Source organism: Kitasatospora sp. NPDC101155, from assembly GCF_044768305.1.
GTDB lineage: Bacteria > Actinomycetota > Actinomycetes > Streptomycetales > Streptomycetaceae > Kitasatospora.
The window spans coordinates 150071-265413 of record NZ_JBIWPN010000003.1 but is presented as its reverse complement, the minus strand read 5'-3'; the positions used below and the strand labels follow the sequence as shown (position 1 = coordinate 265413).

The 115343-nt window shown below is 72.2% G+C and carries 102 protein-coding genes and 1 riboswitch (1 of these 103 cut by a window edge); of the genes, 42 read left to right on the top strand and 60 right to left on the bottom strand.

From position 1 onward, the window contains the following. Positions 1 to 1035, bottom strand: partial view of a ricin-type beta-trefoil lectin domain protein gene (locus ACIRYZ_RS05900; RefSeq protein WP_402940073.1) — the start only. Its footprint begins 2577 nt before the window's first position; only the first 1035 of its 3612 coding nucleotides appear in the window; its start codon is at positions 1033 to 1035; the stop codon falls past the left edge of the window. Between the two features lie 589 nt (positions 1036 to 1624). Here ACIRYZ_RS05900 and ACIRYZ_RS05895 point away from each other — a divergent pair. Further along, a complete protein-coding gene (locus ACIRYZ_RS05895; RefSeq protein WP_402940070.1) occupies positions 1625 to 8407 on the top strand; it encodes an RHS repeat-associated core domain-containing protein in 6783 nt (2260 codons plus the stop codon). Positions 8408 to 8968: 561 nt separating this feature from the next. Further along, positions 8969 to 9418 carry a hypothetical protein gene (locus ACIRYZ_RS05890; protein ID WP_402940067.1) on the top strand — a complete coding sequence of 150 codons (450 nt, stop codon included), beginning with the start codon at positions 8969 to 8971 and terminating at the stop codon, positions 9416 to 9418. 253 nt (positions 9419 to 9671) lie between these two features. Here ACIRYZ_RS05890 and dnaE read toward each other — a convergent pair whose 3' ends face one another. From dnaE to ACIRYZ_RS05845, 9 genes are all read right to left on the bottom strand, one after another. Then, positions 9672 to 13205 (bottom strand): DNA polymerase III subunit alpha, encoded by a 3534-nt coding sequence (gene dnaE / locus ACIRYZ_RS05885; protein ID WP_402940064.1) that lies wholly within the window; start codon positions 13203 to 13205, stop codon positions 9672 to 9674. Positions 13206 to 13385: 180 nt separating this feature from the next. Next, positions 13386 to 14486: a hypothetical protein gene (locus ACIRYZ_RS05880; RefSeq protein ID WP_402940062.1), complete on the bottom strand. Its 1101-nt coding sequence runs from the start codon at positions 14484 to 14486 to the stop codon at positions 13386 to 13388. A gap of 84 nt (positions 14487 to 14570) precedes the next feature. Next, positions 14571 to 15791 carry a hypothetical protein gene (locus tag ACIRYZ_RS05875; RefSeq protein WP_402940059.1) on the bottom strand — a complete coding sequence of 407 codons (1221 nt, stop codon included), beginning with the start codon at positions 15789 to 15791 and terminating at the stop codon, positions 14571 to 14573. Further along, on the bottom strand, positions 15788 to 15919 hold the full coding sequence (locus ACIRYZ_RS05870; RefSeq protein ID WP_393026627.1) for a hypothetical protein: 132 nt from the start codon (positions 15917 to 15919) through the stop codon (positions 15788 to 15790). Before ACIRYZ_RS05870 ends, ACIRYZ_RS05875 begins: the two co-directional genes overlap by 4 nt. An 80-nt stretch (positions 15920 to 15999) precedes the next feature. After that, on the bottom strand, positions 16000 to 16365 hold the full coding sequence (locus ACIRYZ_RS05865) for a hypothetical protein (protein ID WP_402940057.1): 366 nt from the start codon (positions 16363 to 16365) through the stop codon (positions 16000 to 16002). Between the two features lie 134 nt (positions 16366 to 16499). Then, the gene (locus ACIRYZ_RS05860) at positions 16500 to 16850 is read right to left on the bottom strand and encodes a hypothetical protein (protein ID WP_402940052.1); all 351 of its coding nucleotides are present in this window, start codon (positions 16848 to 16850) and stop codon (positions 16500 to 16502) included. Between the two features lie 67 nt (positions 16851 to 16917). Further along, a complete protein-coding gene (locus ACIRYZ_RS05855; protein ID WP_402940047.1) occupies positions 16918 to 17985 on the bottom strand; it encodes a hypothetical protein in 1068 nt (355 codons plus the stop codon). Positions 17986 to 18137: 152 nt separating this feature from the next. Continuing rightward, positions 18138 to 18392 carry a hypothetical protein gene (locus tag ACIRYZ_RS05850; protein WP_402940046.1) on the bottom strand — a complete coding sequence of 85 codons (255 nt, stop codon included), beginning with the start codon at positions 18390 to 18392 and terminating at the stop codon, positions 18138 to 18140. After that, complete coding sequence (locus ACIRYZ_RS05845; RefSeq protein WP_402940043.1) at positions 18389 to 18751, bottom strand: ATP-binding protein; 363 nt, start codon at positions 18749 to 18751, stop codon at positions 18389 to 18391. Before ACIRYZ_RS05845 ends, ACIRYZ_RS05850 begins: the two co-directional genes overlap by 4 nt. A 214-nt stretch (positions 18752 to 18965) precedes the next feature. Between ACIRYZ_RS05845 and ACIRYZ_RS05840 the strand changes: the two genes are divergently transcribed. The 5 genes from ACIRYZ_RS05840 (at position 18966) to ACIRYZ_RS05820 (ending at position 21365) form a co-directional block, all read left to right on the top strand. Next, entirely contained in the window at positions 18966 to 19814 is an 849-nt protein-coding gene (locus ACIRYZ_RS05840) for a helix-turn-helix domain-containing protein (RefSeq protein ID WP_402940040.1), read from the top strand. Between the two features lie 11 nt (positions 19815 to 19825). After that, positions 19826 to 20017, top strand: coding sequence for a DUF397 domain-containing protein (locus tag ACIRYZ_RS05835; protein WP_402940037.1), 192 nt, complete (start codon positions 19826 to 19828; stop codon positions 20015 to 20017). 69 nt (positions 20018 to 20086) lie between these two features. Next, positions 20087 to 20278: a DUF397 domain-containing protein gene (locus ACIRYZ_RS05830; RefSeq protein ID WP_402940035.1), complete on the top strand. Its 192-nt coding sequence runs from the start codon at positions 20087 to 20089 to the stop codon at positions 20276 to 20278. 195 nt (positions 20279 to 20473) lie between these two features. Continuing rightward, positions 20474 to 20977 (top strand): Imm50 family immunity protein, encoded by a 504-nt coding sequence (locus ACIRYZ_RS05825; protein ID WP_402940032.1) that lies wholly within the window; start codon positions 20474 to 20476, stop codon positions 20975 to 20977. Next, a complete protein-coding gene (locus ACIRYZ_RS05820) occupies positions 20970 to 21365 on the top strand; it encodes an Imm50 family immunity protein (protein WP_402940029.1) in 396 nt (131 codons plus the stop codon). The genes ACIRYZ_RS05825 and ACIRYZ_RS05820 overlap by 8 nt, the downstream gene beginning before the upstream one ends. Before the next feature lie 32 nt (positions 21366 to 21397). On the opposite strand, the gene ACIRYZ_RS05815 is transcribed toward ACIRYZ_RS05820, so the two are convergent. From ACIRYZ_RS05815 to ACIRYZ_RS05805, 3 genes are all read right to left on the bottom strand, one after another. Continuing rightward, positions 21398 to 21913: a hypothetical protein gene (locus tag ACIRYZ_RS05815; RefSeq protein ID WP_402940026.1), complete on the bottom strand. Its 516-nt coding sequence runs from the start codon at positions 21911 to 21913 to the stop codon at positions 21398 to 21400. 293 nt (positions 21914 to 22206) lie between these two features. Continuing rightward, on the bottom strand, positions 22207 to 22773 hold the full coding sequence (locus tag ACIRYZ_RS05810; protein ID WP_402940024.1) for a lytic polysaccharide monooxygenase auxiliary activity family 9 protein: 567 nt from the start codon (positions 22771 to 22773) through the stop codon (positions 22207 to 22209). Positions 22774 to 23077: 304 nt separating this feature from the next. Then, on the bottom strand, positions 23078 to 23461 hold the full coding sequence (locus tag ACIRYZ_RS05805; RefSeq protein WP_402940542.1) for a VOC family protein: 384 nt from the start codon (positions 23459 to 23461) through the stop codon (positions 23078 to 23080). A gap of 91 nt (positions 23462 to 23552) precedes the next feature. Between ACIRYZ_RS05805 and ACIRYZ_RS05800 the strand changes: the two genes are divergently transcribed. Next, positions 23553 to 23870, top strand: a complete 318-nt coding sequence (locus tag ACIRYZ_RS05800; protein WP_402940021.1) for a DUF6191 domain-containing protein — start codon at positions 23553 to 23555, stop codon at positions 23868 to 23870. An 8-nt stretch (positions 23871 to 23878) separates the two neighbouring features. Here the strand turns inward: ACIRYZ_RS05800 and ACIRYZ_RS05795 are convergent, their stop codons facing one another. The 3 genes from ACIRYZ_RS05795 to ACIRYZ_RS05785 form a co-directional block, all read right to left on the bottom strand. After that, positions 23879 to 24421, bottom strand: coding sequence for an SMI1/KNR4 family protein (locus ACIRYZ_RS05795; protein WP_402940019.1), 543 nt, complete (start codon positions 24419 to 24421; stop codon positions 23879 to 23881). A gap of 176 nt (positions 24422 to 24597) precedes the next feature. Next, complete coding sequence (locus ACIRYZ_RS05790) at positions 24598 to 25035, bottom strand: nucleoside deaminase (protein WP_402940016.1); 438 nt, start codon at positions 25033 to 25035, stop codon at positions 24598 to 24600. Then, positions 25032 to 25856, bottom strand: coding sequence for an LLM class flavin-dependent oxidoreductase (locus tag ACIRYZ_RS05785; RefSeq protein ID WP_402940013.1), 825 nt, complete (start codon positions 25854 to 25856; stop codon positions 25032 to 25034). Before ACIRYZ_RS05785 ends, ACIRYZ_RS05790 begins: the two co-directional genes overlap by 4 nt. A gap of 93 nt (positions 25857 to 25949) precedes the next feature. Here ACIRYZ_RS05785 and ACIRYZ_RS05780 point away from each other — a divergent pair, with 93 nt between their 5' ends. Next, entirely contained in the window at positions 25950 to 26396 is a 447-nt protein-coding gene (locus tag ACIRYZ_RS05780) for an Lrp/AsnC family transcriptional regulator (RefSeq protein WP_393026563.1), read from the top strand. An 82-nt stretch (positions 26397 to 26478) separates the two neighbouring features. Here ACIRYZ_RS05780 and ACIRYZ_RS05775 read toward each other — a convergent pair whose 3' ends face one another. Both ACIRYZ_RS05775 and ACIRYZ_RS05770 read right to left on the bottom strand, forming a co-directional pair. Further along, positions 26479 to 27057: a dienelactone hydrolase family protein gene (locus tag ACIRYZ_RS05775; protein ID WP_402940009.1), complete on the bottom strand. Its 579-nt coding sequence runs from the start codon at positions 27055 to 27057 to the stop codon at positions 26479 to 26481. Positions 27058 to 27191: 134 nt separating this feature from the next. Beyond that, the gene (locus tag ACIRYZ_RS05770) at positions 27192 to 27569 is read right to left on the bottom strand and encodes an ArsR/SmtB family transcription factor (protein ID WP_387620515.1); all 378 of its coding nucleotides are present in this window, start codon (positions 27567 to 27569) and stop codon (positions 27192 to 27194) included. 122 nt (positions 27570 to 27691) lie between these two features. Between ACIRYZ_RS05770 and ACIRYZ_RS05765 the strand changes: the two genes are divergently transcribed. Further along, complete coding sequence (locus ACIRYZ_RS05765; protein WP_402940006.1) at positions 27692 to 28972, top strand: MFS transporter; 1281 nt, start codon at positions 27692 to 27694, stop codon at positions 28970 to 28972. 166 nt (positions 28973 to 29138) lie between these two features. Here ACIRYZ_RS05765 and ACIRYZ_RS05760 read toward each other — a convergent pair whose 3' ends face one another. Beyond that, positions 29139 to 29786, bottom strand: coding sequence for a ScbR family autoregulator-binding transcription factor (locus tag ACIRYZ_RS05760; protein ID WP_393026549.1), 648 nt, complete (start codon positions 29784 to 29786; stop codon positions 29139 to 29141). Between the two features lie 234 nt (positions 29787 to 30020). Between ACIRYZ_RS05760 and ACIRYZ_RS05755 the strand changes: the two genes are divergently transcribed. The 14 genes from ACIRYZ_RS05755 to ACIRYZ_RS05690 all read left to right on the top strand — a co-directional run bounded on the left by ACIRYZ_RS05755 (position 30021) and on the right by ACIRYZ_RS05690 (position 46902). Beyond that, complete coding sequence (locus ACIRYZ_RS05755) at positions 30021 to 30983, top strand: ScbA/BarX family gamma-butyrolactone biosynthesis protein (protein WP_402940003.1); 963 nt, start codon at positions 30021 to 30023, stop codon at positions 30981 to 30983. A 68-nt stretch (positions 30984 to 31051) separates the two neighbouring features. Next, positions 31052 to 32293, top strand: a complete 1242-nt coding sequence (locus ACIRYZ_RS05750) for an oxidoreductase (RefSeq protein ID WP_402940000.1) — start codon at positions 31052 to 31054, stop codon at positions 32291 to 32293. Positions 32294 to 32304: 11 nt separating this feature from the next. Beyond that, a complete protein-coding gene (locus ACIRYZ_RS05745; protein ID WP_402939997.1) occupies positions 32305 to 33003 on the top strand; it encodes an HAD family hydrolase in 699 nt (232 codons plus the stop codon). A gap of 83 nt (positions 33004 to 33086) precedes the next feature. Beyond that, on the top strand, positions 33087 to 33740 hold the full coding sequence (locus ACIRYZ_RS05740; RefSeq protein WP_402939995.1) for a TetR family transcriptional regulator: 654 nt from the start codon (positions 33087 to 33089) through the stop codon (positions 33738 to 33740). 131 nt (positions 33741 to 33871) lie between these two features. Next, on the top strand, positions 33872 to 34912 hold the full coding sequence (locus ACIRYZ_RS05735) for a LysR family transcriptional regulator (RefSeq protein ID WP_402939992.1): 1041 nt from the start codon (positions 33872 to 33874) through the stop codon (positions 34910 to 34912). 415 nt (positions 34913 to 35327) lie between these two features. Next, complete coding sequence (locus ACIRYZ_RS05730; protein WP_387620537.1) at positions 35328 to 36317, top strand: NAD(P)H-dependent flavin oxidoreductase; 990 nt, start codon at positions 35328 to 35330, stop codon at positions 36315 to 36317. Between the two features lie 105 nt (positions 36318 to 36422). Beyond that, the gene (locus tag ACIRYZ_RS05725) at positions 36423 to 37013 is read left to right on the top strand and encodes a YciI family protein (protein ID WP_387620540.1); all 591 of its coding nucleotides are present in this window, start codon (positions 36423 to 36425) and stop codon (positions 37011 to 37013) included. A gap of 112 nt (positions 37014 to 37125) precedes the next feature. Beyond that, positions 37126 to 38556, top strand: a complete 1431-nt coding sequence (locus ACIRYZ_RS05720; RefSeq protein ID WP_402939989.1) for an FAD-binding protein — start codon at positions 37126 to 37128, stop codon at positions 38554 to 38556. Positions 38557 to 38589: 33 nt separating this feature from the next. Continuing rightward, positions 38590 to 39525 (top strand): hypothetical protein, encoded by a 936-nt coding sequence (locus ACIRYZ_RS05715; protein WP_402939986.1) that lies wholly within the window; start codon positions 38590 to 38592, stop codon positions 39523 to 39525. After that, a complete protein-coding gene (locus ACIRYZ_RS05710) occupies positions 39522 to 40298 on the top strand; it encodes an alpha/beta fold hydrolase (protein ID WP_402939983.1) in 777 nt (258 codons plus the stop codon). The genes ACIRYZ_RS05715 and ACIRYZ_RS05710 overlap by 4 nt, the downstream gene beginning before the upstream one ends. Further along, a complete protein-coding gene (locus ACIRYZ_RS05705; RefSeq protein ID WP_402939980.1) occupies positions 40295 to 42076 on the top strand; it encodes an isocitrate/isopropylmalate family dehydrogenase in 1782 nt (593 codons plus the stop codon). The genes ACIRYZ_RS05710 and ACIRYZ_RS05705 overlap by 4 nt, the downstream gene beginning before the upstream one ends. Then, positions 42069 to 42929, top strand: a complete 861-nt coding sequence (locus ACIRYZ_RS05700) for a DUF6282 family protein (protein ID WP_402939977.1) — start codon at positions 42069 to 42071, stop codon at positions 42927 to 42929. Before ACIRYZ_RS05705 ends, ACIRYZ_RS05700 begins: the two co-directional genes overlap by 8 nt. Positions 42930 to 43011: 82 nt before the next feature. Continuing rightward, the gene (ppc, locus tag ACIRYZ_RS05695) at positions 43012 to 45723 is read left to right on the top strand and encodes a phosphoenolpyruvate carboxylase (protein WP_402939974.1); all 2712 of its coding nucleotides are present in this window, start codon (positions 43012 to 43014) and stop codon (positions 45721 to 45723) included. Between the two features lie 84 nt (positions 45724 to 45807). Then, the gene (locus tag ACIRYZ_RS05690) at positions 45808 to 46902 is read left to right on the top strand and encodes an MBL fold metallo-hydrolase (protein WP_402939972.1); all 1095 of its coding nucleotides are present in this window, start codon (positions 45808 to 45810) and stop codon (positions 46900 to 46902) included. Positions 46903 to 46908: 6 nt separating this feature from the next. Here the strand turns inward: ACIRYZ_RS05690 and ACIRYZ_RS05685 are convergent, their stop codons facing one another. Together ACIRYZ_RS05685 and ACIRYZ_RS05680 are read right to left on the bottom strand one after the other, a co-directional pair. Continuing rightward, positions 46909 to 47763, bottom strand: coding sequence for an ABC transporter permease (locus ACIRYZ_RS05685; protein ID WP_402939969.1), 855 nt, complete (start codon positions 47761 to 47763; stop codon positions 46909 to 46911). Then, positions 47760 to 50537 (bottom strand): alpha/beta fold hydrolase, encoded by a 2778-nt coding sequence (locus ACIRYZ_RS05680; RefSeq protein ID WP_402939967.1) that lies wholly within the window; start codon positions 50535 to 50537, stop codon positions 47760 to 47762. The genes ACIRYZ_RS05685 and ACIRYZ_RS05680 overlap by 4 nt, the downstream gene beginning before the upstream one ends. Before the next feature lie 127 nt (positions 50538 to 50664). Here ACIRYZ_RS05680 and ACIRYZ_RS05675 point away from each other — a divergent pair, with 127 nt between their 5' ends. Beyond that, a complete protein-coding gene (locus ACIRYZ_RS05675) occupies positions 50665 to 51684 on the top strand; it encodes a mechanosensitive ion channel family protein (RefSeq protein WP_402939964.1) in 1020 nt (339 codons plus the stop codon). Positions 51685 to 51796: 112 nt separating this feature from the next. Here ACIRYZ_RS05675 and ACIRYZ_RS05670 read toward each other — a convergent pair whose 3' ends face one another. From ACIRYZ_RS05670 to ACIRYZ_RS05655, 4 genes are all read right to left on the bottom strand, one after another. Next, a complete protein-coding gene (locus ACIRYZ_RS05670; protein WP_402939961.1) occupies positions 51797 to 52258 on the bottom strand; it encodes a GNAT family N-acetyltransferase in 462 nt (153 codons plus the stop codon). 1 nt (position 52259) lies between these two features. Further along, entirely contained in the window at positions 52260 to 53198 is a 939-nt protein-coding gene (locus tag ACIRYZ_RS05665; RefSeq protein WP_402939959.1) for an RluA family pseudouridine synthase, read from the bottom strand. A 68-nt stretch (positions 53199 to 53266) separates the two neighbouring features. Continuing rightward, positions 53267 to 53914, bottom strand: coding sequence for a signal peptidase II (gene lspA / locus ACIRYZ_RS05660; RefSeq protein ID WP_387620636.1), 648 nt, complete (start codon positions 53912 to 53914; stop codon positions 53267 to 53269). A 164-nt stretch (positions 53915 to 54078) separates the two neighbouring features. Then, complete coding sequence (locus ACIRYZ_RS05655; protein ID WP_402939956.1) at positions 54079 to 54624, bottom strand: TraR/DksA family transcriptional regulator; 546 nt, start codon at positions 54622 to 54624, stop codon at positions 54079 to 54081. A gap of 558 nt (positions 54625 to 55182) precedes the next feature. Between ACIRYZ_RS05655 and ileS the strand changes: the two genes are divergently transcribed. Continuing rightward, the gene (gene ileS, locus ACIRYZ_RS05650; RefSeq protein WP_402939953.1) at positions 55183 to 58314 is read left to right on the top strand and encodes an isoleucine--tRNA ligase; all 3132 of its coding nucleotides are present in this window, start codon (positions 55183 to 55185) and stop codon (positions 58312 to 58314) included. Positions 58315 to 58658: 344 nt separating this feature from the next. Here ileS and ACIRYZ_RS05645 read toward each other — a convergent pair whose 3' ends face one another. The 16 genes from ACIRYZ_RS05645 to rsmH all read right to left on the bottom strand — a co-directional run bounded on the left by ACIRYZ_RS05645 (position 58659) and on the right by rsmH (position 77376). Continuing rightward, positions 58659 to 60002 (bottom strand): DivIVA domain-containing protein, encoded by a 1344-nt coding sequence (locus tag ACIRYZ_RS05645; protein ID WP_402939950.1) that lies wholly within the window; start codon positions 60000 to 60002, stop codon positions 58659 to 58661. A gap of 59 nt (positions 60003 to 60061) precedes the next feature. Further along, the gene (locus ACIRYZ_RS05640) at positions 60062 to 60343 is read right to left on the bottom strand and encodes a YggT family protein (protein ID WP_030282903.1); all 282 of its coding nucleotides are present in this window, start codon (positions 60341 to 60343) and stop codon (positions 60062 to 60064) included. 98 nt (positions 60344 to 60441) lie between these two features. Continuing rightward, positions 60442 to 61062: a cell division protein SepF gene (locus ACIRYZ_RS05635; protein WP_393026488.1), complete on the bottom strand. Its 621-nt coding sequence runs from the start codon at positions 61060 to 61062 to the stop codon at positions 60442 to 60444. A 304-nt stretch (positions 61063 to 61366) separates the two neighbouring features. Beyond that, positions 61367 to 62176 carry a YggS family pyridoxal phosphate-dependent enzyme gene (locus ACIRYZ_RS05630; protein WP_402939947.1) on the bottom strand — a complete coding sequence of 270 codons (810 nt, stop codon included), beginning with the start codon at positions 62174 to 62176 and terminating at the stop codon, positions 61367 to 61369. After that, on the bottom strand, positions 62176 to 62907 hold the full coding sequence (gene pgeF / locus ACIRYZ_RS05625; RefSeq protein ID WP_402939944.1) for a peptidoglycan editing factor PgeF: 732 nt from the start codon (positions 62905 to 62907) through the stop codon (positions 62176 to 62178). The genes ACIRYZ_RS05630 and pgeF overlap by 1 nt, the downstream gene beginning before the upstream one ends. Further along, complete coding sequence (ftsZ, locus tag ACIRYZ_RS05620) at positions 62904 to 64136, bottom strand: cell division protein FtsZ (RefSeq protein ID WP_402939941.1); 1233 nt, start codon at positions 64134 to 64136, stop codon at positions 62904 to 62906. The genes pgeF and ftsZ overlap by 4 nt, the downstream gene beginning before the upstream one ends. Before the next feature lie 364 nt (positions 64137 to 64500). Then, positions 64501 to 65277: a cell division protein FtsQ/DivIB gene (locus ACIRYZ_RS05615; protein WP_402939938.1), complete on the bottom strand. Its 777-nt coding sequence runs from the start codon at positions 65275 to 65277 to the stop codon at positions 64501 to 64503. Further along, a complete protein-coding gene (murG, locus tag ACIRYZ_RS05610) occupies positions 65270 to 66376 on the bottom strand; it encodes an undecaprenyldiphospho-muramoylpentapeptide beta-N-acetylglucosaminyltransferase (RefSeq protein ID WP_380609295.1) in 1107 nt (368 codons plus the stop codon). Before murG ends, ACIRYZ_RS05615 begins: the two co-directional genes overlap by 8 nt. Before the next feature lie 6 nt (positions 66377 to 66382). Continuing rightward, positions 66383 to 67753, bottom strand: coding sequence for a putative lipid II flippase FtsW (gene ftsW, locus ACIRYZ_RS05605; protein WP_402939935.1), 1371 nt, complete (start codon positions 67751 to 67753; stop codon positions 66383 to 66385). A gap of 219 nt (positions 67754 to 67972) precedes the next feature. After that, positions 67973 to 69412 carry a UDP-N-acetylmuramoyl-L-alanine--D-glutamate ligase gene (murD, locus tag ACIRYZ_RS05600; RefSeq protein WP_402939932.1) on the bottom strand — a complete coding sequence of 480 codons (1440 nt, stop codon included), beginning with the start codon at positions 69410 to 69412 and terminating at the stop codon, positions 67973 to 67975. Continuing rightward, positions 69409 to 70470 (bottom strand): phospho-N-acetylmuramoyl-pentapeptide-transferase, encoded by a 1062-nt coding sequence (gene mraY, locus ACIRYZ_RS05595; protein ID WP_402940539.1) that lies wholly within the window; start codon positions 70468 to 70470, stop codon positions 69409 to 69411. The genes murD and mraY overlap by 4 nt, the downstream gene beginning before the upstream one ends. After that, positions 70470 to 71873, bottom strand: a complete 1404-nt coding sequence (gene murF, locus ACIRYZ_RS05590) for a UDP-N-acetylmuramoyl-tripeptide--D-alanyl-D-alanine ligase (protein WP_402939930.1) — start codon at positions 71871 to 71873, stop codon at positions 70470 to 70472. Before murF ends, mraY begins: the two co-directional genes overlap by 1 nt. After that, positions 71870 to 73435, bottom strand: a complete 1566-nt coding sequence (locus tag ACIRYZ_RS05585) for a UDP-N-acetylmuramoyl-L-alanyl-D-glutamate--2,6-diaminopimelate ligase (protein ID WP_402939927.1) — start codon at positions 73433 to 73435, stop codon at positions 71870 to 71872. The genes murF and ACIRYZ_RS05585 overlap by 4 nt, the downstream gene beginning before the upstream one ends. A gap of 93 nt (positions 73436 to 73528) precedes the next feature. Next, a complete protein-coding gene (locus ACIRYZ_RS05580) occupies positions 73529 to 75751 on the bottom strand; it encodes a penicillin-binding transpeptidase domain-containing protein (protein WP_402939924.1) in 2223 nt (740 codons plus the stop codon). Continuing rightward, positions 75748 to 76275, bottom strand: coding sequence for a cell division protein FtsL (locus tag ACIRYZ_RS05575; RefSeq protein ID WP_402939921.1), 528 nt, complete (start codon positions 76273 to 76275; stop codon positions 75748 to 75750). The genes ACIRYZ_RS05580 and ACIRYZ_RS05575 overlap by 4 nt, the downstream gene beginning before the upstream one ends. Before the next feature lie 126 nt (positions 76276 to 76401). Continuing rightward, positions 76402 to 77376, bottom strand: coding sequence for a 16S rRNA (cytosine(1402)-N(4))-methyltransferase RsmH (rsmH, locus tag ACIRYZ_RS05570; protein ID WP_387620623.1), 975 nt, complete (start codon positions 77374 to 77376; stop codon positions 76402 to 76404). 539 nt (positions 77377 to 77915) lie between these two features. Here rsmH and ACIRYZ_RS05565 point away from each other — a divergent pair. From ACIRYZ_RS05565 to ACIRYZ_RS05550, 4 genes are all read left to right on the top strand, one after another. After that, entirely contained in the window at positions 77916 to 78458 is a 543-nt protein-coding gene (locus tag ACIRYZ_RS05565; protein ID WP_380609288.1) for a beta-class carbonic anhydrase, read from the top strand. 339 nt (positions 78459 to 78797) lie between these two features. Next, entirely contained in the window at positions 78798 to 79742 is a 945-nt protein-coding gene (locus ACIRYZ_RS05560) for an AAA family ATPase (RefSeq protein ID WP_393026751.1), read from the top strand. 1 nt (position 79743) lies between these two features. Continuing rightward, a complete protein-coding gene (locus ACIRYZ_RS05555; protein WP_402939917.1) occupies positions 79744 to 81066 on the top strand; it encodes a DUF58 domain-containing protein in 1323 nt (440 codons plus the stop codon). Continuing rightward, positions 81063 to 83501 (top strand): transglutaminaseTgpA domain-containing protein, encoded by a 2439-nt coding sequence (locus ACIRYZ_RS05550; protein ID WP_402939914.1) that lies wholly within the window; start codon positions 81063 to 81065, stop codon positions 83499 to 83501. Before ACIRYZ_RS05555 ends, ACIRYZ_RS05550 begins: the two co-directional genes overlap by 4 nt. A gap of 228 nt (positions 83502 to 83729) precedes the next feature. Here the strand turns inward: ACIRYZ_RS05550 and ACIRYZ_RS05545 are convergent, their stop codons facing one another. From ACIRYZ_RS05545 to ACIRYZ_RS05535, 3 genes are all read right to left on the bottom strand, one after another. Further along, entirely contained in the window at positions 83730 to 84119 is a 390-nt protein-coding gene (locus tag ACIRYZ_RS05545; protein WP_393026449.1) for a DUF3040 domain-containing protein, read from the bottom strand. 452 nt (positions 84120 to 84571) lie between these two features. Next, positions 84572 to 85324: a methyltransferase domain-containing protein gene (locus tag ACIRYZ_RS05540; RefSeq protein WP_387623391.1), complete on the bottom strand. Its 753-nt coding sequence runs from the start codon at positions 85322 to 85324 to the stop codon at positions 84572 to 84574. A gap of 288 nt (positions 85325 to 85612) precedes the next feature. Then, positions 85613 to 86224: an SAV_6107 family HEPN domain-containing protein gene (locus tag ACIRYZ_RS05535; RefSeq protein WP_402939909.1), complete on the bottom strand. Its 612-nt coding sequence runs from the start codon at positions 86222 to 86224 to the stop codon at positions 85613 to 85615. A gap of 565 nt (positions 86225 to 86789) precedes the next feature. Here ACIRYZ_RS05535 and ACIRYZ_RS05530 point away from each other — a divergent pair. Further along, positions 86790 to 87419, top strand: coding sequence for a DUF4126 domain-containing protein (locus ACIRYZ_RS05530; protein WP_402939906.1), 630 nt, complete (start codon positions 86790 to 86792; stop codon positions 87417 to 87419). An 11-nt stretch (positions 87420 to 87430) separates the two neighbouring features. Further along, positions 87431 to 88930 carry a phytoene desaturase family protein gene (locus ACIRYZ_RS05525; protein ID WP_402939903.1) on the top strand — a complete coding sequence of 500 codons (1500 nt, stop codon included), beginning with the start codon at positions 87431 to 87433 and terminating at the stop codon, positions 88928 to 88930. A gap of 8 nt (positions 88931 to 88938) precedes the next feature. Here ACIRYZ_RS05525 and ACIRYZ_RS05520 read toward each other — a convergent pair whose 3' ends face one another. Further along, positions 88939 to 89817: a hypothetical protein gene (locus ACIRYZ_RS05520; protein ID WP_402939900.1), complete on the bottom strand. Its 879-nt coding sequence runs from the start codon at positions 89815 to 89817 to the stop codon at positions 88939 to 88941. A 195-nt stretch (positions 89818 to 90012) separates the two neighbouring features. Then, positions 90013 to 90927, bottom strand: a complete 915-nt coding sequence (gene metF / locus ACIRYZ_RS05515; protein ID WP_402939897.1) for a methylenetetrahydrofolate reductase [NAD(P)H] — start codon at positions 90925 to 90927, stop codon at positions 90013 to 90015. Between the two features lie 173 nt (positions 90928 to 91100). On the opposite strand from metF, the gene ACIRYZ_RS05510 reads away from it, so the two are divergent. After that, the gene (locus ACIRYZ_RS05510; RefSeq protein WP_402939894.1) at positions 91101 to 92207 is read left to right on the top strand and encodes a polyprenyl synthetase family protein; all 1107 of its coding nucleotides are present in this window, start codon (positions 91101 to 91103) and stop codon (positions 92205 to 92207) included. 25 nt (positions 92208 to 92232) lie between these two features. Here ACIRYZ_RS05510 and thiE read toward each other — a convergent pair whose 3' ends face one another. From thiE to ACIRYZ_RS05495, 3 genes are read right to left on the bottom strand one after another with little or no spacing between them, the layout of a single operon-like run. After that, complete coding sequence (gene thiE / locus ACIRYZ_RS05505; RefSeq protein WP_402939891.1) at positions 92233 to 92886, bottom strand: thiamine phosphate synthase; 654 nt, start codon at positions 92884 to 92886, stop codon at positions 92233 to 92235. Continuing rightward, complete coding sequence (locus ACIRYZ_RS05500) at positions 92886 to 93251, bottom strand: Rv2175c family DNA-binding protein (RefSeq protein ID WP_402939888.1); 366 nt, start codon at positions 93249 to 93251, stop codon at positions 92886 to 92888. The genes thiE and ACIRYZ_RS05500 overlap by 1 nt, the downstream gene beginning before the upstream one ends. Before the next feature lie 33 nt (positions 93252 to 93284). Continuing rightward, positions 93285 to 94487, bottom strand: a complete 1203-nt coding sequence (locus tag ACIRYZ_RS05495; protein WP_402939885.1) for an NAD(P)/FAD-dependent oxidoreductase — start codon at positions 94485 to 94487, stop codon at positions 93285 to 93287. A gap of 128 nt (positions 94488 to 94615) precedes the next feature. Then, positions 94616 to 94728, top strand: a riboswitch (TPP riboswitch). A gap of 3 nt (positions 94729 to 94731) precedes the next feature. Between ACIRYZ_RS05495 and thiO the strand changes: the two genes are divergently transcribed. The 4 genes from thiO (at position 94732) to pknB (ending at position 98793) form a co-directional block, all read left to right on the top strand. Beyond that, positions 94732 to 95907, top strand: coding sequence for a glycine oxidase ThiO (thiO, locus tag ACIRYZ_RS05490; RefSeq protein WP_402939883.1), 1176 nt, complete (start codon positions 94732 to 94734; stop codon positions 95905 to 95907). Further along, the gene (gene thiS / locus ACIRYZ_RS05485) at positions 95904 to 96113 is read left to right on the top strand and encodes a sulfur carrier protein ThiS (RefSeq protein ID WP_393026397.1); all 210 of its coding nucleotides are present in this window, start codon (positions 95904 to 95906) and stop codon (positions 96111 to 96113) included. Before thiO ends, thiS begins: the two co-directional genes overlap by 4 nt. Positions 96114 to 96116: 3 nt before the next feature. Further along, complete coding sequence (locus ACIRYZ_RS05480; RefSeq protein WP_402939879.1) at positions 96117 to 96914, top strand: thiazole synthase; 798 nt, start codon at positions 96117 to 96119, stop codon at positions 96912 to 96914. 100 nt (positions 96915 to 97014) lie between these two features. Next, positions 97015 to 98793: a Stk1 family PASTA domain-containing Ser/Thr kinase gene (pknB, locus tag ACIRYZ_RS05475; RefSeq protein ID WP_402939876.1), complete on the top strand. Its 1779-nt coding sequence runs from the start codon at positions 97015 to 97017 to the stop codon at positions 98791 to 98793. 12 nt (positions 98794 to 98805) lie between these two features. On the opposite strand, the gene ACIRYZ_RS05470 is transcribed toward pknB, so the two are convergent. Then, a complete protein-coding gene (locus ACIRYZ_RS05470; protein WP_402939873.1) occupies positions 98806 to 99435 on the bottom strand; it encodes a sulfite oxidase-like oxidoreductase in 630 nt (209 codons plus the stop codon). A 231-nt stretch (positions 99436 to 99666) separates the two neighbouring features. Here ACIRYZ_RS05470 and bfr point away from each other — a divergent pair, with 231 nt between their 5' ends. After that, positions 99667 to 100146, top strand: a complete 480-nt coding sequence (bfr, locus tag ACIRYZ_RS05465) for a bacterioferritin (RefSeq protein ID WP_393026388.1) — start codon at positions 99667 to 99669, stop codon at positions 100144 to 100146. Here the strand turns inward: bfr and ACIRYZ_RS05460 are convergent. Then, positions 100143 to 100442, bottom strand: a complete 300-nt coding sequence (locus ACIRYZ_RS05460) for a bacterioferritin-associated ferredoxin (RefSeq protein WP_402939870.1) — start codon at positions 100440 to 100442, stop codon at positions 100143 to 100145. The genes bfr and ACIRYZ_RS05460 overlap by 4 nt on opposite strands. A gap of 174 nt (positions 100443 to 100616) precedes the next feature. Then, a complete protein-coding gene (locus ACIRYZ_RS05455) occupies positions 100617 to 101951 on the bottom strand; it encodes a class II 3-deoxy-7-phosphoheptulonate synthase (RefSeq protein WP_393026382.1) in 1335 nt (444 codons plus the stop codon). Positions 101952 to 102256: 305 nt separating this feature from the next. Between ACIRYZ_RS05455 and ACIRYZ_RS05450 the strand changes: the two genes are divergently transcribed. Beyond that, the gene (locus tag ACIRYZ_RS05450; protein ID WP_402939866.1) at positions 102257 to 104215 is read left to right on the top strand and encodes an anthranilate synthase family protein; all 1959 of its coding nucleotides are present in this window, start codon (positions 102257 to 102259) and stop codon (positions 104213 to 104215) included. A gap of 42 nt (positions 104216 to 104257) precedes the next feature. Here the strand turns inward: ACIRYZ_RS05450 and ACIRYZ_RS05445 are convergent, their stop codons facing one another. The 3 genes from ACIRYZ_RS05445 to ACIRYZ_RS05435 are packed head-to-tail and all read right to left on the bottom strand — an operon-like array spanning position 104258 to position 107025. Further along, entirely contained in the window at positions 104258 to 104938 is a 681-nt protein-coding gene (locus ACIRYZ_RS05445; protein ID WP_387623443.1) for a response regulator, read from the bottom strand. Next, positions 104938 to 106149: a MacS family sensor histidine kinase gene (gene macS, locus ACIRYZ_RS05440; protein WP_402939863.1), complete on the bottom strand. Its 1212-nt coding sequence runs from the start codon at positions 106147 to 106149 to the stop codon at positions 104938 to 104940. The genes ACIRYZ_RS05445 and macS overlap by 1 nt, the downstream gene beginning before the upstream one ends. A 33-nt stretch (positions 106150 to 106182) precedes the next feature. Further along, complete coding sequence (locus tag ACIRYZ_RS05435; protein WP_402939861.1) at positions 106183 to 107025, bottom strand: lysophospholipid acyltransferase family protein; 843 nt, start codon at positions 107023 to 107025, stop codon at positions 106183 to 106185. Positions 107026 to 107200: 175 nt separating this feature from the next. On the opposite strand from ACIRYZ_RS05435, the gene ACIRYZ_RS05430 reads away from it, so the two are divergent. After that, positions 107201 to 107995, top strand: a complete 795-nt coding sequence (locus ACIRYZ_RS05430; RefSeq protein WP_402939859.1) for an alpha/beta hydrolase — start codon at positions 107201 to 107203, stop codon at positions 107993 to 107995. Positions 107996 to 108005: 10 nt separating this feature from the next. Next, the gene (locus ACIRYZ_RS05425; protein ID WP_402939856.1) at positions 108006 to 108779 is read left to right on the top strand and encodes a hypothetical protein; all 774 of its coding nucleotides are present in this window, start codon (positions 108006 to 108008) and stop codon (positions 108777 to 108779) included. A gap of 4 nt (positions 108780 to 108783) precedes the next feature. Here ACIRYZ_RS05425 and ACIRYZ_RS05420 read toward each other — a convergent pair whose 3' ends face one another. From ACIRYZ_RS05420 to ACIRYZ_RS05400, 5 genes are all read right to left on the bottom strand, one after another. Next, positions 108784 to 109530 carry an endonuclease/exonuclease/phosphatase family protein gene (locus ACIRYZ_RS05420; RefSeq protein WP_402939853.1) on the bottom strand — a complete coding sequence of 249 codons (747 nt, stop codon included), beginning with the start codon at positions 109528 to 109530 and terminating at the stop codon, positions 108784 to 108786. 277 nt (positions 109531 to 109807) lie between these two features. Continuing rightward, positions 109808 to 110752, bottom strand: a complete 945-nt coding sequence (locus ACIRYZ_RS05415) for an ROK family glucokinase (protein ID WP_402939851.1) — start codon at positions 110750 to 110752, stop codon at positions 109808 to 109810. 192 nt (positions 110753 to 110944) lie between these two features. Beyond that, positions 110945 to 111358, bottom strand: coding sequence for a DUF5304 family protein (locus tag ACIRYZ_RS05410; RefSeq protein ID WP_402939849.1), 414 nt, complete (start codon positions 111356 to 111358; stop codon positions 110945 to 110947). 93 nt (positions 111359 to 111451) lie between these two features. Continuing rightward, complete coding sequence (locus ACIRYZ_RS05405; protein WP_402939846.1) at positions 111452 to 112624, bottom strand: ArsA family ATPase; 1173 nt, start codon at positions 112622 to 112624, stop codon at positions 111452 to 111454. A gap of 34 nt (positions 112625 to 112658) precedes the next feature. Then, on the bottom strand, positions 112659 to 113093 hold the full coding sequence (locus ACIRYZ_RS05400) for an SRPBCC family protein (RefSeq protein ID WP_402939844.1): 435 nt from the start codon (positions 113091 to 113093) through the stop codon (positions 112659 to 112661). A gap of 323 nt (positions 113094 to 113416) precedes the next feature. Here ACIRYZ_RS05400 and ACIRYZ_RS05395 point away from each other — a divergent pair, with 323 nt between their 5' ends. Next, positions 113417 to 115210 carry an AMP-dependent synthetase/ligase gene (locus ACIRYZ_RS05395; protein WP_402939841.1) on the top strand — a complete coding sequence of 598 codons (1794 nt, stop codon included), beginning with the start codon at positions 113417 to 113419 and terminating at the stop codon, positions 115208 to 115210. The last annotated feature ends 133 nt before the right edge of the window (positions 115211 to 115343 follow it).

Here is a 115343-nt window from a genome sequence, read left to right as displayed (position 1 = left end):
GTAGGCGCGCTGGCGGCCCTCGCTACCGCAGTCCTGGCTCGGGTCCGAGCTGTGGTAACCGCAGTAGCCCGTCGCCAGGTTGGACTTGAGGTTGAAGTTCTTGGCGTCCTTGTGGTTCTCCTGGACCTCGACCGAGCTCTGGACGGCGTTAGTGACGGCGATCAGGGTCGGGTCCAGGTACCACGGGCCGGTGCCGGAGCCGAGGGCTGCCGGGTCCGGGGTCAGCTCGATGGCCTCGCCGGTGGCCTTGGTGCCGATCGGAGCGACCTTCGCGCCGTCTCCCGGCGCCTCGGCCGTCGAGGGCGCACCCTGGGCGGTGGCGTCTTCGGCGGCCGGAGCGGCGACCGCCTTGCCCGCCTTGGGCGGGGTGGCGGAGGGGGGCTTCGAGGAGTCCCACTGCATGGGCGCGGGCGCCTGGAAGCGCACCTTCCCGCCCTTGTCGTCCTTGACGCTGATGGCGCCCTTGTCATCGGCGGCGACGGTGAGCCCGTTCGCCGTGACGGGGAAGCGCAGGGTCTTCAGCGCCGGGTTGGCCGCGGCCTCGGGCGTCCGCACGACGATCACGTCGCGCCAGCCGCCGGCCGTCAGCGCGCTCAGCTGCAGGTCCACGCCGGGCAGCACGTCCGCGTACGTGGCGGTGGCGCCGCTGAGCGTCGGCTTCGGCAGCGCGAACGGGGCACTGACGGCCAGCTTCTTGCCGTCCTCGGTGGTGACGCTGGCCATCGGACCGGTGCCCCCGCCGGAGAACGACACGTCGGTGCCGACCACCGCGGGGGTGACCGTGCCGTCCGGGCCGGCCTTCAGGGTCGGGTCGAGGTCGGCCCACTTACCGTCGCGCTTGGCGCGCACCGGCTGGGCGTTGTCGGTGGTACTCAGGGTCTCGTTCGGGTTGGCGACGGTCTTCGAGGCCGCGCCGGTCATCGCATCGACGACGACCGGCTTGCCCGTCGACTTCGCCTTGGCGATCGCGTCCACCATCGCCTGCTGCTGCTCCGTCAGCTTCGGCGCGGGCTTGGACGGGGTGAGCGGCGGCAACGGGAACGTGGGGCCGTGCGACGGGATTGACGGTGAATCAGCCGCGATCGCGGCGGGCGCGGACAGCAGCGCGAGGCCGAGTGCACCGGTGACGCCTAACGAAGTGAGCCGGATCACTCGTTTGCGTACCGATCGCACCGATCGTGGCGGTTTCACTGATTGAGGCGTAATTGGCTTATGAGACATGTCAGTTCGCACTTCCCTCCCTATCGCCGTGCCGCGATCGACACGACGTTCGGAGGGGAACGATGCGGCCCGCACAGGGAATTGGTCAAACCGGCAGCCGCCTTACCGGGACATGTCCGGAATGGTTCCCGCGCGATCGGTCAAGTCTTTGCAAAGAGCGACGGCCGGTCTCGAAACCTCCTGTCGCACAAGTTCCGAACCCGCCTATGGTCTGCCTCAACATCGGCGCACCTGCGTCTATCTGATGGTCAGTCACTTACGTGTCTCTTCGCGGGGAGGATCAGCCGTGGGGGTTTGGCGTGCTCGGAATCGGACTTCGGTAGCGGGAGGCGGAGGGGGATCGGGCGGGAGACGGCCACGGTCACTGCTGTATACGGTCGTCCTCGCGCTGACGGTCTCCGGGTTGGCGGCGCCTCCGGCGGCGGCGTGGACGTTTCCCGCCCCGGAAGGGGAGGTCTGGACCCCCCCGAACACCCCGCTGGGGGCGGCAACCACGCCCGTCCAGGGCCATGACGCCCAGCCCCCGGGCGCCAAGTCGGCTCCGAAGCCCACCGCTTGGAAGCCGGAGACGGCACCGCCGGTGGTGACCGGCACCGCTACGGTCGTCGTCGGCGTCGACGGTGCGGAGGCGGAGGCGGCGCGCAAGGGGACCGGCGGCGCGGCGCCCGCCTCCGACGGCCAGGCCGGCACGAAGGCCGGGAATCTGGCGGTTCGGGTCGCGCCGGGGAACGCGCAGACCAAGGCCGCGCACTCCGTGACCGTTCAGGTGACGGACCCGGACAAGGGCAAGGCCGCGGGGGTCGGCGGGCCGCTGGTCGCGCTCACGGACGCGGAGGCGCAGCCTGCGGGTGGTCCGGGGCGCGGGGCGCGGGTGACGTTGGACCTCAAGTCGCTGCGGGCGGCAGGCTGGTCGGACCGCGCCTCACTCGTCTCGCTGCCCGCCTGCGCACTGACCACGCCGGACAAGCCCGAATGCCGCACCCAGACCCCGGTCACTGCCACCAGCGACGGCTCCGGAACCATCACCGCGCAGGTGACACTGCCCGCCAAGTCCGCTGCCGGGCAGCAGGGTTCGGGTCAGGAAAAGGGACAGGGCGGAAGCGGGGCCGTGCAGTCCTCGTTCACCACCACGGCGACGCCTGCGTCGGTCTCCGACAGCTCGGGCGGTGGCTCGGTGGTGCTGGCCGCCGCGCCCTCGCCGTCCGGCCCGCTGGGCAACTACACCGCGACCTCGCTGTCCCCCTCGGCGGCCTGGGCCGGCGGCTCCAACGCGGGCAGCTTCAGCTACAACTACCCGATCCAGGTGCCGCCGGCACTCGGCGGTGCGGCTCCGTCCGTCGCGCTGAGCTACAACTCGGCGGACGTGGACGGCAAGACCTCCGCCTCCAACGCGCAGCCCTCCTGGGTCGGTGACGGTTGGGGCTACGAGCCCGGTTTCATCGAGCGCAGCTACCGCAGCTGCGACAAGGACGGGATCACCGGCTCCGGCGACCAGTGCTGGGGCGGCCAGAACGCCACCCTCGCCTTCAGCGGCCACTCCGGCCCGATCGTGCGCGACGACGCCACCGGTGTCTGGCACCTCGCCAATGACGACGGGACGAAGGTCGAGCAGTTGACCGGCTCGCCCAAGGGGAGCGGCGACGTCGACTACAACGGCCGCGAGTACTGGCGGATCACCACGCCGGACGGCGTCCAGTACTACTTCGGTGCCAACCACCTGCCCGGCGGCGACGGTACCGACCCGTCCGCAAGCTCCGTGCTGACCGTGCCGGTGTACTCGCCCAACAGCGGCGACCCGTGCTACGACGCCGGCAAGGGCAACGGCTCCTGGTGCCAGATGGCCTGGCGCTGGCAGCTCGACTACGTCATCGACCCGCACAACAACCTGACCACCTACAAGTACGCCACCGAGGGCAACAAGTACCAGCGCGGCCGGATCCAGGGCGCCAGCGCCGGCACCCTCACCGACTACCAGCGCGCCGGCTACCTCCAGGAGATCGACTACGGCCAGCGGCTGAGCGACCAGCTGGCGGCCAAGGGCGCCGGCGCGCCCGCCGCGAAGGTCGTCTTCAACACCGCCGAGCGCTGCCTGCCGAGCGGCACGATCACCTGCTCCGAGGACCAGCGCACTACCGCCAACGCGGACGCCTGGCCGGACACCCCGATCGACCAGATCTGCACCGACAACAGCTGCGTCAACGGCGCGCCGACGTTCTTCACCACCAAGCGCCTGACCTCGATCAGCACCCAGATCCAGGTCAACGGCACGCCGCGCACCGTCGACACCTACAACCTCACCCAGGAGCTCGCCGACCCGGGCGACAGCACCAAGCACCTGCTCCAGCTCGACTCGGTCCAGCGGGTGCCGAGCAACGGCCAGTCACCGATCCCGGACCTGCCCGCGGTGCAGTTCCAGTACAAGATGCGCGCCAACCGCATCGACGGCCTGGTCCCGGCCTCGCCGCAGTTCATGCGCCCGCGCATCCAGAGCATCACCACCGAGACCGGCGAGCGCATCGACGTCGTCTACACAGACCCGGAGTGCTCCCGGGCCAACAATCACATGCCGGCCTCCGAGGACACCAACTCCATGGCCTGCATCCCCGTCCACTGGTACCTGCCCGGGCAGTCCGCCAAGGCCCCGGTCAGCGACTGGTTCGACAAGCCACTGGTCAAGACCGTTATCGAGCAGGACCTGGTCAGTACCCCGGCCGTCGCCCGCAACACCGAGTACAGCTACGGCGGCGGCGCCGCCTGGCACCGCAACGACGCCGAGTTCGTCGACCCCAAGGTCCGCACCTGGGACCAGTTCCGCGGCTACCAGACGGTGACCACGACCACCGGCAGCGCCAACCAGGGCGAGGCCCCCAAGACCCAGACACGGACCACCTACCTGCGCGGCATGGTCGGCGACCACCTCGCCGACGGCACCACCCTGCGCACCGTCCCGGACCTGGCGAACCCGCTCGGCGGCACGGTTCCCGACAGCGCCCAGCTGGCCGGCCGGGTCGTGGCCACCGAGACCTTCGACCAGGCCGGCGGCAACGTCACCGCCGTCTCGGGCGCCACCTACAACGGGCAGCAGAGCTCCGCGACCCACGTCCAGAGCGCGGGCGCGCCGAAGATCTTCGCCTGGCTGCCGGACTCGCAGACCACGGCGATCGCCAAGTCCAAGCTCGCGGACAACAGTTGGCGCACGACCACGACGGTGACGACCACCGAGCCGGCCAACGGCAACCGCGTCATCAAGGTCGACGACCAGGGCGACGGCACCGCCGCCACCCCCGAGACCTGCACCACCATCGCCTACGCGACCAGCGACAACCCCATGCTGTTGAGCCTGGCAGCCGAGAAGACCGTCTTCCAGGGCTCCTGCGGCGGAACCGCGACTGCGGCCAACACCCTCTCGGCCACCCGGACGATCTACGACGGCAGGCCGTTCAAGCAGGCCGGCACCACCGGTGACCCGACCAGCTCCCAGGCCCTCGACCAGTTCGACCAGTCGGGCAACCCCGTCTACGCGCAGACCGGCAGCGGCACCTTCGACGCCTACGGGCGCTCGCTCACCACCGCGACCACCGACGGCTCGACCTACGACGGCAACGGCGCCCAGCTGAGCACCCCCTCGGTCACGCCCGCCGTCACCACCACCACGCTGAACCCGGCCTCGGGCCAACTGCCGACCGAGGTCCGCACCACCGGCCCGCTGGGCTCCGGCTGGACCAGCGTCTCCACCCACGACCCGGCCCGTGGCTCTCCGCTGACCAGCACTGACGTCAACGGCCGCGTCACCACCGCCCAGTACGACCCGCTCGGCCGCATCACCGCGGTCTGGGCGCCCGACCGGCCCACCACCGACCTGCCGAGCAAGCGGTTCACCTACGGCTTGTACGGCGCCAAGGCGCCCTCCACCGTGAAGACCGAGTCGCTCAACGACGACGCCTCCACCTTCTCGGCCAGCATCGCGATCTACGACGGCCTCGGCCGCCCCCGCCAGACCCAGAGCACCAGCGCAGCCAAGCCCACCGGGCGGCTGATCACCGACACCCTGTACGACACCCACGGCTGGGTGATCAAAACCTCCGCCCCCTACTACGAGCAGACCTCCTTCCCCACCGAGGCGATCTTCGTTCCGACGGCCGACGGACAGATCCCCGGCCAGACCTGGAACACCTACGACGGCAACGGGCGCGTCGTTCGCGCGGAGTTCCGCTCCAACGGCAACCTCCAGTGGGCCACCACCACCGCCTACCCCGGCACCGACCGCGTCGACACCACCCCGCCCAACGGCGGCACCGCGACCTCGACCGTCACCGACGCCCGCGGCCGCACCACCGCCACCTGGCGGTACAAGACTCCCGGCCCGACCGGAAACCCGGCCGACGCGGACGTCACCAGCTACGCATTCACCCCCGCTGGCCTGACCGCCTCCCGCACCGACAGCAGCGGCAACACCTGGACCTACGGCTACGACCTGCGCGGCCGCCAGACCTCGATGTCCGACCCGGACACCGGCACCAGCAAGACGTTCTACGACGCCCAAGGGCGCATCGACCACACCGTCGATGCCGGAAACAGCACCATCGCCTACACCTACGACCTGCTCAACCGCAGGACCGGCAGCTACAGCGGCAGCGTCACGCCCGCCAACCAGCTGGCCTCCTGGACGTACGACACCCTCGCCAAGGGCCAGCCCACCTCATCCACCCGTTACGTGGACGGGGCGAACGGCGCCGCCTACACCAAGGCCGTCACCGGCTACGACACCGCCTACCGCCCGCAGGGCAGCTCCATCACCATCCCGTCCCCGGAGGGAGCGCTCGCCGGCACCTACACCACGGGCTTCACCTACAGCGGGGTGCTCGGCGTCCTCAAGGGGACGGACATCCCGGCCGCCGGCGGCCTGCCGGCCGAGTCGGTGAGCTACGGCCGCACCGTCACGGGTCTGCTGACCTCGGCGGCCAGCCTCAACAAGGCCGTCGTCGCCCAGGTCGCCTACGACGCCCTCGCCCGCCCGGTCCGCACCACGGTCGGCCCGTACGGCACCCAGGTCGTCGCCACCCAGCAGTACGACTGGGCGACCGGACGGCTCATCAACAACTTCGTCGACCGGCAGAGCGGCACCGTCTCCGCCGACCAGACCAGCTACACCTACACCCAGGCCGGCCAGCTCACCTCGGCGACGGACATCCAGGACGCGGCGGCGACCGACACCCAGTGCTTCACCTACGACTACCTGAGCCGCCTCACCAACGCCTGGACCGACACCGGCGGCACGCAGACCACCGCCGACTGGACCGACTCCTCCGGCACCAAGCACGGCACCGGCAGCTCCACCAGCGTCCCCGGTGTCGGCACCTGCAACAACGCCACCGGCCCGGCAACGGTCAGCCCCGGCGGGCGCACCGTCGGCGGCCCCACCCCGTACTGGAACACCTACAGCTACGACGCCACCGGCAACCGCACCGGCCTCGTCCAGCACGACATCACCGGCAACAGCCTCAACGACACCACGATCACCCAGACCTTCGGAGCCGCCAGGACCACCAACACCCCCACCGCCGCCGGGGGCGGAACCGGCGGACCCCACGCCCTGCTCACCTCCACCACCACCGGCCCGACCGGCACCAAGGCCGTCAGCTACCAGTACGACGCCAAGGGCAACACCACCGCCATCACCGATCCCAGTGGCACCACCGCCCTGACCTGGAACGGCGAGGACAGGCTCGACTCCCTCACCAAGACCGGCCAGGCCGGACCCACCCGCTACCTCTACGACGCCGACGGCAACCAGCTCATCCGCCGAAACCCCGGCAGGACCACGCTCAACCTGCCCACCGACGAACTCACCCTCGACACGGCCAGCGGCACCACGAGCAACGTCCGCTCCCTCACCGCCCCCGGCGGCCTGACCTACACCCGCGTCACCGCGCCCATCGGCGGCGGCACCGTCCTGATCCAGGCGGCCGACCCGCACGGCACCAACGGTGTCCAGATCGGCACCGACCCGGCGATGACCGTCACCCGCCGCCCCACCGACCCGTTCGGGAACCCGCGAGGCACCCAGCCCGCGGCAGGCCAATGGGCCGGCACCAAGGGCTTCATCGGCGGCAGCAAGGACGACACCACCGGCCTCACCAACCTCGGCGCCCGCGAGTACGACCCGACCACCGGCCGTTTCGTCAGCCCCGACCCGGTCCTCGACCAGGCCGATCCCCAGCAGTGGAACGGCTACGCCTACAGCGACAACAACCCCGTCAACCTCGCCGACCCCAGCGGCCTGCACCCAGAAGGCACTTGTGGCGGCTTCGGCCCCTGCCAGACCCCGGATGGCCAGAACGTCCAGGAGACCTGGACCTCGAACCACGGCGTCTGGACCGACACCATCCGCAAATCGCGCCCGGCCTACCGGCCTCCGGCACGGAACTCGGGCATCGGCATCCCTTCCCTCAAGAAGTGGTGGCCCGAGCCCGAGCAGACGGACGACCCCTGCCCGGCGGGTAAGAAGGTCTGCGACATATCCAACTCGCTCGCCGAAACCGTTCAGGTCTGCGCGGAGGTCGGGTGCGGGGTCTACAGCGTGACGAACTACCCCCACAACGACGACAGCGCGCACGACATCCTCCGCGCGTGGGTGACCGACACCTTTGACCACAACGGCGTGGTGAACTTCGGCGCGGGCGACCCGCTGCTGACCGACCTCACCAAGACGGACGCGGTCCACAAGATGGTCGATGATCTTCTGACGAACTACCAGGCGAAGGGAGACAAGGCGATCGGCGAGGAGATCGAACCCGAAAAGTACGAGGACAAGGGACCGATCAAAAACGGACCCTGGATCTACACGAAGATCGTCGGACCGGGGCTCGGAATTGCCTCCGACCTCCTCGGCACCCTGACCAACGGGCACGTCGGCTCCAACTCCGAATCCGAGTCCGTCCTCGGCTCGTTCGCCGTGAACGGCAGGATCGACAGCGTTCAGCCGGCCCGGAACGGATACCGCGTCGTAAACATGCACCTCTGGGTGGACAACCCCTGGGACTGGAACTCGGCGACCAAGATTCCGCCGCGCGGCTGGTACCCGACCATCCCGACTCCTAGCGGCCAAGGATGGAGTCCCGGTAGGGCGATAGACGGCCACTTTGAGTGGGGATACCGGACCGTCGTCTCCCCATCCGGGGGCTGATGCCTCCCTGCACCGCAATGGGCGTCGGCCGTCGAGCTCCTCGACGGCCGACGCCCGCTGCCACGCCCTACGTCGGCGGCGACGTAATCCTGGCGGGAAACCGCATCTTCATGTCCGGGGATGAGCCGGGGCAGCCCGAGAGGCTCGGACAGCTTCGTTGACGAGCCGAAGTGCCTTCCGAAAAACGCGCGCCTCCCCAGTCCAGCGTCCACGGCCCAACCTGAATCGGTACGCCCGAGCGCCGAGCCCGGCCTCCACCAGGGCCCGCTCCAACTCGCTTGCAGCATCAGCTGCCTGCAGCTGATTCGAAGGTCATCACCTCAACGAATCCGCCAACACCACTGCCAATTGAACGCGTTCAAGGGGTGTGGCAGGCTGGGTCCGAACTGGCACTGGACGGTCGCTGCGGACTACGTGCGGCGACCCTCTCAACCGATGGGGTGGGACATGGATTCAGCGCGCAAGGACCTGGCCGAACCTGGCTGCGGCGGGCAGTCGTCACTGCGGCCACGCGACAGGGTGCGCCGCCCGACTTACCGACTCAACAGGTCTTTCGGGCGGGTGGCAGCGATTCTCGGGTGCCTGGTTCTCGCGTGCGCATCGTGCGCCGACGCCGGCGGCGACACGGCCGTGATCAAACAGGTCGATCTGGTCGGGGACTGGGCCAATGCGGCCGGCGCCAAAGTGCACCTGTCGGCCGATCACAGCTTGACAGCCAGTGGGATCAACCATGCAGTGCCCGACTACAAGTGCTCTACGAGTATGACAGGCGGTAGGTGGCGGTTCTGGGTGCAGAACGGCTCGTCTCACAGCTTCAAAGCCTCGGACTCGGCGACCGAAGGCAATTCGTTCAGAGTGTCGGCGAACACCGGCGAACCGACCAGCCGGTGCGACCTCGAAGCCGCGGTCCAGCGTGATGACCGAGGTTTCAACATCTGCCTCACCCTGGACGATGACCAGACCTGCGCTGCTGAAGAGCTCATCCGCAAGGACCCGGCACAACCCCGGTGAGCGGCACTGACGAAACCCTCGATCCGAAATCACCTCTCGGTGGTTCTTGCGCCCATTCGAAAGTATCGGTAAGCCCTCGGCTGATCATCGGCCGATGGTTCTAGGCCCCGATCCCACCCCGCCCCGCCCCGCACCGCACCGTCCTCCCGCTGTCCCTCCCGCGGTAGACGACCGCCCGACCCCGAGGAGCCCGGAAGGCGTGTACGCCTTCCGGGCTCCTCGTTTCGCGTCAACTCGCGGACCCTACATGCAGCTAGACCACCAGGCAGCTCGGCCCGAGCAGCTGCTTCAGGTCCCCGAACAGCGCCGGGTCCGACTTCACCCGGTGTCGGTCCAGCCGCAGCACCGTCGTCTTGTTGCGGCTCTCCAGCCGCACCCGCACCTCGGTGGTGCCCCGGTGGCTGCCGAGCACCTCGCCGAGCCGGGCCACCAGCGGCGGGGTGACCTTCCCGCTCGGGATGTTGATGGTGATCGGTGCCTCGGCGTGGGCGTTCGACAGGTCGGGGACGGAGAGCTCCATGCCCATCAGCCGCGGCACGTCCTCCCGCTTGTCCAGCTTGCCGCGGACGAACACCACGGCGTCCTCGACCAGTTGGGAGGAGACCAGCTGGTAGCTCGCCGGGAAGAACATGCAGTCGATCGAGCCCGCCAGGTCCTCGACGGTGGCGATCGCCCAGGCGTTGCCCTGCTTGGTCATCTTCCGCTGGAGGCCCGAGATGATGCCGCCGATGGTGACGATCGTCCCGTCCGGCCGCTCCGCGAGGTCCGCGACCGCGCAGTCCGCCTTGTCGGCGAGCACGTGCTCGATGCCGTGCAGCGGGTGCGAGGAGACGTACAGGCCGAGCATCTCCCGCTCCTGGGCGAGCAGGAAGGACTTCTCCCACTCCTCCTCGGAGAACACGACGTCCAGCCCGAAGCTCGGCTCGTCCGAGGCCGTGTCGCCGCCGAAGAGGTCGAACTGTCCCTCGGCCTCCTTGCGCTTCACGCCGACCACGTTGTCGATCATCGGCTCGAACTGCGCGCTCAGGCCCTTGCGGGTGTGCCCGAGCGAGTCGAAGGCACCCGCCTTGATCAGCGATTCGACGGTCCGCTTGTTGCAGACCACCGACTCCACCTTGTCCAGGAAGTCGGGGAAGGAGCTGAACTTCCCCTTGGTCTTCCTGGTCCGGATCATCGACTCGACCACCGGCCCGCCGACGTTGCGAATGGCGGTGAGGCCGAAGCGGACGGTGTCGTCACCGTGCGGGGTGAAGTCCGAGTCCGACTCGTTGACGTCCGGCGGCAGGACGTTGATGCCCATCTTGCGGCACTCGTTGAGGTAGACCGCCGACTTGTCCTTGTCGTCCTTGACGGAGGTGAGCAGGCCGGACATGTACTCGGCCGGGTAGTTGGCCTTGAGGTAGGCCGTCCAGTACGAGACCAGCCCGTACCCGGCGGTGTGCGCTTTGTTGAACGCGTAGCCGGAGAAGGGGACGAGGACGTCCCACACCGCCTGGATGGCCGCGTCGGAGTAGCCGCGCTCGCGGCAGCCCTTCTGGAAGGGGACGAACTCCGCCTCCAGGATCTCCTTCTTCTTCTTGCCCATGGCCCGGCGCAGCAGGTCCGCCTGGCCGAGCGAGTAGCCGGCGAGGATCTGCGCGGCCTTCTGCACCTGCTCCTGGTAGACGATCAGGCCGTACGTCGGCCGGAGCACCTCCTCCAGGGGCTTCTCCAGCTCCGGGTGGATCGGGGTGATCTCCTGCTGCCCGTTCTTGCGCAGCGCGTAGTTGGTGTGGGAGTTGACGCCCATCGGGCCGGGGCGGTACAGCGCCAGCACGGCCGAAATGTCTTCGAAGTTGTCGGGCTTCATCAGGCGCAGCAGCGAGCGCATCGGCCCGCCGTCGAGCTGGAAGACGCCGAGCGTGTCGCCGCGGGCGAGGAGTTCGTAGGTCGGCTTGTCGTCGAGCGGCAGCTTGAGCAGCTCGATCTTCTCGCCCTTGTTCTTCTCGATCGCCTTGACGGCGTCGTCCATGATCGTCAGGTTGCGCAGGCCGAGGAAGTCCATCTTGAGAAGGCCGAGGCCCTCACAAGTCGGGTAGTCGAACTGCGTGATGGTGACGCCGTCGGTGTGCCGGGTCCACACCGGGATGTGGTCGGTCAGCGGCTCGGCGGACATGATGACGCCGGCCGCGTGCACGCCGGGCTGGCGGATCAGGCCCTCGATGCCGCGCGCGGTGTCGATGACCTTCTTCACGTCCGGGTCGGTCTCGTACAGCCCGCGGATCTCGCCCGCCTCGCCGTAGCGCGGGTGGGAGCTGTCGGTGATGCCGGACAGCGGGATGCCCTTGCCCATGACGTCCGGCGGCATCGCCTTGGTGATCCGGTCGCCCATCGCGTACGGGTAGCCGAGGACTCGGGAGGAGTCCTTGATGGCGGCCTTCGCCTTGATGGTGCCGTACGTGACGATCATGGCGACCTTGTCGGATCCCCACTTCTCCGTCACGTAGCGGATCACGTCACCGCGCCGGCGCTCGTCGAAGTCGATGTCGACATCGGGCATGGAGATGCGCTCGGGGTTGAGGAATCGCTCGAAGATCAGGCCGTGCGGGATGGGGTCGAGGTCGGTGATGCCCATCGCGTACGCGACCAGCGAACCGGCCGCCGAACCACGGCCGGGGCCCACCGCGATGCCCTGGCTCTTGGCCCACATGATGAAGTCGGCGACCACGAGGAAGTACGCCGGGAACCCCATCTGGATGATGGTGTCCATCTCGTACTCGGCGAGCTTCTTGTGCTCCTCGTCGTACCCGTCCGGGAAGCGCCAGTCCATGCCCTCCCAGACCTTGGACTTGAAAAAGTCCGCCTCGGACTCGAAGCCCTCCGGGATCGGGAAGCGGGGCATCAGGTTCTTGAACTTGAACATGCCCTCGGTGTCGACCCGGGAGGCGACCAGCAGCTGGCTGTTGCGGCAGCCCTCCTGCCAGGCGTCCGAGGAGTCCAGCGCGTACATCTCGGCGGCGGACTTGATGTAGTAGCCGGTGCCGTCGAAGCGGAAGCGGTCCGGGTCGGAGAGGTTCTTGCCGGTCTGGACGCAGAGGAGCAGGTCGTGGGCGCCGGCGTCAGCCTCGGTGGTGTAGTGCGAGTCGTTGGTGACGACCGGGGGGATGTTCAGCTTCTTGCTGATCTCCAGCAGCCCGTCGCGGACCCGCTTCTCGATGTCGAGGCCGTGGTCCATCAGCTCCAGGAAGTAGTTCTCCTTGCCGAAGATGTCCTGGTAGTCGGCGGCGGACTTGACGGCCTCGTCGAACTGGCCGAGCCGCAGGCGGGTCTGCACCTCGCCGGACGGGCAGCCGGTGGTCGCCATCAGGCCGCCGGACAGCTCGGAGATCAGCTCCTTGTCCATCCGGGGCCACTTCACCAGCCAGCCCTCGGCGTAGGAGCGCGAGGTCAGCTTGAAGAGGTTGTGCAGGCCCTCCTTGTTCCGGGCCCAGATGGTCTTGTGGGTGTACGCGCCGGACGCGGAGACGTCGTCCTTCTTCTGGTGCGGCTGGCCCCACAGGATGCGCTTGGTGTTCGAGCGGGACTCGGGCGCGACGTACGCCTCGATGCCGATCACGGGGGTGATCCCCGCGTCGGTGGCCTGCCGGTGGAACTCGGCGGCGCCGTACATGTTGCCGTGGTCGGTCATCGCGACGTGGGTCTGGCCCAGCCGCTCGACCTCCTTGAACATCTGCTTCAGCCGGGCGGCACCGTCCAGCATCGAGTACTCGGTGTGGACGTGCAGATGCGCGAACGGCTGGTCGCTCAAGGCGGGGCCTCCGGAGGCTCTGGTGCTGGTCTGGTGGGCCGGCGAACGTGCAGGTCACAGGGGTTACCCCTGGAAATGGATGTGGCCCGGAACACCTCTCGGGGTCCGGACCATCACTCACACGTTCACGCGTCTACTCTAGCCCGCCTCGCCCCGTTCCCCCGCCCGGGAGGAGGGCCGTCAGGTCGGCCCGGCGAGTCGCCTGGCGGCGGCGTTCCTGACCTCGGGCTCCTCCATCGGGTCGTCCCGGAGCTCGGCCAGGCGCTCCCGGACGTGGGGGCGGTCGGGGGCCCGCTCGATCCCGAGGAGGCGGGCGTCCTCCTGGCAGTCCCAGAGCGATTCGGTGTGTGCCAGGTCGAGGCCGAGCATGTCCGGGCCGGCCGGGTCGATCGCGGCCAGGGCTTCGAGGTAGGCGGGGCGCTCGAACGAGTGCGGGGTGCACAGCCAGTAGCGGGTCAGGATCGGGACGGCTTCGGCGGCCTGCGCGCCGAAGCGGGCGAGGCCGCGGGCCATCCGCTCCGGGCCGCACCAGACGCCGTCCGCCCAGTCCTGCTTCAGCTCGGCGAGGAGGGCGGGGACGTCCTGGGCTTCGCCGTGCTCGGCCAGGACAGTCAGGCCCTGCCACGCCAGCCAGCGGGTGCCGGAGGCGGCCCACTCGCGGGCGGCGGGCATGGCGAGAGCACCGAGCTTGCCGATGTTGCCGATCAGCAGGACCAGCGGGCGCTCGCCGTCCGCCGTGGTGAGGGAGGGGACGAGCGGGACGAGGCCGGGGTCGGGGTCGCGGCGGCGCAGGACCCGCAGGGCCTCGGTCTTGTCGTCCTCCGGGGCGTCCGGGTCGGCCAGCAGGGCGAGCAGCTTCGGGGTCTCCAACTCGGCCAGGGGGTTGGGCTCTTGCGGCGTCTTCCGGACGTCCGACCAGGGTTCCGGCTCGCGGACGTGCAGCCGCACGGCCTCCTGGGCCTCCTCGGATCCGCCGCGTGCCAGTAGGCGCAGGATCTCGGCGGCCCGGTCGTGGTCGTACTCGTCGCCGGTGCTCAGCACCTCGACCACCGGGTCGAGCGGCAGCTCCAGGTCACGGAGCAGCCGGGCGAGGTAGAGCGAGCGCTCGTCGACGAGGCTGTCCCAGCTCCAGTCGCGGCGGACGCAGGCGTAGACCAGGTCGGCCGCTTCGGCGGGCTTCCGGGCCGCTCGGATGGCACCCGCTCCCCGACCGCGTTGGAGGAGGCCGAGGAGGGTCTTCGGCGGTGCGTAGCGGTCTTCGTCCTCGGTCTCCTCGGGCATGCGGCCCATCGTGCCGCAGGTGCCGGCGGCGCGGCTGGTGATTTTTTCCGTCCGGGACCGCCCGTGACCGCCTGAGGCAGCCGCTCAGACCCGGACGGCTCCGGTGGCGGACGGCGGGGAGCAGGCCGGGGTGGTGGCGCAGACGGTCAACTGCTGCGAGGCCCCGTCGCGCGGGACCTGCACGCTCCACAGCACCTCGTTCGGCTGGCCACAGATCGTGCAGTATCGTCTGCGCGCTGCGCTGGCGGGCGCCGCGTCGGCAGGCTGCGCGTACGGGTTGACCGGCGGCGCGGAGGACCGCGGCCGGGACAGCGGCGGCACCGGCTGGGGCACGGGCGCGGGCGCGGGTACGGCTGGCGCCGGGTAGTCGGCGGGCGGAGGTCCGAACCCGGTGGCGGGCGGCTCCGCGGGCGGGGGCGGAGGCACCGGGGGCGCGGGCGGCGGCGCAGGTGGGGGCGGCACCGGGGCCGCGGGTGGGGACGGAGGCACCGGGGGCGCGGGCGGCGGCGCAGGTGGGGGCGGCATCGGGGCCGCGGGTGGGGACGGAGGCATCGGGGGTGCCGCGGGCGGGGGCGGTAGCGGAGGCATCGGCGGCGCCGGCGGCGTGTCGTCCCAGATGCGCGCACCGCGCACCAGAGCCCGGAAGTCGTGCCGACACTTGCCGCAGGTGGTGAGCACGGCCTCTTCGCGCTGGTCGCCGCACCCGGGGCAGAAGGTCACCGGGCGCTCGTACGCCTCGGTGCTCTCGCAGCGCGCGCAGATGAAGTCGGGCTCCAGCTTGGCCTGGCGGAACACCGTGCTGAAGACCTGGAAGGGATTGGGGTCGTTGCGCCCGGCGGTCACACCGAGCACGGCCACCAGCATCTTGATGCGGCGGTTCCTCGTCTGCAGCCGCTTCAGGTCCAGGTTGACGACCTTGGCGTGCTTGCAGTCCCGGCAGACGCAGAGCGTGCGCACCGGCAGCTGGGAGCGGATCGCCGCCTGCTGGTGCAGGAACTGGAAGGTGAGCTTGTGCTCGGTCGGGACCTCGACGGTCTCGACCTCGTAGGCGCCCCGGGAGAGCCTGGTCTCGATCAGCGCGGCAAGGTCGAACACCTTCGCCCGGAGCGTGTCCGGCAGCGAGGGCGCCTGGCCCGCGGGCACCCGCTCGGAGCCGATCAGCGCGGGGATCGCCAGCATCGCGCCGACCGCGGGCATGTCGAGCACCGCCTGGCCCGCGTCCGAGACGAACCGGACGTAGGTGGTGCCCGCCCAGCCCGCCAGGCCGTTGGCCCTCGCCCCGCCCGGGGGACGGCCGGGGATCATCGAGGCGCCCCGTCGACGAGGCGTCGGCCGACGGCGTGGGCCCGGTGGAGCACCGCCACCACGGCGTTGTGGATCTGGTCCGGCGGAGCCGCGATCCGGCGTTCGGCGTCCAGGGTGATCAAGGGCATCGAGGGCACAGCCCTTCCAGTGGCGGCAGGCAGGGAGGATCAGCCCACCCGACGCCGGACGCCGGGTGTCCGGGGAGTGGTCAGAACAGATCCGGGCCGTCGAACGCCGCGTCGCCGTCGTGGCCGTAGTCGTGGCCGTAGTCGTGGGCGTGCGAGAGGCCGCTGTCGTCGGAGGCGTGGTCGCCGCCGTGCGCGGTATGGCCGAGGGAGGCCTCGGACTCGTACGATCCCGCGGCGCTGCAGGTCTCCGCCACGGAGAGGTAGCTCTCGAAGCTGGCCTCCGAGACCGCCACCACCTCGACGGCCTCCGCCACGTACACCTCGTTCACCTCGGCCTCGACCGAGACCGTGACGGCCTCGGTCTCGGTCTCGGAGTAGCCGAGCGAGGCGCTGCTCTCCGTCACGCCGTAGTCGTCCGCCGCCAGGAATCCGTCCCACTCACGCATGTGCCCCCCAAACGTCGTCGGCATCCGGGTCGGCCTGGCCACCCGGTGCACACTCGGGGATCACAATAGGGCCCAACGCCGCCACGAAGCCTCGAAGTTCGCGATTGGTTGATGGACTGTGACGAGGGGGTCGGTCAGCTGGCGAGCCGCGCCTCGGCAGCCTTGCGGATCTCCGGCTTCTCCATCGGATCGTCCCGTAGCTCGGCGACCCGGCTGAGGGTGTACGGACGGTCGGGAGCGTGCTCGACGGCGAGCAGGCGGGCGTTCGCCTCGCAGTCCCAGAGGGATTCCTGATACGCCTCCGGCAGGCCGGCGGCGCCGTCGACCTTCCGGTCCCAGCGCCACTCCCAGCGGATGCACCCGTACACCAGCTCGGCGGCCGACGACGGATCCTCCGCCGCCATCCGCGCCCCCAGCCCCCGGCCGCGCTGCAACAGCCCCGGTAGCGTCCCCGCCGGCGCGTACTCGTACCTCCGCTCTGTCACGGGCGCCATCGTGTCGCAGCTGTCGGTGTGCGGCAGGTGATTTTTCCGGGCCGGGCGTGCGGGACTCCTATTGCCCGGCCAGTCGCGCCGCGGCGGCTCTCTTGATCTCCGGGTCCTCCATCGGGTCGTCCCGGAGGTAGGCCAGGCGGTCTCTCACTTCGGGCCGATCGGGCGCATGCGCGACGCCGATCCGACGGGCTTCGGACTGGCAGTCCCAGAGCGACTCGGTGTACGCCTCGGCCATCCCGGCCGCCCCCATCGCCGCCAGCGCCTCCAGGTAGCCATGGCGCTCATAGGAGTGCGGCGTCCACAGCCAGAAGCGGCGCAGCAGGGAGATCGCGTCGGCCGCCTTCGGCCCGAACCGCGCCAGCCCTCGTGCCGTGTACATCGGGCCACACCAGGTGCGATCCGCCCAGTCCCGCTCCAGCTCAGCGACGAGGGTCGGGATGTCCTGCTCTTCGCCGTGCGCATGCAGCACGGTGAGGCCCTCGCTGGCCAGCCAGCGGGTGTCGGAGGTGGCCCAGTCCCGGGCGGCCGGCACGGCGAGGGCGCCGAGCCTGTGGACGACAAGGGACAACATCGGCAGCGGGTGCTCACCGTCCGCCTCGCCGAGCGCGGGGACGAGCGGGACGAGCCCGGGCTCCGGATCCCGGTCGTAGAGCGACCCCAGTGCTTTGACCTTACGGTTCTCCGGTTCGGCGGGGTCGGCCAGCAGCTCCAGCAGCGCGCTGCTCGCCAACTCGGCCATCGGATCGGGCTGTTTCCTCGGAGGGCCCACCCAGCCCTCGTCCTCCTCCTGGACCTCCGACGGCAAGGCATCCCGAGCTTCCACCGAGCCGGAGGTCGCCAGCAGCTCCAGCACGCCGGTGGCCCTCTCACGGGTGCCCTCGTCCCCGGCCAACATCTCGATCACCGGTCCGAGCGGCAACTCCAGGTCACGGATCAGCCGGGCGAGGTAGAGGTGCCGGTCGTCGAAGTTCGAGTCCCAGCGCCACTCCCAACGAATGCAGCCGTAGATCAGGTCGGCAGCCGAGGCGGGATCCTCCGCCGCCATCAGCGCACCGAGCCCCCGGCCACGCTGCAACAACCCCGGCAGCGTCCCCGCCGGTGCGTACTCGTATCTCCGCTCTGCCACGCCCCCATCGTGCCGCAGCCCCCGGCACGCGGGGGCTGCGGGGGCTGGCGGTCAGGCGTCCTCGTCCGGCGGGGTCGCGCGGAGGGCGGTGATCACGCCCAGGGCGAGGGTCGCGAACGCGAGGGCGAGGAGGGCGGCGAAGGCCGCCCCGATCAGGAATCGCACGGGCGGTCCCGCTCGGCGTCGAGGAGCAGGGTGAGGAGGTTGAGCAGGGTCGAGACCGGCGCCGTGTTGAACCGGACGAGGACGCGCCCGTCGAGCGTCCTGTCCGTGGAGGCCGAGGGCCAGACCAGCCCGAACTTCTTGCCTCGCTCGTGGAGTTCACTGAGGAGAGCGAGGACGTGCTCGTCCCGGTAGCCCCGGATGCGCGGATCCGTCGGCGTCATCGGCCGGCGCCGGCGCTTCACGCGACGGAGTCCAGCTCGAACCAGACGAGTTTGCCCCTCTCCTGGAGGTCGACGCCCCACCGGTGGGTCAGGCCCTCCACGAGCTGGAGCCCACGGCCGGACTCCGCGAGGAGGCCCGGCATGCACCGCTCCGGCATCGTCGGGCTCTCGTCCGCGACGGCCACGCGGAGCATGCGGTGGATCGCGAGGATCTGGACGACCGGCGCGGGGGTGGCGCCGTGCCGCCAGGCGTTCACGAGGAGCTCGACGAGCGCGAGCTCCGCGTCCGCGATGGAGGAGGGCGGGTACCCGACCCGGCCCATGGCGTCCCGCAGGGACTGCCGGGAGATGGCGAGCGAGGGCGTGTTGATCTGACGCATGGGAGTTCTCCCTAGATGCGAAGAAACTGCTTGACAGCAGCCAGAGTTGACGATGCATCGGATCGATTGATGTAACACTTACCATACAGGGCTCGTATCACGTGTAGAACGAAAACCGGGATGGGTTCACCCGCAAGTGTCACTGACCGCCCCGGGTGGACCTGCGCCCAATCCCGACGGCAGACTTGGGGCACATCGGGCAAGGAAGGACTCAATGCCGCCACGACTCAACCCGACGGTCCGCCAACGTCGCATTGGTGCCGAGCTTCGGAAGATGCGCGAGGCCGCCGGACTTTCGACCTCCAACCTGAGCAGGGCCCTTGGCATCGACAGAACTCAGGTCAGCCAGATGGAATCAGGCAAGATCGGCGTAAGCTCGGAGCGGCTCAGGTCCTTCGCGGCAGCCTGCAAGTGCGTGAATCCGCCTTTGATCGAGGCCCTGGAAGCCATGGCTCGGGACCGCTCCAAGGGTTGGTGGGAGGAGTATCGAGGCACTGTCCCGGACGGCGTCCTCGAAAACGCAGAGTTTGAGAGAACCTCCCGCGAGCTCATGCTGTGGCTTCTCACCCACATGCCTGGTGTCTGCCAAACCCTCAACTACGCCTCAGCCGTCTTTGGACGCGTCTACCCACCACTGCCTCGACACGAGCTGGAGGCCCGCACCGCGTTCCGAATGCAGCGCAAAGCCGATCTGCGTCGCAATCCAAAGCCCCTGACCTTCTACATCTACGAGTCAGTGTTGTGGACGCGGTTCGGCGGCACGCCGATCCTCAAGGAGCAGCTCTCCTCCCTGCTCGAGGACTCCGAGTTGCCCTGGATGACCGTTCGAGTCGTACCATTCGACATCGAGACCTTCCCCGGACCTGCCGAGAACCTCACGTATGCGTTCGGGGCGGTCCCTGAACTCGACACCGTTGAACGGGAGTCCTCCCACGGTCCCGAATACCTCGATGCCGTCAGCGAGCTGACCAGCTACCGGGCCATCTTCGAACGCACCGAAGCGTCAGCGCTGAGCGAGGAGGACTCTCGCGACTTGATTCGCAAGATCGCGCGGAACCTGTGAAAGGACCCGACATGACCGACACCGAGTGGCAGAAGTCCTCCTTCAGCGGCAACGTTGAGAACTGCGTGGAGGTCCGCACAGCCAACGGGGCGGTCGAACTCCGCGAATCCGACGAGGGCCACCTCATCCTCCGCACCACCCCCACCACCTTCGCCGCCCTCCTCCAAGGCATCAAATCCGGCGAATTCGACCACCATGCCTGACACTCCACGCCCCCTCGCTCTCCCCGAGCGAGGGGGCGTAGCATCTGCCACCCAACTCAGGAGGCCGACATGCCCAACTCCAACTGGCAGAAGTCATCCTTCAGCAGCTCCGGCGACAACTGCGTGGAGGTCCGCAAGGCCGGCAGCCTGGTCGAACTCCGCGAGTCCGACGAAGGCGAAACCATCCTCCGCACCACCCCAACCGCCCTCGCCGACCTCCTCCACGGCATCAAGGCCGGCGAGTTCGACCACCACGCCTAACAAGCCCACCGCGCGCAGGAAGTCGGCCCGCCCGACTCCCCGTGCGGCCACTACCCCAGAGCGTTGCGCCCGCTCGCGCGCACCGCGCGAGCGGGCGCAACTGCTACCTTCGCTACCCTCCTCCACGACATCAAGGTCGGCGAATTCGACCACCACGCCCAATGCACCTCGTCCCCTCACCACAGGAGACCATCCATGTCAGCCGCCCTGTGGCCGGAGCTGCTGGTCCACTCCGAGCGGCTGACCGCGCTCTACACCGAGCTGCCTCCCCTGGAGCGCCTGGTCCTCAGATCGGTCCACCTGAGTCCCTACGGTCAGGGTGTGAAGCTCCGCGTAGAGCTTCCGCGTTTCCCCGGCCTCGCCCCCACCGCCTGGATCGAGGCCGGCTGCGACCGGTTCGAGGCCCAGATCGACTTCATGGCGGTGGGCGAGGACCTCCGGATGCGGGGTGTCCCCAACAACACCGCTGTGGACATCGACCTCGCCGCCCTCCCCCAGATCTACGAGCGCCGGGTCGAAGTCACAGTGCGTGGGCCCGAATTCCTCCTGGCCTTCACCGCACACGCCGCGCTCAAGGCCGTCCACCTCAACGCGTACCACTCCAACGATTCGAACCAGCGATGGTTCGAGAGCCCCCTCGACCAGCGCCTCCACCACCACACACTGCCGCCCATCATCACGAAGACGTTCTATGCCTGACCGCGACTGGTCCGCCGAGCTGACCGACCCCGCCCCCATCCGCGCAGTTGCCGGCTCACCCCCGCCTCCCCTCACCGACTTCGACCTGACCTCCGTCCTCATCGACGAACGCGAAACCTCCGTCACCCTGAGGTTCTTCGCCTTCACCGCCCCGACCGCCGCCGCAGAGCTGTGGCAGGCGCGAGGACACAACGCGGTCGAGTTCGTCCTGGTCTGCACCGACGTGGCGAACCTCGAAGTGGACGGCTGGTCCGGCTGGCCGACGACTTCCGCCACCCTCACAGGCGCGACCGTCGTACTCGCCGGCCGGGGCAAGCGCGTCTCCTTCAAGGCCGCCGGAATCCGCGCCGAACCCCCCACCGGACACCTCGCCAGCCGAGCCCAGTAAGCGAGGACGAGCGCCAGCCCAACCGGCCCGGGTCACGGCTGCCTGCGGAGTCCCATCCTCCGCACCCCTTCCGGGGAGAAGATCATGTGGGCGTGCCAGCCGCTGTGGACGAGCGCGACCTGCGAGGGCAGCGGCGTCACCGGGTAGAACCGCCTGCCCCTCGACCAGTGCCAGAGCAGCCCCTCGGTGGTGTCGACCGCCGCGACGACCATCGTGACAGGGATCCCGCCGTCGCCCCAGGTGTTCCACAGCGCCCACCCCTCCGGCCGGGCATCGACCCCCAGCCGCAGGCACGCCTGCTCGTAGGTCTCCTCCATGCCCTCCGGCATCGCCTCGGGCCGCAGGATCGCCACGCCCGCGAGCTTCAACTCCGGGCGGTCCTGCTCCTCGTGGAGACAACCGTCCCCCGGGAAGTGGTAGTACAGGACGTTCCGCGCCAGCTCGTTCACCGCCCGCTGCAGCGGCGTCGCGTCCCCCGGTTCCGGCCCGTACTCGAGCCAGCCCTCCTTGTCCGCGGCACGCACCACTGCGTGGACGAGCCGCTCCATCTCCCTCAAATGATCAAGCTCGGAAACCTCAAGCTGCTTCACAGCAACCCAGTTTCCCTACGCACCACCCCCTCGTCACCCCAATTTCCAGGAGCAGCAACGGCCGCGCGGGAAGTCGGCCCGTCCGACTTCCCGCGCAGGGCACCCCGGGCGACGCGACCGTCAGCCCATCCGTCCAACAGGGCGACGCAGCACGGTCCTCAGCTTCTCCGCCAGCCCCCGCGACCAGCGACAGCGCCCCGGAACGCGCTCGGGGAGGCCGTCCGCCACGGCGGGCGGCCTCCCCACCGGCACTACCGGGTGAAGTTCACGTCGATCACCTGGTAGAAGGCGTGACCGGTGTCGGCGACCTCCCACACGCCGAGGATCACGTGGTAGCCGGAACGCACCGGCAGCTTGACCGGGTGCGGCTTGTCGAGGTGCGGGTCGTCCTTGGCCGGCGGCATGTCCGGGTACGGGAGGTCGTCGTACGGCTTGTACGTCGCAAACGGCTCAGGCTCGAACTGGGCGCGGCTCAGCGGAGCGCTCGGGTCCCAACCATCCTTGGTGATGAAGTAGCTGTATCGGCGCGTCCGGTGCTTCATCGAGAAGTTCCACTGGAAGGGAACCTCCGTGCCCGACGGCAGATCCACCTTCGGCCAGTCCCGCAGCTCGTCGAGCACCGCACCGGCCGGCTCGCTTCCGCCGCTGGCGATCTTCCCGTCCGGCGGCACCGGCTTGGGCCCACTCACGACATCCGTCGGCACGTCCGGGTCCGCCAGTCCGACCCGCGTCGCCGGGAAGAACTTGCCCGCTTCCAGCCCGTTGGACGGCCAGCCGCCGTTGAAGTGGATGTCGGCGCGAGAGCGGGGATTCGTCATCCATCCGTGCCTGGGGGCCGCCTCGCCATGATTCTTCGCAGCCATTTCCATCTCCTCTCCGAGTCGATGCGCAGGGCAAGGTCACGGCTGCTCAGTGGGCCGGATCAGGCCCGACACATGAGCAGCCGTCGTTTGCCCGGCTGAGATTAGTGATTCGTAGGCTACTTACTGCGAACGACTAAAGCGCGCACGCCACCCGTACGAGGCCGTCGTGTTGTGACCACCGTCCGGGAATCGGAGCTGTCATCGCCTACGACGACTCCCCCACCGCCCAGGAAGTCGGACCATCCGACTTCCTGCGCCATCAGTCGACCTCGCCCTGCGGAGCGAACACGCAGAACTCGTTCCCCTCGGGGTCCGCCAGCACATGCCACCGGATCTCGCCGTCGGGCGCCTGGAGCACTGTCGCCCCCAGGGCCGCCAGCCGGCCCGCGTCGCCCCACACGTCGAGGTGCATCCGGTTCTTGACCGTCTTCCGCTCCGGCACCGGATTGATCCAGATCAACGGACCGTTCCCGGCCGGATCGACGATCGGAATCCCCCACCCGTCCGGCAGCTCCACTCCGTCGATCGACTGCCTGCGCACATATCCGATGGCCGCACACCACCAGTCGGCCAGCCCCTGGTGGTCGGTCGCATCCAGTGCCAGGTCCTTGAACCGCGCGGGCGCCGCACTCTCATCGCTCATGCGCACCACAAAAGCATCAAGTATCCGTTTGCCACACCCGAATTGACGCTAGACCAGGAACGCATCGGCCGCCCGCGCACGTTGGGTCGGCATGGTGATGACGGCGGGCCTGCTCTTCATGGCGATCCTGGTGATCGTGCCCTTCACCCTGGCCTCGATCCGACACCTCGTCGTACGGTCGGGCCACCCCGCCTGGCTCGCCCGTCGCCTGAACGCCCGGTCCCGCCCCGGCGGCCTCGGCCTCGGCGCCACCGCGACCGAGGAGTTGCACGCATTCTTCAATGCCAACAAGCGCGTCCAGATCGAGCAGCGCCAGGCCCAGCTCACCCTGCGCGACGACGAGCACGACGGCGCCCCGCCCCGGACGGGCATCGACCTGGACGGCGGCACCGCCGTCGTCAAGCGTTGAAGGTCGCCTCAGACCTGCCACTCCTCGTCCGAGGGCCACTGCCGGACCCACTCCGCGAAGCCCCAGGCCTCCGGCCCGGGCACCGGGAGGGCGGCGACGTCGGACACCATCCAGACCTCGCCCCGCCGGGGCCCGGTCGTCACCAGCAACCAGAAGGACTGCCCGTCGTCCGAGCCGAGCACCACCGACCCGTGCAGGAACACCGCGTCGATCCGGGGGTCGTCCGGGTCGACGTCCTCGTCGTCCTCCCACAGCCAGGCCGCCTCCAGCGGGAAGGGCTCCCCCGGCCGCCGCTCACCCAGGTCCGGCCAGCCGTCGGGCAGCCACCCCAGTGGCTGGAGGCCACCGTCCTCCGCCGGGCCGAGGCTGCAGCCGTTGCTGATCTCCGCAACGAAGGTCCGGTACGGCTCCGGCAGGACGACGCCGTTCACCGCCTCCCAACGCGCGACGCCCTCACCACCCAGGGCCGGTTCCCGCCACTCCGGTGGGAAGGCGGTGCGCAGGGCATCGAGGACGGTTTCGTCGGGACGCTGGCCAGGGGTACGAGTCACGGCACGATGCTCGCAGAGGCCACCGACACCCCGGACTGCGGCAGCCCCTCGCAGACCGGCGGGGCGCGAACTCGCGCCCCGCCGACCGCCATTCGGCCCGACAGACCCCCGTCCCGTCGGGTTCCCTGATCGCGGCGCCGCCCGTCCTCGGAGCGAGCGCCCGCACCTCCCCGCCGTCAGGACGACCGGTAGTACGTCTCGATCGGCCCGCGCGCCTCCTCGGACAGCGCCGGGCCGTCCTGCCGCACCACCGGCCAGGCGCCCGACTCCGGGTTGAGCTCGACGAGTTGCTCGGTCGCCAGCGCGTACACCACCCGCCCGAGCCCGGAGCGGACGAGCGCCCCCGCGCACATGCCGCAGGGCTGGCAGCTGGTGTACATGGTCGTACCGGCGGCCTCCTGCGGGCTCAGCTCCCGGGCGGCCCAACGGGCGAGTTTGAGTTCGGGGTGCGCGGTGATGTCGTCGTCCCGCCGGACGGTGTTGTGGGCCTCGACCAGGACCGTCCCGTCCGGTGCGGCCAGCAGTGAGCCGTACGGCGCGTCGCCCAGTTCGACCGCCCGGGCCGCGACGGCGATCGCGCGCCGCAGCAGCGCCTCGTCGGCAACTGTGATCATGACTGTGCCTTCCTCTGGGCCTTCCAGTGTTCCGAAACCGTCACCAGAGCCTGCCACGCCACGTCGTACCGACGGGTCTCCTCCGGGTCCCCGTGGTACGGGTCCAGCACCACGGCCTCGGCGCCCAGCTCGCGCAGCTCCGCGAGGTCGCCCATCACCTGTGCCAAGTCGCCGACCCCGGCGGGCCGTTCGGGATCGCCCACCGGCGCGTCCGTCAGCCGCAGCGCGACCCGCGGCGCGAACCCCGGCAGCTCGTGCTCCGCCAGCACCGAGCGCATCCGCGCGATCGGCAGCCGCAGTGGGTGCCAGGCGTCGCCGAACTTCACGGCCCGACGGAGCGCCGCCTCGCTGTGCCCCCCGATCCAGACCGGCGGCGCGGCGGTGTCCCGCCCCTGCCAGGCCTCCCGGATCGACCCCAGGTACTCGTCCGTCAGCCGCCCCCGCGCGGCGAACGGCACCCCGAGCGCGTCGAACTCCTGCCGCGCCCAGCCGACTCCGACGCCGAGCACGAACTGCCCGCCGCTGAGCCGGTGCAGGCTGTCCGCCATCCGCGCCACCAGCAGCGGGTGACGGTACGGCAGCACCAGCACCGTCGTCCCGATCCTCAGCCGTCCGTCGGTCACCCCCGTCAGCCACGACAGGGTCGCGAACGGGTCGTAGAACGGCTCCGGGTAGCGCTCGGCCACGTCCGCGGTCACGGCCACGTGGTCCGAGACCATCAGCAGGTCGAACCCGAGGTCCTCCACCACCACCGCCCACGCGCGCAGCACGCCGGGGTCGGTGCCCGGTCCGAAGTTCGGTACGTTGACGCCAAGTTGCATGCCCCGAGGCTATTCCCGGGCACGCCGCGCCCGGAACAAGATCCTCCCGGTGATCACTACCATCCGCCGCGAATCTCCCGGTAATATCGCCCGGTGACCGCGAACCTCGACGACACCGACTGGGCGATCATCGACCAGCTCCAGCAGGAGGCCCGGATCTCCCTCAGTGAGCTGGGCCGCCGGGTCAACCTCAGCCCCTCCGCCACCACCGAACGGGTGCGGAATCTGGAGTCGCTGGGCGTCATCACCGGCTACCACGCCACCGTCGACCTGGCCAAGGTCGGCTACCCGGTGCTCGCCGTCGTCCGGCTGAAGTACCCGGGCAACCACCACCAGCCGCTGCACCGCGTGCTCGCCGACCGCCGCGAGATCCTGGAGTGCCTGCGCACCACCGGCGACGACTGCTACACCCTGAAGGTGGCCGCGACCTCCATGGAACACCTGGAGACCCTCGTCGACGAGCTCGCCGGCTTCGGCAGCACCACCACCAGCGTCGTCTACAGCCAGACCCTCCCCCGCCGCGGCCCCTCGCGCCCCTGACGGTCACCCCGCCGGTACGACCGGTACGACCGCCCCGGCCGGCACCGGGAGCGGCTCCCGAACCGGCCGGCCCGACGCCGGATCAGTCCTCCAGGTCCGCGAGGAAGTCCACCGCCGCCGCCCAGGCGCGCTCGGCGGCCTCCTCGTCGTAGTCGGGCAGCTCCGGGTCGGTGAACAGGTGCCCGGCGCCCTGGTAGCGGTGCACCTCGACCTCCGCGCCCGCGCGCCGCATCCGCAGGTACCAGGCGTTCAGCCAGTCCTCCGGCTCGTACGGGTCCGGGTCGGCCATGTGCAGCTGGACGGGGATCGAGGTGGCCGCGTCCTCCCGCAGGTCGGAGGTGCCGTGCAGGAGCAGCAGTCCGCGCGCCTTCTCGTCCGCGAGGGCCAGGTTCTGCGCGATCGCGCCGCCTAGCGAGAAGCCGGCGTACACCAGTCCGCCCCCGGAGAGCGGGGCGACGGCGGTGACCGCGCGCTTCAGCAGTTCGTCGCTACCGCCGATCTCCTCCTGATAGGCGCGCGAGGCCTCGGAGTCGTCGAAGGTCCGCCCCTCGAACAGGTCCGGGGTGTGCACGGTGTGCCCGGCGGCGCGCAGCCGGTCGGCGGCGGCGTGCACGACCGGGCGCAGGCCGTCGGCGGAGTGGAAGAGGACGATCTGGGCCACGGTTCGGGGTCCTTCACCAGACGAAATCAGCGGTACCCACCCATGATCCCCCATTCCCACCGACCTGCCCGGTCGCACGACCCGACGAGCCGACGGCCCCCGGCGGCCCTACGCCGCCGGGGGCCGAGCGCCGGTCAGGCCTGCGGGGTCCAGGCCGCGACCAGGTCGAGCAGCCCGGGGAACCGGGCGTTGAGGTCGTCCACCCGCACATGGCTGCGGCGCTCCAGCCCGTACTGGCGCTGGCGCGTCACCCCCGCCTCACGCAGCGCCTTGAAGTGGTGCGTGAGCGAGGACTTGGGACGGTCGAAGCCGAACCAGCCGCAGGAGTGGTCGAAGTCCTCCGACTCCAGCAGGAGTTTGCGGACGATGGTCAGCCGCAGCGGGTCGCTGAGCGCGCCCATCACGTTCTCCAGGCGCAGTTCCTCGACGGCCGGCTCAGCGAGCGGTTCGGGCAGGTCGGACGGCTCCGGAAGCACCTTGAAGGCGGGTGCGTCGGCCGTGGTCGTGGTCATAGGCAACTCCTCAACTCCTCATAACCCGGTTCCTATGCTGTACGACTTTCATCGTACTGCATGCTAAGTTCGACTCGACTCGTACTGCTGGAGAGCCAACAGTCAGATCGGGAGGAACCGTCATGTCCGAGACCAGGACCGCACCCGTCCAGGCCGTCAAGGAGGTGCAGCGCGCCACCAAGGCCACCACCACCACCCCCGCCGCCGCCGCCGCCAAGCCCACCGCCCCGCTGTGGTGGGTGTGGCTGGCCGCCTGGCCGGTCACCGCCGTCTTCGTCCTCTCGAACGCGGCCACGCCGCTGTACGTGTTGTGGCAGCACGACATCGGTTTCTCCAAGGGCACCCTGACCGTGGTGTTCGCGTTCTACATCGTCGGCCTGATCGGCTCGCTGCTGGTCTCCGGCGTGGTCTCGGACCGGATCGGCCGCAAGCCCGTCCTGCTCCCGGCACTGGCACTCGGACTCGCCGCCTGCCTGATCTTCGGAACGGCCACCAGCGTCGCCGCGCTGATCGTGGCGCGACTGTTCACCGGCATCGCGGTCGGCGCGGTCGTCTCGGCCGGCATGGCCGCGGTCACCGACGTCGCCGGGCCCGAGCGCAAGCGGGTCGCCGCCCTGCTCGCCTCCTGCGCGATGGTCTTCGGCGCCGGCCTCGGCCCGCTGCTCGCCGGTGTGCTCTCCGAGCTGGCCCCCGGGCCGACCGTCACCGTGTTCGTCGTCGAGGCCGTGGTCCTGGCCAGCGCCGTCCTGGTCGTCCTGCGGATGCCGGTGCGCCGCCCCGAGAACCGCGGCAAGGGCGCCTGGATCCGGGTGCCCGGCGTCCCCAGCGGCAACGGCCGTCAGCTCGCCCTCGGCATCGCGGTCTTCGCCCCCGGCATCACCGCCACCTCGTTCGTGCTCTCGCTCGGCCCGTCGCTGCTGTCCGGCCTGCTCGGCACCACCAACCGGATCGTCGCCGGCGCCATGGCCTTCGTGATGTTCCTCACCGCCACCGGCGTGCAGTTCGCCGTCCAGAAGCTGCGCCGCCGCACCATCCTGACGGCCGGCGCGGTGAGCACCATGCTGAGCATGGTCGCGCTGATCATCGCCGTGCACTCCCAGGCGGTCGCGGTCCTCGTCATCGCCGCGCTGCTGGCCGGCGCCGGCCAGGGCATGGGCCAGCTCGGCGGCCTGTCGCTGCTCAACTCCACCGTCGCGCCGCAGCGGCTCGCCGAGGCCAACGCCGCCCTCAACGTGGGCGGTTACATCCCGGCCGGCATCCTGCCCGTCTCAGCCGGCTACCTCAGCGACGCGGTGGGCCTGACCAACGGCGCCACGATCTTCGGCGCCGTGCTGACCGCCATCGCGGTGATCGGCGGCCTGGTGGTCCTGTCCACCAAGCGCGACGTGACCGACCCGGCCTGACCGGCCCGTACGAGACAGCACGCCCTCCCGGGGGACGGTGCACCGGCTGCCCAGCGGTGCACCGTCCCCCGGGCGTCTGCCGTTTCCGGCCGACGTCCGCCCACCGCGTCCACGGAGGGCGGACGTCCGCCGTTCACGGCAGACGGGCTTTGCGGACGGAGCCGGCTCACTCCGTCCGCAAAGCCCGGAACAAGAGATCGCTCAGATCGCGCCAACGCGCCACCACGTCGGCCCGTCCACTGAGAACGTCGGAGACATGCTGCGAACCGAAGAACGCGGACACCAGCGAGCGCGCCGCGTGCCCCGGCACGACGTCGGCCCGCACCTCGCCCGCCTCCTGCGCGGAGGTCAGCAGGGACTCCAGCAGGGAGACCCAGTCCACGTACGGGGTGGGCAACGCGACGTCGATCTGCGGCCGTTCGATCTGCAGCCGGGCACCGGCCTGAACGATCACGTCGTCCTGGAACGCGACGGACGCCCGGTCCAGCATCCGGGCGGCGGTCTCCAGCGGACCGAGGTCCTCCCGGGCGACCTCGTCGAGCATTTTCGGCCAACGCGCGTAGTGCTCCTCCACGATCGCCACGGCCAGGGCTTCCTTGGTCGGGTAGTGGAAGTACACGGCGCCCTTGGTCATCTCGACCCGGTCGGCGACGTCCTTGACCGACGTCTGGCGGAAGCCCCGCTCGGTGAACAGCTCGGCGGCCCCCATCAGGACCCGCTGCCGGGTTCTGGCAGAACGCTCCTGCTTGGGGTCGGAACCCCTCCGAACTGGGGCTTTGGGCGGGGCAAAGACGATGGCTTGCGGCTCCGGCATGTAGGCAATTCTCCGTCGTCGGTCGGCATGGCGCCGTGTCGGGTGGGCAGGGTGTCGCGGGTCGATCGTGTTCGGTCGTGTTCGATGACAAAAAACTTACCCCTCAAGATTCCTTCCTGAAGGTATATTTCTCGGCGTCGCCACGTGCCGCGTCGGGACGATACCGGCGCATGGGCTGGCACGGCGAGCCAGGAGGGGGATCTGCACATGCATGTCATGCCTGGACTTGAACTGATGACCGACCGTCCGGGGTCGGCGCACCACTGGAAGACCATGGAGTTCGAGCGCTGCGTCCCGCGGACGTCCGTCCACAAGGCGGCCGACGCGGAAGTCCTGCTCACGGACGCGCAGCGGCTCGGCCCCGACCGATTCGCGGTCGCCGCCCGCTGGGACCGCGACCACTACCTCGCCCACCACGGCGGCCCCGCGGCCGACCCGGTGATGCTGGTGGAGACCACCCGCCAGACCGCCATCCACCTGTCCCACCGCTTCCTCGACATTCCGTTCGGCATGCCGTTCGTGCTGAGCGAAGCCTCCGTCGACCTGTCCGAAACGCTCCCCCCGGCGGGGCCGGAGCACCTCTCCGTCGGGCTCGATGTCATCTGCCGCGGCCCCGCCGAGGGCGCCCGGCGCCTGCGCCTGGAGCTGGAGGCCGACGTCCTGGTCCGGCACCGAGTGATCGGTAGAACCCGGCTGCGCTGGGAGCCGATGGAGCCCAGCCGCTACGCCATGCTCCGCCGGCGCGGCGGCGGCGAGCCCCTGCCGTCGCCGCTGCCCGAGCCGCCCCGGATCCCGCTGTCGCCGGCCACCGTCGGCCAGCTCGCCGAGCGGGACGTACTGATCGCCGCCGACCCGATGCGGGCCAACGCCTGGTGGCTGCGACTGAACCTGGACCACCCGGTGCTGTTCGACCACGAGTCCGACCACGTGCCGGGCATGGCGCTGGTCGAGGCCTTCCGGCAGGCCGGCCGGGTCGCCGCCGCGGACCGCCGGCCGGGCGCGAGCGGCGTGACACTGCTCACGGTGAAGTTCACGGCCTTCGGCGAGCTGGACGCGCCGGTGGCGATCACCGCCGAGCCGACCGGCCTCGGCGTCTTCACCCTGCGCGCCCACCAGGGCGAGCGGGAACTCGCCCACGCCACGGTCCGCTGCGGCGCGGCCGAGCCCGCCCGCACCCTGCTGGGGGCGGCGTGCTGACCACCCTCGGGACCACTTCCCGGGCCACTTCCCGGGCCACTTCCCGGACAGCTCCCCCGACGACCCGAGTGGCCGCCCAAGGGGCCGTCCGAGCGCTCACCGACCTGACCACCCCCCGGAGCACCTCCCGGGCGACCCAAGGGGCCACCGACCTGACCACCCCGCTGACCACCGACCTGCCGGCCGCCGCCGAACCGCTGGACGGCCGGAACACCGCCGGCCCCCGGGAGGCGGTCAGCCTGCTCACCGAGCTCGCGCTGCACGACGCCCCCACCGCCGAGGAACAGCGCCGGCTCACCCCGCAGGTCGCCGCCGCTCTGGTCGACGCGGGCTTCCCGCGCCACTTCGTCCCGTCCCGGTGGGGCGGCACGGCCGGGACCTTCGCCGGGCTGCTCGCCGACGCCTCGGCCGTCGCGCAGGCCTGCGCCGCCACCGGCTGGTGCTCCGCCCTGTTCGCGGCGCACGGCCGGCTCGCCGCCTACCTGCCCGAGCAGGGGCAGCGCGACCTGTGGGCGCAGGGCCCGGACGTCCGGATCGCCGCCTCGATCGTCCCGCCGCAGGGCCGCGCCACCGAGGTGGCCGGCGGCTGGCGGCTGGACGGCGAGTGGCGCACGGCCAGCGGGGTCGACCACGCGGAGTGGGTGCTGCTGGCCTCCTGGACCTCGGGGCCGGACGGCCTCCGGGAGCACCGGATCTTCGCCGTGCCGCGCGCCGAGCTGACCGTCCTCGACACCTGGGACCCGGTCGGCCTGCGGGGCAGCGGCAGCAACAGCGTGGCGGGCGACGGCATCGTCGTCCCCGGGCACCGCTCGTTCACCCTGAGCGCGCTGCTGAGCCCGCTGCCCGACGCGGCCCGCTGCCACCGGGTCCCCTACCCGATGGTCGCCGGGCCGATCTTCGCCGCGCCGGTGCTCGGGGCGGCCCGGGCGGCGCTGCAGGCCTGGACGGACGAGTGCGGGCCGACCGCGCCGGGCAAGCCCGGCCGGAGCCTGCTACTGGCCGCCGCATCCGCACGGATCCACGCGGCGGGCTTGCTGCTGGAGTGCGCCGCCGACCGTGCGGACCACGGCGCGGTCACCCCGCTCTCGGTGGCCGAGAACCGCCGGGACGCGGCCACCGCGGCCGCGATGTGCCGGGACGCGGTGGACGAGCTCTTCCACGCCTCGGGCATGCGCGGCCAGTCCTCGGACAGCCGGGTGCAGCGCGCCTGGCGGGACGTCACGACCGCCGCCGGGCACGGCGCCCTGGACCTCGAAACGGCGGCCGGGGCGTACGCGGAAGCGGCCCTGGCGAGCCGGGGCGGGCGATGACGGGGCCGGCGATGACGGCACCGGCCCTGCGGGTACGCCCCGCGTTCGCCTTCTTCGACGTGGACGAGACCGTGATCGCCGAGAAGAGCCCGGTCGCGTTCTGGCAGTACTGGCGGGACCGGCACCCCGACCGGGTCGCCGCCGACCTCCCGGACCTGTCGTCCGAGGTCGCGGCGACCCCCGACCGGGAGGCGCTGAACCGCCGGTACTACCGGCGCTACGCGGGCGTGCCGCTGGCCGAGCTGGAGGCGGCCGGGCGGAGCTGGTACGAGGAGTACCGCCGCGGCGGTTCGGCCTTCGTGCTGCCCGCCCTCGCCGCCCTCGCCGAACACCGGGCCGCGGGCCGCGCGGTGGTGCTGGTCTCGGGCTCGATGCGCCCCCTCCTCGCCGCGCTGGCCCAGGAGTTGGGCGCGGCCCTGGTCTGCACCGAGCTGCTGGTGGACGCCGACGGGGTGTTGACCGGCGAGGTGCCGCGCCCGATGATCGGGCAGGCCAAGGCCGAGGCCGCGGTCCGGCTGATGCGCGAGCACGGCGCGGACCCGGCCGACTGCTTCGCGTACGGGGACCACGAGAGCGATCTCGCCCTGCTGCGCGCGGTGGGGCGGCCGGTGGTGGTGGGGGACTCCCCGCTGCTGAACCAGGAAGCGGAACGCTCCGGCTGGCCGGTGACCCCGGCCCGTCGGGGTCCGTTGGAGGCGGGACGCGCATGATCAGCTCGGCGGACCGGAAGGTTGAGACAACATTCCGTCCCGATGGTATGTATGTGCTCTCGCTCATCATGGAGGGTACGAACGTGGCGAAACAGGAACGGGCACGACGCACACGGGAGAAGGTTCTGACGGCTGCGGCCGAGGTCTTCGCCGGGCAGGGCTACAGCGGCACCACGCTGAACGCGGTGGCCGAGCGCATCGGGATGACCAAGGGCGCGCTGTACGGGCACTTCCCCTCGAAGAGGTCGCTGGCCGGGGCCCTGATCAACGAGTCCCGGCACGCCTGGGCGAGTCTGCGGGCCGAGCACGACGCCCCGGGCGCCGAGCCCGGGGCCGTCCTCGAACGCGTCGTGGTGGGTTTCGCCGGCCGGCTGCAGTCGGACGTGCGGCTGCGGGCCGCGCTCCGGCTCGCCGCCGAATGCCCGAACCTGGCACAGTCGCTCTCCGGTGTCCTCACCGAGATGCACAACGCCCTGACGGAACTGGTCCGCCGAGCCCAGCGCGGCAGCGGCTTCCCCGGCTACTCGCCGCAGCTGGTCGCCGCCTTGCTGATGATCGTGATGTACGGGCTGCTGAACGCTCCTGCCGGGTGCGCCGAGATCGCGGGCGCACCCGGCGGGCAGCCGCTGTGGCGTCTGCTGTTCACAGCACTGACGGGGAACGGAGGGGCGGACTCCGCCTGCCCGGAGGACGGTTCCGCGACAGGCCCCGCCTCGGGCCCTGTTTCAGGCCCGTAAAAAATACCTTCTGGAACGAATTCTTGTGTCATGCTGCACCGTGGGCCCCGACTCGCGCGGGGCCCACCGGGCGCACAACCCCTGCGCGGGGCAGGGGCGACACCGCTTGGTACGACGCTTTGGAGGAGCGGATGAGCGTGCTGGACGAGTGGACAGACCGACGCACCTCGACACACATGGGCCCCGACGCGCCCGGACCCGATCCGGCCGACGACGTCCTGCTCCGCGCGATGGCCGACGCCCGGGACGTCGACGATTTCGACATGCGACACCTCCGGTATTTCCTGACCGTGGTCCGCGCCGGCACCGTCTCGGCCGCCGCCCAGGAACTCCGGATTTCCCAGCCGAGCCTCAGCCAGCAAATTCGTCGGCTGGAACAGAGAATCGGTGCGGCACTGTTCATCCGAAGTTCCCGCGGTGTTGAACTGACCGCCGGCGGCCGGGCATTCCTCCGGGAAATCCAGGGAATTCCCGGCCAGCTCCGCTCGGCCATCGCCGCCGTCGCCCCGGCGCCACAGGTGTGGCCCGTCGGGGTGTGCGGCGGAATACCGGCCGAGGTCCTGATCGAGGTCCAGAACGGCCTTTCCGGGCGCCGCGTCCACAACGGCCACCAGGCCGCCCACCAGCCCGGCGCGAAGCTGCGGATGCGCTCGGTGGACGCCGCCGACCAGGGCGAGCTGCTGCGGCACGGCGAGATCTCCTTCGGCATCGTGCGCCTGCCCATCCCGGTGCCGCACGTGGTCTGCGCCGTGGTCCGGGACGAGCCGCTCGGCGTCGTCATGGCCCGCGAGCACCCACTCGCGACCCGGCCCGAGCTGACCCTGCGGGACCTCTCCCGGCAGCGCCTGCTCTGGTACGAGGAGGGCTGCGCGCCCGGGTTCGCCGAGTCCGTACCCGCGCACCTGGCCCGGATCGGCTGGAACACCGTGCTGCACCCGGCCGACCAGGACCAGCCCGCGCTGTTCCTGCACGCCCTGCGCACCACCGCGGACCTGGTCGCCCTGCGCCCGCGGCGCGCCGTGGAGCGCGAGCCGCACCTCGTGTGGCGGCCGCTGCCGACCCCCAGACCGCCGCGCGAACGCCTCGCCGTCACCGCGGTGCGGGGCAGCCACACCGCCCGCGTCCTGCAGGAGGTGTCCGCCGAGCGCGGCTGGCTGTTCCTCGCCGAGTAGCCCCCCCCCCGCCGGTCCGGCGCGCGCACCGCGCCGGACCGGCCCCTGACCGGCGTGTGATCCGGGTCTCCCCCACCCGGATCACACGCCTTTTCGTGTTTCCGTCGACCCCCCACTGTCCAGCCGGTATAGCACCGCCTTATGGCGGTCACACGGTTTACGTCTTGGACGCCGTTCGAATCCCCTGGCTAATGTCTTCACCAGAGCGCAGCACCGAGCAGCACCGGGCAACGAAGCTCAGTACGAAGCAGCTCAGTACAGCTCAGTACAACGCGGGCCCCCTTCCGAAACGGTTCCGATCCGTGGAATACCCCCGCCCCCACCGCGCGGAATTCAGCGTCGAATTCGCCGCGCCACCCGTCCTCCTCGGCCCGCCGGGCCGGGCCAGACAAACGAACCGGACCAAGGGAGCATCGTGATCTCGACCAAGCTGACGGAACTGCTCGGCATCGACCACCCGGTCGTCTGCGCCCCGATGGGCGGAGTGACCGGCGGCCGACTCGCCGGCGCCGTGACGGCGGCGGGCGGCCTCGGCCTCGTCGGCGTCAGTTACGGCGACCCGGCGTTCATCGACGAGCACCTGCCGCAGGCCGCCGAGACCGGCGGCGTCTGGGGCGTCGGGTGCGTCATGTTCACCTTCGACGAGCGGCCCGGCCTGTGGGACAAGGTGCTCGGCTACGCCCCGCCGGTCGTCGAGCTCTCCTTCGGCAGCGCCACCCAGGTGCAGAAGTACGTGGCCTCCGCGACCGAGGCCGGCTCCAAGGTCGTCGTCCAGGTGCACGACCCCGCCCAGGCCGCCATCGCCCTGCGGGCCGGGGCCCATGTGATCGTCGCCCAGGGCGCCGAGGCCGGCGGCCACCACGCCTCCCGTGCCACCCTGCCCCTGATCCCGGCCGTCCTGGACGTCACCCGGGGCCGGGTGCCGGTGGTCGCGGCGGGCGGTTTCGCGGACGGCCGCGGCCTCGCGGCGGCCCTCGCGCTCGGCGCCGACGGCGTGATGATGGGCACCCGCTTCGCCGCGACCGAGGAGTCGATGGCCTCCCCCGGCTTCAGGTCCCACCTGGTCTCCGCGAGCACCGCGGACACCGTCAACACCCGTTCCTTCGACGTCGTGCGCGGCATCCCGTGGGACCAGGTCTACACCGCCCGCGCCGTCGTCAACGACTTCACCCGCACCTGGACCGGCCGGGACACCGAACTGGCCTCCCGCCGGGGCGAGATCGAGCCCGCGTGGAACGCCGCCGTCGCCCGCGACGACACCACCCAGCGCGCCATGCTCGTCGGCGAGAACCTCGACCAGATCCAGGACATCCAGCCCGCCGCCCAGGTCGTCCACAGCGTCGTGGCCGACGCGGAGCGGATCCTCTCCGGGCTCTCCCGGCACCTCGGCGCCCCCACCGCCTGAACCCGCCGCCCCTCCCCCGTACCCCCGCCGGGCCCGCACCCGGCACCTCCCCCACACCCCCACACCCCCGACCACCAGATCCATCCACACAACCCGGAGAACCCGTTGATCCACGTACTGACCCTCACGTACCTGACCCCGCGTGAGACCGTCCTCGCCCACATGGCCGAGCACAAGGCCTGGCTGCGCGAGCACGGCGACCAGGGCCGCATCCTGCTCAGCGGCCCCCGCCCCGACGGCGGCGCCGTCATCATCACCGCCGACCTCGACGACATCCAGGTGCGCGAGCTCATCGAGAGCGACCCCTGGCACAAGCTGGGCATCGCCTCCTACGCCCAGCTCTCCTTCGAGGGCCGCAACGCGAGCCCCGGCGTGATCACCTCCCCGGTGCAGGACGACGGCGTCCTGCTGATCAACGTGGCCACCACCGACGACGCGGCCGCCAGCGTGGACGCGCTCGCCTCGGCCGTCGACCACGTCGCCGCCACCGCCGACGGCTTCCGCGGCTCCCGCCTGCTGACCAGCGTCGACGGCGACGCCATGGTCAACTTCGCGGCCTGGTCGAGCCAGGCGGAGTTCGACGCGATCTTCCAGGACCCGGAGTTCATGCGGCGCTACCAGGCCTTCGCCGAGACCACCACCGGCGCCAAGTTCCGGCTCTACCGCACCAGCCGGGTCATCACCCCCAACCGCTGACCCCGTACCAGCCCGCGAGAGCCCCGAGCGAACCCTCAGGCGACTCGCGAGGCCCCCGCAGGAACCCCTTCAGCAAACCCATTGCCTTCCACCCCACTTGGAGGAGAAGCACATGCCCGACGCGAACACCCAGGCCCAGTACGACCTCATCGTGATCGGCTTCGGCGCCGCCGGCCTGTCCGCCGCGCTGACCTACGCCGAGGCCACCGAGGGCCGCGAGACCCCGGCGAAGATCGCGATCCTGGAGCGCTCCAGCGAGGAGGAGCGCGGCGGCGCCACCCGCTGGACCGGCGCGTTCCTGCGGATCAACGAGGACAAGCAGCTGGACACCGACTGGGCCGAGCACGTCAGCCGGGTCTCCGGCGGCCTCGCCGACATCGAGTACTGCCGCACCGTCGAGCGCGAGACCAAGCAGACCCTGGAGTTCGTCGAGAAGCACGGCGTCGAGATCGCCTTCGAGCACTTCCCGCTGCCGCACACCTTCGCCGCCGGCCAGCCGTCCATGGCCAAGCCGGCCAGCCCCCGCGGCGGTGGCGCCTCGATCGTCGAGCACCTGGGCTCCGCCCTGGAGAACGACCCGCGCGTGGACATCCGTTACCGGACCGAGGCGCTGCGCCTGACCACCACCGAGGACGGCACCGTCGACGGCGTCCTGGTCCGCGGCGCCGACGGCCGCACCCAGCGGCTCACCGGCCGCGCCGTCGTGCTGGCCTGCGGCGGCTTCCAGGGCAACCCGGAGATGCTCACCCGCTACGTCGGCGAGAAGGCCTGCGACCTGCCGCTGATCGCCCCCGGCATCACCAACAACCGCGGCGACGCGCTGCGGATGGCCCTGGAGCTGGGCGCCGACACCGCCGGCCAGTTCGACGGCATCCACGCCGAGCCCGTCGACACCCGTACCAACAAGGCCGACTCGGTCCTGTACGGCTTCGCCACCGGCATCTTCGTCAACCGCAAGATGGAGCGCTTCTTCGACGAGGGCCGCGACACCTGGGACAACACCTTCGAGCACGTCGGCTACGAGATCTGGAAGAACCAGGACCAGGAGGCGTACTGGATCGCCGACGCCAAGACGCTGGCCATCCCCGGCATCATGACCTCGCTGCTCAGCGACGTGCCGCCGGAGCAGGCCGACAGCCTGGAGGAGCTGGCCGGCAAGCTCGGCATCGACGCCGAGACGCTGGAGAAGACCGTCGCCGAGTTCAACGCGGCCGTCGGCCCCGGCGAGTTCGACCCGACCCGGATGGACGGCAAGGCCACCGTCGGCATCGAGCCGAAGAAGTCCAACTGGGCCACCCCGCTGGACACCGCGCCGTTCATCGGCGTCCCGGTGACCTCCGCCATCTGCTTCACCTACGGCGGCATCCGCACCGACATGGACGGCCGGGTCGTCACCCCCTCCGGCACCGCCATCCCCGGCCTGTACGCGGCGGGCGAGGCCACCGGCCTCTTCTACCACGCCTACCCGCCGGCGACCTCGGTCCTGCGCTCGCTGATCTTCGGCCGGCTCGCCGCGCACCACGCCGCCGCCCAGCAGGCCTGATCCACCCCCCAATCCACTGCACCTGGAGGAACCGTGAGCATCGTCAACATCGACGTCACCCTCCGTGACGGCGGTTACCGCAACGGCTTCAACTTCCCCCTGGAATACGCGCTGAGGCACGCCAAGCTCAGCGTCGAGGCGGGCTTCGACTGGGTCGAGATCGCCTACCGCAAGGGCTCGCTGGTGCCGATCCCGAACCTCGGGCTCACCGGCCGCGGCGACGACGAGTTCATCGCCGCCGTCGCCCGGGAGGTCGGCCCGGACCGGGTCGCGATGATCCTGCACCCGAAGAACATCACCGAGCAGGACCTGCCCGCGATGTACGCCGCCGGCGCCCGCCTGGTCCGCATCATCCTGCCGTCCAAGGGCTACGAGAAGGGCCTGGAGTACATCCGCCAGGCCAAGGAGATCGGGTACACCGTCGGCGTCAACTTCGCCCGAATAAGCCAGTGGTCGGGCCGCGGCGTCGTCGAGGTGGCCACCGCCGCCACCGACGCCGGCGCGGAGTTCGTCTACCTGGCCGACTCCAACGGCAGCCTCTCCCCGGTGGACACCACCGACCTCACCACCCTGACCAAGTCGGTCACCGGCGGCCCGGTCGGCCTGCACGCCCACAACAACCTGGGCCTCGCCCTGTCCAACGCGATCAGCGCGGTCGCCGCCGGCGCCACCTGGATGGACTCCTCGATCCAGGGCATGGGCAAGGGCCCGGGCAACCTGATCGCCGAGCAGTGGCTGGCGCACCTCGACCGCACCGACGCCGAGGCCTCCGCCCGCCTCCACCTGGGCCACGCCCTGGAGCTGGCGGAGCTGCTGCTCGCCACCGTCCCGGAGGGCACCCCCTCCCTCCCGCTGCCGGACCTGGTCCTGGGCCGCTACGACCTGCCGGTCGAGCACCGCAAGGACGTGGTGGGCGGCAGCCACCACGAGGGCATCGCCACCGCGCGCACCCTCGCCACCGTCCGGTGACCACCACCGGACGCACTGTGCCGGCGGCGGTCTTCGGACCGGAGACCGCCGCCGGCGCGGCACACGCCCTCGTCCTCGCCCCCGTCACCCCCCGCTGGGACGGCGGAGCCTTCTTCACCCCCGTCACCCGGGCGCTGGCCGAGGCCGGCCTGCGGGTGACGGTGGTGGACACCCTCTCCGCCTGGGGCGAGGAGATCGACTCGCTGGCCGCGCTCGCCGACCGCTGGCGTCAGCTCCTCCCCCAGTACGGCCCGGTGGACCTGCTCTGCGGGAACGCCCTCGGCGGAGCGGTGGCCCAGGCCCTGCTCCCCCACCTCGCCCCGCACACCGCGGCGCTGCTCGTCTCGGGCCCGGCCCGCAGCTCCACCGTCCTGGAGGCCAGGCTCACCGAGATCGCCGACCTGGCCGCCAGCGGCCGCTCCGGCGAGGCCCTGGCCCTGCTCAACCGGCGCGTCCAGCCGCACGACCGCCGATTCGAACCGGGGGCCGACACCCCCGAACCGCACGACCCGGAGGCCGGGCGCCGCCTCGCCGCCGGGATGCGGATGCTGTGCGGCATCGACCTGACCGACGCGGTGCGCGCCCACCCCGGCCCGCTGCTGCAGATCGTCGGCGGTCACTCCCAGCTGGTCGGCCACCGCCACACCGCGGCGGCCGACCACCACCGGGTGCACGTCATCCCGGGGGCCGGCATGCGCCCCCACTTCGAACGCACCGCAGAGGTGTCCGCCCTGGTCGGCACCTTCCTGCAGGAGAAGGGACTCAGCACATGAAGAGCGTCGCGGTACTCCCCGGCGACGGCATCGGACCGGAAGTCACCTCCGCGGCCCTCGACGTCGTGGACAAGCTCGGCCTCCAACTCGACCTGCGCTTCGGCGAGATCGGCTGGGAGTGCTGGCGCCAGGAGGGCAACCCGGTCCCCCAGCGGACCTGGAAGCTGCTGGAGGAGACCGACACCTGCCTGCTCGGCGCCATCACCAGCAAGCCGCTGCGCGAGGCCGAGGCCGAACTGCCCGCCGAACTGCGCGGCACCGGGCGCACCTTCGTCTCCCCGGTCATCCAGCTGCGCCAGCGGCTGAGCCTGTACGCCAACATCCGCCCGGTCATCGACCTGGTCGACGGCCGCTTCGACTTCACGGTGATCCGCGAGAACACCGAGGGCCTGTACGCCGGCTACGACTTCCACGGCCTGGACGACGCGCTCTGGAACGTGGTCCGCGACCACCCCAACGCCCAGGCCTCCGGCCCGGATTCGAGCAGCGTCACACTGCGGCTGCAGACCCGGTTCGGCATGGACCGGCTGCTGCGCCACGGCTTCGAGTACGCCCGCTCGCACGGCTACGACCGGCTCACCCTGGTCGACAAGCCCAACGTGCTGCGCCACAGCAGCAACCACCTGCGCGAGCGCCTGGAACTGATCGCCGGCGAGTACCCGGAGATCGAGACCGAGATCCTCAACGTCGACGCGATCGCCCTGTGGCTGGTCCGCCGGCCCGAGCGCTTCGGCGTGCTGGTCGCCGAGAACATGTTCGGCGACATCCTCTCCGACCTCGGCGCCGGCGTCATGGGCGGCCTCGGCCTCGCCCCCAGCGGCAACATCGGCGACCACGGCAGCTACTTCGAGCCGGTGCACGGCAGCGCCCCCGGCATGGCCGGGCAGAACCGCGCCAACCCGATGGCGATGGTGCTCACCGTGGCCCAGATGCTCGACCACCTGGGCCTGCCCGTCCCCGGCGGCGAACTCCGGGCCGCCGTCCGGGCGGTCGCCAAGCGGCGCACCACCGTCACGTACGACATGGGCGGCACCAGCGGCACCCGCGAGGTCGCCCTGGCGGTCGCCGAGGAGCTCACCGCGGACGAGTCCCCCGAGTCCCCCGAGAACGTGGTGGACCGGCTCGCCCGCCTCGACACCGCCTCCGTCTCCGACGCGCTGGACAGCCTCGGCGTCGGCGGCGTGCTGGCCGGCATCGCACCCCGGGTGCCCGGCGCCCGCGCCGCCGGCCGCGCCTTCACCGTCACCTACCAGCCCGTCGACAGCACCGCGGAGGGCTTCCGCAACGCCGCCAACTACCTGGACGACGTGCCCGAGGGCTCCTTCGTGGTGGTCGACAACGCCGGCGACACCAGCTGCACCAACTGGGGCTCGCTGCTGACCAAGCTGGCCCAGCGCCGCGGCGTGCGCGGCACCGCCCTGCACGGCTCGGCCCGCGACATCGCCGAGATCCGCGCCGCCGGGTACCCGCTGTTCAGCACCGGCGCCACCATGGTCAGCGGAAAGAACCGGGTGGAACTCGCCGCCACCGGCCGGGACGTCGTCATCGGCGCGGTCACCGTACGGCCCGGCGACATCGTCGTCGCCGACGACAACGGCGCCCTGGTGGTCCCCGCCGAACACGCCGCCGAGGTCGCCGAGCGGGCCGAGCGCGTCGAGCGGACCGAGAGCGCCATCGCCGAGGCCGTCGACGCCGGCCTGCGGCTCGACGAGGCCCGCCGCCGGTACGGCTACGCCAAGCCCTGGGACGACGGCGGCGCCCAGCAGTCCCATGCGTGACCCGGCGGGGAGCGTGGTGGTGGACCTCCACTACCACGCCGGCCCCGACCTCTACCGCCGCCGCCTCACCTCCCTCGGCGCGGGCCGGGCCTACCAGGACGTCGGCGGGTGGGTGGTGCTCAAGAGCCACCTCAGCTCCACCGCCGCGCGCGCCTGGGAGGCCCGCCAGGAGGGGCTGCCGGTCTCCGGCACCCTCGTCCTCAACGAGCTGGCCGGCGGCGTCCGGCCCCGGGCCGTAGAACAGGCGGTCTACGCCCACGGCCCGGACAGCCCGGCCCGCCTGGTCGTCCACCTGCCCACCCTGGTCGGCCACACCCACTGCTCACCGCTGCGCCGCACCCCGTTCCACCCCCTGCTCGACCCCGAACAGTGGCGGACCCGCCCGGTCCTCGACGACGACGGCCGGCTGCGCCGGGACGTGCGCGAGGTGCTCCGGGCGGCCCGCGACCTGCCGGTCGCGGTGGCCACCGGGCACAGCGACCGGGAGTCGGCGCTGCGCATCGTGGACGAGGCGGTGCGGCTCGAACTGCCCCGGCTGCTCCTCACCCACGCGACCCACCCCATGTCGGGCTTCACCCCCGACAACCTGACCGACCTGTCCCAGGTGCCCGGCCTGTACGTCGAGATCACCGCGCTGACCCTGTTGCTGGGACACCGCGACGCCGGGCACCTGAGCGAGCTGGTGCACGCCCACCCCCGGGTGCTGTTCAGCTCCGACCTCGGACAGCCCGACCAACCGGACGTGAAGGAATGGCTGGACCTGAGCACGCAGTGGTTCCGGGCCGCCGGCCTGACGAACCGGGAGATCCGGGCCATCACCTGGGCCAACCCGGTGAACCTCCTGACGCCTTGAACGGACCTTCAACACTCCCCGATCAGGAGCAGTCTTGACATCCTCCTCCGGCTGAAGCCGGAGGTATCCACGGAGGTATCAGATGAACGCCCGTACCGACCATGCCGCGCTGCACGCGGACCTCCGACACCTCGCGGACCTGCTCGACGAGACCCTGGTCCGTCAGGAGGGCCCCGAGCTGCTCGGCCTGGTCGAGCAGGTCCGCCTGCTCAGCCGCACCGACGGAGAGGCCACCGCCGAACTGCTGCGCGGCATCGGGCCGGCGACCGCGGCCAACCTGGTCCGCGCCCTCGCCACCTACTTCCACCTGGCCAACGTCGCCGAACAGGTGCACCGCGGCCGCGAACTGCGCGCCGTCCGGGAACGGGCCGGCGCCGCCCTCGCCCGCGTCGTCCAGCAGGCGGCGAGGGAGGCGCCGGAGGCCCTGACCCGGGCGGTCGAGCACCTGAACGTCCGCCCGGTCTTCACCGCCCACCCCACGGAGGCGGCCCGCCGCTCGGTCCTCACCAAGCTGCGCCGGATCGCCGAACTGCTGGAGACCCCGGTCCCCGAGGCGGACCGCCGCCGCCACGACGCGCGGCTCGCCGAGACCATCGACCTGATGTGGCAGACCGACGAGCTGCGGGTGGTCCGCCCCGAGCCCACCGACGAGGCCCGCAACGCCGTCTACTACCTGGACGAGCTGCACGCCAACGCGGTCGGCGACGTCCTGGAGGACCTCGCCGCCGAGCTGGAGCGGGTCGGCGTCCGACTGCCCGACGGCACCCGGCCGCTGACCTTCGGCACCTGGATCGGCGGCGACCGCGACGGCAACCCCAACGTCACCCCGGAGGTCACCTGGGACGTCCTGATCCTCCAGCACGAGCACGGCATCAACGACGCCCTGGCGATGGTCGACGAGCTGCGCGGCCTGCTCTCCAACTCCATCCGCTACACCGGCGCCACCGACGAGCTGCTCGGCTCGCTGGAGCACGACCTGGCCCGCCTGCCCGAGATCAGCCCCCGCTACAAGCGGCTCAACTCCGAGGAGCCGTACCGTCTCAAGGTCACCGCGATCCGCCAGAAGCTGGTGAACACCAAGCACCGGCTCGCCGAGGGCGGCAGGCACGAGGAGGGCCGCGACTACCTCGGCACCGCCGAACTGCTGCGCGACCTCACCCTGGTGCAGACCTCGCTGCGCGAGCACCGCGGCGGCCTGTTCGCCGAGGGCCGGCTGGACCGTACGATCCGCACCCTCGCCGCCTTCGGCCTGCAACTGGCCACCATGGACGTGCGCGAGCACGCCGACGCCCACCACCACGCCCTCGGCCAGCTCTTCGACCGGCTCGACGAGGAGTCCTGGCGCTACGCCGACATGCCCCGCGACTACCGGCAGCGGCTGCTCGCCAAGGAGCTCACCTCCCGCCGGCTGCTCGGCCCGGCGCAGCTGGACCGGGCCGGGGAGAAGACCCTCGGGGTCTTCCACACCGTCCGCCGGGCCCTGGACTCCTTCGGGCCCGAGGTCATCGAGTCGTACATCATCTCGATGTGCCAGGGCGCCGACGACGTCTTCGCCGCGACCGTGCTGGCCCGCGAGGCCGGCCTGGTCGACCTGCACGCCGGCATCGCCAAGATCGGCATCGTGCCGCTGCTGGAGACCACCGACGAGCTGAAGGCCGCCGACACGATCCTGGAGGACATGCTCTCCGACCCGTCCTACCGGGCGCTGGTCGCCCTGCGCGGGGACGTCCAGGAGGTCATGCTCGGCTACTCCGACTCCTCGAAGTTCGGCGGTATCACCACCTCCCAGTGGGAGATCCACCGGGCCCAGCGCCGGCTGCGCGACGTCGCCCACCGCTACGGGGTGCGGCTGCGCCTCTTCCACGGCCGCGGCGGCACCGTCGGCCGCGGCGGCGGCCCCTCGCACGACGCGATCCTCGCCCAGCCCTGGGGCACCCTGGAGGGCGAGATCAAGGTCACCGAGCAGGGCGAGGTGATCAGCGACAAGTACCTGGTGCCGTCGCTGGCCCGGGAGAACCTGGAGCTGACGGTCGCCGCCACGCTGCAGGCCTCCGCGCTGCACACCGCCCCGCGCCAGGCCCCCGAGGAACTGGCCCGCTGGGACGCCGCGATGGACGTGGTCTCCGACGCCGCGCACGCGGCCTACCGCGCGCTGGTGGACGACCCGGACCTGCCCGCCTACTTCCTGGCCTCCACCCCGGTCGACCAGCTCGCCGACCTGCACCTGGGTTCGCGGCCCTCGCGCCGCCCGGACTCCGGCGCCGGCCTGGACGGCCTGCGGGCCATCCCCTGGGTGTTCGGCTGGACCCAGTCCCGGCAGATCGTGCCGGGCTGGTACGGCGTCGGCTCCGGGCTGAAGGCGCTGCGCGAGGCGGGTCTCGGCGGTGTCCTGGAGGAGATGCACGAACAGTGGCACTTCTTCCGCAACTTCGTCTCCAACGTGGAGATGACACTGGCCAAGACGGACCTGCGGATCGCCCGGCACTACGTGGAGACGCTGGTGCCCGCCGAGCTCCAGCACGTCTTCGCGGCGATCGAGGCCGAGCACGACCTGACCGTCAGCGAGCTGCTGCGGATCACCGGTGAAAGCGAACTCCTGGACGCCCAACCGGTGTTGAAGCAGACCTTCGAGATCCGCGATGCCTACCTCGACCCGATCTCCTACCTCCAGGTCTCCCTGCTCAAGCGCCAACGGGACGCGGCCGCCGCGGGCGAGGAGCCGGACCGCACGCTCTGCCGGGCCCTGCTGCTGACCGTCAACGGGGTCGCCGCCGGCCTGCGCAACACCGGCTGATCCCCACCCCCACGAAGCCGGCCCCACGAAGCCACCCCCCACGTACTCCCCACGAAGGCCCCTCCCACACAAGAAGGCCCAGCCATGACAGAGCCCCCCGAACACCCAGGCGCCCCCTCCCGGCGCGGCGTGCTGCGCAGCGCCGTCGTCGCCGGCGCGGCCCTGGCCGTCCCGCTCGCCGGCGGACTCCCCCAGGCCGAGGCCCGGGAGCGGACGCCGGCCCGGGAAGAAGCCCGGACCCGGGCAGAAGCCCAGCCCCGGAAGCCGTCACAGCCCTCCGACCGGATCGGCTCGCTCGGCGACCAGTCCGCCGTCCGCACCTTCACCCTGGGCGACGTCCGGCTGACCTATGTCGTCGACGCCGCCATGGAGTTGGACCGCACCGGCTTCCTGCCCGCCGTCCCCTCCTCCTACTGGGCGGAGCACCCCGAGGAGGTGGCGCCCTCCGGCCGGATCGCCACCTCGGCGGGCGGCGTCCTGGTCGAGCGGGGCCACCGCCGGCTGCTGATCGACGTGGGCCTCGGCGCCAACATGCTCCCGCCGTCGCTCGGTGTCTCCCGCGGCGGGGCACTGCTGCGCACCCTCCGGGCGCTGCGGGTGCGGCCGGAGACCATCGACACCGTCGCCTTCACCCACCTGCACACCGACCACACCGGCATGGGCTTCGTCACCGCGCCGGGCCGGGCGCCGCGCAAGGCGTTTCCGCGCGCCGGCTACCTGGTGGCCGGGGCCGAGTGGGAGCCGTTCTGGGAGCACCAGGTCAAGGTCGGGGCGCCGTCCTGGGACAGCTTCATGGTGCCGATGTCGAAGGTGCTGCGCCGCTTCGACGACGGCGCCCAGGTGTGGCCCGGCGTCACCGCGCTGATCACCCCCGGCCACAGCCCCGGCCACACCACCTTCGTCGTCTCGACCGGCGGCGGGCGGCGGATCCTGGTGTTCGGCGACGCCTTCCACACCCCGGCCCAGGTGGCCCACCCCGAGTGGCCGTCCGGACCGGACACCAACGTCGACAAGGTGCTGAAGGCCCGCCGGACCCTGCTGGCCGAGCTGCGCAAGCCGCACACCTACGGCTTCGCGTTCCACTTCGGCGACCAGGCCTTCGGCCGGGTCGGGGAGGACGGCCGCTGGCACCCGGTGCCCGCCCGGGCCCTGCTGCCCACCCCGATCCAGTTGCCGTAGTCGGCGTTACGACACCACGTCCTTGCGCGCGAACCCGCGGAACGCCAGCGCCAGCAGCACCACCGCGTACGAGAGCGACAGCGAGACGCCCTGCAGCATGCCGCCCCACTCCAACTGCGGCTGCAGGGCGTCCGCCCACGCGTACTGCCAGTGCGCCGGCAGCCATTCCCGCAGGTCGCCGAGCGCGGTGACGGCGTCCAGCACCCCGGTGATGATCGAGATGAACACCGCCCCGCCGACCGCCCCCAGCGGCGCGTCCGTCGCCGTCGACAGCCAGAAGGCCAGCGCGGCGATCACCAGCTCGCTCAGGAACACGAACGCCACCGCGAGCGCGATCCGGGGCAGCGCCTGCCCGGCCGGCAGACTCGCCCCGGCGGGCAGCTTCAGGTCGCCCCAGCCGTACGCGGCGGTGCCGACGGCCAGCCCGATCGCGGGCAGCATCACCACCGCCGCCGCCGAGAACGCCAGCCCGACCGCGAACTTGCGGGCCAGCAGCCGGGCCCTGGGCACCGGCGCGGCCAGCAGGTAGCGCAGCGAGGACCAGCTGGCCTCCGAGGCCACCGTGTCCCCGCAGAACAGCGCGACCGGGATCACCAGCATGAAGCCGGTGCCCACGAACAGCATGGTGACGGCGAAGTTGGCCCCGGAGGCGGTGGCCAGATCGATGAAGGTGGTCCGGTCCGGACGCCCCGGGGTGCCACCGATCTGGAACGCGGCCAGGATGACGAACGGCATGGCCGCCAGCACCCCGCCGATCACCAGCGTGCGTCGCCGGCGCAGCTGCCGCACCGCCTCCACCCGCAGCGGCAGGGTCCGGCTCGCCCGGTACCCCTCGGCATGGTCCGTCGAGACGGCGCTCACGCCGCACCTCCGATCAACGACAGGAACGCGTCCTCCAGGCGCCGCTGCGGTCCGGCGCTCTCCACCGGCACCCCCAGCCGCACCAGCTCCGCCAGCAGCTCGCTCGCCGCGAGCCCGTCCAGCCGGACCAGCAGCCCGCCTTCGACGGCCTCCGCCGAACCGACCCCGGCCAGCGCGCCGACCTTGGCGACCACCGACTCCGGGTCGCAGGAGTCGGCGACACCGATCATCAGCAGCTCACCGGCGCCGACGATCTCCCCGACCGGCCCGGCCGTCACCAGCTGCCCGTGGTCCATCACCACCAGGTCCGTGCAGCTCTGCTCGACCTCGGCCAGCAGGTGGCTGGACACGATGACGGTCCGTCCGCCGGCCGCGTACCGGATCATCACCTCGCGCATCTCGCGGATCTGCGGCGGGTCCAGCCCGTTGGTCGGCTCGTCCAGGATCAGCAGGTCCGGCATCCCGAGCATCGCCTGCGCGATGGCCAGGCGCTGCCGCATGCCCTGCGAGTACGTCCGCACCGCGCGGTCCAGCGCCTCGCCGAGCCCGGCGATCGCCAGCGCCTCGCCGAAGCGGGCGTCCTCCTCCGGCCGTCCGGTGGCCTGCCAGTACAGGCGCAGGTTGGCCCGGCCGGTCAGGTGCGGCAGGAAGCCCGCGCCCTCGACGAAGGCCCCGACCCGCGAGAGCACCGGCGCCCCGGGCCGCACCAGGTGCCCGAAGATCCGGATCTCCCCGGCGTCCGGCCGGATCAGGCCCATCAGCATCCGCAGCGTGGTGGTCTTGCCCGCGCCGTTCGGCCCGAGCAGGCCGAGCACCTGGCCCTGCTCCACCCGGAGGCTCAGGTCCCGTACGGCGTACCGGTCCTGCGCGCCCTTGTAGCGCTTGCTCAGCCCGCTGATCTGCAACGGCACCCCGGCCAGTTCCGGGTCGAACCCGGGCCCGGCGGCCGCCGAACGCCGTCGGCGCAGCACGGGCACCAGCACCAGCGCGGTGGCCACCAGCACGGCCGCCACCGGCAGCAGCCAGGTCCGCGCGGGCAGCGGCGCCGCCTCGGTGACCAGCTCCTCGTCGGTCGGCGCGGTGAGCGCCCCGGCCGGCGCGACCCGGTAGGTGGCCGGCTCGGCCGGCGAGGCGTACGCCAGGTCGGTGGACGCCAGCACCAGCCGCACCCGGTGCCCGGCCGGGAAGGTGTGGTCCACGGCGGGCAGCTGGACGGTCACGGTCTTGCCCGCGTCTGCGCCGGTCACCCGCAGCGGGGCCACGAGCTGCTGCGGCAGCACCGACTTGCCGTCCGGCCCGACGTCGTACAGCTTCGCGAACAGCACCGCGTCCGGCCGGTCCGCCGTCACCGTCACCGGCACGGTCGGCTGCCCGGTCAGGTGCAGCGGCGTGTCCAGCGGCGTCGAGTCGAAGGCGGCGTTCTGGCCCGGGAAGTCCAGCGACAGCCCGGCCCCGAGCGAGGCCGCCTGGCTCAGCGCGCCGATCCCCGGCAGTGTCGAGATCCCCGGCGGCGCCCCGCCGGGCGGGTTGGCGATCGACTTCTCCCCGCCCGCCAGCTCGATCGAGCGGGTACCGGTCCCGCCCAGCCCCGGGTACCGGTCGGCGGAGGCCCCGCGCAGCACGGCCTGGAAGCCGGTGGAGTCCACGCCCCCGGTCCGGGTCACCCGGAAGGCCGGGCCGGTGTCGTTGCCACGCCCCCGCAAGTAGTGGTCGAACCAGGCGGTCACCCGGTCGTCCACCCGGGCACTGGTGTCCGTCCCGCCGTCGTGCCCGCCCGCGAACCAGTCCACCGAGACCGGCGCGCCGTTGGCCGCCACGGCCTTCGCGATCTTGTCCCCCTGGTCCAGCGGGAACAGCGAGTCCTGCTGCCCCTGCACCACCAGGGTGGGCACCTTGAGCTGCGTCGCCACCGAGGACGGGCTCGACTTCTCCAGCAGCGCGACGGCCTCCGGATCGGCGTGCCCGGCGGTGGCGACCCGGTCGTACATCTGGCAGAGCGAGTCCAGGAACCGCCCGCAGCCCACCTGTCCGTCCGCCTGCGGCTTGGCCCCGGCCCCGCCGCGCGGCGCCCCGCCGGAGGGCCCGAGGTCCCCAGCCGCGCCGGTGGTGAAGAAGATCCCGGCCCACAGCTTCTTGAACACGCCGTCCGCCGCGGCCGAGCCCTGCACGCCCTGCGGGAACAGCGCGTCGGCCAGGTTCCACCAGGTGATCTGGGTGGCGACGGCGTCGATCCGGTGGTCGTACGCGGAGGCCAGCAGCGCGATCGCCCCGCCGTACGAGGCGCCGGTGATGCCGACCCGGGGGTCACCGGGCCCGTCGAGCTTCACCTCGGGCCGCTGGGCCAGCCAGTCCACCAGGTGCTTGACGTCCTCGACCTCGCGGTCGGGCGCGTTCAGCCCGATCTTCCCGCCCGAGTTCCCGAAGCCGCGCGCCGACCAGGTCAGCACCGCGTACCCCTGCCGGGCCAGCTGCTGGGCGCGCTCCCGCTCGCCGTCCTTGGAGCCGCCGAAGCCGTGCGCCAGCAGGACCGCCGGCCGCGGGCTGCTGCCGGTGGTGAAGAACGAGGTGTCCAGCTGGACCTGCTGAGTGCTGCCGGGGGTCTCCGGCATGCTGAGGAAACGATCCTCCTGGTGGACCGCCTGCTCGCCGCCCGACGCCACCGCCACCGTACCGGCCCCGGCGACCGCCACCAGGGCCACCGCCCCGGCCAGCATCCTGCGCCGCACCGACCTGCCGCGGCCGCGCCAGCGACGCCATGCCCCACCGAACTCCATGGGGGCAGATCGTATCCGCCGCCCGGGTAGGCGTCCGATAAAGCCACCACCCCTTTTCGCCCGGTTCAGTCAGGTACGCGACGGTATCGTACGGCTCACCCGGCTCTCCCCACTCCGAGAAGGTCCCGTGTTCTGGCCGCTGATCACCCTGCTCGCCACCGTCGCCGCCACCCTGGCGATCGGCTGGATCGTCGACCAGGCCCTCCAACGGATCAGCGCGGGCCACCCCGACGCCCCGCTCTGGTCACTGCTCCGCCGCTGCCGGATCCCGCTCCAGCTCACCGTCGTCACGGCCCTGCTGCTCGCCGCCGACCCGCTCAAGCGGATCCTCCACCTCAAGGACGACGAGGGCGCGCACCACCTGGTCCTGCTGCTCCTGCTCGCCTCGCTCGGCTGGCTCACCGTCCGGGTGGTGGCCGCCGTCCTGGAGGCCGTGCTCAGCCGCTACGAGACGGTCACCGGCGACCCGGCCCGGGTGCAGCGGGTGCACACCCAGATCAGCATGCTGCGCCGGGTGGTCAGCGCGGTGATCGTCGTGGTCACCGCCGCCGTGATGCTGCTGACCTTCTCCGCCATGCGCACTGTCGGCGCCAGCCTGCTCGCCTCGGCCGGCATCATCGGCATCGTGGCCGGCATCGCCGCCCAGAGCACCCTGGGCAACTTCTTCGCCGGCCTGCAGATCGCCTTCGGCGACACCGTCCGGATCGGCGACACCGTGGTGGTGGACGGCCAGCAGGGCACCGTCGAGGAGATCACCCTCTCCTACCTGGTGGTCCGGCTCTGGGACCAACGCCGGCTGATCGTCCCGGTCTCCTACTTCGTCAACAAGCCCTTCGAGAACTGGACCCGCCGCGACCCCGGCCTGCTCGCCGCCGTGCTGCTCCACCTCGACCACACCACCCCGGTCGACGAGCTGCGCACCGCCCTGCACACCCGGCTGGAGCAGCACCCCCTCTGGGACGGCACCGAGTGGGCCCTCAACGTCACCGACACCACCCCCAGCACCATCGTCGTCCGCGCCACCATGACCGCCCGCACCCCTGACGACGCCGCCCAACTCCGCTTCGACATCCGCGAACACCTCATCGCCCACCTACGCGACCACCACCCCCACGCCCTCCCGCGCCTGCGCACCACCGACGGCTGACACTCCGCGCACCCCTCTCGCCCTTCCCCAAAACAAAGTTCCCCGCGCCCCGAAAGGGGCGCGGGGAACCGCGCGAAGCGTGAGGCCGGGCCCGCACGAGCCTCCCGGCCGCCTACAGGACCCGAGTCATCGTCCGATGCGGAATCCCCGCGTCGTCGTACACCGGCCCCTCGGCCACGTAGCCCAGCCGCTCGTAGAACCCGAGCGCCTGCACCTGCGCGTGCAGCTCGACCTCGACGGCCCCGCGCTCAAGCCCCGCCGCCTCGATCGCCCGGACCAGCTCGGCCCCGAGCCCGGTCCCCCGCGCGGCGGCGAGCACCGCGAGCCGCCCGAGCAGCACCCGCCCCTCGACGCCCCCGGTCAGCTTCAGAGCGTGCTCACCGAAGATCAGCCGCCCGGTCCCCAGCGCGGCCCCGTCGGCCCCGACGGCCAGCAGGTGCACCGAGGTCCCGTCGTACTCGTCGTACTCCAGCTCCTCCGGCACGTTCTGCTCGACGATGAACACCTCACGCCGAACCTCCCGCACCAGCGCCAGGTCCGCCTCCCCCTCGGCGACCCGGACCGAGACCGGCACGTCAGCTCTCCGCCGCGATGATGTCCAGCGCCTTCCGCAGGTCCGCCGGGTACTCGCTGCTGAACTCGACCCACTGCCCGTCCGCCGGGTGCTCGAAGCCGAGCGAGACGGCGTGCAGCCACTGCCGGGTCAGCCCGAGCCGCTTCGCCAGCGTCGGGTCGGCGCCGTACGTCAGGTCGCCGACGCAGGGGTGCCGCAGCGCGGACATGTGGACGCGGATCTGGTGGGTGCGGCCGGTCTCCAGCTTGATGGCGAGCAGCGAGGCCGCCCGGTACGCCTCGATCAGGTCGTAGTGGGTGATCGACGCCTTGCCGTCACGCGTCACGGCCCACTTCCAGTCCGAGCTGGGGTGCCGCCCGATCGGCGCGTCCACCGTGCCGCTCATCGGGTCCGGGTGCCCCTGGACCAGGGTGTGGTACCGCTTCTCGGTGATCCGGTCGTGGAACTGCCGCTTGAGGTCGGTGTACGCCCGCTCGGACTTGGCGACCACCATCAGCCCCGAGGTGCCGACGTCGAGCCGGTGCACGATGCCCTGCCGCTCGGCGGCACCCGAGGTGGAGATCCGGTAGCCGGCCGCGGCGAGCCCGCCGATGACGGTGGGCCCGGACCAGCCGGGGCTCGGGTGCGCGGCGACGCCGACCGGCTTGTCGACCAGCACGATGTCCTCGTCGTCGTGGACGATCCGCATGCCGTCGACCGGCTCGGCCACGATCTGCACCGGGGCGGCGGGGGCGGGGATCTCGACCTCCAGCCAGGAACCGGCGGTCACCCGGTCCGACTTGCCGGCCACGGCGCCGTCGAGCGTCACCTTGCCCTCGGCGGCCAACTCGGCGGCCTTGGTCCGGGAGAAGCCGAACATCCGGGCGAGGGCGGCGTCGAGGCGCTCGCCCTCCAGGCCGTCGGGTACGGGGAGGCTGCGGATCTGCGCTGCGGTACTCACCCGTACGAGTATGCCGGAAACGTGGCCCAGCCCCTCCCGCCGGCGGTTGCGACCGGGAGGGCAGGTCCCTACTTGTCGCCCTTGTCCGTCTGCTGGTGGACGGTCCCGTCCGGGTTGCTGCCCTTGAAGGAGAGCAGCACCACGAGGATCCCGCCGCAGACGATCGCCGAGTCGGCGAGGTTGAACACCGCGAAGTGCTGGACGGAGATGAAGTCCACCACGTGCCCGCGGAAGACGCCCGGCGCGCGGAACAGCCGGTCGGTGAGGTTCCCGAGCGCCCCGCCGAGCAGCAGCCCGAGCGCGATCGCCCACGGGAGGCTGTACAGCCGGCGGGCGATCCGCCAGATCACCACGATGACGGCCGAGGCGATCATCGTGAAGACGACGGTCAGCGCCTGCCCCATGCCGAAGGCCGCGCCGGAGTTGCGGATCACCTGGAGGGTGACGACGTCGCCGATCACCTTGATCGCGGCGTGGTTCTCCAGCCTGGCGACGACCAGCAGCTTGCTGCCGAGGTCGATCAGGAAGGCGAGCACCGCGACGACCAGCAGCACGCCGACCCGCCGCCGGCCCTTGGGCTTCTCCACCGCCGTCCCGCCGTCGGTCGAGGCCGCCTCCGCGGGGTCAGTGGGATCGGCCACGGCCACCTCCACGGCATCGGCGGGGTACGGGACCGCGTCGTCCCGGGTCTGGGGGGAACCTTGCGTACTGATGATCCGCTCCGCTGCCGATGGAGCTCCCCCGGGCAGGAGGTGGGGGAGGGTGGTGGGCCGATGCCGCCCTGGAAATCCGTCGAGGAACCGCTCCGGACACGTCAGGCGACGTTACGGGGTCGAGCGTACGGCAAGCCCGACCCCCCGCGTCGCCGCGACGGCGCGGTTCAGCGGCGTTCCTGCTTGGCCTTGCACTGGACGCAGAGCGTCGCCCGGGGGAAGGCCTGCATCCGGGCCTTGCCGATGGCCTGGCCGCAGGATTCGCAGATGCCGAAGCCGACGCCTTCGAGCCGCTCCAGGGCGCGCTCCGTCTGGGCGAGGCTGTCCCGGGCGTTGTTGGCGAGCGCCAGCTCGCTCTCCCGCGAGATGTTCTTCGTACCGGCGTCCACCTGGTCGTCGCCGGCCCCGTCGTTGGAGTCACGCATCAGGCCCGCGATGGCGGCGTCGGCGGCGTCGATCTCGCCGCGCAGCCGCTCCAGGTCGCTGATCAGCTCGTCGTGGAGCTCGTGGACCTCCGCCGAGGTCCACGGGTCCTCGCCGGGTCGGACCGGCAGGGTGGCCGGGTCGACGGATTCGGCTCCGCGCGGCGCGGTGACGATGTCGGTGCTGTTCTGAGGTGCGGTAGTGGTCACGGTCCCCTCCCCTGGATCGGCCGCCACGGCCTTGCGTGCCCGCTTGGTGGCGGTACCCGCGCCGGATGCCTTCTCAGCCATGGCTTCGACCCCATCTACGAACGAATCGAGCCGCCGGTTCCCGGCGGCTTCCAGTGCCGGAACGATAATCCCGATCAAAACCGGTCACAACATGACATACCGGCGCCTCGCGATGATCCCACCCAGGCAGCCGCCCCAACCGCCACGCCCCGCGCGCTGACAGACTTGTGCCCACCACACCCCCGCCTAACCACCCCCGCCGACCAGCCCGTCCATGCCCGAAACCACCCCCGCGGAAACGGTTTGGACAAACCGACTCGCCCGGCCGATACACTGGGCCTGCAAGGCGCAGATGGGACGAGTACCGACGTACGCAGCCACCAGCGACCCGGGGACGGTGCGAGCCCGGGGGTGTGCACGACGGGAAGATCACCCCGGAGCCGCCGGAAGAACGGCCACCGCGCAGCCCGCGGCGGCCCACTAGACCCGGCAGCAAGCCCAAACAAGAGGGCCGCAACGCAGCATCGCGGCCAAGGAGGGTGGTACCGCGGGGCGGCCTGGCCGTCTCGTCCCTCCGGAGGATCCAGTCCCAGCATCCGCCGGAGGTAGACGCCCGCGATGAGCAGCTCCTACAACCCCGTCCCGGCGCAGGTGGACCTGCCTGCCCTGGAGCACCAGATCCTGTCGTTCTGGCAGGACAACAAGATCTTCCAGCGCAGCCTGGAGCAGTCCGAGGGCCGCCCCGAGTGGGTGTTCTACGAGGGCCCGCCGACCGCCAACGGCATGCCTGGCGCCCACCACATCGAGGCCCGCGTCTTCAAGGACGTCTTCCCGCGCTACCGGACGATGAAGGGCTACCACGTCGCCCGCAAGGCCGGCTGGGACTGCCACGGACTGCCGGTCGAGCTGGCCGTCGAGAAGGAGCTGGGCTTCTCCGGCAAGCAGGACATCGAGGCGTACGGCATCGCCGAGTTCAACGCCAAGTGCCGCGAGTCGGTGACCCGCCACACCGACGCCTTCGCCGAGCTGACCACCCGCATGGGGTACTGGGTCGACCTCGACGACGCCTACCGGACGATGGACCCGTCCTACGTCCAGTCCGTCTGGTGGTCGCTCAAGCAGATCTTCGACAAGGGCCTGCTGGTCCAGGACCACCGCGTCGCCCCCTGGTGCCCGCGCTGCGGCACCGGCCTGTCCGACCACGAGCTGGCCCAGGGCTACGAGACCGTGGTCGACCCCTCGGTCTACGTCCGCTTCCCGCTCACCGGCGGCCCGCTGGCCGGCCAGGCGGCCCTGCTCGCCTGGACCACCACCCCGTGGACCCTGGTCTCCAACACCGCCCTCGCGGTCAACCCGACGGTCACCTACGTGGTGGCCACCGACGGCAACGAGAAGCTGGTCGTCGCCGAGCCGCTGCTCGCCAAGGCCCTCGGCGAGGGCTGGGAGCCCACCGGCGAGTCCTTCACCGGCGCCGAGATGGAGCACTGGAACTACCAGCGCCCGTTCGAGCTGGTCGAGATCGAGAACGCCCACTTCGTCCTCAACGCCGACTACGTCACCACCGAGGACGGCACCGGTGTCGTCCACCAGTCCCCTGCCTTCGGTGCGGACGACCTCGCGACCTGCCGCAAGTACGGCCTGCCGGTGGTCAACCCGGTGCTCGCCGACGGCACCTTCGCCCCCGAGGTCCCGCTGGTCGGCGGCCAGTTCTTCAAGAAGGCCGACGAGGCCCTGGTCGCGGACCTGAAGGAGCGCGGCCTGCTCTTCCGCCACGTGCCGTACGAGCACAGCTACCCGCACTGCTGGCGCTGCCACACCGCGCTGCTCTACTACGCGCAGCCGTCCTGGTACATCCGGACCACCGCCGTCAAGGACGCGCTGATCCGCGAGAACGAGGCCACCAACTGGTTCCCGGAGACGGTCAAGCACGGCCGCTTCGGCGACTGGCTGAACAACAACATCGACTGGGCGCTCAGCCGCAACCGCTACTGGGGCACCCCGCTGCCGATCTGGCGCTGCGAGGAGGGCCACCTGACCTGCGTCGGCTCGCTGGCCGAGCTGACCGGACTCACCGGCACCGACCAGAGCGGCCTCGACCCGCACCGCCCGTTCATCGACGAGGTGACCTTCGCCTGCCGCGACTGCGGCGGCACCGCCACCCGTGTGCCCGAGGTCATCGACGCCTGGTACGACTCGGGCTCGATGCCCTTCGCCCAGTACGGCTACCCGTACCAGAACAAGGAGCTGTTCGAGAAGCGCTACCCGGCGCAGTTCATCTCCGAGGCGATCGACCAGACCCGCGGCTGGTTCTACACGCTGATGGCGGTCGGCACCCTGGTGTTCGACAAGAACAGCTACGAGAACGTCGTCTGCCTGGGCCACATCCTGGCCGAGGACGGCCGCAAGATGTCCAAGCACCTGGGCAACATCCTGCAGCCGATCCCACTGATGGACCAGCACGGCGCCGACGCCGTGCGCTGGTTCATGGCGGCCGGCGGCTCGCCCTGGTCGGCCCGCCGGGTCGGCCACGGCACCATCCAGGAGGTGGTCCGCAAGACCCTCCTCACCTACTGGAACACCGTCGCCTTCCAGGCCCTGTACGCCCGCACCTCCGACTGGGCCCCCTCGGCGGGCGACCCGGCCCCGGCCGACCGCCCGCAGCTGGACCGCTGGGTGCTCTCCGAGCTGAACACCCTGGTCCGCGAGGTCGACGCGGCCTTCGAGGCGTACGACACCCAGCGCGCCGGCAAGCTGCTCTCCGGCTTCGTCGACGACCTCTCCAACTGGTACGTCCGCCGTGGCCGCCGCCGCTTCTGGCAGGGCGACGCCGCCGCGCTCGCCACGCTGCACGAGGCGCTGGAGACGGTCACCCGCCTGATGGCCCCGCTCACCCCGTTCATCAGCGAGCGGGTCTGGCAGGACCTGGTCGTCCCGGTCACCCCGGACGCCCCGGCCTCGGTGCACCTGGCCTCCTGGCCGGTGGCCGACGAGAGCCTGATCGACACCGAGCTCTCCCGGCACATGGCGCTGGTCCGCCGCCTGGTCGAGCTGGGCCGGGCCACCCGCGCCGAGTCCGGCGTGAAGACCCGTCAGCCGCTGTCCCGCGCGCTGGTCGCCGCCCAGGGCTGGGAGGAGCTGCCCGCCGACCTGCGCGCGCAGATCGCCGAGGAGCTCAACGTCACCACCCTGGAGTCCCTCGCCGAGGTCGGTGGCTCGCTGGTCGACACCACCGCCAAGGCCAACTTCCGCGCGCTGGGCAAGCGCTTCGGTAAGGGCGTGCAGGACGTCGCCAAGGCGGTCGCCGCCACCGACGCCGCCCGCCTGGCCGCCGAACTGCGCGCCGACGGCGTGACCGGCGTCGAGCTCGACGGCGAGACGATCACCCTGTCGCCCGATGAGGTGATCATCACCGAGACCCCGCGCGAGGGCTGGGCCGTCGCCAACGAGTCCGGCGCCACCGTCGCCCTCGACCTGGCCATCACCCCGGAGCTCAAGCGCCTCGGCATCGCCCGCGACGCCATCCGCCAGATCCAGGAGGCCCGCAAGAACTCCGGCCTGGACGTCGCCGACCGCATCGTCCTCCGCTGGCGCGCCACCTCCGAGGAGACCGCCGAGGCCATCGCCGAACACGGCCCCCTCGTCGCCGAAGAGGTCCTCGCCACCGACTTCGCCGCCGGCACGGCTGACTGGACCTCCGAGACCTTCACCGACGAATCCCTCGGCCTCGCCTTCCAACTCCGCAAGGCCTGACCACCCCACCCGAACCGCCGCCCCGCTCCCGAGCCGGGCGGCGGTTCCGTTTTGTCCACCCTCGGCACTTCCCGGCACCCTCCCCGCCCCCCACGCCTCCCCCGCACCCCCGCACGCCCGCGCGCCCTCCCCATCCCGTGCCCCTGCGCCCCGACACGGGCACGGGCACGGGCACGGGCACGGGGAGCTTCGCACAGCACAAGCCCCCCCTCCCACATCCTCAAGCCCCTCCCGCAATCCGGCCCTCCCCGTCCCCCCTCCCACCCCCGACGCAAAAAGAGCGTCCCCTCCCCGACCCGAAGGTCAGAAAGGGGACGCCCTCGAAGAGCCCTGCTACGACAACCTCAGTTGTCGCCGTCCTCGTCGATCAGGAAGCCCCGCATCGGCGCCGGAGCCTGCTGCATCGGCTGCGGCGGCTGCGGCCGGACCGCCGCCATCGGCTGGGTCATCCCGGCCGGCTGCATCTGCGGAGCCCCGCTGTTGCCACCGGCGAGCTGCCCGCCGAAGCTCGGCGCCGGCGGGTTCCCGCCGAAGGAGCTCTGCCCACCGAACGACGGCGAGCTGCCACCGAAGGAAGGCTGGTTCCCACCGAACGACGGTGCGCCGGAGGTCATCGCACCAGCACCGGCCGGAGCCATCGACGAGGCCGCCGGCGGCAGCGACGCGGTGGCGGGGATCCGCGGCGGGGCGAGCGAGTCGTCGGCCTGCGACTCCAGCTGACGCAGCTGGGTCTCCAGGTACGACTTCAGACGCGTCCGGTACTCACGCTCGAACGCCCGCAGGTCCTCGACCTTGCGCTCCAGCGTGGCCCGCGCGGACTCCAGCGAGCCCATCGCGACGCGGTGCTTCTCCTGCGCGTCCCGCTCCAGGGCGTCGGCCTTGGCACGGGCGTCGCGCTCCAGGCCCTCGGCCCGGCTGCGCGCCTCGCCGACGATCTTGTTGGCCTCGGAGCGGGCTTCGGAGATCGCCTGGTCGGCGGTCTGCTGGGCGAGCGCCAGCACGCGGGCGGCACTGTCGCCGCCGGGGCCCTGCTGCTGCATCGGGCCGCCCATCGGGCCACCCATCTGCTGCGGCGGACCGCCCATGGGGCCGCCCATCGGCTGCATCTGCTGCTGGCCCATGCCCTGGCCCATCGGGTTGCCCATCTGCTGCGGGCCACCGGGACCGCCCATGGGCTGGAGCATCTGACCACCCATCGGCTGGACCAGCTGCTGCTGGCCGCCCATGGTCTGGTTCATCTGCTGCTGCGGGCCGCCCATCTGCTGGGGGACACCCGGACCGGCCGGGAGCTGCGGGGCGCCGGAGGGCAGGCCGAGGGGCTGGTTGCCCATCTGCTGCTGCTGGGGACCACCCGGGCCCATCTGCTGCGGACCACCGGGGCCCATCTGCTGCGGGCCACCCGGGCCCTGCTGGCCGGGGACCGGCGGGCCGGATATGGCGGCCGGGACGGGAGCAGCGGGACGCTGCGCGTCCTGCGGCGGCTCCTTCCGCATGTTGGCCTGGTTCTGCGCGGCGGCGCGAGTCGCGGCGGCCAGCTTGGCCCGCAGGTCCTCGTTCTCCCGGAGGAGGCGGGTCAGCTCCGCCTCGACCTCGTCGAGGAAGGCATCGACCTCGTCCTCGTCATAGCCTTCACGCAGGCGGACGGTCGTGAACTGCTTGTTCCGAACGTCCTCGGGGGTCAATGGCATCTCTTCACCTCAACGTGATCGTCGGCACACCGGCATCCTGTCGCATCGCTCACCTACGACTAGGGGTGCACAAGCGAGATCAGGACATACACAATGATCATCAGTACGAAGAAGGACAGGTCGAGCGCCACGCCCCCGAAACGCAACGGCGGAATGAACCGCCGAAGAAGCTTGAGCGGCGGATCCGTGACAGTGTACGTGGCCTCCAGGACCAGGACCATGGCCTTGCCGGGCCGCCACGAACGCGCGAACTGGAAGACCCAGTCCATGACCAGTCGCACGAGCAGGAACACCAGGAAGACGGTCAGGGCGTAGTAGAGCACCGCCCACACGATGTCCATCGCGTTTCCCTCTCCCCGGTCCAGGGCCCTAGGGCCTGCCGCTCGTCACCTGTCGCCAACCACTGTCGATCAGATCCACACGTAAAGTCGTGGCCGGGTCAGCTCTGGTTGAAGAACCCACCCTCGGCGATCCGAGCCTTGTCCTCCGCCGTGACATCGACGTTAGCAGGCGACAGCAGGAACACCTTCTGTGTCACGCGCTCGATACTGCCGTGCAGACCGAAGACGAGTCCAGCGGCGAAGTCTACGAGCCGCTTCGCGTCGGTGTCGTCCATCTCGGTCAGATTCATGATCACGGGGGTACCGCCACGGAACTGTTCCCCGATGGTACGGGCCTCGTTGTAGGTCCGAGGGTGCAGCGTGGTGATGCGGTAGGGCTCTCGTTCGTTCACTACCTTGGGCATGATCACCGGGGCGCTCTTCTCCAGATTGTGGCGGCGTTCGGGTGTGATGGACGACACGGGGGCCATCCTCGGGGTCTCCTGCCGGATCGGCACCGCCGCCGGGACCGGTTGCGGGGCGATCGAGGAGACCGAGGCGGGTGCTGCTGCGGGGGCGGCCGGTCGGGGAATGTCCTCGGTCCGCTCGGTCCGCTGCCCGGTACGGATCGGCTCGGGGTCCGCGTCGTAGTCGTCGTCGGGGTCGTACCCCTGGCCGTCGTACGTCTCGTCCTCCACGAGGCCGAGGTAGACCGCCATCTTGCGCATCGCGCCGGCCATGCTCCTGTCTCCTCCGCTCATGGCCACCTCGCTGACGCTCGGTGGCTGCTTCGCGAAACGCGCACCTTCCGATGGTCGCTCGCTTGGCTCGCTCCGTGCGGACCACCGGCTCCGACTCGACGGCCGGGCCACGGCCCCGCCTGCGGATACCGCAGTCCGCCCACGACGGCCCGTCAAGGCGACGCGCCGTCAGGGTTCGTGGGTAGGGGCCGCGGAGCTGCGATCCACGGTTCGCTAGCGCTCCGGAGAGCTGCTAGATTCTGTCCTATTTTGTCCTGCAGTCTGATCTACTTACCCGGTGACGTTACCCGAGGGGTGACCTCACTCCGAGTACCGCCGTTCCGACGCGCACATGTGTCGCCCCGGCGGCAATCGCCTGCTCAAGGTCGCCGCTCATCCCTGCGGAGACCATGGTGGCAGCCGGATGGGCCGCCCGTACGGCGGTTGCGATTTCCGCCAGCCGGTCGAAGGAGCGCACCGGGTCGCCGGCCAGTGGACCGGCCAGCGGAGCGACGGTCATCACACCGTCCAGTCGCAGCCCGGGCGTGTCGGCGATCGCGTCGGCGAGTTCCGCGACGTCCTCCGGGGCGACCCCGGCGCGGTGCGCGCCCTCACCGTGCTCCTTGTCCAGCGCCACCTGCACCAGGCAACCCAGCTCCGGGCGCTCGGACTTCAGCACCGCCGCCGAGAGCGACTCGACCAGCCGCAGCCGGTCCACCGAGTGCACGTGGTTCGCGTACCCGACGACCGAGCGGACCTTGTTGGTCTGCAGCTGTCCGACGAAGTGCCAGTCAAGAGGAAGGTTTCTGCACTGCTCCGCCTTGGGCGCGGCGTCCTGGTCGCGGTTCTCCGCGACGTCCGTCACCCCCAGTCCGGCCAGCAGCGCGGTGTCCTCGGCCGGGTACGTCTTGGTGACGACGATCAGGGTGACATCCTCGCGCGGGCGACCGGCGGCCGCACAGGCGTCCACGATCCGGCGCTCGACCACGTCGAGGTTGGTCCCCAGTTCCTCGAACCGGGCCCGCTGACCGTCCGTCAGGGCCTCCAGCCAGCTCTTGTCCGGGAAGAAGGGGCCCGGACCCCCCGGGAACGGTCCGTAGATGTCGTTCGTCATCAGTGATCAGAGCCCAACCAGACATAGCTCGCGAGCCGGCCCGTGCGCTGCTCGCGACGATAGGAGAAGTGATCGGCGGATTCGAGGGTGCAGACCGATGATCGCACCAGCTCGGTGACCCCCACCGCGGACAGCTGGGCCGCGACCCCCTCCGGCACGTCCAGGGCCGGGGTGCCCCAGGAGGTCTCGGCGAAGGCCGCCGGGACCGCCTCGGCGACCTCTGCGCGCAGCCGGGCCGGCACCTCGTAGCAGCGGCCGCAGACCGCGGGGCCGGTCGCAGCGGTGATCCGCGCCGGCTCGGCCCCCAGTTCGACCATCGCCTTGACGACCGCGGGCACCACCCCGGCCGCCAGCCCGGGCCGGCCCGCGTGGGCCGCGCCCACCACGCCCGCCACCGGGTCGGCCAGCAGCACCGGGGTGCAGTCCGCGGTCAGCACCGCGAGCGCGAGCGGCCGGTCGGTGACCACCGCGTCCACCGTGGGGGCCTCCCCCTGCGGCTGGCGCTCCGTCACCACGGCGACCTCGGCGCCGTGCACCTGGTTCATCCACACCACGTCGGCCGGGTTCAGCCCCAGCTCCCGGGCGGCGATCGCCCGGTTCTCCCGGACGGCCTCCGGGTCGTCCCCCACGGCACCGCCGAGGTTGAGCTCCCCGTACGGCGAAGTGCTCACCCCGCCCCACCTGTCGGTGAAGGCGAAGTGAGCACCCGCGTGTACCGCGTGATCGATCACTTAAGGAAGTCCGGGACGTCGAGCTCCTCGGCCGGGCTCTCCACGAACGGCTGCCGGACCGGCTGCACCTGCGGCGGCACCGGGGCGGCCGCAGTCGTGGTGGCCTGGGTCTCGGCCGGACGCGACGGGGCGGCCGGGGCCTCCCCCTCCGAACGGGACGTCACCGAGCCGATGCTCCCGTAGGACGGACGGCCGGCCGGACGCTCCGGGGCGGCCGGCGGAGTGGCCGGGGAGGCGGGGGTGGTGGACTTGACCACCGGGTCACGGACGATCGCCGGCGGCTGGCCGCCGTCGAAGCCGGCCGCGATGACGGTGACCCGCACCTCGTCGCCGAGCGCGTCGTCGATGACCGCACCGAAGATGATGTTGGCCTCGGGGTGGGCGGCCTCGCTGACCAGCTGGGCCGACTCGTTGATCTCGAACAGGCCGAGGTCGGAGCCGCCCGAGATGGACAGCAGCACGCCGCGGGCGCCGTCGATCGAGGCCTCCAGCAGCGGCGAGGAGATCGCCATCACGGCGGCCGCCTTGGCGCGGTCCTCGCCGCGGGCCGAGCCGATGCCCATGAGCGCCGAACCGGCGTCCGACATGACGGACTTGACGTCGGCGAAGTCGAGGTTGATCAGACCCGGGGTGGTGATCAGGTCGGTGATGCCCTGGACACCCGAGAGCAGGACCTGGTCCGCGGAGCGGAACGCGTCGAGCACGCTGACCTGGCGGTCCGAGATGGACAGCAGTCGGTCGTTGGGGATCACGATGAGGGTGTCGACCTCTTCGCGCAGGGCGGCGATGCCGTCCTCGGCCTGGTTGGCCCGGCGACGCCCCTCGAAGGTGAAGGGGCGGGTGACCACGCCGATGGTCAGGGCGCCCAGTGAGCGGGCGATGTTGGCGACGACGGGCGCGCCGCCCGTGCCCGTGCCCCCGCCCTCACCGGCGGTCACGAAGACCATGTCGGCCCCCTTGAGGACCTCCTCGATCTCCTCGCGGTGGTCCTCGGCGGCCTTGCGGCCGACCTCAGGGTTGGCGCCGGCGCCGAGGCCCCGGGTGAGTTCACGGCCCACATCGAGCTTGACGTCGGCGTCGCTCATGAGGAGGGCCTGCGCATCGGTGTTGATCGCGATGAACTCGACGCCCTTGAGACCGACCTCGATCATCCGGTTGATGGCGTTGACACCACCGCCGCCGATACCGACGACCTTGATGACTGCGAGGTAGTTCTGCGGTGCTGCCACGTCGAAGGCCTCTCGCCTCGAGATTCCGGGTCGGCCCGGCCCGGGCGAGGGGCCGTACCGACGGATGTCGATGGGTAGGGAGCCTGGTTTCTGACTGAATGTCCGAAATGCCGACCACCGACCCCAACCCTAAACTTGACCTTTAGGGTTAGTCCTGTGCCTCCGTCACATCTCCAAGGGACACAGTCTGGTGACACAGGACACTAGGTGGCCCCGGGCACGCGTTTCAACGAACACGCCGAGCTTCCCTTTTTCTTTTGAGCCTATGTGATCATCGGCCGGCAATGGAAACCGGGGTGACCACCAAGGGTCGGGCCGACACTTCGAGGCGTCAACCCCTCCCTCGGGCACAGAATCTAGCGGATCATCCGGAGACCGCCGGCGCCTCCGGCGCACTCACGTCGAAGTTGGCGCCCTTCTGGGCCATCAGCGCCTGCAGTACCCGGGCCTTGCGGTCGTTCTGCTCCGGGCTCCCCCAACGCACCGTCGCACCCCCGCTGAGCTGCAGTTCGATGTCGTCGTAGGAGTGTACGAGGACCGATCCGGCCCGCTTGGCGATCTCCGGCGGAAGGCCGGCGGCAACCGCCACCGCGCCCTGCACCAGCTGGACGCGGGAGATCACCCCGGACACGTCCTTCGCCTGCTGACTGAGCCGCAGCTCCACCACCGGCACGCCGTCCGGCGGAGCCGCCTCGGTGGCGAAGCTCACGCCGGTGGCATCCACCTGGGTGAACTGGCCGTCCTCCCCCTTGACGGCGGCCGCGGCGGTCCGCTGCACCACCTTGACCTGCAGGGTGTGCGGCCAGCCCCGCCACACCTCGGCCTTGGCCACCCGGGGGATCGCCTCCACCCGGTGCCTGACCTCGTCCAGGTCCACCCGGGCCAGCGGGCCGCCGGCCAGCCCGCCGACCGCGTCGCGGACCTGGTCCGACGTCAGCTTCTCGTCCTTCGTGCCCTGGACGGCGACATCGCGCACGTCCAGCACCGGGGAGTAGAACACCAGCCAGGCCAGCCCGCCCAGCACCGCGGCGACGAGCACGCTCAGCACCACGATGCCCCGCCGGGAGAGCCGGAGGCGGGGAGCGGACTCCTCCCCCTCCAGCTCCTCGTCCAGAGGGTCGGCGAGCCGACCGTCAGCCACGGCGCCGGCCGCCCCGGTGTGCCTGGATCGCCTCGTACACCATGCCGACCAGCAGGTCGTCGGCGTCCCTGCGGCCGAACTCGGCCGCGGCCCGGCTCATGTCCCACAACCGCTGGGGGTCGGTGAGCACCGGCAGCACGTTCTGCAGCACCCAGTCCGCGGTCAGCTCGGCGTCGTCCACCAGCAGACCGCCACCGGCCTTGACCATCGGCTGGGCGTTCAGCCGCTGCTCGCCGTTGCCGATCGGCAGCGGCACGAAGGCGGCGGGCAGGCCCACCGCGGCCAGCTCGGCCACCGTCATGGCGCCGGCCCGGCAGAGCATCAGGTCGGCGGCCGCGTAGGCGAGATCCATCCGGTCGATGTACGGCACCGGGCGGTACGGCGGCATCCCGGGGACGTCCGCGACCTGCGGCAGCTCGTTCTTCGGGCCGACCGCGTGCAGGATCTGCACGCCGTACTGCTGGAGCCGCGGGGCGATCGCGGTGACCGTCTCGTTCAGCCGGCGCGCGCCCTGGGAGCCGCCGGAGACCAGCAGGGTGGGCAGCCGCTGGTCGAGGCCGAAGTACTGGCGGGCCTCCGGCCGGGTGGCGTTGCGGTCCAGGGTGGCGATGGTCCGGCGCAGCGGGATGCCGATGTACCGGGAGTCGCGCAGCTTGCTGTCCGGGGTGGAGACGGCGACGAAGTCGGTGTAGCGGGCACCGATCTTGTTCGCCAGGCCCGGGCGGGCGTTGGCCTCGTGCACCACGATCGGCACGCCGGCCCGCTTGGCGGCCAGGTAGGCGGGCATCGCGACGTAACCGCCGAAGCCGACCACGGCGTCGGCGTTGACCCGCTCGATGATCTCCTGGGCGGCCCGGACGGTGCCGCGCAGCCGGCCGGGGACGGTGATCAGCTCGGGGGTGGGCTTGCGGGGCAGCGGGACGGCCGGGATGAGCTCCAGCTGGTAGCCGCGCTCGGGCACCAGCCGGGTCTCCAGACCCTTCTCGGTGCCCAGGGCGGTGATCCCGATGGACGGGTCGTGCCTGCGGAGGGCGTCCGCGAGGGCCATGGCCGGCTCGATGTGACCGGCGGTCCCCCCGCCGGCGAGTACGACATGCACCGAAATTCACCGCTCCCTGCGTGCCGGCCCGGGGGCCGGGCGCGCTGTGGTTCGTCGTCGTGGCAGCACCCGGGCCAGTCGCTTCCTGATCCGGGAGTTCTTGCTCCGGGCGGCCAGGGCCGCCTTCGCGCCCGAGGAGCTGCGTGCCAGGCACAGCAGCACTCCGATCGCGGACATGGCCGACAGCATGGCGGAACCGCCGTAGGAGAACAGCGGGAGCGGGACGCCCGCGATGGGCAGCAGTCCCAGCGCCGACCCCAGGTTGATCATGGCCTGCGCCATGATCCAGGTGGTGGCGGCTCCCGCGGCGTACCTGACGAAGGTGTCCTTCGTACCGATGGCCACACGGATACCCGCGTAGCCTAGTGCCGCGAAGAGACCGATCACCGACAGCGTCCCCACCAGGCCCAGTTCCTCGCCGGTCGCGGCGAAGATGAAGTCGGTGTGCGCCTCGGGCAGCTGGCCCCACTTCTCCACGCCCGCGCCGAGGCCGGTGCCGAAGCCGCCGCCGAGCGCGAACGAGTACACCCCGTGCAGGGCCTGGAAGCAGGCGCCCTCCGGGTCGAGCTTGGTGACACCGATGCAGCCCAGGCGCTCGGCCCGGTGCGGGACGGTGATCACCAGGGCGGTGCAGACCACGACCGCCACCCCGAGGGTGGCCACGAACAGCCGCAGCGGCGCGCCGACCATCCAGAGCAGCGCGAACACCATGGCCACCAGGATCATCGAGGTGCCCATGTCGCCGCCGATCATGATCAGCGCGAGCAGCAGCAGGGCGCCCGGCACCAGCGGCACCAGCAGGTGCTTCCACGAGGTGAGGGTGCCGGCCTTCTGCTTGCGGGCGAGCAGGTCGGCGCCCCAGAGCACCAGCGCGAGCTTGGCGAACTCGGAGGGCTGGAACTGGAAGAACCCGAAGTCCAGCCAGTTCTGGTTGCCGTTGATCCGCACCCCGATGCCGGGCACGGCGACCAGCGCGAGCGCGCCGATCACCCCGAACATCACGGGATAGACGATCACCCGCAGCACCGCCACCGGGACGGAGGCGAAGCCGACCAGCAGGACCAGGCCGAGGATGGCCGCGATCAGCTGCTTGAGAAAGTAGTACTGCGCCGTGTGGTGCTGGTTCAGGGCCAGGATCTGCGAGGCCGAGAAGACCATCATCAGACCCAGCACCACCAGCAGCAGCGTGGTGCCGACGACCAGCAGGTACGGCGTGAGCGGCCGGTCCAGCCAGTACCGCACGCGGGCCCGGAAGGCCTGCAGGCGGCCCAGCGGACCGGCCGACTTGTACTTGGTCGTGGTGGCGGAGATCACTCGCCACGGCTCGGCGGCATCCTGCTTGGAAACGCCGGAATCCGCCCTGCCCTGCCCCGCCACCGCTCCCCGCTTCCTTTCATTGCGGCTCGTTCGCCTCCGGGCCGCTCAGACCCGACGCCGACGGTCGTCGCTCCGATGCCCCTCGTTCCTCAGGGCCTCCTCGCTCGCCCTCCTTGCCCGCCTTCGGGCAGGAGGGGCCCACCTTTTCGGCGTCGGCGCGGCCCTTCGGCTCACTCACCGAGGTTCGACCGTCCCGGACGGCCGGCGCGGCCCTTCGGCTCACTCCCCGAGGTTCGCCAGCTCCCGGACGGCCGCCGCGAACAGGTCGCCGCGCTCGCCGTAGTTGGTGAACATGTCCATCGAGGCGCAGGCCGGGGCCAGCAGCACCGTGTCACCCGATCGGGCGAGCGACGCGGCCGTGCGAACCACCTCGGTCATCGCCACCGCGCCAGTCTGGCCCTCGGCTGCCTCGATCACCGGCACATCCGGAGCGTGTCGCTCCAGCGCCTCGCGGATCAGCGCCCGGTCCTGGCCGATCAGCACGACCGCGCGCAGCCGCTCGGCCGCGCCCTGGACCAGGTCGTCGAAGGTCGCGCCCTTGGCCAGGCCGCCGGCGATCCAGACGATCGGCCGGTAGGCGGCCAGCGAGGCGGCCGCGGCGTGGGTGTTGGTGGCCTTGGAGTCGTCGATGTACGCAACCTCGCGGACCACGCCGACCTCGGCGATCCGGTGGGCGTCCGGGCGGAAGGCCCGCAGGCCCTCCCGGACGGCCTTCGGCTCGACCCCGTAGGCCCGGGCCAGCGCCGCCGCGGCAAGCGCGTTGGCGATGTTGTGCGGGGCCGGTGGGTTGACGTCCTCGACGGAGCCCAACTCGGCCGCGTTCTTGGTCCGGTCCTCGACGAAGGCGCGGTCCACCAGCAGGCCGTCCACCACGCCGAAGTTCGACGGGCTCGGCGCGCCGAGACCGAAGCCGATCGCCCGGCAGCCCTCCTCGACGTCGGCCTCGCGGACCAGCGCCTCGGTGGCCGGGTCGGCCAGGTTGTACACGCAGGCGACCACGTTGCCCTCGTAGATCCGGCCCTTGTCGGCGGCGTACGCCTCCATGGAGCCGTGCCAGTCGAGGTGGTCGGGTGCCAGGTTGAGCACCGCCGCCGAGTACGGGCGCAGCGAGGGCGCCCAGTGCAGCTGGTAGCTGGAGAGCTCGACGGCGAGCACGTCGTACGGCTCCTCGGCGAGCACCGCGTCCAGCACCGAGACCCCGACGTTGCCGACGGCGGCGGTGCGCTTGCCGGCCGCCGTGAGGATCGAGGCGAGCATCTGGACGGTGGTGGTCTTGCCGTTGGTGCCGGTGACGGCCAGCCAGGGGGCGGGCTCGCCGGTGCCCGGCAGCGGCTTGCGCAGCCGCCAGGCCAGCTCGACGTCGCCCCAGACCGGGACGCCGGCCGCCTCGGCGGCGACGAACAGCGGGCTGTCGGGCGCCCAGCCGGGCGAGGTGACGATCAGCCGGGTGCCCTCGGGCAGGCTCGCGCCGTCGCCCAGGCGCACCGTGACGCCCAGCGCCTCCAGCTCGGCGGCGCGGGCCTTGAGGCCCTCGCCGCTGCCGCCGTCCACCACGGTGACGCTCGCGCCGAGCCCGTTCAGGACGCGCGCGGCGCTGATGCCCGAGACGCCGAGGCCGGCGACCACCACGGGCAGGTTCATGAAGTCAGGATTCGTCATCCGGTCCGGTATCCCGCGTAGAAGAGGCCGAGGCCGACGGCCACGCACAGGCCCTGGATGATCCAGAAGCGGACCACGACCAGGACCTCGCTCCAGCCCTTGAGTTCGAAGTGGTGTTGCAGTGGTGCCATCTTGAAGACGCGCTTGCCGGTCATCCGGAAGGAGCCGACCTGGATGATCACCGACAGGGTGATGATCATGAAGAGGCCGCCGAGCAGGATCAGCAGCAGCTCGGTGCGGGAGCAGATCGCCAGACCGGCCAGGGCGCCGCCGAGGGCGAGCGAGCCGGTGTCACCCATGAAGATCTTGGCGGGCGAGGTGTTCCACCACAGGAAGCCGAAGCAGGAGCCCATCAGGGCGGCGGCCACCACCGCGAGGTCCAGTGGGTCGCGGACGTCGTAGCAGGCGCCGGTGGCCGAGATGAAGTAGGCGCAGCTCTGGGTGTACTCCCAGACGCCGATGAAGGTGTAGGCGCCGAAGGCCATCACCGAGGCGCCGGTGGCGAGGCCGTCCAGGCCGTCCGTCAGGTTCACGCCGTTGGAGGTGGCGGCGATCATGAAGTAGGCGAAGATGACGAACAGGACCGGGCCGATCGCCCACTTGAAGTCGCGCACGAAGGACAGCGACTGGGAGGCCGGGCTGAGCCCGCGGTCGTCGTGGAACTGCAGCGCCAGGATGGCGAACACCAGGCCGACGATCGACTGGCCGGCCAGCTTCGCCTTGGCCCGCAGGCCCAGCGAGCGGCGCTTGACCACCTTGATGTAGTCGTCCAGGAAGCCGACCAGGCCGAGGCCCGTGGTCAGGAAGAGCACCAGCAGCCCGGAGGCGGTCGGGGTGTCGCCCGTTATCGCCTTCGTGCCGAAGTACGCGATCAGGGTCGCCAGGATGAAGGCGATGCCGCCCATGGTGGGCGTGCCCTTCTTGCTGTGGTGCGCCTTGGGGCCGTCGTCACGGATGTACTGGCCGTAGCCCTGCCGGGCGAGCAGCTTGATCAGGGCGGGCGTGCCGACCAGCGAGAGGATCAGGCCGATCATCCCGGAGAAGAGGATCTGCTTCATCATCGGGCAGCACCGTCCGCCAGGAGGGCCTCGGCCACCTTCTCCAGCCCCACCGAACGGGACGCCTTCACCAGGACCACATCCCCCGGCCGCAGCTGACTGCGCAGCAGCTCGACCGCCGCGTCCGCGTCGGACACCAGCACCGACTCCTCACCCCACGAACCTTCGTTCCTCGCGCCGAGTTCCATGCAGGCCGCCTCGCGTCCGCCGACCGCCACCAGCTTGGTGACGTCCAGCCGGACGGCGAGCCGCCCGATGGCGTCGTGCTCGGCCAGGCTGTCCTCGCCGAGCTCCCGCATCTCGCCGAGCACCGCCCAGGTGCGGCGGCGCTCCGGACCGCGGCCGCCGATCGAGACCAGCGCCCGCAGCGCGGCCCGCATCGAGTCGGGGTTCGCGTTGTAGGCGTCGTTGACGACGGTGACACCATCGGCCCGGTCGACGACCTCCATGCGCCAGCGGGACAGCGCACCCGCCTCGCCCAGGGCTGCCGCGGTGTCGTCGACGGTCATCCCGAGCTCCATCGCCACCGCGGCGGCGGCGAGGGCGTTCGAGACGTGGTGCTCACCGTACAGGCGCAGCTGCACGGGAGCGGAACCGGCCGGGGTGGTGAGCGTGAACGATGGCCGTCCGGTGGCGTCCAGGCGAACGTCGGTCGCCCGCACGTGGGCCTCCGGGGACTCCCCGAAGAAGACCACCTTCGCCCTGGTCCGGGAGGCCATCGCGCGCACCAGCCGGTCGTCCGCGTTGAGGATCGCGGCGCCCTCGGCGGGCAGCGCCTCGACCAGCTCGCCCTTGGCCTCGGCGATCGCCTCCTGGGAGCCGAACTCGCCGACGTGGGCGGTGCCGACGTTGAGCACCAGGCCGATCCGGGGCGGGGTGATCGAGGTGAGGTACTCGATGTCGCCCTTGTGCCGGGCGCCCATCTCCATGACCAGGTGCCGGGTGCCGGCCTCGACCCGCAGCGCGGTCATCGGGTGGCCGATCTCGTTGTTGAGCGAGCCGGGCGGGAAGACGGTCTCGCCGTGGCGCTGGAGCAGCTGGGCGATCAGGTCCTTGGTGCTGGTCTTGCCGGCCGAGCCGGTCAGTGCGACCACGGCGGTGCCCTCGGCGCGGGCGACCACGGTGCGGGCCAGCTTGCCGAGCGCCTCCACCACACTGTCGACCAGGACGGCGGGCACGCCGACCGGGCGGGAGGCCAGCACCGCGACGGCGCCGGCCTCGACCGCCGTGACGGCGTAGTCGTGGCCGTCCACGCGCTCGCCGACGAAGGCCGCGAACAGGCCGCCGGGGCACACCTTCCGTGAGTCGACCTCGACCGGGCCGGTGACCAGGACGTCCGGGTCCGCGCCGTCCAGGGTGCCGCCGACCGCGGCGGCCACCTCGGCGAGGGTCAGTGCGATCACTGCTGCTCTACTCCTCGGTCGCCCCGGGCGGCCGTGGTCCGCACGATGGATTCGCGCAGCACCTCCCGGTCGTCGAAGGGGCGGATCTCGTCTCGTACGTACTGGCCGAGCTCGTGGCCCTTGCCGGCCACCAGCACGGTGTCCCCCGCCTGGGCGCGGGCGACGGCGAGCTGGATCGCCTCGGCCCGGTCGGGGACGACCAGGACGGCCCCGCGCTCGGCCTCGGGCACCGCGGCGGCGCCGGTCAGCATGCTGGCGAGGATCGCCAGCGGGTCCTCGCTGCGCGGGTTGTCGCCGGTCAGCAGGGCGGTGTCGGCGAGGCGGGCGGCGATGGCGCCCATCGGGCCGCGCTTGTGGGGGTCGCGGTCGCCGCCGCAGCCGACGACCACGTGCAGGCGGCCCTTGGTGACCTCGCGCAGCGAGGCGAGGACGGCCTGCAGGGCGTCCGGCTTGTGGGCGTAGTCCACGACGGCGACGAACGGCTGTCCGGCGTCCACCCGCTCCAGCCGGCCCGGCACTCCGGGGACGGCGGCGACGCCGGCCACGGCCAGCTCCAGCGGCAGCCCGGCGGCGACCAGCACGGTGATCGCGGCCAGCGCGTTGGAGACATTGAACGGGCCGGGCAGCGGGACGGCGGCGTCCGCCTGCGCGCCGTCCGGGCCGAGCACCCGGAAGGTGGAGCCGGTCGGACCGAGCTGGACGTCCACGGCCCGCCAGTCGGCCTCGGCGGCGCCGGCGGCCGAGAAGGTGGTCACCGGGATCTTGGCCTCGGCGGCCAGCCGGCGGCCGTACTCGTCGTCCAGGTTGATCACGCCGTGGCGGGACTTGCCGGGCTGGAAGAGCCGGGCCTTCGCCTGGAAGTAGTCCTCCATGTCCGGGTGGAAGTCGAGGTGCTCGGGGGTGAGGTTGTTGAACAGCGCGACGTCGTACGCCACCCCGTCGGTGCGGCCGAAGACCAGGGCGTGGCTGGAGACCTCCATGGTCACCGCGTCCGCGCCGCGCTCGGCCATCACGCCGAGGATCGCGTGCAGGTCGGTGGCCTCGGGGGTGGTGCGCTCGCTCTTGATCCGCTCCTCGCCGACCCTCATCTCCACGGTGCCGATCACGCCGGGGCTGCGCCCGGCGCCGCGCAGACCGCCCTCGACCAGGTACGAGGTGGTGGTCTTGCCGTTGGTGCCGGTCAGCCCGATCATCAGCAGCCGCTCGGACGGGCGGCCGTAGACGATCGCGGCCAGCTCGCCCATCCGGGCCCGCGGCCGGTCGACGACCAGCAGCGGCAGACCGGTGGGGGCGGCCAGCTCGGCGCCCGCGGGGTCGGTGAGCACGGCCACCGCGCCGGCGTCCGCGGCCTTGGCCGCGAAGGCCGCGCCGTGGTGGTTGGCGCCCGGGAAGGCCACGTACACGTCGCCCGGGCGCACCGCGCGGGAGTCGTGGGTGACGCCGGTGACGGCGCCGCCCTCGACGGGCGGCAGGCCCAGCTGAGCGGCCAGTTCGGCGAGCGACAGGGCGGCGGCCCCGGTCGGGCGGGGCGGACTCACGGTGGTTTGATCGGGTTTCGGCACGGCGGGAAGGCTATCCGCCGAAGGGTGCCCAGGGCCAAACCGGGCCTTCTCGGCGTCGCCGGCCGCACCGGCCCGCTGGTTGCTCATCCGCGCTCACGGCTTCCACTCGACGGGCAGGTTGGGCGCCTGGCTGCCGCTCGGCGGGACCTGCATGGTCTTCAGGGTGAACTCCATCACCTGTTTGAACACCGGCCCGCACAGCGAGCCGCCGAAGTGGCCGTTGACCGGGCCCTGGAGGGTACAGGAGACGGTGTAGCGGGGGGCGTCGGCCGGGGCGAAGCCGATGAAGGAGGCGGTGTAGCCGTCGTAGCCGACCCCGTTGGCGGCCCCCCGGTTGGCGGTACCGGTCTTGCCGGCGACCCGGTAGCCGGGGATGGCGGCCTTGCCGCCCGTGCCCTGCTCGTCGTCGACGACCGACTCCAGCATCGAGGTGAGGGTCTTGGCGGTCTGCTCGCTGACCACCCGGGTCTGCTCCCCCGCCGGGGTCGGGGTGAACTTGCCGTCCGGCCCGGTGGTGCCCTGGACGATGCTGGGCGCGACCCGCACCCCGCCGTTGGCGATCGTCGAGTACACCGAGGTGGCCTGCAGCGCGTTCATCTGCATCGGGCCCTGGCCGAAGGAGATGTTGTACTTCTCCGAGGCGACCAGGTCCTCCGGCTTCTTGAGCATCCCGGGGGTCTCCCCGGGGAAGTTCAGACCGGTCGGCTGGGCCACGCCGAACTTGCGCATGTAGCCGTCCAGCACCTGGTTGGCCTTCAGCTGGTCGCCGTCGCCGAGGGTCTCGACCGCCTCGATGGTGCCGATGTTGGAGGACTTGGCCAGCACCCCGGCCAGGGTCAGGTACCAGTCGCCGTGCGGAACGTCGTCCTTGAACTGCTGGCCCGCCCGGACGAGCGTGCCGGGCACGGTGACCCTGGTGTCCCAGTTGGCCTTGCCGGAGTCCAGGACGGCGGCCAGGCTCATCAGCTTGGCGGTGCTGCCCGGCTCGTAGGCGTCGACCAGGGCCGGGTTGCCCATCTGGGACTGCTTGGAGAGGCTCAGGTCGTTCGGGTTGAAGCCGGGCGCGGTGGCCATCGCGAGGACCTGACCGGTCTTCACGTCCTGGACCACCACGTAGCCCTTCTCCGCGCCGGAGTTGGCCACCTGGTCGGTGATCGCCCGCTGGGCGGCCCACTGGATGTCCCGGTTGACGGTCAGCTTGACGTCGCTGCCGGGCACGGCCTCGTCCATCGAGCCCCCGGCGGTGGGCACCAGCCGCCCGCCCGCCTGGGCGTAGCTGCTGTGGCCGTCCTTGCCGGCCAGCAGCTTCTGGTACTGCAGTTCCAGGCCGCCCGCGCCCGCGCCCTCGCCGTTGACGAAGCCGATCAGGTTGGCGGCCAGGCCGTCCGCCGGGTAGACCCGCTTCTGGGTCTCCTGGTTGAACACCCCGGCCAGCGGGTTGGCGCACTCGTTGTCCACCCGGGTCCGCCCGCCCTGGTCGGCGGGCTTGCCGAGCAGCTTCTTCTGGGCCAGGCAGGTGCGCGAGCCGGCCTGCTTCTCCAGGGTCGACTTCAGGTCGCTGATCTGGTTCTTGGCAGCCGGGGTCTGCTGGGCGGCCAGCCGCTTGTAGCGGGTCTTGGGGGTGTGCAGATCGGTGGCGAGCTTCTCCTTGGGCACGCCGAGGATCGGCGACAGCAGGGCGGCCGCCTGCTCCGGCGCGTCCGGGATGCCGGTCGCCTCCGGGGTGAACATCGCCGGGTCGGCGGTGATGTCGTACGCGTCGACGGTGGCCGCCAGCGCGACCCCGTCGGAGGACGTTATCGAGCCACGCTCGGCGGTGATCGGGATGTTCAGGTAGCGGTTGGTGTTGGCGTCGGCGGCCAGCGCGTCGGCGTCCACCAGCTGGAGCTGCACCAGACGCCCGGCGAAGACCGAGAAGACCAGGGACAGCACCACGGTGATCACCCGCAGCCGGCGCTTCGGCTCGGCCAGCTTCAGCGCCTTGGGGCGCTGCGGCGGGCGGGTCTTCGGACGCGGCCGCACCGCCGCCTGGCTGCGGGCCGGCGGACGGCCCTCGGGGCGGCGCTGCTGCGGCGCGCGCGGGGTACGGGCGGCGGCCTTGGCGGGCTGGGCCTTGGCCGACTGGCCGCGCGCGGGCTGGCCCTTGGCGGCCTGCGGTTTGGCGGGCTGCGGCTTGACGGGCTGAGGCTTCGCGGACTGGCCCTTCGCCGGCTGGCTGCGGCCCGCGGCGGGCCGGGGCGCACCGGTGCGCGGCGGCTGGCGACGGCCCGAACCGGAGCCGGAGCCCGAGCCCGACGGCTGACGGGGAGTGGTCACCGGTTGCCACCCCCGTGCGGCGCGGGCGAGACCGGGTTGAGCTGGATCACCGAGTCACCGGCCGAGGCCGCCGGGGTCGGCGCCGGCGGGGTCGCGGCCGGGGTGGTCGGCTGGGCGCTCGGCTGCGCGGTGGGCCGCGCCGAAGGCGCCGGGGCGCCCTGCGCAGCCGGGGAGGCCTTCATCGGCCACGGATCGACCGTCGACTTCTTCACCGGCGGGCTGTCCTGCGCCGGTCCGGGCGTGCCGATCACCTTGCCTCCGTTCGGCACGTCCAGGAAGGCCATCCCCCCGGCCGGGATCATGCCCAGCTCCCCGGCCCGCTTGGCCAGCGCGTCCGGGGCCGAGCTCTGGTCGATCTCGTGCTGGAGGCTCTGCTGCTCGTCGGTCGCCTTGGTGGTCTGCTTCTGCAGCCGGGACAGCTCGAAGGAGCCCTCGTTGAGCGCGGTGTTCAGCGCCAGCAGCCCGAACAGGCCGCCGGCCAGCAGCATCACCACGAGCACCGCGAACGGCGTGCGCCCCCGCACGGGGCGCCGCCCCGGCCGGACCGTGATGCGCGCCCTGCCCTGTCCGGGGAGTCCTCCCCGCCCCGCCCGGACCTCACCGGCCACCGGCCCCACCGCTTTCCTCCGCCCTTCGGACCCCGCCGGGACTCAGCCCCGCTTGCTTCGGTCCCTGATCCTCTCCGCCACCCGCAGTCGGACGGGCGCGGCGCGCCGGTTCTCCTCGATCTCCTGCTCGGTGGCCAGCTCGGCACCTCGGGTGATCAGTTTGAGCCAGGGCTGGTGCTCCTCCGGGATGAACGGAAGCCCCGGCGGGGCGGTGCTGGTCGCCCCGGCGGCGAAGTACTGCTTCACCAGCCGGTCCTCCAGCGACTGGTACGACATCACGACCATCCGGCCGCCGAGCGCCAGGACGTCCAGCGCCCCCGGGATCGCCCGGTCCAGGACCTCCAGCTCGCCGTTGACCTCGATCCGCAGTGCCTGGAACGTCCGCTTGGCCGGGTTCCCGCCGGTCCGACGGGTCGCCGCCGGAATGGCGTTGCGCACCAACTCGACCAGACGCGCGCTGTTGGTGAACGGTTCCTTGGCCCGCTCCCGCAGGATGACCGAGGCGATCTTCCCGGCGAACCGCTCCTCGCCGTACACCTTGAGGATCCGGGCCAGGTCACCGTGGCTGTAGGTGTTCAGCACCTCCGCCGCGCTGATCCCCCGGGTCTGGTCCATCCGCATGTCCAGCGGCGCGTCCTGGGCGTACGCAAAACCGCGGTCGGCCTCGTCCAGCTGCATCGAGGAGACGCCGAGGTCGAACAGGATGCCGTCCACCTCGTCGATGCCCAGGCGCTCCAGCACCTCGGGGATCTCGTCGTACACCGCGTGCACCAGGGTGGCCCGGTCGCCGAACGGGGCCAGCCGCTCGCCGGACAGCTTCAGCGCCTGCGGGTCGCGGTCCACCGCGACCAGCCGGACCTCCGGGAACTGGGTGAGCAGCGCCTCGCTGTGCCCGCCGAGTCCGAGGGTGGCGTCCACCACCACGGCACCGGGGCGCGAGATCGCGGGGGCGAGGGCGTCCATGCACCGCTGCAGCATCACCGGAACGTGCTTGGGACCCGGTTCGTTGGTGGTCATGCGCGGTGGCGCCCTTCCTCGGTGCGGAGCAGCCCGATCTCCGGGAGCTCCGACCATTCTCGCCCACCGTCCCCCGACACGACGACGCGGCCCGTGGTCCCCGCCCGCTCAGGGGAAAGGTCGTGACCGCCCGGCGCCGGGGAAGGTGCGCCAGGTGGGCACGGAGCGGGTGGAGGCCATGAGCCGCATCGACCGGTCCACACCGGCCGACAAGGCCCGGTTGACGGGCTCCGGCGGGTGTGCTCCACTGCGGCGCAACTCTATCGCGCGGCCCCCGGCAGTCAATGATCCGCTCCGGCGCACCACCCGGGCGGCGGTACGGATCACCGCAGGTCGCGGCCGTCGGAGCGGACCGGTGGAGGCCCCGGCCGGCGAGCCCCGACGAGCGCCGCGCGCCCCCGTCGAGCGACCGGGTACGAACCCACTCCGGGACCAGCTCGGACAAACCCTCCCGTTGTCGCTATGCACTCGATCACAGCGGCCGGTTCTGTAGCTCCCGACCCCACCGCGGGGCCCGGAATCGCACTAACGTCGCCACCATGACAGTGACCCCCGACCGGCCCACGCCGAACGCCGCTGCCGACACCACCCGACCCGTCATCATCGACCGTTTCGTGACGGCCAACCGCGAGTACGCGGTGACCTTCCGGGACGGCGGCATGGACGCCCGCCCGGTGCAGAAGATCGCCGTGGTGGCCTGTATGGACGCCCGCCTCGACCTGTTCGCGGCGCTCGGCCTCGAACTGGGCGACGCGCACGTCATCCGCAACGCGGGCGGCGTCGTCACCGACGACACCATCCGCTCCCTGACCATCAGCCAGCGCGCCCTCGGCACCCGCTCGATCGCGCTGATCCACCACACCGGCTGCGGCCTGCTCGGACTCACCGAGGACTTCCGCCGCGAGCTGGAGCTGGAGGTCGGCCAGCGCCCGCAGTGGGCGGTGGAGTCCTTCGTCGACCTGGACGGCGACGTCCGCCAGTCCATGCAACGGGTGCGCACCTCCCCGTTCCTGCTGCACACCGACGACGTGCGCGGCTTCGTCTTCGACGTCCACACCGGGCTGCTGCGCGAGATCGTCTGATTCTCGCCCGCTCTCCTCCGGGCATTCGGGAACAGCCGAATGGTGACTTCGGGCCACCGCCCGGGGGAGAATGCGCCTGCCGGTCGGACCCCGAACCACCTGGGGCGGCCGGGCCGCAGGCCGCCACCCCGGCGCCGGATCCGCCGTCGGAACCGCCCCCGGGACGGCCGCGTCAAGCATGGGGTGGGGGTCCGGCCTCGGGTGAGGCTGGCACAGGGTGCCAGGGAGCGTAAACGGGTGACGAGCTACAACGACCAGGCCGGTCTCGGCAGTCCTGCGGGGGGCGAACAGAGGGCGAACGGGTACCGCCAGGTCGGACTCCCCGAGCTCGCCGCGGTCGTGGACCGTGTCCGCGCCAACATCGAGAGCGTGATCGAGGGCAAGCCGGAGGCCGTCCGGATCGCCCTGACCGTCCTGCTCGCCGAGGGCCACCTGCTGCTGGAGGACGTGCCCGGCGTCGGCAAGACCATGCTGGCCAAGGCGCTCGCCCGCTCGGTCGACTGCACCGTGCGCCGCATCCAGTTCACGCCCGACCTGCTGCCCTCGGACGTCACCGGCACCAACATCTACGACCAGCAGCGGCACGACTTCGAGTTCCGCCCGGGAGCGATCTTCGCCCAGATCGTGGTCGGCGACGAGATCAACCGCGCCTCGCCCAAGACCCAGTCCGCGCTGCTGGAGTCCATGGAGGAGCGCCAGGTCACCATCGACGGCACCAGCTACGAGCTGCCCTCGCCGTTCATGGTCGTGGCCACCCAGAACCCGGTCGAGATGGAGGGCACCTACGCCCTCCCGGAGGCCCAGCGGGACCGCTTCATGGCCCGGATCTCGATGGGCTACCCCAGCCCCGAGGCCGAGTTCGCGATGCTCGACGTGCACGCCGGCGCCAACCCGCTGGCCGACCTCCAGCCCGTCGCGCACGCCACCGACATCCTCAAGCTGGTCGACCTGGTCCGCACCGTGCACATCGCCGACCCGGTGCGCCGCTACGCCGTCGACCTGGTCTCCGCCACCCGCACCAGCCCCGAGCTGCGCCTGGGCGCCTCGCCGCGCGCCACCCTGCACCTGGTCCGGGCCGCCCGCGCCGCCGCCGCGCTGGACGGACGCGACTACGTCACCCCGGACGACATCCAGCGCCTGGCCGTCCCGGTCCTCGCGCACCGCCTGATGCCGACCGCCGAGACCCAGCTCAGCCGCCGTACCTCCGAGCAGATCGTGACCGACCTGGTCGCCCGGCTGCCGCTGCCGCGTCCGCAGGGCGGCCCGGCCGTCCGGAGGGGCTGAGGTGTCCTCATCCGATCAGACGGGTGGGCTGCGGGCCGGACTGCGCGGCCTCACCACCCGCGGCCGCTCCTTCCTCGCGGCCGGACTGACCGCGGTGGTCTGCGCCTACCTGCTCAACCAGGACGCCCTGCTGCGGGTCGGCGTGCTGCTCGCCGCGCTGCCGCTGGTCGCCGCCCTGGTGGTCGCCAACACCCGCTACCGGGTGGCCAGCGGCCGCCGGCTCAACCCGCACCGGGCGATCGCCGGCCAGGAGGCCCGGGTCCACCTGCGGGTCGACAACGTCTCCCGGGTGCCCACCGGCCTGCTGCTCCTGGAGGACAAGGTCCCGTACGTGCTCGGGCCGCGCCCGCGGTTCGTGCTGGACCGGGTCGAGCCGCGCGGCTTCCGCGAGGTCTCCTACCGCGTCCGCTCCGACCTGCGCGGCCGCTACCCGCTCGGGCCGCTGCTTCTGCGGCTGTCCGACCCGTTCGGGATGTGCGAGGTCAGCCGCTCCTTCACCGCCTCCGACGTGCTCACCGTCGTCCCGCAGGTCCAGGCGCTGCCGCAGGTGCGGCTCAGCGGCGAGTGGATCGGCCAGGGCGAGAGCCACGCCCACACCCTCGCGCTGGCCGGCGACGACGACGTGATCCTGCGCGAGTACCGGCCCGGCGACGACCTGCGCCGGGTGCACTGGCGCTCCACCGCCCGGTACGGCGAGCTGATGGTGCGCCGCGAGGAACAGCCGCAGAAGGCCCGGGCCACCGTCCTGCTGGACACCCGCGAGGTCGGCCACCGCGGCAGCGGCCCGGCCTCCTCCTTCGAGTGGGCGGTCAGCTGCGCCGCCTCCGTGGCCGTGCACCTGCTGGAGCGCGGCTACCAGACCCAACTGCTGACCGACACCGGCCAGTGGGTGCCCGGCCCCGGCACCGGGGGCAACAACGTCGCCGCCGACACCTCCGGGCTGATCCTGGACGCCCTCGCGGTCGCCGACCTCTCCGACGGCGGCGGGCTCTCCCGCGCCGAGGAGCCGCTGCGGGCCGGCGGCGAGGGCCTGCTGGTCGCCGTCATCGGCGCGCTGGACGAGGCGCAGGCCGCCCGGCTGGCGCGGCTGCGCAGCCGTACCGGCGGGGCGATCGCCTTCCTGCTCGACACCGACACCTGGGCCGGGCTGCGGATGCTCGCCCCGAACACCGGCGGCGAGGAGTTCCGCAAGCGGGTCCGGCAGCTGCGCGAGGCCGGCTGGACGGTCCTGCCGGTGCGCGCCGGGGACTCCGTACCGGACCTGTGGCGGGCCGCCGAGGGCGCCAAGACCACCGCCCCCTACCGAGAAGAGGCCGGCGCGTGACCACCCGGGCCAAACTGACCGTGTACTCGGCGCTGGCCACCACCCTCGCCGCGCTGTGCATGCTCCCGCTGCTCACCACCCGGAGCTGGCTCACCCACGCCGTCCTGGTGGTCGCCGTGATCGCGGCGGTCGGAGCGGGCCTGCGCCGCTCCCCGCTGTTCCGCTGGACGGTGCCGGTGGCGCAGCTGCTGGTGCTGCTCCTGCTGATGCTGATCGGCTTCGCCGGCTCCGGGATGACCGGCGGCGTGCTGCCCGGCCCGAACGCGATGCGGGTGCTGAGCCGGGTCTTCTCCTCCGGCATCGACGACATCACCCAGTACGCCATCCCGGCGCCTCCGACCGCCGGGCTGCGGCTGATCCTGGTCTCCTCGGTCGGCCTGATCGCCGTCCTGGTGGACACCGTCGCGGTGACCTACCGGCGCTCCGCGCTGGCCGGGCTGCCGCTGCTGGCGCTGTACTCGATCGGCAACGGCCTGGCCGGGGACCACGGCAGCTGGGTCTGGTTCGGCCTGGCCGCGACCGGCTACCTGATGCTGCTGTTCGCCGAGGGCCAGGACCGGGTCTCCCGCTGGGGCCGGGTCTTCCGCGGCGGCGCGCGCGGCACGGTCGGCTCCAGCCAGGTCAGCCCGGGCGGCCAACAGGTCGGCGTCCTGGCGCTGGCCCTGGCGATGCTGCTGCCGGTCTTCCTGCCGCGCTGGGACTTGGGGCTGCTGGACTCCGGCCCCGGCGGGTCCTCCGGCAAGGGCACCTCGGGCGGCGTGACGACCAGCCTCGACCCGCTGGTCAGCCTGGAGGCCGCGGTCACCAAACCGACCGACACCGAGCTGCTCAGCTACACCCTGGACAGCGACCTGGCCGACCAGATCTACCTGCGCGCCGGCTCCCTGGACCAGTTCGACGGCACCAACTGGAAGCTCAGCAGCTCCGTCGTCAGCGACCTCCCGGCCACCCTGCCCTCCCCCGAGGGCCTGCGCAGCACCGACGTCCCCCGGATCGAGGGCGACTTCCAGGTCAGCGACCGGTTGGAGAAGAGCTGGCTGCCGATGCCGTACCCGGCCGCCTCCGTCCAGCTCCCCAACCGCGGCGACTGGAAGCTCGACCCGCTGACCCGCACCGTGGTGCCGACCAACGACAAGGCCATCCGCGGCCTGCACTACCAGGTCACCTCGCTGGACCTGCGGCCCACCGCCGGCGAGCTGCGCGCCGCGCCGCTCGCCCCGCAGAACATCCGGGAGCACTACACCGCCCTGCCCGCCGACCTGCCACCGGTGGTCGCCGAGCAGGCCAAGGCCGTCACCGCCAAGGCGCAGAACGACTACGACCGGGCGACGGCACTGGTGAACTGGTTCACCGGCCCGCAGTTCAAGTACGACACCAACGTCGCGGGCGGCACCGGCAGCGACGCGATCGCGGTCTTCCTGCGCGACCACCGGGGCTTCTGCGTGCACTTCGCCTCCACCATGGCGGCGATGGCCCGGGTGCTGAAGATCCCGTCCCGGGTCGCGGTCGGCTTCACCCCCGGCGACAGCAAGGGCGGCGACGTCTACTCGGTCACCGGCCGGATGTACCACGCCTGGCCCGAGTTGTACTTCTCCGGCTACGGCTGGATGCGCTTCGAGCCGACCCCGAGCCGCGGTGTCCCGGCCCACTACCAGGAGGCGTCCAGCGCCCCGACCACGGCGCCCACCCAGCAGCCGACCGCCGCCGCGTCGAGCGCGGCCGCCGTCCCGGCGCCGACCAGCAGCTCGGACTGCACCGCCAAGCAGCGCCAGCTGGGCGACTGCGGCGCCAGGAACAAGGCCGTCGACAAGGCCGACGAGCAGTCCTGGCCGCTCTCCTCGCAGGTGCTCGGCGCCCTGGCCGCGGTACTGGTGGTGATCGCACTGCTGCTCGCCCCGATGCTCTGGCGCACGGCCCTGCGCCGCCGCCGGCTCGGCGGCGGCGGACGGCGCCGCCCCGGCGGGGACGGCCCGCTCGAACTGACCGACGCCCAGGTGCTGGCCGCCTGGGACGAGCTGATCGACTCCGCCTGGGACCTCGGAATTCCCCCGGACGAGTCACGCACCCCGCGCTCGGCCGCCCGGAGGATCACCGAGAAGGCGGAGCTGGACGCGGATGCGGCGGCGGCCGCCGGGCGCCTGGCGCTGGCCACCGAGCGGGTGCTCTACGCCCCGGCCGGGCAGATCACCACGGCCGCGCTGGCCGCCGACGTCCGCACCGTCCGGCATGGTCTGTGGAGCGGTGCCGGGCGGATGGACCGGGCCCGGGCACTGCTGCTGCCGCCGTCCTCGGCGCAGCTGTGGTGGCGGACCTCCGACGCGGTGCGGGCGGCCCGTACGGCCGTCGGCACCCGGGTCGGCCGGGCCGTCGAGGCGGTCACCGGGCCGGTGCGGCGGGTGTTCACCCGGCGCGAGCGGTCCACCCCTCAGGACTGAGCCGTCCTGAACCGGCAAGGAGCCGGGGCGGGGCCGCGACAGACAGCCCCCCCCCGGCACGGGCGGGCAAACCGGGCGTCCCGCCGCGCCGAAGACCCCCGGCCGCGACTGCCCGGGGCGCGGACCACCCACCAGGACTGCCCCGGCCTGAACCGCCAAGGAGCCGGGGCGGGCAGTCGATCGACTGCCCGCCCCGGCTTCTGGCGTCCTACGCTGTCGTCGAGCGGCTCAGAAGCCGCCGGTCTGCTCGTCCCGGCGGCGCTGCCAGCGCTGTTCCACGCGGTCCATCATCCCGGCCTTGCGGCGCGGGGCGGCGGCCTGACGGGGGCCGGAGCCCTGGCCCGCGGGCCCGCGGCGCCAGCCGGTCACGGCGAACACCGCGCACCCGAGCATCACCAGGAAGCCCACGACGCTGACCCAGATCTGGTCCGGAACGACCATGCCGCCCATCAGCAGGCCGATCCCCACCACGAAGCCGGCGATGGCCAGATAGACCCGCCGACGGGTGTAGGTGCGCAGCCCGGTTCCCTCAAGCGCTGTCGCGAATTTGGGATCTTCGGCATACAGCGCTCGCTCCATCTGGTCGAGCAGTCGCTGCTCGTGCTCCGAGAGCGGCACGGAGTCCTCCTACTCGTCGGTCGCGGGTGCGACCGGTCCGCCACCCCGGTCGGGGAGGCAAGTCCAATCAGCCTTGGGCACACGGTCGGACGCCTGTGCGGGGGGACCCGGCCCGTGTCGTCCATATGCCCCACGCATCCGGCTGTCATGCTTTCCGGCTTTACCCAGATCATACGGTCCGTGAGCCCGTTACGGGGTGGTCTGCGCCGCGTGGGACGGGCCACTTCGACCGGGCGGGGCCGCACCCGTCTCAACGCGGGACGGCTCGGACAAGTGCCCGATGCGGTGGAATCGGCCCGGAGCCGGGGACGATTCGCGAGCGCACCGGGGCGAGGCGCAGGAGACCGGCACCCGTCCGGGAAGCGAACCGCCGCCGCACGGTCTGCGAACCGTACGGCGGCGGGCGGGCCCCCGGGCTCGGACCGAGGGCCCGGCGGAGGCTCGGCAAGGGCTCAGGCCAGGGTGGCCAGCAGGTGCAGCTGGGTGGCGACGGCGTGGAAGGCGGGCTGCGCGGCGGCGGCCTCCTCCAGCTTCAGCAGCGCCTCCATCGCGCCCGGCTCGGTGTCCACCAGCACGCCGGGCACCAGATCGGCGAAGACCCGGACGCCGTGCACCGACTCGACCCGCAGGCCCGCGCCCTCGGCCAGTCGGCCGAGCTCCTCGCCGGTGAAGCGGCGCGGCATCGGGTCCTGCTCGCCCCAGCGGCCGTCGACGGCGGAGAGCACCGTCCGGGCCTCGTTGAAGTGGCCGGCCAGCGCGCGGGCCAGGACGGCGCCGTTGCGGTTGGCGGCCAGCAGGCTGACCAGGCCGCCCTTGCGCAGGGTGGCGGCCAGACTGCCGAGCGACTCGGCCGGGTCGTCCACGACCTCCAGCACGCCGTGGCAGAGCACCGCGTCCACGGTGCCGGGGGCGACCAGCTCGGGCAGCGTCTGGGTGTCGCCCTGGACGGCGCGCACCAGGTCCGTCACGCCGGCCTCGGCGGCCCGGCGCTCCAGCGCGAACAGCGCGTCCGGGCTCGGGTCGACCACGGTGACCCGGTGACCGAGCTTGGCCACCGGCACGGCGAAGTTGCCGGTGCCGCCGCCGGTGTCGACCACGTCGAGCACCGGCTGGTCCAGCTCGGCCGCCCGCTTCTCCAGGGCTGCCCGCACCACCTCCCACACCACGGCGGTACGCAGGGCACTGCGGGGACGCGTCGGGTACAAGGTCGGGCTCCTTGGCACGTGCAGTTCGATCAGGATGCCTCCACCTTAAGCGTCTCTGATCGGCTAAGGGATCCCGAGCTTTCCTCGGGTTCCGGTGGCCGCACATGGCGGCCACATGGCCGATCGTCTTCGCGCCCTGGTGCCGAAACCTGTGGTTTTGGTCCGCGTGGCGCGTCCCTCCGGACGCTGGCCGACCACCGAGTAACTCGCCATGGCCGGGGAGGGTGCCCGACGTCGCCTGGGCGCCGGGCGTGCGCTTACACTCTGCCACTGGATCGCTACGTTTGGCTAATCAAGTCGGTGAGCCTGGCGGGTGGCCGCGCCGTTCACGGCCGGGGGCTCGTCGTCGTCCAGTGGGAGCCGGGGGGCGGGCGGGGTCGGATGGAGGCCGAGCAGGCGCTCGACCAGACGCAGGAACAGGGCGGAGTTGCGGATCAGGTCGTCGGCGTCGCGGGCCGAGGCGGCGCCCCGGATCCCGGCCTCGGCGGCGGCCCGGCGGCGGGCGCCGGCGCCGTAGTAGAGCGCCCACTCGGCGAGTTCGGGGGCCACCTCGGGCAGCACCTCCCAGGCGCTGCGGATGGCCTTGCGCCTTCGCGGGCTCTTCTCCGGCCGCCCGCGCACGGCCAGCACGGCCGCCACCGTGCGCAGCGCGGCCAGGTGGGCGGTGGCGTAGCGCTCCAGCGAGTCCTCCAGCGCGCGGGCGCGGGCGAGGGTGCGATGGGCGTCGGCGAGCAGGTCGAGGGCGGCGGGCGGCGCGGCCGTCCGGTGCAGCACGGGATGGACGTCCCGCCCGGCGGGGCGTCCCCCGGAGGACCCCGGGGATCCTGGGAAGCCCGGGGAGTGCGGCAGGGCGGTGGAGTGGAGGCGGGCGGTGACGGGCTCAGGACGGCTGATGGTCATGGTCTCCCCCGTTCCGAGGCAGCGCGCGGACCGGGTGGTCCGTGCTCCCCCATCGTGAACGGCACCACTGACAATCCTCACCCGGTCGGCGTACCGGCGGCGGGCGCGGGCCCTCCCCCGTGCCGCGCCGCCGCCGTGTGCCGTCGCTCCGCCGTCCCCCCACCGGGAGGCGGGGCGCGATTCCCCCCTCGGTGGCCGGTCTCCCCCCGGCCCGCTCCGCCGCCCCGTGTCGGCGGTGCGGGGTCCGTGACCGGCACCTGTGCGGACTCCGCCGCCGCCCCGGGCCCTCCCGGCCGGGGGGACGGACGGATCCGCCACCCGGGCGGTCCGGCGCCCGACGCGCCGCCCCTCCCGGGTGCCACTACTCTCCCGTCCCGGCAGGTCGGAGGCCATCCGCTGACGTACTCAACCCTGGATCTGAGTATCCGTACTCAGTCCGCCGTCCTCCGCCCGGTCCGGAACCGCGGCGGTGGGCCGCGACGTCCCGGGTCCCGGTACGGTACGCGGGGCCGGAGCTGCCCGGCCGGGGTTTCTCGAATCCCGGGACTGCGAGGAGGGGGACGCGATGACGATCCTGCCGCTGATCTTCACCAGCGGTCTGGCCAGCGGCATCAACGCGTACGCGGTGGTGCTGCTGCTCGGTCTGCTGGGCCGCTTCGCCGACGCCCAGTCGGTGCCGCACGCGCTGGAGCGCACCGATGTGCTGATCGCGGCGGCGGTGCTGTTCCTGCTCGAAGCGGTGGCGGACAAGATCCCGTACGTGGACACCGTCTGGGACGCCGTGCACACGGTGATCCGGCCGATCGCGGGCGCCGTGGTGGGCGTGCTGATCGCGAGCACCGACCCGGGCTCGCTCAGCGAGGTCGCGGCCGGCGCGATGGGCGGGACCACGGCGCTGGTCAGCCACCTGGTGAAGGCCTCGCTGCGGATGGCCGTCAACACCTCGCCCGAGCCGGCCAGCAACATCGTGGTCAGCCTGCTGGAGGACCTCTCGGTGGCCGGCCTGGTCATCCTGGCGATCTTCCACCCCTGGCTGGCGGCCTCGATCGCCGCCGTGCTCCTGGCCGTCGGCCTGCTGCTGGTCTGGCTGGCGATCAGCAGGATCCGTGCCTTCCGGGCCCGCCGCCGCGCACGCAGGGCCGCCCGGGCGGCCGGAGCGGCCGCCGGGGCGGGTGAGCTCTCCCGACAGGCCTAGGATCGGGTGCCATGGCAAAGATCGTCATCATCGGTGCAGGAATGAGCGGGCTCGCGGCGGCCTCCCGGCTGGCGACCCTCGGCCACCGGGTGACGGTCTGCGAGGCGGGCGGCACGTACGGCGGCATGGTCGGCCGCTACGAGCGCGACGGCTTCGCCTTCGACACCGGGCCCGGCCTGCTCACGCTCCCCGCCGTCTACCGCGACCTCGCGCTGAAGACCGGCAAGGAGCCGCTGGAGCAGCTGGTCGAACTGGCGCCGGTGGACCCGGAGAGCCGGCACCTGTTCCCCGACGGCACCGCCGTCACCCTGCCCAACGCCTCGCGCGGTGGCGTCAGCCAGGCCCTGGACGCCGCCTTCGGCGAGGGCTCCGGCGCCCGCTGGAGCGAGGTGATGAACCGCGGCCGCGCGGTCTGGGAGGCCACCCGCCGCCCGCTGCTGGAAGAGCCCCTCCCGGCCGACCCGGCGCCGCTGCGCACCGACCCGTACCCCGTCCCGCCGCGCACCGGCCTGGCCCGGCTGCGCAAGCCCGTCGCGTGGACCCTCGACACCGTGGCCCGGCGGCAGCTCGGCGGCCACCCCGGCCTGACCGCCCTGCTGGGCGAGCCCGCGCTGCGCCACGGCCTGCCGCCCGGGCAAGCCCCGGCCGGGGCCGCCGTGCTGGCGTACATGGAGCAGTCCTTCGGCGTCTGGTACGTCAAGGGCGGCCTGCGTGCCCTCGCGGACGCGGTGTACCGGCGCTGTGAGTCGCGCAAGGTCGAGTTCCGCTTCGACACGCCCGTCACCCGGGTGGTCGTCGAGGAGGGCCGGGCGCGCGGCGTCGAGACGGCGGACGGCCGGATCGACGCCGACCTGGTGGTCTCCGCGATGGACACGGCCGCCCTGTTCCGGCAGGGCCTGGCCGACTGGCCGGGGCTGCGGCCCGAGCACTGGGAGCCGGTCGAGGTGCCTGGCCGGTTCAGCGTGCTGCTGGCCCTGCGCGGCCCCCGCCCCGAGGGCACCGTGCACCGGACGGTGGTGCACGCGGCCGACCCGGCCGCCGAGGGGAACGCCCTCAGCCTCTCCGAGCCGCCCTGCGAGCGCCCCACCGTGCAGGTGCTCCGCCCGGACGACCCGGCGCTACGCCCCGACGACGCGCACGAGAGCGTGGTGCTGACCGCGACCGTCCCGGCCCAGGATGACGTCGACTGGACCGCGCCCGGCTTCGCCGACCGCTACGCCGACCGACTGCTCGCCCACGTCGACGCGGCCGGTCTGGGCCTGCGCGAACGGATGCTGTGGCGGGTCGTACGCACCCCGGAGGACACCCGCCGGGAGACCGGCGCGCTGTTCGGCGCGGTCGCCCAACCCGTGCTCGCCGGTTCGCTCCCGCCGTACTCCGGCCTGAAGGCCGCCAACGAGTCCCCCGTCCCCGGCCTCTACCTGATCGGCGGCGGCGCCCACCCCGGCGGCGGGCTCGCCCGCGTCGGCATGTCGGCCTGCATCACCGCCGGCCTGATCGGCCCGGCCTGAGCCCGGGCTCAGCCCTGCTGCCAGGTGTTCTGCTGCTGGTAGCCGTAGTTCTGGTCGTACGCCGGCTGCTGCGGGATGCCCTGGGTCTGGTGGTCGGGCTGGGGCTGCCACTGCTGCTGGTCGTGCTGGTGCTGCTGGGCGTTCGGGTCCCAGGCCGACTGCTGGTGCTGCTGCTGGTAGTTGCCCGCGTACGGGTCCTGCGGCTGCTGCTGGTAGTTGCCGTACGGGTCCTGCTGCTGGGCGTAGCCGCCGTAGGGCTGCTGGTCGTAGGCGTAGGCGGGCTGCTGCTGGGTCTGCCACTGCTGCTGGTCGTAGCCGGACTGGTAGGCCGCGGCGTACGGGTCCTGGGGCTGCTGCTGGGCCTGCTGCTGCTCGTAGTACCCGGGGGCGTAGACGCCGTCCTGGCTCAGCTCCTGCATCTCGAAGGCGGCGGTCTGCTCGACCTCCGGGACGTCCTCGGTGACCGACACCTCAACCGGGGCCGAGGCTGGGGCCGGGGTCTCCTCGACCGCGCTGACCTCGCCGACCAGGTCCTCGGTCGCCGCGACGGCCGCGACCGCCGCCGCGCCGCCGGTGAGGGCGCCGAGCAGCGGCACCTTGGCGAGCGGGCCGGGCAGGCTGCCGTCGGCCTTCCGCAGGGACCAGCCGTTCCGGTAGCCGCGCTTGACCGACAGGGTGACGAAGGCCTGGCCCACCGCGAACAGTCCGGCGCCGGCACCGATCACCACGACCGAGCCGAGGGACATCCCGGCGACGACGCCGAGGAACCCGACCAGGGCGAGCACCCTCCAGTGCAGCGGCGCCCGGTTCTGCAGCAGGACCTCGGCGATCAGCCAGAGCGCCACCACCACCAACGCGACGTACAGCAGCAGGAATCCGATGCCCATCCGCGCGCTACCTCCAGTCGCGTGCCCGCGCGCGCCGCGCGTGTGCGGCGACTGTACCGGTTCAACGGCCGGGGTACCGCATCGCGTTCCCGCCGCCGACGGCACCGGCCGCACACGACCGGGCCCGCCACCGTCGAGACGGTGACGGGCCCGTGAACACCCGCCCAAGAACGCGCCTGACCGACGTGCCACGCCCTACCGGCAGTGCAACCCCAGGTTCTGGTAGATCTCCAGCGTCGCCGTCGAGTGGTTGAGCGTGATGAAGTGCAGGCCGGGAGCGCCCTCGGCGAGCAGGCGCTCGGCCATCGCGGTGGCGTGTTCCATGCCGATCGCCCGCAGCGCCGCCGGGTCGTCGACGGCCGCCCGCAGCCGGGCCTCCAGCTCCGCCGGGAAGGCCGAGCCGCTGAGCTGCGGGAAGCGCTCCAGCTGCTTGGCGTTGGTCACCGGCATGATCTCCGGGATGATCGGCGTCTCGCAGCCCGCGGCGGTCACCCGGTCGCGGAAGCGCAGGTAGTCGTCCACCTCGAAGAACATCTGGGTGATCGCGTAGTCCGCGCCGGAGCGGATCTTCGCGACGAAGTGCCGGATGTCCTCGTCCCAGTCGTCCGAGCGCGGGTGCCGGTTCGGCGAGGCCGCGACTCCGACGCAGAAGTCGCCGATGCCCTTGATCAGCTCCACCAGCTCGTACGCGTAGGTGACACCGTCCGGGTGCCGGATCCAGTCGCCCATCGGGTCGCCGGGCGGGTCGCCGCGGACCGCGAGGATGTTCCGCACCCCCTGGTCGGCGTACTGGCCGATGATGTTGCGCAGCTCGGCGACCGAGTGGTCCACCGCGGTCAGGTGGGCGACCGGCGTGAGCGTGGTCTCGGTGGCGATCCGGCCGACCATGTTGACGGTGCGCTCGCGGGAGGAGCCGCCGGCGCCGTACGTCATGCAGACGAAGTTGGGGTCCAGCGGTTCGAGCCGGCGGATGGCGTCCCAGAGCTTCTGCTCGCCGACCTCGCTGCGGGGCGGCATGAACTCGAAGGAGAAGGAGCGCTTTCCGGCCGCCAGGAGCTCGCGGACCGTCTGCGCGCGATCCGGTCTCGTGGAAGCGATGCCGAGTGCCATGCTGGCAGGTTATCCGGCGGTCGAAGGGGCCGGGCAACTCGATCCCACGATGCGGGACAATAGGTGGACCCCCTGCGCTTGCCTCCCGGGCGCCCCCGGGATCCCGCTCGCACGCCCGTTCCCGGCTCCCCCGCTACGCTTGCTGCACCCCAGCGAACCAGCGGAGCATCATCGTGACCTCGTCCAGCAACCGGCCGGCCAACCCCATTGACGTGGAGGACGTCCGCACGCGCGTCAACGCCGCCCTCGCCGCGTTCATGGACGGTCAGTCCGCGCTGCTCGGCAAGATCTCGCCGCAGCTGGTACCCGCCTCCGACGCGCTGCGCGACTTCCTGCTGGACGGCGGCAAGCGGCTGCGCCCGGCCTTCTGCTACTGGGGCTGGCGCGGCGCCGGCGGCCCGGCCGCCGGTGAGGGGATCGCCAACGCGGCGGCCGCGCTGGAGCTGCTGCAGGCCAGCGCCCTGGTGCACGACGACCTGATGGACCGCAGCGACACCCGCCGCGGCCTGCCCTCCGTCCACCGCCGCTTCGAGGCCCTGCACCGGGACAGCGGCTGGCGCGGCGACCGCGAGCAGTACGGCACCTCGGCCGCGGTGCTGCTCGGCGACCTGCTGCTGATCTGGTGCGACGAGCTGTTCCTGCGCTCCGGACTGGACCCGGCCGCCGTGCTGGCCGCCAAGCCGGTGTTCGACCTGATGCGCACCGAGGTCATGGTCGGCCAGTACCTGGACGTGCTGGAGCCGGTTGCCGGCGACTCGACCGACGAGGGCGCGCTGGACCGCGCGCAGACCGTCCTGCACTACAAGTCGGCGAAGTACACGATCGAGCGACCGCTGCAGGTCGGCGCCCTGCTCGCCGGGGCCGGACCGGAGCTGGTCGAGGCGTTCGGGGCGTTCGGGCTGCCGCTGGGCGAGGCCTTCCAGCTGCGGGACGACCTGCTCGGGGTCTTCGGGGACCCGGCCGTCACCGGCAAGCCGGCCGGGGACGACCTGCGCGAGGGCAAGCGCACCCTGCTGGTCGCGCACGCGATGCGCGCCCTGCCGCCCGCCGACGCCCGGCACCTGGACGCCCGGCTCGGCGCACCGGACCTGGCCGCCGAGGAGGTCGTCGAGCTGCGCGAGCTGGTCGCCCGCAGCGGCGCGCCCGAGCTGGTGGAGCGCCGGATCGAGGAGCTGATGCGGCAGTCGCTGGCCGCGCTGGAGGCGGCGCCGCTCGCCGACGAGCGGGCCCGTACGGTGCTGCTGGCGCTGGCCGAGGCCGCCACCGTCCGCAAGTACTGACGGACGGCGACGGCCCCGGAGGCGGTCAGAGCGCCGCGCGCACCCGGCGGGACAGCTCGGCGGCGGCCGCCTGCGGGTCCTGCGCCGCGGTGATGGCCCGGACCACGACGATCCGGCGGGCCCCGGCGGCCAGCACCTCGTCCAGGTTGCCGAGGTCGATCCCGCCGATCGCGAACCACGGCTGGTCGGTCGACTGCTTCGCCGCGTACGACACCAGGCCGAGGCCCGGCGCCGGGCGGCCCGGCTTGGTCGGGGTCGGCCAGACCGGGCCGGTGCAGAAGTAGTCCACGCCCGGCTCGGCGACCGCCGCGTCCACCTCGGACTCGGCGTGGCAGGACCGTCCGATCAGCACGTCCTCACCGAGGATCGCCCGGGCGGCCGGCACCGGCAGGTCGTCCTGGCCGAGGTGCAGCACGTCCGGCCGGGCCGCGTGGGCGACGTCGGCGCGGTCGTTGACGGCCAGCAGCTTGCCGTGGCGGCGGCAGGCGTCGGCGAAGACCTCCAGGGCCGCCAGCTCCTGCTTGGCCTCCAGGCCCTTGTCGCGGAGCTGGACGATGTCCACGCCGCCGGCCAGCGCCGCGTCCAGGAACTCGGCGAGGTCGCCCTGCTCGCGGCGGGCGTCGGTGCACAGGTAGAGCCGGGCGTCGGCCAGGCGGGCACGCAGCGTGTCCGCCGCCATCAGATCAGCATCGCCTGGGCGCGACGCTTGACCTCGGTGCCGCGGTTCTCCCGCAGCGCCTGGATCGGGCTGCCGGGCAGCGACGGGTCCTCGGTGAAGAGCCACTCCAGGATCTCCACGTCGTTGTACCCGCAGTCGCGCAGCAGGTTCAGGGTGCCGGACAGGTGCTTGACCAGCCCCGGGCCGTCGATGAACGCCGCAGGAACCTGCAGCGACTTGTTGGGGCCGCGGCGGAGCGCGATCAGCTCACGCTTCTTGACCATGTCGCGGACCTCGGTGACCAGCACACCCCACTGCTCCGAGATGTCGGGGAGGTACATCCACTCGGGGACCAGGGCTTCAATCTTGCTTTCGATCTCGCTCACGCCACCAGACTGCCACCTCCGCGCCGTCCGGCGCTAAGCGGTGGCCCCCTTGAGCGGCACCGAGGGGTCCGCGGCGAGGGCCGGGTCCAGCACCGCCCCGCGCTCGATCAGCTTCCGCCCCTGGGTCAGGTCGCGCGGCCGGTCCACCGCCAGCAGCGCGCTCGGCACCCCGTCACGCAGCCAGAGCACCGACCAGGCCGCGTCCTGCGGGCTGCCGCGCCACAGCAGCTCGTCGCCCTCGGCGTGCCGGCCGGCGTACTGGACCATCCGGCCGAACTGCTCGGACCAGAAGTACGGCACCGGGTCGTACGGCGCGTCCGCCCCCAGCACGGCGGCGGCCGCGGCCTCGCCGGACTGCAGCGCGTGGTCCCAGTGCTGCACGGCCAGTCGGGCACCGGAGCGGGCCGACGGGTAGCTGACGCAGTCCCCGGCCGCGAAGACCCCGGGCAGGCTGGTGCGCAGCCGCTCGTCCACCAGGACCGCCCCGGCCGCGTCCAGCTCGACGCCCGAGCCGGCCAGCCAGCCGGTCGCGGGCCGGGCGCCGACGCCGACCACCACCTCGTCGGCGGGCAGGTGCGAGCCGTCCGCCAGCAGCACCGCGCCCGGCTCGACGGCGGCGACGCCGACCCCGCAGCGCAGCTCGACCCCGGCCTCGGCGTACCAGGCGGCCATCGCCGAGCCGACCCCGGTCGGCAGCGCGCCCGGCACCGGCGCCGGGCCGGCCTCCACCACGGTCACCTCGCAGCCGGCCTGCCGCGCGGCGGTGGACACCTCGGCGCCGATCCAGCCCGCGCCGACCAGGACCAGCCGCAGCCCGGGGCGCAGCAGCGCGCGCAGCGCCAGGGCGTCGTCCAGGGTGTGCAGCAGGTGGGCGCGCTCGGCGCCGGGCAGGGCGCGCGGAGTGGCGCCGGTGGCGATCACCAGCGAGTCGTACGGGAGGTCGCCGCCGTCGGTGTGCAGCACGCCCGGGGTGAGGCCGGTGGCGCGACGACCGGTGAGCAGCTCGATGCCGAGCTGCCCGTAGTCGATGTCCAGGGTGGTGGCGTCGGCCTTGCCGAGCAGCACGTCCTTGGAGAGCGGCGGCCGGTCGTACGGCGCGTGCGGCTCCTCGCCGACCAGGGTGATCCGCCCCCGCCAGCCGCCCTGCCGCAGCTTCAGGGCGCACTGCGCCCCGGCCAGCCCGGCCCCGACGACGACCACCTGATCCGTTCCGCTCAGCTCTGCCACGCCCGTCACTGTACTCAGCGCCGCGGCGGCACCCGGCGGCCGTCCGCCCTTCGGGCGGGCCCGGCGGCAACCATCCTGCTCACCCGTCCCACCCCTCACACGGCCCTTCGGCCGGGCCGACCCCCGGCGTTAAGGTGGGTGCACCACACGGGAGCCCGGCGTACCGGGCTGAGAGGCGGGCTGGCACGGCCCGCGACCGTCCGAACCTGATCCGGGTCATACCGGCGAAGGGAGAAGAGCAGCTTTGTCACGCTTGCCATCAGGCGACCGCGCCGACGTGCTGGTGATCGGCGGGGGCATCGTCGGCCTCGCCGTCGCGTGGCGCGCCGCGCAGCGCGGGCTGGGGAACGTGGTCGTGGTCGACCCCTCCCCCGGCGGCGGGGCGGCCGCGGTCGCGGCCGGGATGCTCGCCCCGGTCACCGAGCTGCAGTACGGCGAGGAGCCGCTGCTGCGCCTCGGCATGGCCTCGAACGAGCGGTACGCGGCCTTCGCCGCCGAACTCACCGAGGCGAGCGGCGGCGAGGACACCGGCTACCGCCGGTGCGGCACGATCGCCGTCGCACTGGACTCCGACGACCGCGAGGAACTGCGCGAACTGCACGCCTTCCACCAGCGGCTCGGTCTGGAGTCGAGCTGGCTGACCGGCCGGGAGGCCCGCAGGCTGGAGCCGATGCTGGCCCCCGGTGTGCGCGGCGGCCTGCACGTCGCGAACGACCACCAGGTGGATCCCCGGCGGCTGCTCACCGCACTGCTGCTGGCCGGTGAGCGCGCGGGCGTCGTCGGTCGGCGCGCCGAGGCCGTCGAGCTGCTCGTCGAGGACGGCCGCGCGGTCGGCGCCCGGCTCAGCACCGGGGAGACGGTGACCGCCGATCAGATCGTGCTCGCCGCCGGCCCGCACAGCCACCGGCTGCCCGGCCTGCCCGAGGGCGTGCTGCCCGCGATCCGCCCGGTGAAGGGACAGGTGCTGCGGCTCCGCATCCCGGACGCCCACCGGCCGTTCCTCTCCCGCAACGTCCGCGCGGTCGTGCGCGGGCAGCACCTGTACCTGGTGCCGCGCGAGAACGGCGAGCTGGTGATCGGCGCGACCACCGAGGAGCAGGGCTACGACACCACCGTCACCGCCGGCGGGGTGTACGAACTCCTCCGTGACGCCCACGAGTTGGTCCCCGGCATCACCGAACTCCCGCTGGTGGAGACCTCCGCCGGGCTGCGCCCCGGCTCGCCGGACAACGCCCCGCTGCTGGGCCCGACTTCGCTGCCCGGACTGGTCGCCGCCACCGGCCACTACCGCAACGGCGTGCTGCTCACCCCGGTGACCGCCGACCTGGTCGCCGAGTACCTGGCGACCGGCGAAGTCCCGGACCTCGCGGCGCCGTTCACGCCCGCCCGGTTCTCCCCCGACCACTCCACCACGAAGGCCTCCGCATGACCGAGATCGCCCTGACCGTCAACGGCGAGCCCCGCCGGACGCCCGCCGCCACGACCCTCGCCGAGCTGGTGGCCACCGTCAGCAAGGCCAACACGGGCGTCGCCGCAGCCGTCAACGAGGCTGTGGTGCCCCGTAGTTCGTGGTCCGACACGCCGCTGAACACCGGCGACCGGGTCGAGATCCTCACCGCTGTCCAGGGAGGCTGAGCCATGGCCGACGACCTTCTCACCATCGCCGGGACGACCTTCTCCTCCCGGCTCATCATGGGCACCGGCGGCGCGCCCAGCCTGGAGGTCCTGGAGCGCGCGTTGCTCGCCTCCGGCACCGAGCTGACCACGGTGGCCATGCGCCGGGTCGACGCCACCACCCAGGGCTCCGTCCTGGACGTGCTGACCCGCAACGGCATCCGGGTGCTGCCCAACACGGCCGGTTGCTTCACCGCCGGCGAGGCCGTGCTGACCGCCCGGCTGGCCCGCGAGGCGCTCAGCACCGACTGGGTGAAGCTGGAGGTGATCGCCGACGAGCGCACCCTGCTGCCCGACCCGATCGAGCTGCTGGACGCCGCCGAGACCCTGGTCGACGACGGCTTCACCGTGCTCCCGTACACCAACGACGACCCGGTGCTGGCGCGCAAGCTGGAGGACGTCGGCTGCGCGGCGATCATGCCGCTGGGCTCGCCGATCGGCTCCGGCCTGGGCATCCGCAACCCGCACAACTTCCAGCTGATCGTGGAGAGCGCGGGCGTCCCGGTGATCCTGGACGCGGGCGCCGGCACCGCCTCCGACGTCGCGCTGGCGATGGAGCTGGGCTGCGCGGCGGTGATGCTCGCCTCCGCGGTGACGCGCGCTCAGGACCCGGTGCTGATGGCCGAGGCGATGCGGCACGCCGCCGAGGCCGGCCGGCTCGCCCACCGGGCCGGCCGCATCCCGCGCCGTTTCCACGCCGAGGCCTCCTCCGCGATGGCCGGCCGCGCCGCCCTGGACACCCGGGAGCGGCCCGCCTTCTGAGACCGGGTGTCCCGTGTCACAAGCCGGGCACAACCGGGCCCGGAGGAGGTGTCCTCCGGGCCCGGCGCGCGGCTTCACCACTAGACTCCCCCGGGTGGACATGGCTTTGCACGACCCCCTGATCGGTACCCTGCTCGACAACAGGTACCGGGTCGAGCAGCGCATCGCGACCGGCGGGATGTCCACCGTGTACCGGGGCACCGACACCCGGCTGGACCGGGTGGTCGCCCTCAAGGTGATGCACCCCCAGCTGGCCGGGGACGAGGGCTTCACCGCCCGCTTCATCCGCGAGGCCAAGGCGGTCGCCAAGCTCACCCACCCCAATGTGGTCAACGTCTTCGACCAGGGCGCGGACGGCGGAAACGTTTTCCTCGCCATGGAGTACGTTCCCGGCCGTACCCTGCGCGACCTGCTGCGTGACCGCGGCGCCCTGTCGGTGCGGGCCGCGCTGGACGTCCTGGAGCCGGTGCTCGCCGCCCTCGGCGCCGCCCACCGGGCCGGGCTGGTCCACCGGGACGTCAAGCCGGAGAACGTGCTGATCACCGAGAGCGGCCTGGTCAAGGTCGCCGACTTCGGCCTGGTCCGGGTGCTCGGCAGCGCCGACGGCGCGCCCACCTCGACCAGCACCGCCACCGGCGGCACCGTGATGGGCACCGTCTCCTATCTGGCCCCCGAGCAGATCCTCCCGGACGCCCCCACCGACCAGCGGGTCGACGTCTACGCGGCCGGCATCCTGCTGTACGAGATGCTCACCGGCCGCCGCCCGCACACCGGCGACAACCCCGTCCAGGTCATGTACAAGCACCTGCACGAGGACGTCCCCGCCCCCTCGCTGGTCGCCCCCGCCGTCGCCCCGGCGCTGGACGCCGTCGTGGCCGGCGCCTGCGCCCGGGCCGCCGACGCCCGCCCGTACGACGCGGTCGAACTGCTCGCCGCCGTCCAGCGGGTCCGCCGCACCCTCACCCCGGCCGAGCTGGACGCCGAACCGCCGGCCTCCGCCCGGCCCAGCCCGCGCTACCCGACCAGCGAGCCGACCTCGGTGATCCAGCCACTGCCCCGGACCACCGACGCCCCGCCGCCGGAGCGCACCAGCGTGCTGGACGTCCCGGCGGAGCTGATGGACCAGCTGCTGGTCGAGCCGCGCCCGTACGACGAACCGACCCCGGTGCGGACCCGCCGACCGGGCCGGCTGCGCCGCCTCCCGCGCAAGCCGATGATCTGGGCGGCCGCACTGACCGCCCTGGTGCTGGCGGTCGGCGGCGCCACGTACGGGATCTCCGAGGGGCTGTACGGCTCGGTGCCGGGCGTGCTCGGCAAGGACCGGGGCGAGGCGCAGCGGATCCTGGACGCGGAGGGCATGCACGGCAGGTTCGTCGAGGCGTACAGCGAGTCCGTCCCGACCGGGCAGGTGATCTCCACCGACCCCGGGGTGGGCGCGCGCACCCGCAAGAGCGACTCGGTGACGATCACCGTCTCCAAGGGCCCCAAGCGGATCGCGGTGCCGGACGTCACCGGCAAGAGCGCGGACGACGCGGCCGCCGTGCTGGCCGCCGCCCAGCTGACCAGAGGCACCGTGACCGAGACCTACGACGACGGGGTGCCGGAGGGCTCGGTGATCAGCAGCTCGCCCGCCGCCGGACAGCAGCTGCAGGAGAACGCCGCGGTCTCGCTGGTGGTCAGCAAGGGCATGGTGGCGATCCCGAACGTCACCGGGATGAGCCGGGACGACGCGCAGAAGGCGCTGCAGGCGGCGGGCTTCACGATGAAGGCCGCCACCGACTGGACCCTCGGCATCGGCAAGGTGAGCGGCCAGTCCCCGGCGGCCGGCGAGCGGCGCCCGCAGAAGACCGCGGTGACGGTCACCTTCTCGTTCTTCTGACGGGGCCGGGCCTCAGCGCAGCGGCCCGTCGCCGGGCTCCTCCTGGTAGGAGTAGCGCTGCTCGCGCCAGGGGTCGGCCAGGTTGTGGTAGCCGCGCTCCTCCCAGAAGCCGCGCCGGTCGGCCCGCATGTACTCCACCGCGCGCACCCACTTGGGGCCCTTCCACGCGTACAGCCGCGGGACCACCAGCCGGACCGGGAAGCCGTGCTCGGCGGTCAGCGCCTCGCCGTTGCGGTGGGTGGCGAGCAGGGTGTGCTCGTCGGCGAAGTCGGCCAGCCGCAGGTTGGCGCTGTAGCCGTACTCGGCCCAGACCATGACGTGGGTGACGCCGGGCGCCGGGGGAACGAGGTCGAGCAGGGTGGCGGCGGGCACGCCCGTCCACTCGTTGCCGAGCAGCGAGAACTTGGTGACGCAGTGCAGGTCCGCGACCACGGTGGTGCGCGGCAGGGCGGTGAAGGCCTCGAAGTCCCAGCTGTGCTTCTCCGCCGAGGCGGTGGCGCCGAACACCTGGAGGTCCCAGGTCAGCGGCTTGAAGCGGGGCACCGGCCCGTAGTGCAGGGCGGGCCAGCCGCGCTGCACGCGCTGGCCCGGGGGGAGCCTCGGGTCAGACGGCGAAAACGGTTCTTGTTCGGACTGACCCATGGCTCCATGGTGACAGACGGCGGACAAGCTCTGGCGCGCGCCCCTTCACGCGCGGTTCACGCCCTGCCCGTACGGGCCAATGGTCGATCACCCACCCTCCGACTTCACCCCAAATCGGATATTCCGCCACATGTCCTAGTGAGTGTGAACTTACTGGAATTTCCTCCCAATACGGTGCCAGGATGCGCAGCGCAGGACTCACCGCAGGACGTAGCGCAGGGAGGCAGCACCATGCAGGGCGACCCGGAGGTCATCGAGTTCCTCAACGAGCAGCTCACGGCCGAGCTCACCGCGATCAACCAGTACTTCCTGCACGCCAAGATGCAGGAGAACTTCGGGTGGACGAAGCTCGCCAAGTACACCCGGCACGAGTCGTTCGACGAGATGAAGCACGCCGAGACGCTCACCGACCGGATCCTGTTCCTGGAGGGGCTGCCCAACTACCAGCGGCTGTTCCACGTCCGGATCGGCCAGACGGTCAAGGAGATGTTCGAGGCCGACCGCCAGATCGAGGTCGAGGCGATCGACCGGCTCAAGCGCGGGATCCTGGTGATGCGGGCCAAGAACGACGTCACCTCGGCGAACATCTTCGAGGACATCCTGGCGGACGAGGAGCACCACATCGACTACCTCGACACCCAGCTGGAGCTGCTGGAGAAACTCGGCGAGGCGCTCTACATCGCCCAGGTGATCGAGCAGCCGGAGTCCTAGGCCACCCGCAGCGGGAGCACCGGGGCGATCGGGGCCGCCGGGACCGGCTTCGGGGCGGCCGGCGCGGGAACGTCCTGGACCTCCGCGTCGGCGAGGCCGAGCTTCGCGGCCAGCCGGGCGGTCGGGCAGGGCCGGGCGCCGTGCTCACCGAGCAGCGCCTGGATGCGGCGGACGCAGGACCCGCAATCCGTGCCCGCCTTGCAGCCCTTCGCTATCTGGCGCGGGGTGTTGGCGCCCCCGTCGATCGCCTTCTTCACCTGGTCCTCGGTGACCGCATGGCACATGCACACGTACATCGCGGTCTCTCCCGGGGTGAAGCGCGGCCGAAGCACACAGAGTGGATCTTGACTAAGGCTCGCCTTAGTTCACTAAGCCTCACCTTACCCGGCGATCCGGGTACGAAAAAGCCCCTCCGGGCTCGGGAATCCCGAATCCGGAGGGGCCTTCATCACATGTGACGCCGCCAGGGCTTACTGGCCGCGGTACATCTCCGCCACCAGGAACGCCAGGTCCAGCGACTGGCTGCGGTTGAGCCGCGGGTCGCAGGCCGTCTCGTAGCGCTGGTGCAGGTCGTCCACCAGAACCTCGTCGCCGCCGCCGACGCACTCGGTGACGTCGTCGCCGGTCAGCTCCACGTGGATGCCGCCCGGGTGGGTGCCGAGGGCGCGGTGCACCTCGAAGAAGCCCTTGACCTCGTCCAGCACGTCGTCGAAGCGGCGGGTCTTGTGACCACTGGACGCCTCGAAGGTGTTGCCGTGCATCGGGTCGCAGATCCACACCGGCTGGGCGCCGGAGGCGGTGACCTTCTCCAGCAGGGTGGGCAGGTGGTCGCGGACCTTGCCCGCCCCCATCCGGGTGATGAAGGTGAGGCGGCCGGGCTCGCGCTCCGGGTCCAGCTTCTCGATCAGGGTGAGCGCCTCGTCCACCGAGGTGGTCGGGCCCAGCTTGACCCCGATCGGGTTGCGGATCTTGGAGGCGAACTCGATGTGCGCGTGGTCCAGCTGGCGGGTGCGCTCACCGATCCACACCATGTGCCCGGAGACGTCGTACAGCTCGCCGGTGCGCGAGTCCACGCGGGTCAGCGCGGTCTCGTAGTCGAGGATCAGCGCCTCGTGCGAGGAGAAGAACTCGACGGTCTTGAACTCCTCCGGCGCCACACCACAGGCGTTCATGAACGCCAGGGCGTTGTCGATCTCCCGGGCGAGCTGCTCGTAGCGCTGGCCGGCCGGCGAGTTGCGCACGAAGTCCTGGTTCCAGGCGTGCACCTGGCGCAGGTCGGCGTAACCACCGGTGGTGAAGGCGCGCACCAGGTTGAGCGTCGCGGCGGAGGCGTTGTACATCCGCTTCAGGCGCTCCGGGTCCGGGATGCGGGACTCGGGGGTGAACTCGAAGCCGTTCACCGAGTCGCCGCGGTAGACCGGCAGGGTCACGCCGTCGCGGGTCTCGGTCGACTTGGAGCGCGGCTTGGAGTACTGACCGGCGATCCGGCCGACCTTCACGACCGGGACCGAGGCCGCGTACGTCAGCACGGCGGCCATCTGCAGCAGGGTCTTCAGCTTGTTGCGGATGTGCTCGGCCGAGACGCCGTCGAAGGCCTCGGCGCAGTCGCCGCCCTGAAGGAGGAACGCCTCCCCACGCGCCACGGCAGCGAGCCGGGCGCGCAGCTGGTCACACTCGCCGGCGAAGACGAGGGGCGGATAGGAGGCGAGCTCAGCAAGGGTCTTGCGCAGAGCCTCTTGGTCCGGCCATTCAGGCTGCTGCGCCGCGGGCAGGGACTGCCAGGAGTGGAGATTCGTCACGGTCACAACGCCAAGGCTACGGGGTGACGCGAGCGATTCGTGCCGATTGCCCGAGGGATGAGACATATCTCGGACAAAGCCGTGTGCACCGTCACCCGCTCGGCAGTATCCGATACGCTCGACCCATGTACGCGCCCCACACCCACTCCTGGTGGTGGGCCTCCCCCATGGGTGGCCCACAGATCGCGCGTTCCTAGACGAACACGACGGCCGCCCCTCGGGGCGGCCGTCGACGTCTGAGGCAGAGACGGCCCTCCTGGAGCGGAACCCAGCACCGCCCTCGACGTTCCTCCCGGAAGGAAGCCGTACTCGTGACCACCCCTGCCGAGCTGCTCGCCCGCCTCACCGCTCCCGGCGCGCCCGCCTTCGCCCTGCTGCACCGCCGTACCCCCCGACACGCCCCGGACACCGTCGAGGTGCTGTTGGGCACCGTCGGCAGCTACGACCGCCTCGCCGACCTGCCGGTCCGCGTCGGCATCCCGTCCGCCGGCCCGGTCCACGACCTGCTCGCGCTCGTCCCGTACCGCCAGATCCGCGAGCGCGGCTTCGAGGCGCACGACGACGGCACCCCGCTCCAGGCCCTCTCGGTCACCGAGCAGCACGCCCTGCCGCTGGCCGAGTTCACCGCCGCCCTGCCGCAGCTGCCGGTCTCGCTGACCGGCGGCGCCTTCGACGTGGACGACGCGGAGTACGCGGCCATCGTCCGCCGGGTGATCGAGGACGAGATCGGCAACGGCGAGGGCGCCAACTTCGTGATCCGACGCGACTTCCACGCCACGCTGGACGACTTCTCCCCCGAGCTGGCCCTCTCCCTGTTCCGGCGACTGCTGGACCAGGAGCGCGGCGCGTACTGGACCTTCCTGGTCCACACCGGCGAGCGTCTTGCCGGAGGCGAGCCGGGTCGCTGCCTGGTCGGCGCCTCCCCCGAGGTGCACGTCCGGCAGAGCGGCGGCACCGTCGTGATGAACCCGATCTCCGGCACCTACCGCTATCCGGCCGGCGGCGCCGACCTCGACTCGCTGCTCCGGTTCCTCCACGACCCGAAGGAGCTGGAGGAGCTGACCATGGTGGTCGACGAAGAGCTCAAGATGATGTGCACGGTCGGCGACCTCGGCGGCCAGGTGCTCGGGCCCCGGCTCAAGGAGATGTCCCACCTCGCCCACACCGAGTACGAGCTGCGCGGGCAGACCTCGATGGACGTCCGCGAGGTGCTGCGCGAGACGATGTTCGCCGCCACCGTCACCGGCAGCCCGGTGCAGAACGCCACCCGGGTGATCAAGCGCTACGAGCCCGCCGGGCGCGGCTACTACTCCGGCGCGCTCGCCCTGATCGGCCGCTCCGCCAGCGGCGGGCAGCTGCTGGACTCGCCGATCTGCATCCGTACCGCCGACATCGACCCGGCCACCGGGCAGCTGGTCGTCCGGGTCGGCGCCACCCTGGTGCGCCACTCCGTCCCGGAGTCCGAGGTGGCCGAGACCCACGCCAAGGCCGCCGGGGTGCTCACCGCCATCGGTGCCCGGCCCGCCCCCGTCCGGCTGCCCGGCTCCACCGGGCCCCGGCTCGCCGACGACCACCGGGTGCAGGCCGCGCTCGACGCCCGCCGGGCCGACCTCGCCCCGTTCTGGCTGCGGATGCAGTCGCCGTCCGAGGCCACCGAGGCCGAGCCGACCCTGGTCGTGGACGGCGAGGACACCTTCACCTCGATGCTCGCCCACCTGCTGACCTCGCTCGGCCACCGGGTCACCGTGGTCCGCTTCGACGAGCCGGGCCTGCGCGAGCTGGTCGCGGCGCACCGCGGCCCGCTGGTGCTCGGCCCCGGCCCGGGCGACCCGGCGCTCGCCGACGACCCCAAGATGGCGGTGCTGCGCCCGATCGTCGCGGACGCCCTGGCCGCCGTCCGCTCCGGCGCCCGCACCGCGCCGCTGCTCGCGGTCTGCCTCAGCCACCAGCTGCTCTCCGCCGAGCTCGGTCTCGCGCTCGGTCGCAAGGCCGTCCCGTACCAGGGCGCGCAGGAGAGCATCGACCTGTTCGGCAGCAAGCGCACGGTCGGCTTCTACAACACCTTCACCGCGCGCTGCTCGGAGGCCGACGCGGCCCGGCTGGCCGCCGAGGGCATCGAGGTCGCCCGGGACGCCGTCACCGGCGACGTCCACGCCCTGCGCGGCCCCGGCTTCGCCGGCCTGCAGTTCCACCCGGAGTCGGTGCTCACCCGGGACGGCGTGGACATCGTGGCGGCCCTGCTGAAGCAGGCGACTGCCGTAGCGCGCTGAGGAAGTGGAAGGGTCCCGGGCGTGCACCGGCCCGGGACCGCTTCAAAGCTCCTCGTCCAGCCCCCGCTCGATCGCGTACCGCACCAGCTCCACCCGGTTGTGCAGCTGCAGCTTCCCCAGCGTGTTCTGCACGTGGTTCTGCACCGTCCGGTGCGACAGCACCAGCCGGTCGGCGATCTGCCGGTAGGACAGCCCCTTGGCCACCAGCCGCAGCACCTCGGTCTCCCGAGCGGTCAGCTGGGGGACGGCGGGCGCCGAGGCCGGGGCCGGCTCGGCGGCCAGCCGGCGGAACTCGCCCAGCACCAGACCGGCCAGCCCCGGGGTGAACACCGCGTCGCCGACGGCCGTGCGGCGCACCGCGTCCAGCAGTTCGTCCCGCCCGGCCGACTTCACCAGGTACCCGGTCGCGCCGGACTTCACCGCCTCCAGCACGTCCTGGTGCTCACCGCTGGCCGACAGCACCAGCACCCGCGCCGCCGGGTCGTGCGCGACCACCTGCCGGCACACCTCGACGCCGGGCAGGCCCGGCAGGTTGAGGTCCAGCACGACGACCTGCGGTGAGCAGGCGCGGGCGCGGCGCACGGCCTCCTCGCCGTCGCCCGCCGTGGCCACCACGTCCAGCCCGGCCTCGGCCAGGTCGCGGGAGACGGCGTCACGCCACATCGGGTGGTCGTCCACCACCATCACCCGCACCGGCCGGTCGGTCGTCGGCTGATCGGTCATCAGAAGCCTTCCCTCGGGACGCGCAGTTCGACCTCGACGCCCTCCCCGGGCGCCGAGTACAGCTCGGCCGTACCGCCGAGGTCCAGCAGCCGGCCGCGGATGGACTGGGAGACGCCGAGCCGCCCGGCCCGCTCCGCCTCGCCGAGTCGGCCGGGGGCGAAGCCGGGCCCTTCGTCGCGGATGCTGACGGTGACGGCCGCCGGCTCGTCCTCCACCAGGATCCAGGCCCGGGTCTGCTCCCCCGCGTGCTTGCGCACGTTGTCCACGGCCGCGCCGACCGCCGCGGCGAGCTCCCGCCCCGCCGGGCCCGGCAGCAGCACCGGGGTGCCGGGGGCGGAGAGCGTGATCCGCTCGTCGGCGTACGGGCGCAGCAGCGCGGTGAGGTCGCACGGCTCGGCGGCGTCGGCCTCCGGCAGGTCCACAGCGCGCTGGGCCGGGAGCGGACCGCCGGTCATCAGCGCCCGCAGCGCGCGCTCCTGCTCACCGGCGAGTCGGCCCAGCTCGGCGAAGTCCGCTCCGCCGCCGGCGCCCTCGCTCAGTTCCGCGCCCCGGCGCTGGACCAGCGCGAGCACCTGCAGCACGCCGTCGTGGATGTCCCGGGAGAGCCGCTCCCGCTCCCGGGTGGCCGCCTCGACCTGGAGCGCCCGGGCCAGGGTGGCCTCGCTGGCGCGGGCCAACTCGATCACGTACCCGATCGCGATCCCGGCCACCAGCAGCAGCACGATGTTGTGGATGTTGTCGCCGGTCGGACCGCCGTGCCCGAGGATGTTGGCGATCCCGATCACCGAGCCGGCCGCCGCCGACGGACGCCAGCCGCCCTTCGCGGCGCAGCCGAGCACCGAGCCGGCGGCCCAGATGGTCGGCAGGGTGAGCGCGCCGTGGCTGATCCGGGCCGGGGCGTCGATCATCCCGCTCATCACGATGCCGGTCACGGCCAGGGCGAGGTCGAAGCCCAGCACGAACCAGGTGCAGCGCTGCGGGTCGGCGAAGGCCCGGGTGCTGGCGAGCGTCCAGAGGGTGAGCGCGCCGAGGAAGATCCAGCCGGAGACCGGGTGCAGGAAGTGCAGGTAGGCGTTGAAGTACCGCAGCAGGGCGTAGCAGAGGGCCAGCACCCGGAAGTAGGAGATCGCCTTCCACAGTGGGAGTTCGACGGACATCCCGCCGGCCGCCACCGTGCCGCCGAGCGCTCCGGCTCTCGCGCCCTCCGCCATTCCCGAACCCTCCCCTGGACCCGACCGGGTCGGTCAGTCCGACCCGGTCCCCTTCTGCTCCGGCTTCCCGGTGTTCTCGCCGTCCCCGGCCTCGGCGGCCTTCTCGGCTTCCTCGGCCTTCTCCGCCTCGGCGGCCTCGGCCTTCTCGGCCTTGGCGGCCGCACGGCGCTCGGCGTCGGCCTTCTTCTTCTCGTCGGCGATCTGCCGCTTGGCGGCGGTCGCGTAGATGTCCACGTACTCCTGGCCGGAGAGCCGCATGATCTCGTACATCACCTCGTCCGTCACCGAACGGAGGATGAAGCGGTCGTTCTCCATGCCGTGGTAGCGGGAGAAGTCCAGCGGTCGGCCGATCCGGATGCCCGGGCGGATGCCGAAGTTCGGGACCACCTGGCCGGGCGGCTGCACCTTCTCGGTGTCGATCATGGCGACCGGGATGACCGGCGCGCCGGTGGCCAGCGCGACGCGGGCCAGACCGCCGACCTTGCCGCGGTAGAGCTTTCCGTCGGGCGAGCGGGTGCCCTCGGGGTAGACGCCGAACAGCTCGCCGCGGTCCAGCACCGCGATGGCGCTGCGGATCGCGGCCTCGCCGGCGCCGCGCACGCCCGAGCGGTCCACCGGCAGCTGGCCGACGCCCTTGAAGAAGGCGGCGGTCAGCCGGCCCTTGAGGCCCGGGGTGTTGAAGTACTCGGCCTTCGCGATGAAGGTGACCCGGCGCTTGATCAGCGCGGGGAAGAAGAAGGAGTCCGAGAAGGACAGGTGGTTGCTCGCGATGATCGCCGCACCCTCGGTGGGGATGTTCTCCTCACCCTCGATCCACGGCCGGAAGAAGATCCGAAGCAGTGGCGCGACGATCATCTTCATCAGTCGGTAGAACAACCCGGGCCTCCTGTTATGCGGACCGGTCGATCCTAATGCCCCGCGGCCGTCCGCTGTGCCCGGCCCCGCCGTAGGGGGTGTACGTCCCGGCGCAGGGCGTGGGACGATGCGAAAACCCGCAGCTCCCCTCTCCGCGTCCCTCCCCCAGCGCCACCAGCCCGCGAAGGAGTCCGCCATGCCGCTGCTGCCCGGTGCCGAACCGTACCGCCACCGCGGCGGACCGGTGGGAGTGCTGCTGTGCCACGGCTTCACCGGCTCGCCGCAGTCGCTGCGACCGTGGGCCGAGGAGCTGGCGGCGGCCGGGTACACCGTCTCGCTGCCGCTGCTGCCGGGGCACGGCACCCGGTGGCAGGACATGCAGGTCACCCGGTGGGAGGACTGGTACGCCGAGGTCGAGCGCGAACTGCTGGCCCTGGCCGGGGAGTGCGAGCAGGTCTTCGTCTGCGCGCTGTCGATGGGAGGTGCGCTGGCGCTGCGGCTGGCCGCGCTGCACGGCCCGAAGGTGGCCGGACTGGTCCTGGTCAACCCGTCGGTGCGCTCGGACAACCCCGCGAGTGTGCTGCTTCCGGTGCTCCGGCACCTCGTCCCGAGCCTGCCCGGGATCGTCGACGACATCCAGAAGCCGGATGTGACGGAACTCGGCTACGACCGCACCCCGCTGCACGCCGCGTGGTCACTGGCCCGGCTGTGGCAGGAGGTCCAGCGGCGGCTGCCGCAGGTGACCCAGCCGGTGCTGCTCTTCCACAGTCCGCAGGACCACGTTGTCTCGCCGGCCAACTCGGAACTCGTGCTGGCCCGGATATCCTCGACCGACGTGACGGAGCGGCTGTGCCAGCGCAGCTTCCACGTTGCGACGCTGGACCACGACGCGGCGGAAATATTCTCGGCGAGCCTGGACTTCATCCGACGACTGGCCCCCGCGCACGCGGCGGGGGCGGGCAGGGCCGAATCCGACGATCACCAGGGCTGAAGGGCCGGAAGTGCACGAGAGCAGCACGGCGGGCGGTGGGGACGAGAAGCCCCGCGAGGACGGCGCGCGGACGGACGGCGCGCCCAAGGACAGCACCGTCCAGGGGGACGGCACCATGGGCGGCCCGACGGGCGGCACGGAGTCGGACGGTACGGGGGCGGGCTCAGCCGCGCCCACCGCAGCCGCCGGGGGCGCCGCCGAACCGGACGCCGCCACCGCCGCCCCCGCCCCCGCGGAGTCCCGCGCGCGCCGCACCCCCGAGCGCAGCCAGGCCGAGCAGGACGCGATCTTCGCCGCGCTGGTGGCCCAGTTCGACGACCCGGTGGACCTCACCAACCCCAACTGGCCGGAGATCGAGAACCTCCGGGCGCAGAACGAGCTCAAGGGCGGCTTCAAGGACGGCGTCGGCCCCAAGGCCGACCCGGACGACCTCTCCGACCTGGCCCCGCAGCCCCGTTCCCGCTCCGGCCGGCCCGTCCTCCCGGCCGCCGCGTCCGGCCCGCGCGACTTCGAGCTGGACGAGGAGACCGACGAGGGCCACTACATCCCGCCGGAGCCCCCGCCGCTGCCCGCCGCCGACGCGACCGCCAAGTTCGCCTGGCTGGCCGTGCTCGGCGGCCCGGCGCTGCTGCTGATCGACGCGGTGGTGTGGCGGGAGATCTCCGGCTGGCCGGCCTGGGTCGGGGTCACCGCCTTCCTCGGCGGCTTCGTCACCCTGGTCGCCCGGATGAAGGACCGCGACGAGGACGAGCCGGAGGACCCGGACCACGGCGCGGTCGTCTGACCTTTCAGCCCTCGGGAAGCTCCAGGAACGCCAGCACCGGCAGGTGGTCGGTCGCGGCCCGCAGGTCGGCCCCGGTGACACCGGGCAGCCCGTGCGGCACCCCGCAGCCGAGGACGGTGATCCCGGGCGTGGCGAAGACGGCGTCGATCCGCTGGTACGGGTTCTCAGGCACCGAGGTGAACTCCCCGCCCCAGGGCGCGGTCGGGTAGCCGTCCCACAGCCGCGAGGCCAGCAGCCGCCGGCCCGGCCCGTCCGGGTGCTCGTTGAAGTCCCCGGCCACGATGCCCTGTTCGGCGACGGCGAGCTGGTCGAGCAGCAGCTCGAACTGCCCGTACCGCTCCTCGGCGTCCAAGCTGAGGTGGCAGCTGGTGACGGTGAACGGCACCGCGCCGGGCAGCCGCAGCAGCGCGGTGGCGAAGCCACGCGCGTGCAGGCCGCGGGTCTTGGGCAGCAACCGGTCGTGCACGCCGAGCACCTCCACCACGCCGGGTCGGCCGAGCAGCAGCGGCCCCGCCGCAGTGCGGCCGCCCCCGGCCAGCACCACGGTCCCGGTACTCCGGGCCAACCAGGCTGCCTGCCCCTCGGGCCGCCAGTAGCGCGGCGACTCCTGGATGCAGACCAGGTCGGGCGCGCAGGCCCGGATCACCCGCACCAGTGCCCGCCGGTCGTCGCGCAGCGAGCGGATGTTGTAGCTGAGCAGGCGCAGCCGGCGCGGGCCGGGCGGCGGCGGTTCGACGGGTGCGGTGGTCATGGTCCCCCCCTGTGTGCGTGCGTCACCGGGTCCGACCGTAGTGCGACGGCGGCGGCGCGTCCGGGATTGGTCGGGGCCCGGTCGCACCGCCGCCGGCGGGCTTGAAAACTCCCCCTGAGGCACACTCGGCGGCGAAGGGGGAAGCAACTCCTGAGCCAAAGGGGCGCGCCGGTGCCGAAAGGAAGGAGGGCCAAGCTCCCGACGAAGGAGGGAGCGCAGTGCCCGACGACCGTCGGCACCGGGTACGAGCGCCCCGGCGGCGAAGGAGGAATAGCGGTCAGGCGGTGCGGGCGAGGTCCGCCGCGCCGACGATGCCGGCTGCGGAGCCCATCGAGGCGAGCACGACCTCGGCGCGCGGGCGGTGCACGCCGCCGGTCAGGTAGTGCTCGAACGCCTTGGCGACCGGGTCGAGCAGCAGGCGGCCCGAGTCCGAAACGCCACCGCCGAGGACGAAGACGCCCGGGTCGAACAGCGCAGCGAGGTCGGCCATGCCGCGGCCCAGCCAGTCGGCCAGCTCGGCGTAGCACTCCAGGGCGAGCGGGTCGCCCGCCTCGGCGGCCTCGGTGATGTGGATGCCGCGGATGGTCTCGGCGACGCCGTCGTTGAGTTCCAGCATCCGCCGGCCGCGCACCGGGTCGGCCGCCGCCTTCTCCCGGCCGTAGCGGCGCAGCGCGCGCCCGGAGCCGTACTGCTCCCAGCAGCCCTTGCCGCCGCAGCCGCACTGCAGGCCGTCCGGGACCATGTTGAGGTGGCCGATCTCGCCGGCCACGCCGAAGCGGCCGCGGTGCAGTCGGCTGTCCAGGACGATGCCGCCGCCGATGCCGGTGCCGACGGTGATCAGCACCATGTCCTGGTGGCCGGCGGCCGCGCCGAAGCGGAACTCGGCCCAGGCGGCGCAGTTGGCGTCGTTCTCGACCACCGTGGACAGGCCGGTGAGCTCCTCGATCCGGCCGCGCAGCGGCTCGTTCTCCCAGTCGATGTTGGGCGCGAAGATCACCGTGGAGCGGTTGCTGTCGACGAAGCCCGGGGCGCCGACGCCGACCGCGGTGACGTCGGGGTGCTGCTCCTTGAGTTCGCGCACGGCCTGCGCAATGGCGTCGACCGCCCACTGCGGGTCGGCCGGGGTGGGCACCCGGGTCCGGGCCAGGATCGCACCCGCATCGTCGACCACGCCTGCCGCGATCTTGGTCCCGCCGACATCGACGCCGATGGTCAGAGCCATGTGTCCCTCAGCTATTCACTCGTTCCCGCCGGACGGAACGGTACCGCCCAACCCTGCCCCCGTACATAGGCTCGCATACATTATCCGAAGACATTTCTGGGACCGCCGGGCCGAGACGCTTCAAAAGTCGTATCTAATCTCCCCCTTCGTGACGCAAGAGAGCGCAGCGATCACGCTGCGAAATTTACGGATTCACTGCTTGACGGACGGCCCGTCAGCCCCGTCGGCACCCTCGGCCCCGCCCGGCGCGTCGAGGTCGATCTTCTCGACCGACGCCCCGTCCCCCGCCGTCCAGCGCCGCTCGTGCCCGGCCACCACGGCGCGGTAGGCGGCCAGCAGCTCGGCGCCCGCGGCGGCGATCCCGGAACCGGCGGCGGTGAGGTGGGAGTAGACCTCCGGCTGCTGGGTGCGCAGGCGGTCGGCCAGCCCGGAGAGGGTGATCAGGGTAGTGGCGCTGGTCTCCTGCGCCTTCTCACCGAGGGCGGTGGCGAACCGGCGCACCTCGTCCACCAGCGGGCCCAGCTCGGGCCCGAAGGGGTGGGACTGCCCGTCGGCCGACTCGCTGCGGTCGGCGCCGGGCTCGGTGCGGTCGTCGGTGCTGGTCATCGCGGGTGCCTCCTCGGCCGTGGCCGCACCCCGCGGCCCTCGGGCCCGACGCTACCGGACGGCCCCACGCCCGAAGAAAAGCCGGAAGACCCGTCAGCCGTGCGGCCAGAGCGAAGGGTCGGGTGCGAACCGCACCGAGAGCAGCCCCTCGTGCAGCCCGGCTCCGGCCACCGTGCAGCGGCGCAGCGCGGAGGGCAGGGCGAGCACCCGGCGGTGGGCGCCGAGGCCGACCACCAGGTCGTCGCCCCGGCGGACCAGGTCGAGTTCGGCGCGGTCGGCGCCGGGCAGGTCGAGGTGCCAGACCAGCAGCCCCTCCTCGGCGAGCCGGTCCTCGACCGTCCAGGGCACCGGGGCGAGCCGCTCGGGGCCGGGCCCGTCCCCGTACAGGTGGTCGGCGATCGCCTCCAGGGTGCCCTCGGCCTGGCCGGAGACCAGCACCGGGGCGTCGGTGTCGGCGACGAGCCGGTCCAGCTCCTCCTGGCGGCGACGGGCCAGTGCGGCCAGCCAGGGGTCTGGCGAGGCGAGGGTGGCCGGCGGCAGGGCGCCGTGCACGACGACGGCGTCCGGCCGGTGCCCGTGCAGCGCGAGCCCGGCCCGGATCCGGCTCAGCTCCCGGTACGGGTGGCCGTCGGCCGGGACGACCAGGCGCACGCTGGTGCCGGGGTCGTCGATCGCGGCGCGGGACTCGGCGAGCAGCGCGGCGGCTTTGGTGCGCCCCCCGTACAGCCACTCGGCGGGCATCGGGACGCCGGCCAGCCCGGCCAGCAGCGGGCGCAGCGCCCGGGCGGCCTGCCGCTGCTCGGGGACCAGCCGGTCCAGGTAGCGGGCCAGCTGCTCGGGCAGGGCGAGGGTGGCGATCAGCTCGGCGGGCGGCGGGGCGAGCACCACCAGGACGTCCTGGTCGGCGGCCGGCAGGGCGCGCAGCAGGGCGAGCCGGGCGATGCCGGGGAGGGCGGTCAGCTCCTCGGGGTCGAGCTGTTCGGCACCGAGCAGGTCGAGGGCGGGCTTGAGCCGGTCGGTCAGCTCGCCGACGGCGTAGCGGAAGGCGGCCTGCTCGTCGATCCGGGAGACGGTCAGGCCCGGTGCGTAGCGCACCGGTTCGGGTTCCAGGCGGGTGCCGAGGACGGAGTCCAGGGCGCGGTGCGGGTCGTCGGCGGCCAGCAGCCAGGTGCGGTGGCCGCGCCCGGCGGCGTGCAGGGCGGTGGCGGCGGCCACGGTGGGCGCGCCCGCGTCGCCGCTGACCAGGATGGTGCGCGTCGCCGTCATGCCGTCAGCCCCCGTTCCGCCGTGTCAGCCCTCGTCAGCTCTCGACGCGCTTCTTCAGACCGTCCAGCGCGCGGTCGATGATGACCTTCTCGGCCTTGCGCTTGATCATGCCGAGCATCGGGATCTTGACGTCCACGGCGAGCTGGTAGGTGACCTCGGTGCGGCCGCCGGCCAGCGGGGCGAGGGTGTAGGAGCCGTCCAGCGAGCGGAGCATCTGGCTGCGGACAAGGGTCCAGCGGACCTCGCGGTCGCCGTCCCAGGTGTAGGCGAGGACGTGCTCGTCGCGGATGGCGCCGGCGTCCAGCAGCAGCCGGACCTCGGCGGCGCGGCCGTCCTCGCCGGTCCCCAGGACCTCGATCTCCTTGACCTCACCGGTCCAGGCCGGGTAGGCGGCGAAGTCGGCGATCACGGCCATGACCGTGGCCGGGGTCGCGTCGATGGTGATGCTCGACCTGGTGTGCTCCGCCATGGAATGACCCTCCGTGTCGTCCCTCTGCCTGCCGGTCCGGTCGAGGCCTGCTCGACCCGATCCGCCCGGAGCAGGCTATCGCGACCGGCGATCCACTCGGCCGCACGGGCACCGGCGCCGGGCCGTGCGGGCCGGGCGGCGGGGCATGCCATCGACCGGTCACCCGGGCCCTGCCGTAGGGTGCCAGTCGAACGACCCGGTCACCGCCTGGTCCGACCCGGCCGGGTGTGACACTTCGAACACCGGGGCCGCCCCCCTGGTCGAAGCTGCCTACCGGGCAGTAACGTCCTGCCGTCCCGCAGCGTCGCGAACGAGGAGCAGTCTTGCTCGACTTCAGCCTTCCGGCCCTCTATCAGGTACCGAGCGGCGGTAACCTCTCCGACCCTGTGCACCGGAACGCCGAGGAGCACCCGGACGTCGCGGTGCTCAGCCGGAAGGTGGACGGCCACTGGCAGGAGTTGACCGCGGTCCAGTTCCTCGCCGAGGTGCACGCGGCCGCGAAGGGCCTGATCGCCTCGGGCATCGAGCCGGGCGACCGAGTGGGCATCATGTCCCGCACCCGCTACGAGTGGACGCTGCTGGACTTCGCGATCTGGACGGCCGGTGCGATCACCGTGCCGGTGTACGAGACCTCCTCCGCCGAGCAGGTCGAGTGGATCCTCGGCGACTCGGGCGCGGTCGCCGTCCTCACCGAGACCGACCAGCACCGCAAGGTGGTCGAGGAGGTCCGCGACCGGCTGCCGGAGCTGAAGCACCTCTGGCAGATCGAGGGCGGCGCGCTCGCCACGCTGGCCGAGGCGGGCAAGGACGTCCCGGACGCGACGGTCCAGGAGCGCCGCTCGATCGCCGGCCCCGACTCGGTCGCCACCATCGTCTACACCTCGGGCACCACCGGCCGCCCGAAGGGCTGCCAGCTGACGCACGGCAACTTCCTCGCCGAGTGCGGCAACGTGGTCGAGCGCCTGACCCCGCTGTTCCGCACCGGCGACAGCTCCGTCCTGCTCTTCCTGCCGCTGGCCCACGTGCTCGGCCGGATCGCCGAGATCGCCCCGGCGATGGCCCCGATCAAGCTGGGCCACGTCTCCGACATCAAGGACGTCACCGCCGAGCTGGCCGCCTTCAAGCCGAGCCTGATCCTGGGCGTGCCCAGAGTGTTCGAGAAGGTCTACAACACCGCCCGCGCCAAGGCCCAGGCGGACGGCAAGGGCAAGATCTTCGACAAGGCCTCCGAGACCGCGATCGCCTACAGCCGGGCGCTGGACGCCGGTGGCGCCGGCCTGGGCCTGCGGATCAAGCACGCGGTCTTCGACAAGCTGGTCTACAGCAAGCTGCGCGCCGCCCTCGGCGGCCGGGCCACCCACGCCATCTCCGGCGGCGCCCCGCTCGGCGAGCGGCTGGGCCACTTCTACCGGGGCATCGGCTTCACCGTCCTGGAGGGCTACGGCCTGACCGAGACCTGCGCGGCCACCGCCTTCAACCCGTGGGACAAGCCGAAGATCGGTACGGTCGGCCAGCCGGTCCCCGGCGCGTCGGTCCGGATCGCCGAGGACGGCGAGGTCTTCTTCAAGGGCCCGCACGTGTTCACCGGCTACTGGAACAACCCGCAGGCCACCGCCGACACCCTCAAGGACGGCTGGATCGCCACCGGCGACATCGGCTCGCTGGACTCCGAGGGCTACCTGACCATCACCGGCCGCAAGAAGGAGATCATCGTCACCGCGGGCGGCAAGAACGTCGCCCCGGCCGTGATCGAGGACCGGATCCGGGCCCACGCCCTGGTCGGCGAGGTCATGGTGGTCGGCGACCGCAAGCCCTTCGTCGCCTGTCTGATCACCGTCGACCCGGACTTCTTCCCCAAGTGGAAGGAGCTCAACGGCAAGCCCGCCACCGCCACCCTCGCCGAGCTCGCCGACGACCCGGACCTGCTGGCCGCCCTGCAGTCCGCGGTGGACGACGGCAACGCGGCCGTCTCGCACGCCGAGGCGGTCAAGAAGTTCCGCCTGCTGGACACCGAGTTCTCCGAGGAGAGCGGCTACCTGACGCCCTCGCTCAAGCTCAAGCGCAACGTCGTGCTGAAGGACTTCGCCGCCGAGATCGAGGCGCTCTACAAGAAATAAGCACAGCGAGAAGTGAGCAGACGCGGGGGGGGGGGGGGGGCCCCCGCCGGGGGGGGGGGGGGGCCCCGCCCCCCCCCCCCCCCCCAACACACCCGCAGAACGGACCCCCCCCCCCCCCCCCACCGGCACCCCA

Bases quoted from the DNA above. Each gene is read 5' to 3' on its own strand.
- ACIRYZ_RS05880 (WP_402940062.1), bottom strand. From the start codon at position 14,486: ATGCCCGAGGAGACCGAGGACGAAGACCGCTACGCACCGCCGAAGACC.
- ACIRYZ_RS05535 (WP_402939909.1), bottom strand. From the start codon at position 86,224: ATGACCATCAGCCGTCCTGAGCCCGTCACCGCCCGCCTCCACTCCACC.
- ACIRYZ_RS05700 (WP_402939977.1), top strand. From the start codon at position 42,069: ATGCGTGACCCGGCGGGGAGCGTGGTGGTGGACCTCCACTACCACGCC.
- ACIRYZ_RS05815 (WP_402940026.1), bottom strand. From the start codon at position 21,913: ATGGAGCGGCTCGTCCACGCAGTGGTGCGTGCCGCGGACAAGGAGGGC.
- ACIRYZ_RS05680 (WP_402939967.1), bottom strand. From the start codon at position 50,537: ATGGAGTTCGGTGGGGCATGGCGTCGCTGGCGCGGCCGCGGCAGGTCG.
- ACIRYZ_RS05405 (WP_402939846.1), bottom strand. From the start codon at position 112,624: ATGACGGCGACGCGCACCATCCTGGTCAGCGGCGACGCGGGCGCGCCC.
- ACIRYZ_RS05530 (WP_402939906.1), top strand. From the start codon at position 86,790: ATGACGATCCTGCCGCTGATCTTCACCAGCGGTCTGGCCAGCGGCATC.
- ACIRYZ_RS05430 (WP_402939859.1), top strand. From the start codon at position 107,201: ATGCCGCTGCTGCCCGGTGCCGAACCGTACCGCCACCGCGGCGGACCG.
- ACIRYZ_RS05525 (WP_402939903.1), top strand. From the start codon at position 87,431: ATGGCAAAGATCGTCATCATCGGTGCAGGAATGAGCGGGCTCGCGGCG.
- ACIRYZ_RS05770 (WP_387620515.1), bottom strand. From the start codon at position 27,569: ATGACCACGACCACGGCCGACGCACCCGCCTTCAAGGTGCTTCCGGAG.
- ACIRYZ_RS05415 (WP_402939851.1), bottom strand. From the start codon at position 110,752: ATGGCTCTGACCATCGGCGTCGATGTCGGCGGGACCAAGATCGCGGCA.
- ACIRYZ_RS05400 (WP_402939844.1), bottom strand. From the start codon at position 113,093: ATGGCGGAGCACACCAGGTCGAGCATCACCATCGACGCGACCCCGGCC.
- ACIRYZ_RS05745 (WP_402939997.1), top strand. From the start codon at position 32,305: ATGACGGCACCGGCCCTGCGGGTACGCCCCGCGTTCGCCTTCTTCGAC.
- ACIRYZ_RS05520 (WP_402939900.1), bottom strand. From the start codon at position 89,817: ATGGGCATCGGATTCCTGCTGCTGTACGTCGCGTTGGTGGTGGTGGCG.
- ACIRYZ_RS05805 (WP_402940542.1), bottom strand. From the start codon at position 23,461: ATGAGCGATGAGAGTGCGGCGCCCGCGCGGTTCAAGGACCTGGCACTG.
- ACIRYZ_RS05460 (WP_402939870.1), bottom strand. From the start codon at position 100,442: ATGTACGTGTGCATGTGCCATGCGGTCACCGAGGACCAGGTGAAGAAG.
- ACIRYZ_RS05410 (WP_402939849.1), bottom strand. From the start codon at position 111,358: ATGACCAGCACCGACGACCGCACCGAGCCCGGCGCCGACCGCAGCGAG.
- ACIRYZ_RS05445 (WP_387623443.1), bottom strand. From the start codon at position 104,938: ATGACCGATCAGCCGACGACCGACCGGCCGGTGCGGGTGATGGTGGTG.
- ACIRYZ_RS05470 (WP_402939873.1), bottom strand. From the start codon at position 99,435: ATGGGTCAGTCCGAACAAGAACCGTTTTCGCCGTCTGACCCGAGGCTC.
- ACIRYZ_RS05420 (WP_402939853.1), bottom strand. From the start codon at position 109,530: ATGACCACCGCACCCGTCGAACCGCCGCCGCCCGGCCCGCGCCGGCTG.
- pknB (WP_402939876.1), top strand. From the start codon at position 97,015: ATGGCTTTGCACGACCCCCTGATCGGTACCCTGCTCGACAACAGGTAC.
- ACIRYZ_RS05735 (WP_402939992.1), top strand. From the start codon at position 33,872: ATGAGCGTGCTGGACGAGTGGACAGACCGACGCACCTCGACACACATG.
- ACIRYZ_RS05820 (WP_402940029.1), top strand. From the start codon at position 20,970: ATGCCTGACCGCGACTGGTCCGCCGAGCTGACCGACCCCGCCCCCATC.
- ACIRYZ_RS05480 (WP_402939879.1), top strand. From the start codon at position 96,117: ATGGCCGACGACCTTCTCACCATCGCCGGGACGACCTTCTCCTCCCGG.
- ACIRYZ_RS05755 (WP_402940003.1), top strand. From the start codon at position 30,021: ATGACCGACCGTCCGGGGTCGGCGCACCACTGGAAGACCATGGAGTTC.
- ACIRYZ_RS05870 (WP_393026627.1), bottom strand. From the start codon at position 15,919: ATGCCCTTGATCACCCTGGACGCCGAACGCCGGATCGCGGCTCCGCCG.
- ACIRYZ_RS05875 (WP_402940059.1), bottom strand. From the start codon at position 15,791: ATGATCCCCGGCCGTCCCCCGGGCGGGGCGAGGGCCAACGGCCTGGCG.
- ACIRYZ_RS05565 (WP_380609288.1), top strand. From the start codon at position 77,916: ATGACAGTGACCCCCGACCGGCCCACGCCGAACGCCGCTGCCGACACC.
- ileS (WP_402939953.1), top strand. From the start codon at position 55,183: ATGAGCAGCTCCTACAACCCCGTCCCGGCGCAGGTGGACCTGCCTGCC.
- ACIRYZ_RS05800 (WP_402940021.1), top strand. From the start codon at position 23,553: ATGGTGATGACGGCGGGCCTGCTCTTCATGGCGATCCTGGTGATCGTG.
- ACIRYZ_RS05865 (WP_402940057.1), bottom strand. From the start codon at position 16,365: ATGCGTGAGTGGGACGGATTCCTGGCGGCGGACGACTACGGCGTGACG.
- ACIRYZ_RS05705 (WP_402939980.1), top strand. From the start codon at position 40,295: ATGAAGAGCGTCGCGGTACTCCCCGGCGACGGCATCGGACCGGAAGTC.
- macS (WP_402939863.1), bottom strand. From the start codon at position 106,149: ATGGCGGAGGGCGCGAGAGCCGGAGCGCTCGGCGGCACGGTGGCGGCC.
- ACIRYZ_RS05830 (WP_402940035.1), top strand. From the start codon at position 20,087: ATGCCCAACTCCAACTGGCAGAAGTCATCCTTCAGCAGCTCCGGCGAC.
- ACIRYZ_RS05720 (WP_402939989.1), top strand. From the start codon at position 37,126: ATGCCCGACGCGAACACCCAGGCCCAGTACGACCTCATCGTGATCGGC.
- ACIRYZ_RS05785 (WP_402940013.1), bottom strand. From the start codon at position 25,856: ATGCAACTTGGCGTCAACGTACCGAACTTCGGACCGGGCACCGACCCC.
- ACIRYZ_RS05840 (WP_402940040.1), top strand. From the start codon at position 18,966: ATGCCGCCACGACTCAACCCGACGGTCCGCCAACGTCGCATTGGTGCC.
- bfr (WP_393026388.1), top strand. From the start codon at position 99,667: ATGCAGGGCGACCCGGAGGTCATCGAGTTCCTCAACGAGCAGCTCACG.
- ACIRYZ_RS05655 (WP_402939956.1), bottom strand. From the start codon at position 54,624: ATGGCTGAGAAGGCATCCGGCGCGGGTACCGCCACCAAGCGGGCACGC.
- murD (WP_402939932.1), bottom strand. From the start codon at position 69,412: ATGACGAATCCTGACTTCATGAACCTGCCCGTGGTGGTCGCCGGCCTC.
- ACIRYZ_RS05825 (WP_402940032.1), top strand. From the start codon at position 20,474: ATGTCAGCCGCCCTGTGGCCGGAGCTGCTGGTCCACTCCGAGCGGCTG.
- ACIRYZ_RS05645 (WP_402939950.1), bottom strand. From the start codon at position 60,002: ATGCCATTGACCCCCGAGGACGTTCGGAACAAGCAGTTCACGACCGTC.
- ACIRYZ_RS05790 (WP_402940016.1), bottom strand. From the start codon at position 25,035: ATGATCACAGTTGCCGACGAGGCGCTGCTGCGGCGCGCGATCGCCGTC.
- ACIRYZ_RS05835 (WP_402940037.1), top strand. From the start codon at position 19,826: ATGACCGACACCGAGTGGCAGAAGTCCTCCTTCAGCGGCAACGTTGAG.
- metF (WP_402939897.1), bottom strand. From the start codon at position 90,927: ATGGCACTCGGCATCGCTTCCACGAGACCGGATCGCGCGCAGACGGTC.
- ppc (WP_402939974.1), top strand. From the start codon at position 43,012: ATGAACGCCCGTACCGACCATGCCGCGCTGCACGCGGACCTCCGACAC.
- ACIRYZ_RS05635 (WP_393026488.1), bottom strand. From the start codon at position 61,062: ATGGCCGGCGCGATGCGCAAGATGGCGGTCTACCTCGGCCTCGTGGAG.
- ACIRYZ_RS05760 (WP_393026549.1), bottom strand. From the start codon at position 29,786: ATGCCGGAGCCGCAAGCCATCGTCTTTGCCCCGCCCAAAGCCCCAGTT.
- ACIRYZ_RS05765 (WP_402940006.1), top strand. From the start codon at position 27,692: ATGTCCGAGACCAGGACCGCACCCGTCCAGGCCGTCAAGGAGGTGCAG.
- ACIRYZ_RS05630 (WP_402939947.1), bottom strand. From the start codon at position 62,176: ATGACGAACGACATCTACGGACCGTTCCCGGGGGGTCCGGGCCCCTTC.
- ACIRYZ_RS05690 (WP_402939972.1), top strand. From the start codon at position 45,808: ATGACAGAGCCCCCCGAACACCCAGGCGCCCCCTCCCGGCGCGGCGTG.
- ACIRYZ_RS05845 (WP_402940043.1), bottom strand. From the start codon at position 18,751: ATGCGTCAGATCAACACGCCCTCGCTCGCCATCTCCCGGCAGTCCCTG.
- ACIRYZ_RS05640 (WP_030282903.1), bottom strand. From the start codon at position 60,343: ATGGACATCGTGTGGGCGGTGCTCTACTACGCCCTGACCGTCTTCCTG.
- thiS (WP_393026397.1), top strand. From the start codon at position 95,904: ATGACCGAGATCGCCCTGACCGTCAACGGCGAGCCCCGCCGGACGCCC.
- thiE (WP_402939891.1), bottom strand. From the start codon at position 92,886: ATGGCGGCGGACACGCTGCGTGCCCGCCTGGCCGACGCCCGGCTCTAC.
- rsmH (WP_387620623.1), bottom strand. From the start codon at position 77,376: ATGACCACCAACGAACCGGGTCCCAAGCACGTTCCGGTGATGCTGCAG.
- ACIRYZ_RS05810 (WP_402940024.1), bottom strand. From the start codon at position 22,773: ATGACGAATCCCCGCTCTCGCGCCGACATCCACTTCAACGGCGGCTGG.
- mraY (WP_402940539.1), bottom strand. From the start codon at position 70,470: ATGAAGCAGATCCTCTTCTCCGGGATGATCGGCCTGATCCTCTCGCTG.